The following is a 114,742-nucleotide window of genomic DNA, read 5'->3' on the forward strand; positions in this document are numbered from 1 at the left end:
TGGTGTTCGTCGATCGATCACTTGCCGAACTGGCTTCAACGATGACAGATCCCTGGGACGGAATTACGACACGGTCGGAGTCTTCAACGCCGTCTACCGGGCGATTATCGAAAACAGCCTGAGCCGGTACAGGCATAAACTTCGCGGCTGCGGCGGCGTCGGTCCAGGTGAAGTAGCCGCGGACGGAGATCATGACGTGGACGGTGCCGGTGCTGTTGTTCTCGATGGTGAGCTTGCCGGTGCCCGACATCTGGGCGATGGTGAAGACGCTGTTGGACTCGTCGGTGTTGAAGGCCAGGATGGCGGAGCTCTTGGGCGCGTCGGAGGGGTGCAGGCCGAGGGTGCCTTTGGCGGTCTGCTGGGTGGCGAGCACGTGGAGAGCGACCGCGCCTGCCTCGTCGGCGGTGGTGGGGATGCCGTTGCGTCCGTGGACGTCGATGCTCAGGGAGCCGTTCGCGGGGATGGGCGTGGTCTGGGAGGGGACGCCGGTTCCGTAGCGGGAGTCGAACAGCGACGTGGCGGGCAGGGTTCGGTAGCCGGTCTTGCCGCCGGTGGGCTGGGGGATGTCCCAGTACTGGCCGGCGCTGCCGTTGCAGTCCCAGATCTGCATGAGGGTGCCGTTGGAGGTGCCGTTGGCGGCGGCGTCGAAGCAGCGGCCGGAGCCCGGGTTGACGATGGTGCCGTCGTCGTAGTGGGGGACCCATTGCTGGGCGGGGCTGCCGTTGCAGGTGTAGAGCTGCAGCTTGGTGCCGTTGTTGAAGTCGCCGGCGGTGATGTCGATGCACTTGTCGAAGATGCGCAGGGTGCCGTCGGCGGCCAGGGTGATCCGCTGGGCGCCGTGGCCGGTGATGCAGTCGTACAGCTGGATGGCCGTGCCGTTCGCGGAGCTGTTGCCTGCGGCGTCGGCGCAGCGGCCGCCGTTGCGGCTGACGATCGTGCCGACGGCAGACCCGTCGAGGAAGTAGCCGTCGGTGGTCACCGAGACGGTGATCGCCTTGCCGCTGTGGTTGGCGACATACACCTGGCCGGTGGAGGTGATCCGCATCAGGTCCGCGTTGGTCGTGGCCTCGCCCGGGTAGTAGCTGACCGTTGGCAGGCTCGGCGCGGCCTGGTCGGTCGGGTAGACCTCCAGCCAGCCGGCCTCTCCGACGTTCTTCACCGTGTACTTCAGCGACGCCGCGCTGACACCCGAGGCCGGGATCCCGCCCTGGCCGAGCACCTGGACCACGATCCTCCCGTTGGCCGGGACCGTCGTGTCGGACAGGACCGGGGTCTCCCACAGGGGGGAGAACTCGCCCGCCGGGGCGTCTGCCGCGCTGGCCGGTGTGGCGGTAGGGACCGCTATGACGGCCGCTGTCGTCGCTGTCATGGACAGCGCGGCGACCATCAGCGCGAGCACGCGCCGGATCGATTGCACCTGATTACTCCTCGGCTAGGGAGCCTCGGCAAGTCAGGTCGGCCCGCGTACCAACGGATGCCTCACACACCAGAGGCTCCGATGATGAACAGGAGTAAACTATAGATAAGTAGACATAACGGACAAGTTGATCGCGTGGAAGTGATCACGAAGAGTAAAGTCCCAGGCCGGTGGCCCTCTCTAGTCATCGGCGGCTGCGAGGGCCGAGTCGCCAAGGAAAAAGAGACATAAATGTTACATATGACAGTCGGGGTCGCCAGAGGCCAGAGGGGCCCTGGAGCAACCAACGGCTCGAAGCCATTCTTACCGCGCGGCCCATGCTGCGGTCGTTCATCGCGTTCAGCCAGGTCATGCCGCGCTTGGAGCCGAAGTACTTGCGGTTGGGGCGGGCGAACGCGGCAGGGACGGGGACGACGAACCGCATCCCGTCGACCGCGGCAACCAGGCCGCCACCCCACGCTTGGGCGAGCGGCAGGCCTGCCTGCTTGTCGACCAGCGGCGCGTTCGCCGGCGCGAGCGTCTCGGGCCGGAAGTAGTTCTGGTAGACGTGCGACAGCCGCGAGCGCTCCAAAGCTTCGACGCCCTTCTTGGCGATCGGCCGGTACCCGACGTTCAGCGAGCGCGCGGTCAGGCACGCGGCGATCGAGACCGGCAGGTCCTTCAACCGGGACCGGCCGCCGGATACCGCGGTGAACGCCCCGGCCAGCTCCGGCACCCACCCCATCACCTCCAAGATCACCTCGGGCAGCTCCACCCGCGGAAGCATCGCTGTGGTGCGGGCCCGCAGGTCCACCAGCGACGGCGGCTCCTCCACCGCCTCACCCCCGTCAAGTGGATCCGTCCGGAGCCGTCGATGCGGACATCGGGGTTGGCCGCCAGGCGCCCGCCGACCTCGCGCAGGGCGGCGTCCAGGGTGCGGGCGTGCCCGGCCAGGAGCGCGTCCGGGTCGGCCGGGAGGCTGAGCGCGGTGAGCGCGTCAGGCCGGATCGCCTGCCACTGGGCGCCATCCAGCAGCTCGGCCTGGGGGTTGCGCCACTTGGTGGAGGCGTCGGCGTAGATCTCGCGGCGCTTCAAGGCTCGCCAGAAGCGCTCCAGCACGCAGAAGGCGTAGGCGTGTCGGCTCACCAAGGCGTCTTCGCGCACCGGGTGGCCGAACACCAGCCGCCGCCACGGCCGGCTCACCACCTTCTCCACGATGAGGCGGCCGGGATCAGCGGCGCGGGCAGGCGGCTACGGTAGTTGATAAGGTCCGGCAGCGCGTTCATCGCCTCCAGGACCGCCGTGCCTTCGACGTTCGCCCCGAAGCAGATCACCTGCGGCAGCAGCTTCAAGAACCCGGACACCGTGGTGTAGCGGCCCACCAGCTCCGCCCGCCAGTCGTCGGGATCTGCGGCGTCGGCCGGCGGGACGCTCTCGTTCACCAGGACCAGGGCGGCGCGCAGCTCCGCGCGGGACACGACGGCTTCTATCGCCTCCCACACCTGCTCGACCCGCACCTCCTCGTCCGGGCCTCCCCACCCCTCGGCCTCGAGCAAAGCCTCCACCGCCACCGCCAGGCGCGGGTGCTTGCGGACCTTCTCCTTGTTGGAGGCGTTCTGCGCCTTGTTCACCAGCTCCGTCGCCATCAGCAGGTCCAGCAGCCCCAGGGCGTTGTCGACCGACTTGCCCTCCAGATGACGGCGCAGAGCCGAGGCGTCCGCCCGCATCCCATACCTCGCCAGCTCGCCCAGGCGCCGCGGCGGCACCAGGCCCTCCGCACCCAGCCCCGCCAGGTCCAGCGCGCCTATCTCCGACACCTGGTCCAGGGCCTTGATGACCGACGGGCCCGACGCCCGCGGCACCACGCCCTTGCGCCACCGCTCCAGATCCGACACCCGCACCCCCGCCGGAACCTCCAGCAGCTGATCCAGCACATGCCGCTGCCCCACCGAGAGCAGCCCCTCCAGCACCCCCCACAACCGCTTCGTCGTCTCGTCCCGGGCCCTCGCCACCAGCCGCACCAGCGTGCTCACCCCCGGAAGCAGCACCCTGCGCTCCCGCAACCACCCCACCCCATCGTTGAAGATCGCCTTCGGGCCGTCCCCCGACGTCCACGACCGCGCCGCCACCCACGCAACGAACTCCGCCTCGACCGAGACGAAGTCCTTCCACCCATAGGCCTGCCGGATCTCCTGCTGATGATCGAACGGCGTCGGCCGCCGCTCGGTGTACCGCTTCACCTGCGACGGGTCCTCAACACCGAGCTGCCCGGCCACGAACTCCAGCACTTCCCCCGGCACATCCAGCGGATCCTCCAGGAACGCCCCCAGCCACCGCACCGTCACCAGCTGAAGCGCGAACCCCAACCTCATGTGCTCACCACGCCGCCACCCCACCAGCGCCCGGTCCTCGTCATCGAGGAAGAACACCCGCTCCAGATCCGCCTGCGACGGCGCCCCCGCGAACCGCCCGTAGACAGCCGCCTCATCATCAGTCAAGAACTCCACCGGCATACGCCGCAAAGTAGGACCGACCCACCGGTAACCAACACACAGTCACCGAACCGGTACCCGATCCACCCCCACCCGAATCGGAACGGCCAGTCACGTTAAGAGCCGCCCACCAAGCTCCTCAACGTGACTGGCCGTTCCATTGCTGCTCAAGCCCCGAGTACGCGCTGTGCGCGGTCCGCAGGGGATCCGCGTCGGCGGTGGGCCGGGGTTGGAGGTGGGCCGGGGTTGGAGGTGGTGGCGCGGGCGTCGTCGATCAGGGGGTGGGGGTCAGTAGGGCGTGGGTGTGGGCGAGGCGGGTGTGCAGGTCGGTGGTGGGGTCGGGGTCCCAGGAGCGGGTGGTGACGACCATGTCCTCGGGGCGGGGACGGCCGACGCAGTGCGGGGCGAGGGCGGTGAAGAAGGCGGCGGGGTCCAGGTGGGTCTCGGGGGTGGTGACGCCCGGGGCGCCGCCGGGCGTCAGACCGGCGGCCACGCCCAGCGGGACGCCGGTGACCTCGCCCATGGTGAGGCCGCCGGGGACCTGGGCGAGGGCGCATCCGACCGTCGCGGCGGCTCCGTCGCGGGCGCCGACGGCGAGGGCGAACAGCGGCGGGAGCCCACCTGGCCGCAGGACGCGGCCGGGGTCGGCGGGCGACCACCGTTCGGCGCGCTCGACGAGCAGCGCCGCGCGGTACGCCGGAGTCGCTCCCAGCGAGCAGTACTACGACGCGACCGAGCGCGTACCGATCGAGGGCGTGGTGCAGTGGGCGTGGCGTGACGCGGTGATGAACGCGGAGTCCGGACGGTTCGAGCGGATCCCGTACGAGCTGTGCGTGCTGATCTCCCTGAGGGAAGCGCTACGCCGTAGGGAGGTGTACGTCCAGGGCGCGGGACGGTGGCGGGACCCGGACGAGGACCTGCCCGGAGACTTCGAGACCAACCGCGACGTCCACTACGCCGCGCTGTCCAAGCCCATGGACTCCACCGAGTTCATCGCGGACCTGAAGTCGCGGTTGACCGCGGGCTTGGACCGGTTGAACACTGGCTTGGTCGAGGGCACGACTGGCGGTGTGAAGATCACCACACGGAAGGGCAAGACATGGGTCAACGTTCCGAAGCTGGAGAAGTTGCCCGAGCCCAAGAACCTCACCGCGCTGAAGGCCGAGGTACAGCGTCGGTGGGGAACGATCGACCTGCTCGACATTGTGAAGAACACCGCGTTCATCACCGACTTCCCGGACCTGTTCACCTCGGTGGCGACTCGCGAGATGCTCTCTAAGGAGACGTTGAGCAAGCGGTTGCTGCTCGTGCTGTTCGCACTCGGCAACATGGGGATCCGGCAGATGGCCGCCACGGGCGAGCACGGCCACACCGAAGCTGAGATGCGGCACGTCCGGCAGACCGAAGCCGAGCAGGTACTGCGCCGGTTCATTGCTTCACGGTGAACAGAGCGGCTGCGGGTGCCGCTGGAGTGGTACGCGCTGTCGTCCGGCGCGCGGATCTCCATGGAGTCGGGCACCGAGAACTCGGCATCGGCGGCTACGACCGGGTGATGGGCTCCAACGGGCAGGCGCAGTACTGGGCGCCGAACCTGACCGCCGCACGGGATGTGGTGATGGCGCACTACGACCACCCCTACATCGCGCCCGGCGAGGACGCGCCGCGTCCGGTCGCCACCTCCGACCCGTTCGACCGCGATGTCTCCGGCTTCCCGCACCTGATCGAGGGCAGCGACTTCACCACCGTCGGCGAGATCTTCTCGGCCACCGCCAACCCCGACCGCAAGAAGCCGTTCGACATCCGGACGGTCATGCGGGCCCTGTCCGACCAGGACCACCCGGTGCTGGAGCGGTGGGCGGGCATGGCCGACGCCGACACCGCGGCCGTCCAGGACGTCCATCTGGGCGGCAGGCCGGTCTGCCTGCTCGGCATCGAGTCGCGGGCGGTGCCCCGGCGCGGATTCCCGCCCGCCGACGGCCCCGACACCTACACCGCGGGCACCCTGTTCCCGCGGTCGTCGAAGAAGGCGGCCCGGGCGATCAACGCCGCCAGCGGGAACCGTCCGCTGGTGGTGCTGGCGAACCTGGCGGGCTTCGACGGCTCACCGGAGTCGATGCGCAAGCTCCAGCTGGAGTACGGCGCGGAGATCGGCCGGGCGATCGTGAACTTCCGCGGCCCGATCGTGTTCTGCGTGATCTCCCGCTACCACGGCGGGGCGTTCGTGGTGTTCTCCAAGGCCCTGAACCCGAGCATGACGGTGCTGGCCGTGGACGGCTCGTTCGCCTCGGTCCTCGGCGGGGCCCCGGCCGCCGCCGCGGTCTTCTCCGGCGAGGTCAACGCCCGCACCGCGGCCGACCCGCGCGAACGTGACGAGGCTCCCGGTCGTCCAGGTCGTAGTTCGCGACGGTCGGGAGGCGATCTTCTGGGGTGGCTGCTCGATGTCCATGAGGCCTGTGATCCGTGGGCTGACGTGTGGGGCGGGTGCCTGGACCGGCCGGATCGCTAATTTCTATCTTTCCTACTGTTTTAGTTGACTATAAGAAGGTCGTGTGATGGACTGTGAGGGTGCCCGCCCCTGGCGAGGCGTCGCCGAGCGCGGCATCTTCTCGTTTTTCTTGTCGGTTGAACTGGCTGTCCATTCGCCCTTTGCCGCATTTCAACTCCCTTTTTGATCATTTGTTGACGCATGAGTGTCGCATCCCACTCAACCTCTTGGCCTGCGGAAACCCATTCACTCAATTAATGATGGGAGCCAAATACGTAGTTTTACTGATGCCCTCATCTGACCTTTCTGCGAATCTGGTCTCTCCACTACCGGTTTGTGTGGAAATGATGGGAGTGGCAGTGAGGTACGAGATCTTGGGGACCCTGCGGGCGGTCGACGGCGACAAGAGCCTGTCCGTGCGCCCGCCGAAGATGAGAGTGGTGCTGGCCACGCTGCTCATCAGGGCGGACCAGGTCGTGTCGGTGGACCAGCTCGTCACGGAGGTATGGGGTGCGACTCCGCCCCGCAGGGCCACCGCGGCGCTTTACGTCTATGTTTCCCAGCTTCGCAAGCTGCTCGGCGGCGGCACCGGTGAGGGACCGATCCTCACCTCCTCGCCGGGGTACATCCTGCGCACCGGAGCCGACGAGCTGGACCTGCAGATCTTCCAGCGGCTCGTGCGGGAAGGGCGCGCCGGACTCCGGGCGGGCCGCTACGAGGAAGCGGGACAGGCCTTCGAGTCCGCCTTGGCGTTGTGGCGGGGCCCCGCCCTCAGTGAACTGTGCAACGGACCGATCATCAACGGATTCGCGATCTGGCTGGAGGAGATGCGACTGGAATGCACCGAACTGATGGTGGAGACCGGCCTGCGGGTCGGACGCCATCGTGAGCTGGTCAGCTTCCTTCAGGCCCTGGTCCGGGAGCACTCCCTGCACGAGGCCTTCTACCGGCAGCTCATGCTGGCGCTCTACCGCTCCGAGCGCAGGGCGGACGCGCTGATGGTCTACCAATCGGCCCGGACGATCCTGCGCCGCGAGCTCGGCCTCGAACCGGGCCGCCAGCTCCGCGAACTCCAGCAGTCGATCCTGCGGTCCGGCGAGGCCCTCGACTTCAAGGCGGCGGGATGACCGGGGCCGAGTGGTTCCGCTGCTTCACTCCGCTGCCCGAAGCCGAGGTGCAACTGGTCTGCTTCCCGCACGCCGGCGGCTCGGCGAGCGCCTACTTCCCCCTCGCGCGGACGCTGTCGCCCGAGGTCGAGGTGCGCGCGGTCCAGTATCCGGGCCGTCAGGAACGCAGATTCGAACCGCTGATCGGCGACATCACCGAACTCGCCGACCGTATCCACGCCGTCCTGGACCGGCGCCCGGTACGCCGGCTGGCGTTCTTCGGGCACAGCATGGGCGCGGTCGTGGCGTTCGAGGTGGCCCGGCGGATCGAACGCCATGGCGGCCCGCCGCTGGACGCCCTGTTCGTCTCGGGCCGCCGTGCCCCCTCGCACCGCCGGCCGGAGACGATCAGCCTGCGAGGCGACGACGAGGCGTCCGTGCTCGCGGAGCTGCTGTCCCTGTCGGGCACCGATGCCCGGATCCTCCAGGACGCCGAGCTGCGCGAGCTGATCCTGCCGGTCGTGCGGGGCGACTACGCCGCGATCGAGGGCTACGACTACATCCCCGGACCTCCGCTGAACTGTCCGGTGACCGTCCTGACCGGCGACGCCGACCCGCTCACCACCGTCGATGAGGCCCGCGACTGGGCCAACCACACCAGGGGCGGGTCGGAGCTGACCGTCTTCCCCGGCGGGCACTTCTTCCTCGACGCCCATCGCCCCGCCGTGGCGCGGCTGGTCGAGAAGCGTCTCGCCGTCGGGTGATCGAGCGGATCCTGCCGCCCGAGGTCAGGTCGGCCGACACTCGCACGGATCCACCCGAAGCCGTCCCGCTGCCCGCCGAGGAGCCCTGCGTCAGCAGGGCCGTGGAGAGCCGCCGCCGTGAGTTCGCGACCGTCCGCTGGTGCGCCCGCCGGGCCCTGGCCGGGCTCGGGGTGGCTGCGGTACCGATCCTGCCGGGCGAGCGCGGAGCACCGCGCTGGCCCGACGGGATCGTCGGCAGCATGACCCACTGCGCCGGATACCGCGCCGCCGCCGTCGCCCGGTCCGGCACCATCGCCTCCCTCGGCATCGACGCCGAACCGGAGGGTCCGCTGCCGCCGGGCGTTCTGGACACGATCGCGCGCGAGGAGGAACTCACCGGCCTGCCCGGTGGCCCGCTGCCCTGGGACCGGCTGCTGTTCAGCGCCAAGGAGGCGGTCTACAAGGCGTGGTTCCCGCTGACCGGCCGGTGGCTGGGCTTCGAGGAGGCCTCGCTGCGGTTCGACCCCGCGGGCACCTTCACCGCCAGGCTGCTCGTTCCCGGTCCCGTCGTGTCGGGCCGCGTGCTGGACTCCTTCACCGGCCGCTGGCTCGTGGACGGCGGCCTGGTGCTCAGCGCGGTCGTGGTCGGGCGCCGCTGAACGGTTCTTCAGCCGCCAAGCAGTTCTTTAGACCGCAAGGTGATGCTCGAAGCTGAAGATCGGCCCAAGAAGAGGAGCTCTCATGGCCAACACCGTCGTCGTGGCGGGAGGCGGACCCACCGGCCTGCTGGTAGCCACGGAACTGAGACTCGCCGGAATCGACGTCGTCGTCATCGAGCGGGCACTGGAACCGCCGAAGGAATCGCGCGGCCTGGCCTTCCAGGCCCGCTCGCTGGACGTCCTCAACAAACGCGGCCTCAAGGCCAGGCTCGGCGACGACATCCCGGTCTTCGGCCGCAATCACTTCGCCCTGTACTGGGTCGACATGGAGTCGCTGGGCGTCCCGCCGATGTACGTGCTGCCGCAGTGGCGGGTGGAGGAGGTGCTGGAGGAACGCGCCCGGGAGCTGGGCGCCGACGTCCGGCGCGGCCATGAGATCATCGCGCTCGCCCAGGACGAGGACGGCGCGTCGGTCACCGTCCGCGACGGCGAGGGCGCCGAGTACGAGCTGCGCGGCGAGTTCCTGGTCGGCGCAGACGGCGGCCGCAGCACCGTCCGCAAGCTCGCCGGGTTCGAGTTCCCCGGCACCGGCTCGGGGTTCTACGGCATCCTCGCCGACGTCGCGGAGTTCGAGGACGACCGCGAGCGCGTCGAGGTCGGGCTGTTCCCCGGCGGCGTGTCCGGTGAGGTGCAGCTCGGGCCCGACCGGCTCCGGCTGATGACCACGGAGTTCGACGTCCCCGCCCCCGATGACAGCGTGCCCGTCACCATCGAGGAGCTGAAGGAGAGCATCCACCGGATCTCCGGCAAGGACGTCAAGATCGCTGAGCCGCGCTGGCTGTCGCGGTTCAGCGACAGCACCCGGCAGGCCGCCGCCTACCGGCAGGGCCGGATCCTCCTGGCGGGCGACGCCGCCCATGTCTTCTACCCCATCGGCGGGCAGGGCCTGAACACCGGCCTGCAGGACGCCTTCAACCTCGGCTGGAAGCTCGCCGCCGAGATCAAGGGCTGGGCGCCCGAGGGCCTGCTCGACAGCTACCACGACGAGCGCCACCCGGTGGGCGCCCAGGTCATCCTCAACACCCGCGCCCAGCTCGCCCTGCTCCACCCGCTCGACAAGATCGGGCCGCTGCGCGAGCTGTTCGGCGACCTGCTGAAGATCCCCGAGGTGGGCAGGTACCTGCTGAACCTCGTCGCGGGCTGGGGGATCCGCTACCCGATCTCCTACGAGGGCCGTGATGACGCCGCCGACCTGCTCGGCCGTCCGGTGCCCGACGCGGAGCTGAAGACCGCCGGGGGGACCACCGACGTCGCCTCGACCCTGCACACCGGCCGAGGCGTCCTGCTCGACTTCTCCGCCGGGTCGGCCGACCTCGCCGCGCTGACCGGGTTCGGCGACCGGATCGACGTGGTCGCCGCCGAGCCCGTCACAGAGATCGCGGCCGCCGTCGTGCTGCTGCGCCCCGACGGCCACATCGTCTGGGCCGATCCCGACGGCTCCGACACCGAGGGCCTGGCCGCCGCGCTCCTGGCCTGGTTCGGCACCCCCGCCGAACAGTAGTGACGGCACAAAGGAACCCCGGACGGTCCGCGCACCGTCCGGGGTTCCTTGTCTTCAGAGGGCGGGAACGGGCTCCTGCCCGACGGGCTCGCCGAACCAGGTCCCCAGGATCGGCGGCAGGCCCTCGGCCGCCGCCTCGGCCGGGCCCGCCCACGCCACATGGCCGTCCGGGCGCAGCAGCACGACCGGGGCGTCGATCTTCGCCACGGGCTCGGCGGTGACCACGCCGACCCGGCCCGCCCAGCCGGCCAGCGCCGTCAGACCGGCCGCGCCGCCGGAGAAGTCGAGCAGGACGCCGCGCCCCTCGTGCAGGGTCTCGGCCAGTGTCACCGGCCCGGCGGACGTCGTCAGCGGGACCGGCGGCAGGCGGAAGCCCAGCAGCCGGTGATGAGGGACGCCGGGGACCGGGTAGTACACGGCGACATTGGTCACCTCGTACAGCAGCCGCCGGTTGACCGGCTCCAGCCCGATCAGCCGGCCGAACAGCTCCCGCAGCGGCCCGATCTCCTCCTCGGGGCCCGAGAGGGCCACCTGGGCGCGCACGCTGTCGACCACCTGCCGTCCGATCGGCCGGCGTTCGGCGTCGTAGGTGTCGAGCAGGTCGTCCGTGCCGTGCCCTGCGAGCACCGCGGCGAGCTTCCAGCCCAGGTTGAACGCGTCCTCGATGCCCGTGGTGATGGCCTGGCCGTTGAGCGGGAAGTGGGAGTGTGCGGCGTCCCCCGCCAGCAGCACCCGTCCCGCGCGGTAACTTTCGGCGACCCCGGTCGGGTTGGTGTACCGGCGCAGCCACAGCGTCTCCTTCGTGCGCAGGGCCTGGCTGGTGAGCGCGTCGGCCCGTTCGATCAGCTCGTCGAGGTCGGGCTCGGCGGCGGGGTCGGCGGGCGAACGGGTGAACTCGGCGGTCACCACCCGCAGCAGGTCGGGACCGAGCGGGATGCCCATGAAATGGCCGCCCGCGGGCGAGTAGTGCACGCCGAGGTGTTGGACGGCCACCTCGGCGTAGTCGACCGTGAACTCGCCGATGAGCCCCGCGAAGGGCTCGTCGACCAGGTCGAAGCCGATCCCGGCCAGAGTGCGGACCACCCCGTCGGCGCCGTCCGCGCCGACCGCGTACCGGGCGCGCAGCGTCCGCTCGCCGTCGGCGGTGCTGACGGTGAGGGTCACTCCGTCGTCGTCCTGGACCAGGCCCGTCACCTCATGCCCGTACCGCAGATCGGCGCCCAGCTCGACGGCCCGCGCCGCCAGCACCCGCTCGACGGCCGACTGGGGGACCTGGAAGGAGGTCTCGTGCTCGGCGGAAAGATGGCCGAGGTCGAGCGTCAGCAGGGAATAGTGCGCGATGGGGAAGGCGGTGGCGTCCGCGCGCAGCGGGTCGAGCAGGCCGCGCTGGTCCAGCAGCTCGGCCGCGCTGACGTTGATCGCGACGCCCGGCGCGTCGGTCCGGGGCTCCGCGCTGCGCTCCAGCACCACGGCGGGGACGCCGAGCAGGCCGAGTTCCGCGGCGAGCGTCAGGCCCGCGGGCCCCGCTCCAACGATGACGACCGAGGTGCTGACGACAGGATGACTCATGAAGGCCTCCTCAGGAGACTGCTACGGGGGAAACGGTGCTGAGCGCCTCGGCCAGCAGCTCGTGCGAGCGGAGGCTCGCCTCGGCCTCGGAGAGCATCGTCAGGGCCATCAGCTCGTCGGCGCCTGACTGGGCCAGCACCTCGGCCGTCCGGCTGCGGACGGTCCCCGGCGAGCCGATGAGCTGTGGGGCGAGCAGGGCCTTGATGGCGGCGCGCTGGGCGGGGGTGTAGGGGTGGGCGGCGGCCTCCTCAGTGGAGGGGAACTCCCGGGTGTCGCCGACCTGGTAGCGCAGGAAGTTGAGCCCGTTGGGCGCGGCCAGCCGGGCGGCCTCCTCGTCGCTGTCGGCGACGATCACGAGCGCGGCGATGAGCGCGTAGGGCCGGTCCCGGTGGGCGGAGGGCTGGAAGGACTGCCGGTAGGCGGCCAGCGCCACGTTGGTGCCCGCCGGGTTGTAGTGGTAGGCGTAGGCGAACGGCAGGCCGAGCCGGCCGGCCAGGGCGGCGCTTGCGGAACTCGATCCGAGCAGCCAGACATCCGGCCGGTTGCCGGTCGCGGGGGTCGCGGCGATCCGCGGGGCCCGGCCCCTCTCCTCGGGGGTGTCGAAGTAGCCGATCAGCTCGGTGAGCTGGCCCTCGTAGTCCTCGCTCCCGGGTGCCGGGCGGCGCAGCGCCCGAGCGGTCACCGGGTCGCCGCCCGGGGCCCGGCCGATGCCGAGGTCGATGCGGCCCGGGTGCAGCGCCTCCAGCGTGCCGAACTGCTCGGCCGCCACCAGCGGCGGATGGTTGGGCAGCATGACGCCGCCCGACCCGACGCGCAGATTCGTGGTGAGGCCCGCGAGGTGGGCGGCGAGCACGGCGGGGGAGGCGCTGGCGACGCCGGGCGCCCCGTGGTGCTCGGCCACCCAGAAGCGGACGTAGCCGAGGCTCTCGGCCTTGCGGGCCAGGTCGGCCGAGTCGCGCAGGGCCTGCGCGGAGGTCGACCCGTTGACGACGTGCGCCAGATCAAGGACGGACAGGGGGATACCGGTGGACTTGGACATGATCTCCACTACTCGCACGTCGGGGGCCGGACAACTAAACGGAGAACTTCTCCGTATATGGGATCATACGGTCGTCAGGTGGGTCTGGCAACGGGGCCGGGATCGTCCAGGACGTCCTCCGGCGAAGGCAGCGCCGTCAGCAGCGCCTTGGTGTAGGGATGCTCGGGGCTCTGGAACACCCGCTCCACCGGCCCCCGCTCGACGATCTCGGCGGACCGCATGACCACGACGTCGTCACTGATGTGGTGCACGACCCCCAGATCGTGGGAGATGAACAGCAGCGCCAGCCCGAGCTCGCGCTGGAGATCGACGAACAGGTCGAGGATCTGGGCCTGGACCGACACGTCCAGTGCCGACACCGCCTCGTCACAGACCAGGACCTCGGGCTCCGAGGCCAGCGCCCGCGCGATCGCCACCCGCTGGCGCTGGCCGCCCGAGAGCTGCCGCGGATGCCGTCCGGCCAGCGAGGGATCCAGCCCCACCCGTTCCAGCAGACCGGCGATCCGCCGGTCACGGCGGGCGGCCCAGGCACCGGGCACGCCCAGCGCCTCGGCGATGATCCGGCCGACCCGGTAGCGCGGGTCGAACGCCGCCAGCGGATCCTGCGGGACGAGCTGGATGCGGCCGCGCAGCGCCCGGCGCTCCCGTTCCGGCCGGGCCGACCAGGGACGGCCGAGCACCTCGATCGTCCCGGCGTCGGGTTCGAGCAGGCCGAGCACGAGCAGGGCCAGCGTCGACTTGCCCGAGCCCGACTCGCCCACCACCCCCAGCGTCCGCCCGGCCCGCAGGCGCAGAGACGCCTCCAGCACCGCGGGCGGCCCGCCATAGCTCTTGGTGACCCCGGTGACCTCGATGACCGTCGCGGGCTCGTCGTCCTCGCCGGTGGTCTCCGCTGGTGCGGCCCGGTTCGCGAGGGGCGGGGGCGGAGCCGGCCAGGGCTCGTCCGTGCGGGGGCACAGGACCGCATGGCCCGGCTCCCGCAGCACCGGGACGATCGGGCCGGTCCGGCAGGAGTCGGCGGCCAGCGGGCACGAGGCGGCGTAGGTGCAGCCGTCCGGGCCCGGCGGCGGCCCCGCGATCGGGGTGAGCGACAGCCGGGTGCCGCGCGGCCTCGTCGTGGGCACGGCGGTCAGGAGCGTCCGGGTGTAGGGGTGGGCGGGATCGACCAGGATGTCGCGGGCCTCGCCCTGCTCGACGAATCTGCCGCCGTGCATGACCGCGATCCGGTCGGCGAGCCGGGCCACGACCGCGAGGTCATGGCTGATCAGCAGCAGCGCCGTGCCCGCGTCCTTCTTCGCCGCGAGCAGATCGAGGATCTGCGCCTGGACGGTCACGTCCAGCGCCGTGGTCGGCTCGTCGGCGATCAGCACCGGCGGGTCCGCGGCCATCGACGCGGCGATCAGCGCCCGCTGCCGCTGGCCGCCGGACAGCTCGTGGGAGTGCCATCCGACCCGGATCTCGGGGTCGGGCAGATGGACCTGCCTGAGCAGGTCGACCGCGCGGGCACGGCGCTCGGCGCGGGTGCCGCCGCCGTGGTTCTGGAGGGTCTCGCCGATCTCGGCGCCGATGGTCCGCAGCGGGTCGAGGGAGGACAGGGCGTCCTGGAGGACCAGTCCGATCCGGCCGCCGCGCACCTCCCGCCACTGCCGGTCGCCGATCCCGCGCAGATCGAGGCCGTCCAGTTCGAGCCGGTCGGCTCCGACGCTCGCACCGGTGCCGGCGAGCCCCACCAGCGCGCGGGCAGTGACGGACTTGCCCGAGCCCGACTCGCCCACGATCGCCAGGCACTCGCCGGCCGCCAGGGTGAAGTCGACCCCGCGGACGGCCTCGATCCGGCCTCCCGGCACCCGGAAGCCGACCCGCAGCCCCTCAACGGTCAGCAGGGTCCTGTCAGAGTCCGGCACCGGGTGTCCTTCCCTCGAACCTCACCTGGAGCGAGCGTCCGACGATGTTGATGGCGAAGACCGTGACAGTCACCGCGAGGCCGGGAAAGACGGCCAGGTGCCAGGCGGTCGACAGGAAGTCCCGGCCGTCGGACAGCATCGCCCCCCATTCGGGGGTGGGGGCCTGCGGGCCCAGGCCGAGGAAGCTCAGCGAGGAGCCCGCGATGATGGCCGTGCCGACGTTGACCAGCGCCAGCACCAGCAGCGGCGGCAGCGCGTTGGGCAGAATGTGCCGCAGGACGATCGCGGCCCGCGGCCGTCCGAGGATGACCGCGGCCCGCACATAGTCCGACCGGCGGACGACCAGGGCCTGGGCGCGGGCGAGCCGGACGAATCCGGGCGTCGCCGACGCCGCCAGCGCGAGCGTCGCGTTGGTGGTCCCGGGCCCGAGGACCGCGACGACCAGCAGCGCCAGCAGCAGCCCGGGGAAGGCGAGGAAGACGTCGGTGACCCGCATGATCGCCTCGTCGAGCACCCGGCCCCCCGCCAGGGCCAGGACGCCCAGCAGGGATCCGGCCAGGGCGGCGAGGGCGGTGGCGCCGATGCCGATCGTCAGCGAGGGCCGGGTTCCGTAGATCACCCGGCTGAAGGTGTCCCGGCCGAGCTGGTCGGTCCCGAACAGATGGCCTCCGCCGGGAGGCAGCAGCGCGTTCACCGGATCGGCGACGTCCGGGCTGTGCGGGGCGATCAGGCCGGGCCACAGGAACGCCACGCCGATGAGGGCCAGGGCGAGACCGGCCACCAGCGTCGCGGCCGGCGGCGGCCGGAAGGCCGCGCGCGAGGGCGCGGCCGTCGCCTTCGCGGCCGTCTCGACGAGGGTCATGCCTTCTCCTGCCGCAGCCGGGGGTCGATCACGCGGTAGAGCCCGTCGACCAGGATGTTGATGAGGGTGAAGAACACGGCCGACACGATCACCACGCCGGTGACCGTCGGCACGTCGCGGCCGATGACCGCCGTGGCCATCACCCGTCCGATGCCGCGCCGCCCGAAGACGGTCTCGACCACCACCGCGCCGCTGAGCAGCGTCCCCAGCGCCCAGCCGGACAGCGTGAGCACCGGGATCAGCGCATGCCGCAGCGCGTGCCTGGTCCGTACCGCGGTCTCCCCGGTGCCGCGGGCCCGCGCGGTGAGCGCGTAGGGCTCCTCCAGGGCACGTTCCAATCCGGCGCGCAGGACCTGGCTGAACACCCCCGTCATGCCGAGCGCCAGCGTGATGGCGGGCAGGACCAGGCCGTTCACCCCGTCACCGCCGGCGGCGGGGAACAGATGGATCCGGAACGACAGGAAGGTGAGCAGCAGGATCCCGATCCAGAAGCCGGGGCTGGAGGTGGTGAGGAGCTCCAGCGCCGACACGACCCGGCGCACCGCCGGACGGCGTCCGGCGGTCGTGACGGCGAGGACCGCGGCCACCGCCAGGGCCAGGACGAACGCGGTGAGCGCCAGTTCGGCGGTCGGCAGGAGCTGGCCGGTGATGACCTCGGTGACCGGTTCGCGCAGCTGGTAGGACTGCCCGAGGTCACCGTGGACGAGCCGGCCGAGGAACTCGGCGTACCGGACCGCGAAGGGCTCGTCGTAACCGAGGTCCGAGCGGACCTGGGCGATGAGGGCGGGGGTCGGGTTGGTGCTGCCGAGAATCGTCAGGACCGGGTCGCCGGGCATGAGGTTCATGGCGGCGAACGCCGCGGTGGCGGCGCCGAAGACGACGAAGGCCGCCAGGATCAGGCGGCGGCCCAGCCACCGCAGCGTTGCCGGCACTGTCAGTGCTCCAGCCAGGCGTCGTAGAACACCGGGTAGGCGCTGGGGTCGAACTTCACGTCGTGCACCTTCTTGGACACGCCCGCCAGATAGCTCGGGACGTAGGTGGGCACGACCAGCGCGTGCTCCAGCACGTACTTCTGGACGTTGGCGTAGTTCGTCTTGCGGACCGCGTCGTCGCTGCTGCCGGTCGCCGCCTTCAGCCAGCCGTCGACATCGGGGGCGGAGAAGTGGAAGGCGTTGCCGCCGCCCTTGTCCGCGGTCTGGTCGGAGGCGAAGAAGAAGCGGAGGATGTCCGGTTCCGCGCGCACGTAGCTGGTCGAGTACAGGTCCGAGGCGCCGGTGAGGACGTCCTTCTGGAGCTGGCCGACGTCCACGCTGGTGTACTTGAGGTCGATGCCGACCTTCTTGGCGTCGGCCTGGATGCCCTGGCCGAGGATGGTCCGGCTGTCGGTGGCGAACAGCGGCGTGTAGGGCCAGTACAGCGACAGCCGCTTGCCGTCCTTGGTGCGGTAGCCCTCGGAGTCGCGGGTGGCCCAGCCCGCCTCGTCCAGCAGCTTGTTCGACAGCGTCGGGTCGTAGGCCCACGTGCCGACCGTCGAGGGGTCATACCCCAGGGTGGTGGGGCTGAGGGGGCTCCACGCCCGCGCGTACTGGCCGAAGTAGACGCTCTTGATGAGCACGTCGAGGTTCAGCGACCGCTGGAAGGCGATGCGGACCTTCTCGTCCGAGAACGGAGCCTTCTTGGCGTTGAGGTACAGGCTGTAGGCCGTTCCGGGCGAGTCGGCGCGCAGGAGCTGGAGCGAGCCGGAGCCCTTCACCTGGGCGACGTCGGCGGGCTGGACGCCGTCGACGCCGTTGACCTGGCCGCTGGTGAGCGCGCCGAGCCGGGCGGAGTTCTCGGGGATGAACTGGAAGGTGAGGCCGTCGAGCAGGGCCGGGCCCGTGTGCCCCGCGGTCGGCGGCGCCCACGCGTAGGCGGGGTTGCGGGTGAGCTTGATGCTCGACTTCTTCTCCCAGGCCGAGACCTGGAACGGTCCTGTGCCGACCGGGCTCTGGCACTGCTGCGCGGCGTCGCGGGTGAGGGCCTTCGGCGACTGGATGCCGAGATAGGCGGTCGACAGGGCCTGGAGGAACGGCGCGGTCGGCGCGGCGATCTTCACCTCGACGGTGCTCGCGTCGACGACCTTCGCGCCCCGGTACACCGAGATCAGGCTGGCGGCGTAGTAGGACTTGGTCTTGGGGTCGACGACGTGGTCGAGGGTGGCCTTGACCGCGGTGGCGTCGAAGGGCGTGCCGTCGTGGAACACCACGCCCTTCTTCAGCGTGAAGGTGTAGGTGGTGCCGTCGGGGGAGACGGCCCACTTCTCGGCCAGGGCCGGATGGAACTTGCCGTCCGAGTCGAGGGAGACCAGGCTGTCGAAGATGTTGCGGTTGACGATCGCCGTGGCCTGCATGGGGCTGACGGCGGGGTCCAGGCAGTCGGGTTCCTGGGTCAGCGCATAGGTGAGCGTTCCCCCGGACACCGGCTTTCCGGTAGCGGTCTTGCTGTCGCCATCGGAGGACGAGCAGGCGGCGGTTCCGGCGAGGAGTACCGCGCAGAGCGCGATCACCGAGCCGGCAGTGTGGTTGTGCAAGGTACTTTCTCCCAGGGATTCGGGCGCGCATGTCGGTCATCCCGGTCCGTTCGCCTTCGACGAGGGTCCCCCGAGCACGGATAGCGGAACGACCTCCGTAGTGTGGGCGAGCCACCTAAGTGCGACCTTAAGAACGCCTAACGCGGCGAGCTCCGCACGCATGAAGCGGGCCAGGGCGGCGGGCGTCGGATGGTCGAAGACCGCCACCGGCGGCAGCGGCAGCCCGGTGGCCGCGCACAGCCGGTTGCGCAGATCGAGGGCCGTCAGGGAGCTGAAGCCCGCCTCGGCGAATCCCGCGTCCAGATCGGCCTCGGCCGCGTCGGCGTGCCCGAGAACGGTCGCGGCGTGGAAGCGGACGAGTTCGGCGAGGATCTTCTCCTGGTCGGGTTCGCTCGCCCCGGCCAGCCGCAGCCGCAGCTCGGCCACCGCGTCGTCGTCCTCCTCCGGCACGGGAAGGTCCGTGGCGGGGGCCGCGGGGGCGTTGTCCTGACGCCACCGCGCCAGGGCGGGCAGCAGCTCGGCCAGCGGGCCGCGCAGCTCCTCGGGCAGCAGCAGATCGGCGGCCAGCCGGTCGGTGTCGCCGTCGGCGACCGCGGACCAGAAGCCCGTCTCGGCGGCCGATCCGCGGCTCCAGGCGGGGGCGTCCAGCCAGTACCGGCGGCGCTGGAAGGCATAGGTCGGCAGGTCGGCGACGCGGGCGTCCGGATACAGGGCGTCCCAGCCGACGGGCACGCCCCGCGCGTGCAGCCGCGCGACGGCCTGGAGCACCGAGCGCGGCTCGGTCCGGTCGCGGCGCAGCGCCGGAACACAGGTCCCGTCGCCGGTGAGGACCTGCTGGGCGGCCGGGGTGAGGACCCCGTCGGGGCCCAGCTCCAGCGCGGTGCGCACCCCGGCGCGCTCCAGCGCCGCGACGGCGGGGGCGAACCGGACGGCCTCGCGCACCTGCCGCACCCAGTAGGCGGGCGAGGTGAGCAGGCCGGGTCCGGCGAGCTCCCCGGTGACGGTCGACACGACCGGGATCACCGGCTCGCGGTAGGACAGCGCGGCGGCGACCTCGCCGAACTCCGCCAGGACCTCGTCCATGTGCGCGGAGTGGAAGGCGTGGCTGACCCGTAGCCGCCGCGTCCTGCGGCCCAGCCCGCGCCAGTGCTTCACGGCGGCGGCGACGGCCGGGCCGTCACCCGACACCACGACCGCGTCGGGGCCGTTGACGGCCGCCAGCGACAGGCCCTCGCCCGCCTCCGCGAGGAACGCGGTGATCTCCTCCTCGCCCGCCTGGATCGCGCCCATCGCCCCGTCCGACCTGGCCCGCTGCATCAGCGAGCCCCGCGCGGCGACCAGCCGGGCGGCGTCGGGGAGGGTGAGCACCCCCGCGACATGCGCGGCGGCCAGCTCGCCGATGGAGTGCCCCGCGACGAGGTCGGGCCGCACCCCCCAGCCCTCCAGCAGCCGGAACAGCGCGACCTCGAAGGCGAACAGCGCGGCCTGGGTGTACTCGGTCCGGTCGAGCGCGCCGTCGTCCTCGGCCATCACCTCGACGATCGGGCGGCCGAGCAGCGGATCGAGATGGCCCGCGATCTCGGCGAGCGCCTCGGCGAAGGCGGGGATCCGCTCGGCCAGGGTGACCCCCATGCCGGGCCGCTGGCTGCCCTGGCCGGAGAACAGGAACGCGGTACGGCCCGGCCGGGCCGCGTCGGCGACCACGCCGGGCGACTCCTCGCCGCGCGCCAGATCGGCCAGCCCGCGCAGCAGGTCGTCACGGTCGTCGCCGAGGACGACCGCGCGGTGCTCGAACAGGGTGCGGCGGGTGGCCAGGGCGTGCCCGACATCGGCGGGGCCGGCGTCGGGACGGGCGATCGCGAAGTCCAGCAGCCGTCCCGCGCTCGCGCGCAGCGCCGCCGGGGTCCGGCCGCTGAGCGGCCACAGCAGCGCAGGGGCCGCGGCGGGCGCCGCCGCCGGTTCCGGCTCCTCGCCGTCGGGCGCCTGTTCGAGGATCACGTGGGCGTTGGTGCCGCTGATGCCGAAGGAGGAGACGGCGGCCCTGCGCGGCCGGTCGTGCTCGGGCCAGGGCGTCGGCTCGGTGAGCAGGCGGACGGCCCCGGCGCTCCAGTCGACGTGCGGCGAGGGCTCCTCCGCGTGCAGTGTCCGCGGCAGGACCCCGTGCCGCAGCGCCTGGACGGTCTTGATGACCCCGGCGACCCCAGCGGCGGCCTGGGTGTGGCCGATGTTCGACTTGATCGACCCGAGCCACAGGGGGGTCTCGCGGTTCTGGCCGTAGGCGGCGAGCAGCGCCTGGGCCTCGATCGGGTCGCCGAGGATGGTCCCGGTGCCGTGCGCCTCGACCGCGTCGACCTCGTGCGGTTCGAGCCCCGCCTCGGTCAGGGCACGTTTGATGACCCGCTGCTGGGACGGACCGTTGGGTGCGGTGAGGCCGTTGCTGGCGCCGTCCTGGTTGACGGCCGATCCCTTGAGGACGGCCAGGACGGGGTGGCCGTCGCGCCGGGCGTCCGACAGCCGTTCCAGGAGCAGGAGGCCGGCGCCCTCGCCGAATCCGGTGCCGTCGGCCTCCGCTCCGAACGAACGGCACCGGCCGTCGGGGGACAGGCCGCGCTGACGGCTGAACTCCACGAACAGCGCCGGGGCGGCCATCACGGTGACGCCCCCGGCCAGCGCCAGATCGCAGTCCCCGGCGCGCAGCGCCTGCGCGGCCAGGTGCAGCGCTACCAGCGAGGACGAGCAGGCGGTGTCGACGGTGACGGCGGGGCCGAGGAACCCGAAGGTGTAGGCGATCCGGCCCGAGGCGACGCTGCCCGCGCTGCCGTTGCCGAGGAAGCCCTCCAGCTCGGCGGGGGCCTCGTGCAGGCGCAGCGCGTAGTCGCCGTACATCAGGCCGGTGAACACCCCGGTCCTGCTGCCGCGCAGCGCGGCCGGGCTGATCCCGGCCCGCTCCACGGTCTCCCACGCGGTCTCCAGCAGCAGCCGCTGCTGGGGATCGGTGGCCAGGGCCTCGCGCGGGCTCATCCCGAAGAAGGCCGCGTCGAAGTCGAGGGCGTCGGTGAGGAAGGCCCCCGACCGGGTGTAGGAGGTGCCGACGCGTTCGGGGTCGGGGTCGTAGAGGGCGTCGAGATCCCAGCCGCGGTCCTCGGGGAGGCCGCCGATGGCGTCGGTGCCCGAGGCGACCAGATCCCACAGGTCGTCGGGGGAGCCGACGCCGCCGGGGTACCGGCAGCCCATGGCGACGATCGCGATCGGCTCGCGCCGCCCGTCCTCCAGTTCCCGTACGCGCTTGCGGGTCTGCTGGAGATCGGCCGTCACCCGCTTCAGGTAGTCGAGGAGCTTGGCTTCGTTCGTCACGGGGTTCCTCCGGGGAACGGTCAGGCCGAGGTCTGGCCGAGGACCTGGTCGATGAGGTCGAACATCTCTTCCGGTGAGGCGTCGGCGAGGTCGTCCGCGGCGTCGGCCGCCGGGAGCAGGCGCAGCCGGGCCGCGAGGGACTCCAGCCGGACGGCCAGGGTGAGCCGGTCGGACTCGTCGTCCGGCGGGGTGCCGAGGGCCTGCTCCAGCCGGTCGAGCTCGTCCGCGGCGACCGGCCGGGCGGGCGGGGCGGCGAGCTCGTCCAGCCGGGCGGCGAGCTCGGCCGGGCTGGGATGGTCGAACACGAGCGTCGCGGGCAGCCTGAGCCCGGTCGCCGCGGTCAGCCGGTTCCGCAGCTCGACGGCGGTCAGCGAGTCGAAGCCGAGATCGCGGAAGGCGGTGCCGGGGTCGACGGCGCCGGGCGTCCGGTGGCCGAGGACGGTCGAGACCTGGAGGCCGACCAGGTCGAGGACGGCCTTGCGGCGCTCCTGCGGTTCCAGGCGCGCCAGCCGCTCCGCCAGCGGCTCCGCCCTGCTCGTCCCGGCCGAGGAGGGCACCCGGACCAGGTCGGCGAGGACCGCGGGCAGCAGGCCCGCCTCGGCCTGGGCGCGCAGTCCCGCCCGGTCGAGCCGGGCCGGGACGGCCGTCGCGGCGCCGTCCGCCAGCGCCGCCTCCAGCAGGGCGAGCCCCTCTTCGGGAGTGAGCGGCGCGATGCCGCCGCGCCCCACCCGGCCGAGGTCGTCCTGGTCGAGATGGCCGGTCATGCCGCCGTCCGTCGCCCAGAACCCCCAGGCCAGCGAGGTGGCGGGCAGCCCGAGGGCGTGCCGGTGCGCGGCGAGGGCGTCGAGGTAGGAGTTGGCGGCGGCGTAGTTGGCCTGGCCCGGGGTGCCGAGAGTGCCGGCCAGGGAGGAGAACAGGACGAAGTGGGTCAGGTCGAGGTGCTCGGTGAGCCGGTGCAGCCGCCAGGCGGTGTCGGCCTTCGGAGCGAGGACGGGGCGCAGCCGTTCGGGGGTGAGCGAGGCCAGCGTGGCGTCGTCGAGGACGCCCGCGGTGTGGAAGACCGCGCCGAGGGGATGCTCGCCGGGGATCGTGGCCAGCAGTCCTGCGAGGGTGCCGGGATCGGAGGTGTCGGCCGCGGTGATGGTGACGGTGGCGCCGAGCGCGGTGAGGTCGGCGTGGAGGCCGGCGGCGCCCGGGGCGTCGGGGCCGCGCCTGCTGGTGAGCAGGAGGTGCCGGACGCCGTGGGCGGTGACGAGGTGCCGGGCGAGCAGGCCGCCGAGCGCGCCGGTGCCGCCGGTGATCAGAACGGTCGCGCCGTCACGGAAGCCCGGTGCCGGATCGGCGGGCGGATCGGCCCTGGTGATCCGCGGGACCAGGAGCGCGCCGTCCCGGATCGCCAGCTGCGGTTCGCCGGACGCGACGGCCGCGGTGAGGGCGTCGCCTCCGGTCTCCGGGTCGTCGAGATCGACCAGGACGAGCCGGCCGGCCTCCTCGGCCTGCGCCGATCTGACCAGGCCCCACACCACCGAGGCCGCCAGGTCGGCGACGGGCTCGCCCGCGACGCTCACCGCGCCCCGTGTGACCAGCACCAGGGGGGTCCCCGTCTTCCGGTCGTCGGCGAGCCTGTCCTGGACGAGGGCGAGGGCCCGGACGGCCAGTTCGTGCGCCGCCTCCTCGCCGGAGCCCTCGGACCGCAGCGTCACCACGTCGTGGGCGGGTGCCCCGGCGGTGGCGGGGCCGGCGGCGAGGGGCCGCCAGCCGAGGCGCAGGAGCGGGGGCCCGCCCCCGAGCAGCGCCAGCCGGTCGGCCGGGATCGCCCGGGTGGCCAGCGCTCCGACCGAGCCGATCGGGGCGCCGTCCTCGTCGGCGAGGTCGAGGGTGAAGGCGTCGCCGTCGACCGGCGACAGCCGCACCCGCAGCCCCCGGGTTCCCGGACGGTGCCAGGCGACGTCGGTCCACGCGAACGGCAGCCGGGGGCCGCCGGGGTCGCCGCCGGCGAACGCTGCGACGTGCAGGGCGGCGTCCAGCAGCGCCGGATGCGCCGTATGGCCGGCCGGATCGGCGGTCTCGGGCAGAGCCACCTCGGCGTACAGATCCCCGCCGTGCCGCCAGGCCGCCCGCAGCCCCTGGAAGACCGGTCCGTAGCCGTACCCCAGATCGGCCAGCCGGGCGTACCCGGCGGCGACGTCGACGGGTTCGGCGCCGGGCGGCGGCCAGGCGCCCAGCGGCCGGGCGAAGGCCGTCCCTTCGGCCAGCTCACCCGTCGCGTGCCGGGTCCAGGGGCCGTCGTCGCTCCGGGAGTGCACCGTCACCGCGCGGGTTCCGTCCTCGCCGGGCCCGGCGAGGACGACCTGGAGCCGGACGGCGCCCGAGCGGGGCAGGACCAGCGGGTTCTCCAGGGTCAGCTCGGCGAGCCGGTCGAGCCCGGCGTGCGCGGCGGCGTGCAGGGCGAGGTCGACGAAGGCCGTGCCCGGCAGCAGGACGGTGTCGTGGACGGCGTGGTCGGCCAGCCACGGATGGGTGTCGAGGGAGATCCGGCCGGTGAACAGCACCTCCTCGGCGTCGGCCCGGTCGGTCGTCTGGGTCAGCAGCGGATGCCCCGAGACGGCCCGGTCGCCCGGGACCAGCGCCGGCGCCCAGTAGCGGTCCCGCTGGAAGGGGTAGGTCGGCAGGTCGACCGGCTCGGCCGGGGCCAGGACGGTCGCCCAGTCGGCATCGGCGCCGTGGACGGCGGCCTCGGCCAATGAGGCGAGCAGCCTGTCGGGCCCGCCGTCGTCGCGGCGGAGCGTGCCCAGGGCGGCGACGGGGCCGCCGGTCTCATCGGCGCTCTCCTGGACGGCGGCCGTCAGCACCGGATGCGGGCTGGCCTCGACGAACAGGGCGTGCCCGGATTCCAGCAGGCCGGTGACGGCCTCGTGGAACCGGACCGGCTCGCGCAGGTTGCGGTACCAGTAGTCCGCGGTCAGAGCGAGGCCGTCGACGGGCGCGCCGGTGACCGTGGAGTGCAGCGGGATGTCGGAGGGGCGCGGGTCGACGTCGGCGAGCAGCGTCAGCAGCTCCGCCCGGATGGCCTCGACGTGCGGGGAGTGCGAGGCGTAGTCGACGGGGATCCTGCGGAACCGCACCGACTCCCGCTCGCACAGCTCGCCGAGCTCGGCCAGCGCGTCGGGGTCGCCGGACACGACCGTCGAGCGGGGGCTGTTGAGCGCCGCGACGCCGATCCGGCCCGGCCACTGCCCGATCAGCTTCTCGACGCGGTCGGCGGCGAGCAGGATCGAGGCCATGCCGCCGGTCCCGGCGAGGGCGGTGATGGCCCGGCTGCGCAGCGCGCTGATCCGGGCGGCGTCCTCCAGGGTGAGGGCGCCGGCCACATGCGCGGCGGCGATCTCGCCCTGGGAGTGGCCGATGACGGCGGCGGGCCGCACCCCGTGGTGCTGCCAGAGCCGGGCCAGGGACACCTGGACGGCGAACAGCGCCGGCTGGACGACGTCGACCCGCTCCAGCGCGGCCGGGTCGGCGAGGACCGTGCGCAGGTCCCAGCCGGTGTGCGGGGCGAGCGCCCGCGCGCAGGCGTCGAGATGGCCCGCGAAGACCGGCGAGGCGTCGGCCAGGCCGAGGGCCATCCCCACCCACTGGGAGCCCTGGCCGGGGAAGACGAACACCGGGCGGCCCGAGCCGGAGCCTTGATGGAGCTGCGGGGCCTCGCGGCCGGAACGCAGGGCGTCGAGGCCGTCGAGCAGGGTCGTCCGGTCGGCGCCCAGCACGACCGCGCGGTGGGCGAAGGAGGCGCGGGAGACCGCGAGGGTCCGGCCGACGGCGGCGGGGCCCGTCCCGGGGTCGGCGGCCAGCCGCGTGTGGAGCCGGCCGGCCTGGTCGCGCAGGGCCTGCTCGGTCCGGGCCGACAGCACCCAGGGCAGGACGCCGTCCGGGTCCTGGGCGGGGGCCGGTGCGGGCCGCGCGGGGGCCTGTTCGAGGACGAGATGGGCGTTGGTGCCGCTCACGCCGAAGGAGGACACGGCGGCGCGGCGCGGACGGTCGTGGTCAGGCCAGGGGGTCTCCTCGGTGAGCAGGCGGATAGAACCGGCGTCCCAGTCGATGTGCGGGGAGGCGTTCTCGGCGTGCAGGGTGCGCGGCAGGATCCCGCGCTGCAGCGCCAGCACCGTCTTGATCACCCCGGAGGCTCCGGCCGCCGCCGCGGAATGTCCCAGGTTGGACTTGATGGATCCGAGCCACAGGGGGGTCTCGCGGTTCTGTCCGTAGGTGGCGAGGAGTGCTTGGGCCTCAATGGGGTCGCCCAGGGTGGTGCCGGTGCCGTGGGCCTCGACGGCGTCGACCTCGCTCGGCTTCAGGCCCGCGTTGGCGAGGGCTTGGCGGATGACGCGCTGTTGGGAGGGTCCGTTGGGTGCGGTGAGGCCGTTGCTGGCGCCGTCCTGGTTGACGGCCGATCCCTTGAGGACCGCCAGGATCGGGTGCCCGTTGCGCCGGGCGTCCGACAGCCGTTCCAGGAGGAGCAGGCCGACCCCTTCGCCCCAGCCGGTGCCGTCGGCGTCGGCGCTGAAGGAGCGGCAGCGTCCGTCGGGCGAGAGACCGCGCTGGCGGCTGAACTCCACGAACAGGGCCGGCGTCGCCATCACCATCGCCCCTCCGGCCAGCGCCAGATCGCATTCACCGGTCCGCAGGGCCTGCGCGGCCAGGTGCATCGCGACCAGGGAGGAGGAGCAGGCCGTGTCGACCGTGATCGCGGGGCCCTCGAACCCGAAGGTGTAGGCGAGCCGCCCCGAGGCGACGCTGGTGGCGTTGCCGGTCATCAGATAGCCCTCCAGCGAGGGGCTCACCTCGTGGATGCGGGGGGCGTAGTCCTGGGACACCACCCCCGCGAACACGCCGGTCGCGGTGCCGCGCAGCGAGGTGGGGTCGATCCCGGCCCGTTCCAGGGTCTCCCAGGTGGTCTCCAGCAGGAGCCGCTGCTGCGGGTCCATCGCGATGGCCTCACGCGGCGAGATGCCGAAGAAGGCCGGGTCGAAGCGGGCGGCGTCGTACAGGAACGAGCCGTGGCGGGTGTAGGTCGTGGCGGGATGGTCGGGGTCGGGGTGGAAGAGGGCGTCGAGGTTCCAGCCGCGGTCGGCCGGGAACGGCCCGGTGGTGTCGGTCCCGGCCGCCAGCAGCGCCCACAGGTCCTCCGGCGAGCCGACGCCGCCCGGCAGGCGGCAGCCCATCGAGACGACCGCGATCGGGTCGTCGTCCCGGCCGGTGGCGCGGACGGCGACCGGGGCCTCGGGCACCGCGCCCGTCAGCTCGGCGACCAGATGGGCGGCCAGCGCCGCGGGCGTCGGATGGTCGAACACGACCGTCGCCGACAGGCGCAGCCCGGTCGCGCCGTTCAGCCGGTTGCGCAGCTCCACCCCGGTCAGCGAGTCGAACGCCAGGTCCCGGAACGCCCGGTCGGCCCCGATCGCCTCGGCTGAGGCATGGCCGAGGACGGCCGCGCACTCCTCGCGCACCAGATCGAGGACGATCCGCAGCCGTTCGGCAGGCGCGGCGGAGGCGAGCCGGGAGCCGAGCCCGGATCCGGCGGCGGACGCCCGCCGCAGCGGTGCCCTGACCAGCCCGCGCAGAAGCGGCGGCACCGGTCCGGCGGCCGTGGCGGGCAGCGAGAACTTGGCCGCGACCACGGCCGGGATGCCCGAGGCGAGCGCCGTGTCGAACAGGGCGAGCGCCTCCTCGGAGGGCAGCGGCAGCAGCCCGCCGCGGGCGATCCGGGCGGTGCCGGCGTCGCCGAGGGCGCCGGTCAGCGTGCTGGAGGCCGCCCACAGGCCCCAGGCGATCGACGTCGCGGGCAGTCCGCGCGCTTTGCGGTCGATGGCCAGCGCGTCGAGGAAGGCGTTGGCGGCGGCGTAGTTGGCCTGGCCCGGATTGCCGAGGATCCCGGCGACCGAGGAGAAGGTCACGAACGCGGCGAGGTCCAGGCCCGCGGTCAGCTCGTCGAGGTGGCGGGCGCCGTCGAGCTTGGGGCGGAGCACCTCGTCGAGGGTCTCGGCGGTCAGCGAGGCGAGTGTGCCGTCGCGGGTGACGCCCGCGGCGTGGACCACGGCGGTCAGCGGGTGCTCGGCCGGGATCGCGGCGAGCAGCGCGGCGAGGGCGTCCCGGTCGGCGACGTCGCAGGCCGCGACGCTCACCTCCGCGCCGAGCCCGGCCAGCTCCTCGACCAGGGACCCGGCCCCGGTGCCCTGCCGCCCGGTGAGCAGCAGCCGCCGGGCCCCGTGGACGGTCACCAGATGCCGGGCGAGGAGCCCGCCGAGCGTGCCGGTGCCGCCGGTGACCAGGATCGTCCCCGCCGGGTCGAGCGCGGGCGGGAGGGTCAGGACGACCTTGCCGATCTGACGGGCCTGGCCGAGGTAGCGGAACGCCTCGCGGGCCTGGCGCAGATCCCAGACCGCCACCGGGAGCGGCCGGAGCACCCCGGCGGCGAACAGGTCCAGGATCTCGGCGAGCATCTCCGCGATCCGGTCGGGTCCGGCCTCACCGAGGTCGAACGGCAGATACTCCACGCCCGGATGGGCGGCCGCGAGCTCGTCGCGGTCACGCAGATCGGTCTTGCCCATCTCGGCGAACCGCCCGCCGCGCGGCAGCAGCCGCAGGGAGGCGTCGATGAACTCCCCGGCGAGGGAGTTCAGCACGATGTCGACGCCGCGGCCGCCGGTGGCCCGGGTGATCCGCTCCTCGAACTCCAGGGTCCGCGACGACGACAGCCGGCCGGCGTCCAGGCCGAACTCCGCGAGCGCCCCCCATTTGCCGGGGCTCGCCGTGCCGTGGACCGCCAGGCCCAGATGCCGGGCGAGCTGGACGGCCGCTAGGCCGACCCCGCCCGCCGCCGAATGGATCAGCACCTGCTCGCCCGGCCGGGCGCGGGCCAGATCGTGCAGCGCGTAGTAGGCGGTGAGGAAGACGATCGGCACGGCGGCCGCCTGCGCGAAGGTCCAGCCTTCGGGGACGGGCGCGAGCAGGCGCCGGTCGGTGGTGGCGTAGGGGCCCATGGCGCCGGTGAACAGGCCCGTCACCCGGTCGCCCGGCCGCAGCGTGGTGACGTCCGGGCCGACCTCCGCCACGATCCCGGCGGCCTCGCCGCCGAGCGGCGCGGCCCCCGGGTAGACGCCGAGGGCGATGAGGACGTCGCGGAAGTTCAGCCCGATCGCCCGCACCGCGACCCGCACCTCGCCCGGGCCCGGGGGTGCCGCCGTCACGGCGACGGGGACGATCCCGTCGAGGGTGCCGGTGCCGTCGGCCTCCAGCAGCCACGGCCCGTCGGGGGCCGTCAGGGCGTCGGCGGGGTGGAGGCGGGCCAGGCGGGGCGCGTAGCCGGTGCCGCCGCGCACGGCGATCTGCGGTTCGCCCGAGCCGAGGAGGGCGGCGGCCCACTCGTCCGGCGTGCCGTCGAGGTCGAGCAGGACGAGCCGGTCGGGGTTCTCCGACTGGGCGGAGCGCACCAGGCCCCACACGGGTGCGGCCGCGGGGTCGGCCGGGCGCTCGCCGGGAAGGACGGCGACCGCGCCCCGGGTGAGGATCGCGAGCCGGGAGCGGGCGAACCGCTCGTCGGCGAGGAAGGCGGTCACGGCGCTCAGCGTCCGGTTCAGGACCTCGCGGGTCCGATCGGGGGAGCCCGCCCGGACGGGCAGCAGCACCACGTCCGGAACGTCGCCCGCCAGCGCTTCGAGATCCCGGTCGAGCACCGCCGTGGTCACCGGTTCGGCCGCGGCGGGGATCTCGGTCCAGGTCTCGCGGAAGGAGGCGTCGCCGCGCGGCCTGGCCGGGGCGAAGTGGTCGGCGTCGATGCGGCGCAGGGCCAGCGACGCCACCGTGACGACCGGTGCGCCCGCGGGGTCGGCGGCGCTCAGGGTGACAGCGTCGGGCCCGGCGGGGGCCAGCCTGACCCGCAGCCCGGTGGCGCCCTCGGCGTGCAGGGCCACCCCCGACCACGAGAAGGGCAGCGCGACCCGGGAATCGGCGACGCCGGGGTCGAGCAGCGCCAGGGAGTGCAGGGCGGAGTCCAGGAGCGCGGGATGCAGGCCGAACCCGGTGACGTCCGCGTCGTCGGGCAGCGCGACCTCGGCGTAGACCGCGCCGTCGAGCCGCCATGCAGCGCGCAGCCCCCGGAACGCCCCGTCATAGCGGGCTCCGGCGGCGGCGAGCCGCTCGTAGAGATCGTCGACGGTGACGGGTTCGGCGCCCTCCGGCGGCCAGATCGCGGGGAAAGCGTCGGCGGGGGCGGTGTCGGCGTGGAGGTCGCCGGTGGCGTTGCGGGTCCACGGGGTGTCGTGCGGGGCGTCCTCGGGACGGGAGTGGACGGTGAGGGAGCGGCGGCCGGACGGGTCGGGGCCGCCCACCCGGACCTGGACCCGGATCGCGCCGTCGGCGGGGACGAGGAGCGGGCTCTCCAGGGTGAGCTCGTCGATGCGGCCGGCGCCCGCCTCCGCCCCGGCCCGCAGCGCGAGGTCGACCAGGCCGGTGCCGGGGAACAGGACCGTCCCGGCGATCGTGTGGCCGGTCAGCCACGGGTGGGTGCGGGCCGACAGCCGGCCGGTGAGGAGCAGGTCGTCCGAGCCGGCGGGGGCGAGGACGGCGGCGAGCACGGGATGCCCTGCCTCGGCCAGGCCCGCCGCGCCCAGGTCGCCCGTGCCGGGCCGCGCCTCGATGCGGTGCCGGTCCGGGCGGAAGGCGTAGGTCGGCAGGTCGACGGCGGAGGCCGTCGCCTCGGCGGGCCACAGCGGCACCGCCCCGGCCAGCCGGAGCCGGGCGAACGCGGCGCGGACGCCCGCGTCCTCGGCCCGGTCCTTGCGGACGGCGGGCACGAACAGCGCCTCGTCGTCGCCCTGACGGCCCAGCGAGGTGAGGGCGGAGTCCGGCCCGACCTCCAGGAACCGGGCGGTGCCCAGGGCGCGCAGGGTCCGCAGGCCGTCGTGGAACCGGACGGCCTCCCGGATGTGCCGCACCCAGTAGTCCGGCGAGGTGAGCTCCGTCGCAACCTCTCCGGTGACGTTGGAGATCACCGGCAGGGCGGGTTCGCGGTAGGTCAGGCCCGCCGCGACCGCGCCGAACTCCGCCAGGATCGGATCCATGTGCGGAGAGTGGAAGGCGTGGCTGACCTGGAGCCTGCGGGTCCGGTGCCCGAGGGCGGCCAGCCGGTCGGCGACCCGGGACACCGCGTCCTCGTCACCGGAGATCACGACGGCGTCCGGCCCGTTGATCGTGGCGATCACGACGCCGTCCGTCAGCTCGGCCCGCACCGCCTGCTCGTCCGCCCGGATCGCGACCATGGCGCCGCCGGGGCGGGCGCTCTGCATGAGGCGGGCGCGCGCGGCGACCAGCGTGCAGGCGTCGTCGAGGTCGAGGACGCCCGCGACGTGCGCGGCGGCCACCTCGCCCACCGAGTGGCCGATGAGACGGTCCGGTCGCAGCCCCCACGAGGAGACCAGCCGGTAGAGGGCCACCTCGAAGGCGAACAGCGCGGGCTGGGTGTAGCGGGTCTGGTCGAGCAGGGCCGCGTCCGGGGTGCCGGGCTCGGCGAACATGACCGCGCGCAGCGGCCGGTCGAGCAGCGGATCGAGCCGTTCGGCGATCGCGTCGAGGGCCTCGGCGAACACGGGGAACGCCGCGTGGAGCTCCCGGCCCATCCCGGGCCGCTGGCTGCCCTGGCCGGAGAACAGGACCGCGGTCCCGCCCCTGACAGGGGTGCCGGTGACGACCTGCGGCGCGGGTTCGCCGGCGGCCAGCGCGGCCAGCCCGGCGAGGGCCTCCCGCGGGTCCCCGGCCAGGACCGCCGCGCGGCGTCCGAGCACCGTGCGGGTGGTGGCCAGCGAGAACGCCACATCGGCGGCGGCCAGGTCCGGCCGGTCTGCCAGCCATGCCCGCAGCCGTCCGGCCTGGTCCCGCAGGGTCGCCTCGTCGCGGCCCGACAGCACCCAGGTCACCGGCCCGGCGAGCGGGACCGGCTCCGGGGTCTCGGCCTCCTCCGCCTCCTGCGCGGCCGGGGCCTGTTCGAGGATGACATGGGCGTTGGTGCCGCTGACGCCGAAGGAGGAGACGGCCGCCCGGCGCGGCCGGTCGTGGTCGGGCCAGGAGGTCTCGGCGGTGAGGAGGCGGACGGCCCCGGCGCTCCAGTCGACGTGCGGGGTCGGCTCGTCCACGTGCAGGGTGCGGGGCAGCCTGCCGTGCCGCAGCGCCAGAACGGTCTTGATGATGCCCGCGACGCCGGCCGCCGCCTGGGTGTGGCCGATGTTCGACTTGATCGACCCCAGCCACAGCGGGGTCGGGCGCTCGCCCCCGTAGGCCGCCAGCAGCGCCTGCGCCTCGATGGGGTCGCCCAGGGTGGTGCCGGTGCCGTGGGCCTCGACAGCGTCGACGTCACCGGGTGCCAGGCCCGCGTCGGCCAGGGCCGCCTCGATCACCCGCTGCTGGGACGGCCCGTTGGGCGCGGTCAGCCCGTTGCTGGCGCCGTCCTGGTTGACGGCGGTGCCGCGCAGCACCGCCAGGACCTGATGGCCGTTGCGGCGGGCGTCGGACAGCCGCTCCACCAGCAGCAGGCCGACGCCCTCACCGAATCCGGTGCCGTCGGCGCCCGCCGCGAACGACCGGCAGCGGCCGTCGGGCGAAAGGCCCCGCTGGCGGCTGAACTCCACGAACAGGGCCGGGCCGGCCATCACCGTGACCCCGCCCGCCAGAGCGAGCGAGCACTCCCCGCGCCGCAGCGCCTGGACGGCCAGATGTAGCGCGACCAGCGAGGAGGAGCAGGCCGTGTCGATCGTGATGGCCGGCCCTTCGAGGCCGAAGGTGTAGGACAGCCGGCCCGAGGCGACGCTCGTGGTGTTGCCGGTCAGCAGATAACCCTCGACGTCCTCGGGCACCGAGCCGAGCCGGGGCGCGTAGTCCTGGGCGATCGCCCCGACGAACACCCCGGTTCTGCTGCCCGTCAACGACTTGGGGTCGATCCGGGCGTTCTCCAGCGTCTCCCACGCGACCTCCAGCAGCAGCCGCTGCTGGGGATCGGTCGCGGCGGCCTCGCGCGGGCTCAGCCCGAACAGGTCGGCGTCGAACCGGTCCGCGCCGTCGAGGAAACCGCCGCGCCGGGTGTAGGTGCGGCCGGGGACGTCGGGATCGGGGTCGAACAGCGCCTCGGCGTCCCAGCCGCGGTCCTCGGGGAACGGGCCGATCGCGTCGCCGCCCTCCTCCAGCAGCCGCCACAGATCCTGCGGGGAGGCGACCCCGCCGGGGAACCGGCAGGCCATCCCGACGATCGCGATCGGCTCGGAGTCGCGCGCCTGAAGCTCCTGCAGGCGGCGCCGCGCCTGGCGCAGGTCGGTCGTGGCGCGCTTGAGGTAGTCGCGGACCTTGTCGTCAGAGAGCATGGCCATCCACTTCTGGGTCGTGCCGGGTCTGGGCGGCGCGGAGTCGGGCGTCGGGTCAGGTGAGGCCGAGTTCGTTCTCCAGGGCGAGCATCAGCTCGTCGTCGTCGGCGGTGTCCAGGTCGGAGTCCTCGCCGTCCGCCGGCTGGTCGCCCTCCCACTTGCGGAGGAAGGCGCGCAGGCGGGGGCCGATGCGGTCGCGGGTCCCGGCGGTGAGGGCGGTCAGGGCGGAGTCGAGCCGGTCGAGGTCGGCCAGGACCGGGGCGCCCGGATCGGCGTCGGCCGGGACGAGCTCGGCCTCAAGGAGCGCGGCGAGCGCAGCGGGCGTCGGATGGTCGAACACAGCCGTCGCGGGCAGCCGCAGCCCCGTCGCGGTGTTGAGGCGGTTGCGGAACTCGACCGCCGACAGGGAGTCGAACCCGAGCTCCTTGAACGGCCGGTCCTCCTCGACGGCGGCGGGCGCGGTGTGCCCGAGGACGGCGGCGCTCTCGGCGCGCACCAGATCGAGCAGCACCTTGCGCCGCTCCGGAACGGGCAGGGCGGCGAGCCGTTCGGCCAGCCCGGCCCGGCCCGGTGCGGCGGCGCCCCCGGCGACCCGCCGGACGGGCGCGCCGGCCAGGCCGCGCAGCAGCGGCGGAACCGGGGAGGCACGCAGCGCCGACGGTTCGATCCTGATCGGCACCAGCACCGGCTCGTCACGCCGGGACGCCAGGTCGAACAGGGCCAGCCCCTCCTTGGTCTCCAGGGGCGCGAACCCGCCGCGCGTCAGGCGTTCCAGGTCCGCTCCGGCCAGATGCCCGGTCATCCCGCTGGCCTCCGCCCACAGTCCCCAGGCCAGGGACTGGGCGGGCAGCCCGGCGTGCCTCCGCCGGACGGCCAGGGCGTCGAGCGCGGCGTTGGCGGCCGCGTAGTTGGCCTGGCCGGGGGCGCCGAGGCTGCCCGCGGCAGAGGAGAACAGCACGAACGCGGCGAGATCCAGGGGCTCGGTCAGCTCGTGCAGATGGAGCGCTGAGTCGATCTTGGGCCGGAGGACCCGGTCGAGCCGGTCGGGGGTCAGCGCGGTCACCACCCCGTCGTCCAGGACGCCCGCCGCGTGGACGACCGCCGTCAGCGGATGCCCGGCCGGCACCGAGGCCAGCAGCCCGGCCAGGGCGTCGCGGTCGGCGGTGTCGCAGGCGGCGACCCGCACGTGCGCCCCGTGCCCGGACAGCTCGGCGACGAGTTCCTCCGCGCCGTCGGCGGCCAGGCCCCGGCGGCCGGTCAGCAGGAGGTGCCGGACCCCGTGGTTGGTCACGAGATGCCGGGCCAGTGCCCGGCCGAGCGTGCCGGTGCCGCCGGTGATCAGGACCGTCCCCTCGGCGGCGAGCGGAACGGGCAGGGTCAGGACGACCTTGCCGATCTGGCGGGCGCGGCTGAGATGGCGGATCGCCTCGGGGGCGCGGCGGACGTCCCAGGCGGTGACGGGCAGCGGCGCCACCGCCCCGGACTCGAACAGCTCCCGGAGCTCGCCGAGGATCTCCTGGATGCGCGGGGTCCCGGCGTCCAGCAGGTCGAAGGCCTGGTAGTGGACGCCCGGATGGACCGCGGCGACCTCCTCGGGGACCCGGATGTCGGTCTTGCCCATCTCCAGGAACCGGCCGCCCGGCCGCAGCAGCCGCAGGGTCGCATCGGCGAACTCCCCGGCGAGGGAGTTGAGGACGACGTCGATGCCGGCGTCCCGGAAGTGGTCCTCGAAGGCGAGGGTGCGGGAGTTGGCGATGCCGGCGTCGGTGAGGCCTTCGGCGCGCAGGGCGTCCCACTTGCCGGGGCTGGCGGTGCCGACGACCTCGACGCCCCAGTGGCGGGCGAGCCGGGTGGCGGCCAGGCCGACCCCGCCCGCCGCCGCGTGGACGAGCAGCGTCTCGCCCGGACGGACCTGGGCGAGATCGACCAGTCCGTAGTAGGCGGTCATGAACACCACGGGCGCGGCGGCGGCCTGCGCGAACGACCAGCGCGTCGGCATCGGCACGATGAGGGCGCGGTCGGTGCGGGTGACCGGGCCGATCCCGCCGGACATCAGGCCCATGACCCGGTCGCCGGGGCGCAGGTCGGTGATGTCCGAGCCGATCTCGACCACGACTCCCGCGGCTTCGCCGCCGAGCGGGCGGGCGTCGTCGGGGACCATCCCGAGGGCCAGCAGGACGTCGCGGAAGTTGAGGCCGGAGGCGCGCAGGGCGACCCTGACCTCGTGCGGCTCCAGCGGGGTGCCGGCCGAGGGGCCGGCGTCGAGGGAGACGCCCTCCAGGACGCCCGAACCGGTCAGCTTCAACCGCCAGGCCCCCTCGTCGGCGGGCGGGCGCAGCAGGCCCTCGTCGCCGGTGCGCTGGAGCCGCGGCACGTGGACGCGGCCGTCCCTGATCGCGGCCTGCGGTTCACCGGTGGCCAGCGCCGCCTCGACATGGTCGAGGCCGGTGGCGTCCAGATCGAGCAGGACGAACCGGTCGGGCTGCTCGGACTGGGCGGCCCTGACCAGGCCCCAGACGGCGGCGCCGCCCAGGTCGGGCACGCTCTCGCCGGGCGCGGTCGCGACCGCGCCCCGGGTGAGCAGCACCAGGCGCGAGGCGGTGGACCGGTCGTCGGCGAGCCAGCGGTGGATCAGGTCGAGGGCCCGGGCGGCGGCCGCATGGACCCCGGCGGAGTCCGCGGCCGGGCCGCCGATCTCGACCAGGACGGCGGAGGGCAGATCGGGGCCGAGGCCGTCGAGGTCGGCGACGGCCGTCCAAGATGGTTCGCCCGCCGGTTCGCTGTTCAGCGCCGGGGGCAGCGGCGTCCAGGCGGGGGTGAACAGGGAGTCGGGCGGTGTCGGCGCGGTGCGCAGCGCGGCCGGGTCGATGGCGCGGACGGTCAGCGAGGCGACGGTGGCGACCGGCGCGCCCTCGGGGTCGGTGAGGGCGAGGGCGACCGTGTCGGCTCCGGTGGGCGTGATCCGGGCGCGGAGCGAGGTCGCCCCGGTGGCGTGCAGGGTGACGCCCGTCCAAGCGAACGGCAGCCGCAGCTCGGAGGCGGCCGTGCCGGTCAGGCCGGCGGCGTGCAGGACCGCGTCCAGGAGGGCGGGGTGCAGGCCGTACCCGGCGACGTCGGTGCCGTCGGGCAGGGCCGCGGCGGCCAGGATGTCGGAGCCGGACCGCCAGGCGGCCCGCAGGCCCTGGAACAGCGGGCCGTAGTCCAGGCCGAGCCCGGCCAGGGCGTCGTAGTGGCCGGCCAGATCGATCGGCTCGGCACCGGGCGGCGGCCACACGCCGTTCTCGGCGGCGGGCTCACCCGGCTCGGCGGCGGTGAGCAGCCCGGTGGCGTGCCGGAGCCAGCCGGAGCCGTCGGTACGGGAGTGGACGGTGATCCGCCGGGCGCCGTCGGCGTCCGGGGCGGCGACGGCGACCTGGAGCCGGGTCGGGACGGCCGCGCTGAGCGGGCTCTCCAGGGTGAGTTCGGCCAGGTGCGGTGCGCCCACCTGGTCGCCCGCGGCGACCGCGAGATCGACCAGCGCCGCGCCCGGCACCAGCGGGGTGCCGGCCACGAGATGGTCGGCCAGCCAGGGCTGGGCCTGCGCCGAGATCCGGCCGGTGAACAGCGCGCCGTCGTCCTCGGCGGGACGGACCCCGGCGGCCAGCAGCGCGTGCCCGGGCACGTCGAGACCGGCGGAGCCGACGTCGGCGTCGGAGACGGGCGCGTCGATCCAGAACCGGGAACGGCGGAACGGCGAGGTGGGCAGATCGACCAGGGGGCCCGCGGGCAGCGCCCAGTCGACCGGGGCGCCCAGGGTGTGGGCGGTCGCCGCGGAGGTCAGGAACCGGCGGATCCCGCCCTCGTCACGGCGCAGGGTGCCCACCACGGCGGCGGTGCGTTCGGCGGCCGCGATCGTGTCCTGGACCGCCCCCAGCAGCACCGGGTGCGGGCTGACCTCGACGAACAGGGTGTGTCCGTCGGACAGGAGCGCTCCGACCGTCCGGTCGAGTTCGACGGGTTCGCGCAGGTTCCGGTACCAGTAGGCGGCGTCGAGCTCCTCGAAGGGGGCGCCGGTGACGGTCGAGTACAGCGGGATCCGCGGCGGGCGCGGGGCGATCGGCCCGAGCGCGGCCAGCAGATCGTCCCGCACGGCCTCGACCTGCGGGGAGTGCGAGGCGTAGTCGACCGCGATCCGGCGGGCCTGTATCCCTTCGGACTCCAGCGCCGCCAGCAGCTCCGCGATCGCGGCGGGGTCGCCCGACACGACCGTCGAGGCGGGGCCGTTCACGGCGGCCACGGCGACGCCGTCACCGGTCAGCCGCTGCCGGACGGTGCCGGCGGGCAGCGACACCGAGGCCATCGCCCCGCCGCCGGCGAGGCCGACCAGTGCCCTGCTGCGCAGCGCGACGATCCGGGCGGCGTCGCCGAGGTCGAGCGCGCCCGCGATGTGCGCGGCGGCGATCTCGCCCTGGGAGTGGCCGACGACGGCGTCGGGGCGCACCCCCTGGTGCTCCCAGAGCCGGGCGAGCGCGACCATCACCGCGAACAGGACCGGCTGCACGATCTCGACGCGGCGCAGCGCGGCCTCGTCGGTGAGCGCCTCGGCGGCCGGCACGTCCAGGTAGGGGTCGAGGGTCTCGGCGCAGGCGGTGAAGGCCGCGCGGAACACCGGCGAGTCGGCCAGCAGCGCGGTCGCCATGCCCGTCCACTGGGAACCCTGGCCGGGGAAGACGAACACGGTCCGCCCGGCGGGGCCCGCGGAGCCCGTGATCACGGTGGGGGCCGGAACGCCCTCGGCCAAGGCCCGCAGCCCGGCGTGGAGCTCGTCGCGGTCCTCACCGAGGACGACGGCCCGGTGCCGCAGCGAGGCGCGGGTCGTGGCGAGCGAGGCCGCGACACGCGCCGGATCGGTGCCGGGCGCAGCGGCCAGCAGGTCGGCCAGCAACGACGCCCGGTCGACCAGGCCCGCCTCGTCCGGTGCGGACAGCACGAACGGCAGCGGTCCCGCGACGGGCTCGGCGGCCGGGATCTCGGCGGGCTCGGGGGCCTGCTCGACGATGACGTGGGCGTTGGTGCCGCTGATGCCGAAGGAGGAGACCGCGGCGCGCCGCGGACGGCCGTTCGCGGTCCACGGGACGGGCTCGGTCAGCAGCCGGACGGCGCCGGCGGTCCAGTCGACATGCGGGGACGGCCGGTCGGCGTGCAGGGTCGGCGGCAACAGGTCGTTGCGCAGCGCGCCGATCATCTTGATCACTCCGCCGACGCCGGCGGCGGCCTGGGTGTGGCCGATGTTCGACTTCAGCGAGCCGAGCCACAGGGGCTTGTCGCGGTCGCGCCCGTAGGTGGCCAGCAGGGCCTGGGCCTCGATCGGGTCGCCGAGGGAGGTGCCGGTGCCGTGCGCCTCGACGGCGTCGACGTCGCCCGGCTGGAGGCCCGCGTTGGCCAGGGCCTGCCGGATGACGCGTTCCTGGGCGGGGCCGTTGGGCGCGGTGAGCCCGTTGCTGGCGCCGTCCTGGTTGACGGCCGTGCCCTTGAGGACCGCCAGGATCGGATGCCCGTTGCGCTGGGCGTCGGAGAGGCGTTCGACCAGGAGGATCCCGGCGCCCTCGCCCCAGCCCGTGCCGTCGGCGGCCTCGCCGAACGCCCGGCAGCGGCCGTCGCGCGACAGTCCGCGCTGGCGGCTGAACTCCACGAAGATCGCCGGAGTGGCCATCACGGTGACGCCGCCGGCCAGGGCGAGGTCGCATTCGCCGCTGCGCAGCGCCTGCGCCGCCAGATGCAGGGCCACGAGGGAGGAGGAGCAGGCGGTGTCGACGGTGACGGCGGGCCCTTCGAGGCCCAGCGTGTAGGCGATCCGGCCCGAGGCGACGCTGCCCGCGCTGCCGTTGCCCAGATAGCCTTCCATGTCCTCGGGCGACCGGTTGAGGTACAGCCGCGCGCCGTAGTCGTTGTACATGACGCCGGTGAACACGCCGGTCCGGGTGCCGCGCAGCGCCGCGGGGTCGATCCTGGCGCGTTCGACGGCCTCCCAGGAGATCTCCAGCAGCAGCCGCTGCTGGGGGTCCATCGCGGCGGCCTCACGCGGGGAGATGCCGAAGAACGCCGGGTCGAAGTCGGCGGCGTCGTGCAGGAATCCGCCGTGCCGGACATAGGACGTGCCGGTGTGGGCGGGGTCGGCGTCGTAGAGGCGGTCGAGGTCCCAGCCGCGGTCGGCGGGGAACTCCGAGATGGCGTCGGTGCCGCCGACGACCAGGTCCCAGAGCTGCTCCGGGCCGGTGACGCCGCCGGGGTAGCGGCAGCCGATGCCGACGATCGCGATCGGCTCGTCGGGGTCGGCTCCCGATCGGGCGACTACGGCGGGCCCGGCGGGCGAGGCGGCGGCCTCCTCGCGCAGGCGGGCGGCGAGCGCGACGGGCGTCGGATGGTCGAACACCAGCGTGGCGGGCAGGGCGAGGCCGCTGGCCGCGCCGAGCCGGTTGCGGAGCTCCACCGAGGTCAGCGAGTCGAACCCGAGGTCCTTGAACGCCCGCGCGGTGTCGACGGCCTCGGTGCCGGAGTGGCCCAGGACGGCGGCGATCTGCGCGGTGACCAGATCGAGGGTGAGGCGCTCCTGGTCGGCGGCGCTGAGCCCGGCCAGCCGTTCGCGCAGCGATCCGGCCGCCGGACGGGCCGCGGCCCGCCGCGAGGGAGCCGGGGCCAGGTCCGCCAGCAGCGGCGGCAGCGTTCCGGCGCCGACCTGGTCGCGCAGGGCACGGGGGTTCCACCGGACCGGGACGGCCACTGGACGGCCGGGGTCCAGGGCGGCGTCGAACAGGGCGAGCGCGGCCGGGGCGGCGAGCGGGAGCAGTCCTGCCCGGGCGATCCGGTCGTGCTGTACGGAGTCCAGATGCCCGGTCAGCTCGCTGGTGTCGGCCCACAGCCCCCAGGCGAGCGAGGTGGCGGGCAGCCCCTCGGCGTGCCGGTGGGCGGCGAGGGCGTCGAGGTAGGCGTTGGCGGCCGCGTAGTTGGCCTGGCCGGCCGCGCCGAGGGTCCCGGCGAGGGAGGAGAACAGGACGAAGTGGGTGAGGCCGGCGTCCCGGGTCTGCTGGTGGAGGTGCCAGGCGGTACCGGCCTTGGGAAGCAGGACGGTGTGGAGCCGGTCGGCGGTGAGGCCGTCGAGGACGGTGTCGTCCAGGACGCCCGCGGTGTGGATCACGGCGCTGAGCGGGTGTTCGGCGGGGACCGTCGCCAGCAGGGCGGCGAGCGCGCCGGGATCGGAGGTGTCGGCGGCCGCGATGGTGACGGTGGCGCCGAGGGCGGTCAGTTCGGCGTGCAGGTCGGTCGCGCCGGGTGCGTCGGTGCCGCGCCTGCTGGTGAGCAGGAGGTGCCGGATACCGTGGGCGGTGACGAGGTGGCGGGCGAGCAGGCCGCCGAGGGTCCCGGTGCCGCCGGTGATCAGGACCGTGCCGTCCGTGCGGAACGCCACCGGTTCGGCGGCCGGGGCGGCTCGGGCCAGCCGGGGGACGAGGACGGCCCCGTCGCGGAGCGCGAGCTGGGGTTCGCCGGTGGCCAGGGCGGCATCTAGGGAACCGCTGCCTTCACCGGCGAGATCGAGGAGGACGAAGCGGCCGGGATGCTCCAGCTGGGCGGCCCTGACCAGGCCCCAGACGGCGGCATGCGCCGGATCCTCCCCGGTGGTGGCGCCGCGGGTGACGAGCGCCAGCCGGGAGCCGGCCCAGCGGTCCCCGGCCAGCCACTCGTGCAGGACGCCGAGGGCGTGCTCGGCCACGCGGTGCGCGGCGGGGGCGTCGGGGCCGCCCGCGGGCAGGTGCTCCAGGACGGCGGGCAGATGCTCACCGGCCAGCGCGGGGGCCGGAGCCCAGACGACCTCGTGGAGGCCGTCGGGGCCGGACCGGCCGACCGGGCGGACCGTCAGCGACTCCGCCGACAGGACGGGGCGGCCGTCCGGCGCCGACACCTCCAGGGCGAAGGCGTCGGGGCCGGCGCGGCGCAGGACCGCGCGGACCGCGGTCGTGCCCGCGGGACGCACCGTGACCCCGTGCCAGGAGAACGGGACCCGGAGCGGGCCGCCGTCGTCGGCGAGCGGATGCAGGACGGCGTCGAGCAGCGCGGGATGGACGCCGTATCCGCGGACGTCGCCGTCGGCGGGCAGCTCGGCCTCGACGTACAGGGTGTCGCCGGACCGCCACGCCGCGGTGGCGCCCTGGAAGAACGGGCCGTAGTCCAGGCCCAGGCCCGCCAGGCGCGGATACAGGTCGTCGATCGCGACGGGTTCGGCCCCGGCGGGCGGCCAGAGGGGGGCGGCCTCGGGCGCGGGCCCGGCGGTCTCGGTGAGGGTCCCGGTCGCGTGCCGCGTCCAGGGCGCGTCGTCGTCGGGGTCGTCCGGGCGGGAGTGTACGGCCACCTCGCGCCGTCCGTCGTCGCCTCGGGCCCCGACGACCACCTGGAGCAGGACGCCGCCCGAGGCCGGAAGGGCCAGGGGGGCGCCGAGCGTCAGCTCCTCGACCGCGGCGGCGCCCGTGCGGGACGCGGCGTGCGCGGCCAGGTCGAGGAAGGCGGTTCCGGGCAGCAGGACCGTGCCGTCGACGGTGTGGTGGGCGAGCCAGGGGGCGGTCGCGGTCGACAGGCGTCCGGTGAACACGGTGCCGTCGCCCTCGGCCAGCCGGACGGTCGCGCCGAGGAACGGGTGGCCGCCGACGGCGAGGCCGAGCGTCGCGGGCTCGCCGGCGTCGGGGGCGTCGATCCACAGCCGTCTGCGCTGGAAGGGGTAGGTCGGCAGGTCGGCGCGGCGGCCGTCCAGCAGCGAGGACCAGTCGGGCCGTGCGCCGCGCGCCTGGAGCCCGGCCAGCGCCGTGACCACCTGGCGGGGTTCGGGACGGTCGCGGCGGACGGCGGCTATGACGGCCGTGCCGTCGGCGGACGTCTCGCGGACGGCGGCGGTGAGGACGGCGTCGGGACCGATCTCGACGAAGGTCGTGGCACCCGCGGCCTCCAGCGCGCGGACTCCGTCGGCGAAGCGGACGGTCCCGCGCAGATGCCGGACCCAGTAGCCGGGCTCGCCGAAGTCGGCGCCGAGCCCTCCGGTCAGATCCGACACCAGCGGGATCTCGGGTCGGCCGTGGGGCACCTCGGCGGCGATCCGCTCGAACTCCGCGAGCGCGGAGTCCATGTGCGGGGAGTGGAAGGCGTGGCTGACCCGCAGCTCCCGGGTGCGGCGGCCGCGCCCGGCGAATCCGGCGGCGATCTCCAGCACCGCCTCGCGGTCGCCGGACAGCACAAGCGAGGCGGGCCCGTTGATCGCGGCCAGCGCCACCTCGCCTTCGCGTCCGGCGAGCGCGGCGAGCGCCTCGGTCTCGGTGGCCTCGACGGCGACCATCGCGCCGCCGGAGCGCGCCGCCTGCATCAGCCGGCCGCGCGCGGCGACCAGCCGGGCCGCGTCGGGAAGGGTGAGGACGCCCGCGACGTGCGCGGCGGCCAGCCCGCCGATCGAGTGGCCGAGCAGCAGATCGGGGCGGACCCCGAAGGAGGCGACGAGCCGGTACAGGGCGACCTCGAAGGCGAACAGGGCGCTCTGGGCGTGGACGGTCTGGTCGAGCGTCCCGTCCTCGGCCAGGAGCGTCCGCCGGACGGGGCGGTCCAGATGCGGGTCGAGGGCGTCGGCGATCTCGTTGAGTGCCTGGTCGAAGACGGGGAACGCCGCCGCGAGCCCGCGGCCCATGCCGGGCCGCTGGCTGCCCTGCCCGGAGAACAGATAGGCGGTCTTGCCCTGGTTCGCCTTTCCGACGGCGGTGTCCGCGGGGGCCTCGCCCCTGGCCAGACCGTCGAGGGAGGCGAGCAGGCCGTCGCGGCCGTCGGCGACGATCACGGCCCGGTGCTCCAGCGCCGCGCGTCCGGACGCCAGGGTGTAGGCGATGTCGGCGGGGTCGAGCGCGGGGTCGGCGGTGATCCGGGCGCGCAGCAGCGCCGCCTGGTCGGCGAGGGCCTCGCCGGTGCGGGCCGACAGGACGAACGGCAGGACTCCCGGCGCCGCCGGAACGGAGGATCCGTCCTCGGCCTCCTCCGCGGCCGGCTCCAGCGCCTGCTCGACGATCACATGGGCGTTGGTGCCGCTGATGCCGAAGGACGACACCGCGGCGCGGCGCAGATCGCCGCCGGGCTGCCACGGGACGGCCTCGGTGAGGAGCCGGACGCTGCCCCGCTCCCAGTCGACGTGGGGGCTCGGCCGGTCGGCGTGGAGGGTGCGGGGGAGGGTCTCGTGCCGCAGCGCCATGATCATCTTGATGACTCCGGCGACGCCCGCCGCGGCCTGGGTGTGGCCGAGGTTCGACTTCACCGAGCCGAGCCACAGGGGCCGGTCGCGGTCCTTGCCGTAGGTCTCCAGCAGGGCCTGGGCCTCGATCGGATCGCCGAGCGTCGTCCCGGTGCCGTGGGCCTCGACGGCGTCGACGTCCTTCGGCTGGAGACCGGCGGCCGTGAGCGCCTGGCGGATCACCCGCTGCTGGGCGGGGCCGTTGGGCGCGGTGAGACGGCTGCTCGCGCCGTCCTGGTTGACGGCGGTGGCCCGCAGCACGGCCAGGACGGGATGGCCGTTGCGGCGCGCGTCGGACAGGCGCTCCAGCAGCAGCAGTCCCGCGCCCTCGCCCCAGCCGGTGCCGTCGGCGTCGGCGGAGAAGGCGCGGCAGCGGCCGTCGGCGGACAGTCCCCGCTGGCGGCTGAACTCCACGAAGCTGCCGGGGCCGGCCATGACCGTGACGCCGCCCGCCAGCGCCAGCGAGCAGTCGCCGTCGCGCAGGGACTGCGCCGCCAGGTGCATCGCGACCAGCGAGGACGAGCAGGCCGTGTCCACGGTGACGGCCGGCCCTTCCAGGCCGAAGGTGTAGGCGACCCGGCCCGAGGCGATGCTGCCCGCGCTGCCGCTGCGCAGATACCCTTCGAGCTCCTCGGGCGCCTGCCGGATCCGGGAGGCGTAGTCGTCGTACATGACGCCGGTGAAAACGCCGGTCCTGCTGCCGCGCAGGACGGCCGGGTCGAGGCCCGACCGTTCGAACAGCTCCCAGGCCAGCTCCAGCAGCAGCCGCTGCTGCGGGTCGATCGCCAGGGCCTCGCGCGGGCTGATGTCGAAGAAGGCCGGGTCGAACCGGGCGGCGTCGTGCAGGAAGCCGCCGTGCCGGGTGTAGGTGGTGCCCGGACGGTCGGGGTCGGGGTCGTGGAGCCGGTCGGTGTCCCAGCCCCGGTCGGTGGGGAACGGCGTGATGGCGTCGGTTCCGGAGGCGACCAGCTCCCACAGGTCCTCGGGAGAGGCGACGCCGCCGGGGTAGCGGCAGCTCATCGCCACCACGGCGATCGGCTCGGAGCGGGCGGCCTCGGCGTCGCGCAGCCGCTGGCGGGCCTGGTGCAGCTCGGCGGTGACCCGCTTGAGGTAGGTGCGGAGCCGTTCCTCTGTGGCCATGATGTCGTGTCCCCTTCTCGATGTGCGCGATGGCCGGTGTCGGCGGCCGTTCAGACCGTGCCGAGCTCGTTGTCGATGAAGTCGAAGATCTCGTCGTCGCTGGCCTCGGTGAGGCGTTCGGTGATCTCCTCCTCGCTCCGTCCGCCGGGGCGGAGCCGGTCCAGGAGGGCTTGGAGCCGGTCGGCGAGCAGGGCCCGGTCGCCGTCGGCGGCGGGCAGGGCTCCTTCCAGCCGGTCCAGATCGGCGAACGCCGGCGGGGCTCCGCCGACGGCGGTGATTCCGGCCTCGATGAGCAGCCGGGCGGCCAGCGAGGCCGGGGTCGGGTGGTCGAACAGGAGGGTGGCGGGCAGGCGCAGCCCGAGGACCGCGCCGACCCGGTTGCGGAGTTCGACGGCGGTGAGCGAGTCGAACCCGAGGTCGAGGAAGCCGCGGTCGACTTCGACGTCGTCCGGGCCGGAGTGGCCGAGCGCCGCCGCGACCTCGGTGCGGACCAGGTCGAGCAGCAGCCGCTCGGCCTCTTCGGGCGGGGCGGCGGCCAGGCGTGCGCCCAGATCGGCGGCGCCGGGCCTGCCGCCGGATCCGGCGGCGCGCCGGGCGGCGGGCCGGACCAGGCCGTGGAAGAGGTGCGGGAGCTCGTCCTTGCGGGCCGCGGCCCGCAGCACCGGCAGGTCCAGCTTCGCGGTGACGGCCACCGGCGCGTTCAGGGCGATCGCGTCGTCGAGCAGCGCGAGCGCCGGGCCGGGCGGCAGCGCCAGGAGCCCGGCCTTGGCGATGCGCTGCTGCTGGACCCGGTCGAGGGTGCCGGTCATGCCGCCCTCGCTCGTCCACGGTCCCCACACCAGGGAGGTGGCGGGCAGTCCCAGCCCGCGCCGGTGCAGGGCCAGCGCGTCGAGGTAGGCGTTGCCGGCGGCGTAGTTGGCCTGGCCGGGTGTGCCGAGGGTGCCGGCGAGCGAGGAGAACAGCACGAAGTGCCGCAGATCGCCGCCGAGGGTGAGCCTGTGCAGGTTCCAGGCGGCGTCGGCCTTCGGCCGCAGGACCGCGCCCAGCCGTTCGGCGGTGAGCGCCCCGACGACGGCGTCGTCCAGGACCCCGGCCGCGTGGAACACCCCGGTCAGGGGGCCGGGCAGGCCGTCCAGGACCGCGGCGAGCGCGTCGGCGTCGGCGGCGTCGACCGCGGCGATGGTCACCCGGGCGCCCAGCCCGGTGAGCTCCTCGCGCAGTTCGGCGGCGCCTTCGGCGGCCTCTCCGCGCCGGGCGGCCAGCAGCAGGTCCCGCACCCCGTGTTCGGCGACCAGATGGCGGGCCACCTTGGCGCCCAGCCCGCCGGTCCCGCCGGTGATCAGCACGGTCCCTTCGTCCAGGCCGTCCAGGGCCGGGGCGTCCGGCGGCAGGACGGCGGGGGCGAGGCGGGGGGCGTGCAGCGAGCCGCCGTGGAGGGCGAGCTCGGGTTCGCCGGTGGACAGGGCGGCGGCCAGGTCGGCGGGGGTGGGGTCGGTGTCGGCGTCGAGGAGGACGAACAGGCCGGGGTTCTCGGTCTGGGCGGAGCGGATGAGCCCGCGCACGGCGGCGCCCGCCAGGTTGTCCGGCGCCGGGTGGTGGTGGGTGGCGACGGCGGAGCGGGTGAGGATCACCAGGGGATCCGGACGGTCGGCGGCGAGCCGGTCGTGGATCCGGGCGAGGGTCTCGGCGACCGCCGAGCGGGCGGCCTCGGCGTCGGCGCCCGACGGCGGGGTGAACACCTCCATCCCGGAGCCGATCCCGGGGTCGGCGGACGCCTCGATGGGGATCCAGGTCAGGGTGTGGAGCGGCTCGCGGGTCTCCTGGGCGGGCAGCTCCGCGGTGAGCGGCCGGACGGACAGCGACTCGACGGTGAGGACCGGGGCGCCGGTGGCGTCGGCGGCGGTGATCGAGCCGTCGGCGCCGAGCCGGACGCGCAGGGCGTCCGCGCCGGTGGCGTGGACGGTGACGCCCTGCCAGGAGAACGGCAGGCCCACCTCCTGGTCGGCCAGCGGGTGCAGGGCGGCGTCCAGGAGGGTGGGGTGCAGGGCGTGCGCGGCGGCGTCGAGCCCGCCGGGCAGCTCGACCTCGGCGTAGCGGGCCGTCTCGTCGCGCCAGGCCGCGGTCAGCCCGCGGAAGGACGGACCATGACCCAGGCCGTGGTCGCTGAGCCGGTCACGGAGCTCCTCGACGTCCAGCGTCCGGGCGCCGGACGGCGGCCACTGCGCGAGGCGGGTTCCGGGGGACGGCTCACCGGCCAGGGTTCCGGCGGCGTGCCGGACCCACGGGGCGTCGTCGGAGTCGCGGGAGTGGATCGCCAGCGTCCGGCGGCCGTCGGGATCGGCGGGCGCGACCGTCACCTGAAGCCGGGCGTTGCCCCGGTCGGTCAGGACGAGCGGCCGCTCCAGGGTGAGCTCCTCGATGCGGCGGTGGCCGGTGCGGTCGGCGGCGTGCACGGCCAGGTCCAGGAACGCGGTGCCGGGCAGCAGGACGTGGCCCTGCACGGTGTGCTCGGCCACCCAGGGCAGGGTCTGGGCCGATACCCGGCCGGTGAGGACGAGCGCGCCGTCCCCGGCGAGGTCGACGACCGCGCCGAGCAACGGGTGGCCGGAGCTTTCCAGGCCGAGCCCGCCCGCGCCGCCGCCGTCGGCCCCGGAGACCAGCCAGAACCGGCGGCGCTGGAAGGCGTAGGTCGGCAGGGCCGCAGCCCGGGCGCCCGGGTAGACCCGGGTCCAGTCGGGTTCGGCCCCCTGCGCGGCGGCCTGCGCCACCGCCAGGGCCAGCGTGCGGTTCTCAGGCCGGTCGCGGCGCAGGGCCGCGACCAGCGCGACCGGGCCCGACCCGGCGAGGCACTCGGCGGCCAGCGCGGTCAGCACCGCGTCGGGGCCGACCTCAAGGAAGGTCGTGACGCCCTGCTCCCGCAGCGTGCGGACCCCGTCGAGGAACCGGACGGGCCTGCGGACGTGCTCGGCCCAGTAGCCGGGCGCGCCCAGGTCGTGCCCGGTCACGAGGGTCCCGGTCACGTTCGACACCAGCGGGATCCGCGGTTCGCGGTGCGGGAGCGCGTCGGCGATCCGGCCGAACTCGGCGATCATCGGGTCCATGAGCGGGGAGTGGAAGGCGTGGCTGACCTTCAGCCGGCGGGTCCGTCCGCCGTCGGCCTCCCAACGTGCCGCCAGCGCCAGGACCGCCCCCTCGGCGCCGGACACGACCGTCGAGGACGGTCCGTTGACCGCGGCGATGCTGAGGTCCGGCCCGTCGATCAGCGGAAGGATCGCCTCTTCGGGGGCGTCGAAGGACACCATCGCCCCGCCGGGCGGCAGCGCCTGCATCAGCCGGCCGCGGGCGGCGACCAGGGCGCAGGCGTCGGCGAGGTCGAGGACCCCGGCGGCCTGCGCGGCGGCCAGCTCGCCGATGGAGTGGCCGATGAGGATGTCGGGCCGCAACCCCAGATGCTCCAGCAGCCGGAACAGGGCCAGTTCGGTCGCGAACAGGGCGCTCTGGGTGAAGACCGTCTGATCCAGGAGGGTGCGGTCCTCGGCGAGGACGACCTCCCGCAGCGGCCGGTCCAGATGCGGGTCGAGATGCGCGCAGATCTCCTCGAACGCCGCCCGGTAGACCGGGTGTGCCGCCAGGAGCTCCCGGCCCATGCCGGGCCGCTGGCTGCCCTGGCCGGAGAACAGGAACGCCAGCCTCCCTCCGGCGACGCCGCGGACGGTGTCGGCGGCGGGCGTGCCGTCGGCGAGGGCGGTCAGCGCCGCCGCCAGCTCCTCGCGGCCGTCGGCGACCAGGACGGCCCGCAGGTCGAGACGGGGCCGGGTGGTCGCCAGGGCGAGACCGTAGTCGGCGGCCGGGGTCTGCGGTTCGGCCGTCAGCCGGTCGCGCAGACGGCGGGCCTGGTCGCGCAGGCCGCCCTCGTCACGGGCCGACAGCAGATAGGGGACGGGCGCGTCCGGCGTCTCGGCGCGTTCGGGCGCCGGGGCGGCGGGCGCCTGTTCGAGGATGACATGGGCGTTGGTGCCGCTGATGCCGAAGGAGGAGATCCCGGCTCGGCGCGGATGCCCGTTCTCGGCCCACGGGACGGGCTCGGTGAGCAGCCGCACGGCCCCGCTGTCCCAGTCGATATGCGGCGAGGGCACCTCGGCGTGGATCGTGCGGGGCAGCAGCCCGTGCCGTAGCGCGCCGATCATCTTGATGATCCCGGCGACTCCGGCGGCGGCCTGGGTGTGGCCGATGTTCGACTTGATGGATCCGAGCCACAGCGGGGTTTCGCGGTTCTGTCCGTAGGTGGCGAGGAGTGCTTGGGCCTCGATGGGGTCGCCGAGGGTGGTGCCGGTGCCGTGTGCTTCGACGGCGTCGACCTCGCTCGGCTTCAGGCCCGCGTTGGCGAGGGCTTGGCGGATGACGCGCTGTTGGGAGGGTCCGTTGGGTGCGGTGAGGCCGTTGCTGGCGCCGTCCTGGTTGACGGCCGATCCCTTGAGGACGGCCAGGATCGGATGGCCGTTGCGCCGGGCGTCCGACAGCCGTTCGACCAGCAGGACGCCCGCCCCTTCCGACCAGCCCGCGCCGTCGGCGTCGGCGGAGAAGGAGCGGCACCGTCCGTCGGGGGACAGTGCCCGCTGACGGCTGAACTCGACGAAGAACTCGGGTGTCGCCATCACGGTCACCCCGCCGGCGAGGGCGAGGTCGCATTCGCCGTTGCGCAGCGCCTGCGCCGCCAGATGGAGGGCGACCAGCGAGGACGAGCAGGCGGTGTCGACGGTGATGGCGGGGCCTTCGAGGCCGAGGGCGTAGGCGATGCGTCCCGAGGCGACGCTGCCGGTCGTCCCGGTGGCCAGATAGCCCTCGACCCCCGCCTGGGCGGCGCTGCGGCCCGTGCCGTAGCCGGTGCCCATCAGCCCGGCGAACACTCCGGTCCTGCTGCCGCGCAGCGTGACCGGGTCGAGGCCGGCCCGCTCGATCGCCTCCCAGGCGGTCTCCAGCAGCAGCCGCTGCTGGGGGTCGGCGGCTAGGGCCTCGCGCGGGCTCATGCCGAAGAACGAGGCGTCGAACGCGCCCGCGTCGTACAGGAAGCCGCCGCGCCGGGTGTAGGTGCGGCCGGGCGCGTCGGGGTCGGGGTCGTGCAGGGCGTCGGTGTCCCAGCCGCGGTCGGTCGGGAAGTCGCCGGTCACGTCCGCGCCGTCGAGCAGGAGCCGCCACAGGTCCTCGGGGTCGCGGACCCCGCCGGGGAACCGGCAGCCGAGCCCGACGATCGCGATCGGGTCGTCGGCCGCGACAGTCACCGCCGCGGTCCGGCCCTGGCTCGGCGCGCCCTCGAAGGCGGCCGTCAGGAACGCGGCCAGCGCGTCGGGTGTGGGGTGGTCGAACACGAGGGTCGCGGGCAGGCGCAGCCCGGTCGCGTTCTGGAGCCGGTTGCGCAGTTCGACCGAGGTGAGGGAGTCGAATCCGAGGTCCTTGAAGGCCTGGCCGGAGGGCAGGGGACCTGATCCGCTGTGGCCGAGGATCGCGCCGGCCTGCTCGCGCACCAGGGTCAGCAGGGCCTCGGCCCGGGCGGCCGGGTCGAGACCGGCGAGCCGTCCGGTGCCGGTCGCGGCCGCGGCGCGCCGGACGGCGGCGGGGACGAGCCCGCGCAGCACGGCGGGGACCTCTCCCGCGGCCCGGGCGGCGGCCGGGTCGGGGCGGAACGGGACGAGCTGGGGCCGGGTCTGCCGCAGCGCGGCGTCGAACAGCGACAGGGCCCGTTCGGTGCTCATCGGCGCGATCCCGGCCCGGGCGAGACGGGCCAGCTCGGCCTCGGCGAGATGGCCGGTCATGCCGCTGGCCTGCTCCCACAGCCCCCAGGCCAGGGAGAGTCCGGGCAGCCCCCGGACGCTGCGGTGCCGGGCCAGGGCGTCCAGGTGGGCGTTGGCGGCCGCGTAGGCGGACTGCCCGGCGGTGCCGATGGTCCCGGCGATCGAGGAGAACAGCACGAACGCCGACAGGTCCAGATCGCGGGTGAGGGCGTCCAGATGGTGGGCGGCCTCGGTCTTGGGCCGCAGGACCGCGGCGGCGCGCTCGGGGGTGAGGGCCGTCAGGACCGCGTCGTCGAGGACGGCGGCGGCGTGGACGACCGCGGTGAGCGGCCGGTCGGCGGGGATCGCGGCCAGGAGCGCGGCGAGGGCGTCGCGGTCGGCGACATCGCAGGCCACGGCCGTGGCCTGCGCTCCGAGACCGGCCAGTTCGGTGAGGAGGTCGCCGACGCCGGGGGCGTCCGGGCCGCGCCGCCCGGCCAGGAGCAGATGGCGGATCCCGTGCCCGGTGACCAGATGCCGGGCCAGCAGGGCGCCGAGCGTACCGGTCGCGCCGGTGATCAGGACCGTGCCCGAGGGGTCGAGCGGCCGGACGGTCCCGTCGGCGGGGGAGGCCGCGGTGAGCCTCGGGACGCGGACGCCCTCGGCGCGCAGCGCCAGCTGGGGCTCCTCACCGCGCAGGGCGGGCAGGAGCAGGGCGCGGGCGGCGGGGGAGTCCTCGACGTCTGCCAGGACGAACCGGCCGGGATGCTCGGCCTGCGCGACCCGGACGAGACCCCAGGCCTCGGCCTGGCCGGGGTCGGCGTCCTCGCCGTCGCGGACGGCGACCGCGCCGCTGGTCAGCAGTGCCAGACGGGATCCGGCGAAGCGGTCGTCGGCGAGCCAGCGGTGCAGCAGGTCCAGCACCGGCAGGGTGGCCGGGGCTCCGGGGGCGACAGGGACCGCGACGACGTCGGGGACGTCCTCGATCGCGGTGAGGTCGGTGCCGTCCAGGACGACCACCTCGGTCCCGGTGCCGGGCTCGGGCCTGGCCGCGACCCAGTCGAGGGTGAACAGGGCGCCGTCGCCGTCCGAGCCGGTGAGGTCCGCCGCGCTGACGGGCCGGACGCTCAGCGAGCCGGCGGTCAGCACGGGTGATCCGGCGGGGTCGAACACCGCCAGCGCGAAGGCGTCCGTTCCGAGGGCGGTCAGCCGGACCCGCAGCCGGGTCGCCCCGGTGGCGTGCAGTCCGACGCCGGTCCACGAGAACGGCAGGACGGGGTCGGTGCCCTCGCCCAGCACGATCGGGTGCAGGGCGGCGTCGAGCAGCGCCGGATGGAGCGCGAAGGCGGACTCGCCGGCCGGAAGGTCGATCTCGGCGTAGGAGTCGGCGCCGTGCCGCCACAGGGCGGTGAGCCCCTGGAAGGCGGGCCCGTACCCGTAGCCGCGGTCGGTGAGCCGCTCGTAGGCGCCGTCGAGGGGCTCGGGGCGGGCGCCGGGCGGCGGCCACGGGCCCGTCCACGCGGGCGCGGCGGGCGCTCCGGGAGCCAGGACGCCGGTGGCGTGCGGCGTCCACGGGGCGGTGCCGTCCTCGTCCGGGCGGGAGTGGACGGCCACGGTGCGCCGTCCGGAACCGTCAGGACCGGCCAGGATCACCTGGACGCGGACCTCTCCGCGCGGCGGCAGGACCAGCGGCGCCTGGAGGATGAGCTCCTCGACCCGCTCCAGCCCCGCGGCCCGCCCGGCGTGCAGCGCCAGATCGAGATGGGCGGTCCCGGGCAGCAGGACGGTGCCGTGGACGGCGTGGTCGGCCAGCCAGGGCGAGGTCTCGGTGGACAGCGTCCCGGTGAAGAGGATCTCTCCGCTCCCGGCGGGTTCCACGACGGCCGTCAGCAGCGGATGGCCCGCGGAGTCCTGCCCGGCGGGAACGCCGCCCGCGGGGGCGGGCGCCGCGGGCAGCCAGAACTCCTCGCGCTGGAAGGCGTAGGTGGGCAGGTCGGCCGCGGGTCCGGTGCCGAGGACGGTCCGCCAGTCCACGTGCACGCCCGCGGCGTGGGCGTGGGCGAGCGCGGTGTGGAACCGGGTGACGTCGCCTTCGTTCCTGCGCAGGGTGGCGAGGGTGACGCCGGACGTTCCGGTGGCGTCGGCGGTCTCCTGGATCGCGGTCGTCAGCACCGGGTGCGGGCTGGCTTCGGCGAACGCGGTGTGCCCGTCGGCGAGGAGCCGGGCGACGGTGTCGGAGAAGCGGACGGTGTGCCGCAGGTTGCGGTACCAGTAGTCGGCGGTGAGCTCGGTCCCCTCGACGACCCGGCCGGTGACGGTCGAGTGCAGCGGGATCGTGGAGGGCACCGGCACGATCCCGTCGAGCGCGTTCAGGACGGCCGCACGGACCGTCTCGACCTGGGGCGAGTGCGAGGCGTAGTCGACGGGGATCCGGCGGGCCCTCACCTCGTCGGCGGCCAGCGCCGCCAGGAGCTCCTCGATCGCGCCGGCGTCGCCGGACACGACGGTCGAGACGGGGCTGTTGACCGTCGCGACCGCGAGCCTGCCCTCCCAGCGGGTCAGCAGCTCGCCGACCCGGGCGGCGGGCAGCGCGACCGAGACCATGCCGCCGGTCCCGGCGAGCGCGGTGATCGCCTTGCTGCGCAGGGCGACGACGCGGGCGGCGTCTTCCAGCGACAGCGCGCCCGCGATGTAGGCGGCGGCGATCTCGCCCTGGGAGTGGCCGATGACGGCGGCGGGCCGCACGCCGTGGTGCTGCCAGAGCCGGGCCAGGCCGGTCTGGACGGCGAACAGGGCGGGCTGGACGACGTCGACGCGCTCCAGCGCGACCGGGTCGGCGAGCGCCTCGTGCAGATCCCACCCGGTGTGGGGGGCCAGGGCACGGGCGCAGGCGTCGAGGTGCTCGGCGAACACGGGCGAGCCGACCGCCAGGGCGAGCCCCATCCCGACCCACTGCGAGCCCTGGCCGGGGAAGACGAGCACCGGGTCGGCCGAGGCGCCCGCCACTCCGGTGACGGGGCCCTCGTGGCCGCGGGCGAGCGCGGCCAGCCCGGAGAGCAGGGCGTCGCGGTCCTCGCCGAGGACGACGGCGCGGTGGTCGAGCGCGGCCCGCCCGAGGGCGAGGGTGCGGGCGACGGCCGTCAGGTCCGCCGCGGCATCGGTCCTGAGCCGCTCGTGGAGGCGGGCGGCCTGCTCGCGCAGCGCCGCGCCGTCGCGGGCCGACAGGATCAGCGGCGGCACCTGGGCGGCCGGTTCCGGCGGCTGCGCGGGGGCCGGTGCGGGGGCCTGTTCGAGGATGACATGGGCGTTGGTGCCGCTGACGCCGAAGGAGGAGATCCCGGCGCGGCGGGGCCGGTCGTGGTCGGGCCAGGGGGTCGGCTCGGTCAGCAGGCGGACGGCGCCGGCGGTCCAGTCGACGTGCGGCGAGGGCTCCTCGGCGTGCAGGGTCGGCGGCAGCAGCCCGTGCCGTAGCGCGCCGATCATCTTGATGATCCCGGCGACTCCGGCGGCGGCCTGGGTGTGGCCGATGTTGGACTTGATGGATCCGAGCCACAGGGGGGTTTCGCGGTTCTGTCCGTAGGTGGCGAGGAGTGCTTGGGCCTCGATGGGGTCGCCGAGGGTGGTGCCGGTGCCGTGTGCTTCGACGGCGTCCACTTCGTGTGGTTGGAGTCCGGCGTTGGCGAGGGCTTGGCGGATGACGCGCTGTTGGGAGGGTCCGTTGGGTGCGGTGAGGCCGTTGCTGGCGCCGTCCTGGTTGACGGCCGATCCCTTGAGGACGGCCAGGACGGGGTGCCCGTTGCGCCGGGCGTCCGACAGCCGTTCCAGGAGCAGGAGGCCGACCCCTTCGCCCCAGCCGGTGCCGTCGGCGTCGGCGCTGAAGGAGCGGCAGCGCCCGTCGGGCGAGAGACCGCGCTGGCGGCTGAACTCCACGAACGTCGCGGGGGAGGCCATGACCGCGGCGCCGCCGGCGAGGGCGAGCGTGCACTCGCCGTTGCGCAGGGCCTGGGCGGCCAGGTGCGTCGCGACCAGGGAGGAGGAGCAGGCGGTGTCGATGGTGATCGCCGGGCCTTCGAGGCCGAAGACGTAGGCGAGCCGTCCGGAGGCGACGCTTCCGCGGCTGCCGTTGCCGACATAGCCCTCAAGGCTGTCGGGTGCGGGTCCGGCCCAGGCCCCGTAGTCGCCGTACATGATGCCGGTGAACACCCCGGTCGGGGTGCCGCGCAGGGAGGTGGGGTCGATTCCGGCGCGTTCGAGGGTCTCCCAGGCCGTCTCCAGGAGGAGGCGCTGCTGGGGGTCCATGGCGGTGGCCTCGCGGGGCGAGATGCCGAAGAAGGCGGGGTCGAAGCGGGCGGCGTCGTAGAGGAACGAGCCGTGGCGGGTGTAGGCGGTGCCGGGTCGGTCGGGGTCGGGGTCGTAGAGGGCGTCGAGGTTCCAGCCGCGGTCGGCCGGGAGCGGCCCGATGGTGTCGGTTCCGGAGGCGACCAGGTTCCACAGCTCTTCGGGCGAGGTGACGCCGCCGGGGTAGCGGCAGCCGATGGCGACGACGGCGATCGGCTCGCCGGTGTCGGCGGTGACGGCCGGGGCGGTGGGCGCCGCCGGGGTGGTCCCGGCCAGTTCGGCGGACAGATGGGCGGCCAGCGCGGTCGGGGTCGGATGGTCGAACACCAGCGTCGCGCTGAGCCGCAGCCCGGTGGCGACGTTCAGGCGGTTGCGGAGCTCTACGCCGGTCAGGGAATCGAAGCCGACGTCTTTGAAGGATCGTCCGGGTTCGACCCGTCCGGGCGAGCCGTGGCCGAGGACGGTGGCCACTTCGGTGCGCACGAGTTCCTGGACGGCGCGGTCGCGTTCGGCGGCCGGCAGCCGGGCCAGCCTCTCCTTCCACGAGTCGGGAGCGCTTGCGGGCGTGGCGGCGGGCACCAGCTCGGCGAACACCGGGGCGATCTGCTGGGTCCTGGCCCGTGACCGGAGCGCGGGAAGGTTCAGCCGTGCGGGGACCGCGACAGGCGCCTGTCCCGCCAGCGCCAGATCGAGCTGGCGCAGTGCCTCGTCGGTGGGCAGGGGCAGCAGTCCGGTGCGGGCGGTGCGGCTGAGGTCCTGTTCGGCGAGATGGCCGGTCATGCCGCTGGCCTGTTCCCACAGGCCCCAGGCCAGGGACAGCGCGGGCAGGCCGTCGGCGGCCCGGTGGCGGGCGAGGGCGTCGAGGTAGGTGTTGGCGGCGGTGTAGTTGCCCTGGCCGGGGCTGCCGATGATCCCGGTGACGGAGGAGAACAGCACGAACGCGGCGAGGTCCAGGTCGCGGGTGAGGCGGTGCAGATGCCAGGCGGCGTCGGCCTTGGGCCGCAGGACGGCGTCGAGGCGTTCGGGCGTCAGTGAGGTGATGACGGTGTCGTCGAGGATCCCGGCGGCGTGGACGACGCCGGTGAGGGGGTGGTCGCCGGGCACTCCGGCCAGCAGGGCGGCGAGGGCGTCGGGGTCGGCGGTGTCGCAGGCGGCCAGGGTGACCTCGGCGCCGTGCGCGCTGAGCTCGGCCTCCAGGGCGAGTGCTCCTTCGGCGGCGGGGCCGCGCCGTCCGGCCAGCAGCAGATGGCGCACCCCGTGCTCGGCGACGAGGCGCCGGGCGACGAGCCCGCCGAGCGTGCCGGTGCCGCCGGTGATGAGGACGGTGCCTTCGGGGTCGAAGGCGGGGGCGTGGCCGGCCGCCGGGTCGGCGGGCCGGGTCAGGCGGGGTACCAGGGCGGTGCCCTCGCGCAGGGCGATCTGGGTCTGCCCGGTGGCCAGGGCCGCCGCGACGGCGGCGGGCGTCGCGGTCTCGTCGAGGTCGAGGAGGACGAACCGGCCGGGCTGCTCGGACTGGGCGGTGCGCACCAGCCCCCAGACCGGGGCGGCGGCGAGCCCGCGCACGGTGTCGTCGGGGGCGGCGGCGACCGCGTCCCGGGTGACGATCACCAGCGGGACGTCGGCGGAGCGGTCGTCGGCGAGCCAGCGCTGGATCAGGTCGAGGACCGGCCCGGTCGTGGCGGCGAGGGTGTCGCCCTCGGCGGTGCTGACCGGGGCGAGCACGTACTCCGGCCGCCCGGAATCGTCGAACAGCGCGTCGAGGCCGGTGACGGGCTCGTCGGCGAACAGCGGCGCGCCGTCGAGCACGGCCCAGCGCGGGAGGGGGGCGTCCGCCGCTGCGGGCAGGGGAGTCCAGGACAGTGCGTAGGGTCGTTCACCGCCGCGCGCGGTGGTGAACGAGGCGGGGTCGGCGGGCCGCAGGGACAGCCCGGACACCGATCCGGCGGAGCGGCCGTCGCCGTCGAACAGCTGGAGGGCGATCCCCTCGCCCGAGGGGGAGATCCGCGCCCGCAGGACGCGTCCGGCGGGCGCGCCCAGGGTGACGCCGCTCCAGGAGAAGGGCAGCAGCGGCCGGTCGGCCGGCGCGCCGCGCACCGTCAGGTGCAGGGCCGCGTCCAGGAGCGCGGGATGCAGAACGAACCCCGTGGTGTCGACGTCGTCGGGGAGCGCGAGGTCGGCGAAGATGGCCTCACCGGCGGTCCACGCGGCCCGGACCCCCTGGAAGAGGGGCCCGTAGTCGTAGCCGCGGGTGGCCAGGTCGTCGTACAGGCCGGTCAGGTCGAGGCGGCGGGCCCCGGCGGGCGGCCAGGCGGCGGCCGGGACGGCCGGCGCCGCGGGCTCCGGGGCGAGCAGGCCGGTGGCGTGCCGCGTCCAGGGCGGTTCGGGATCGCCGGCCGGCCGGGAGTGGACCGCGACGGCGCGCCGCCCGTGCTCGTCGGGCACGGCGAGGGTGACCTGGAGCTGGACGGCCTCCTGTTCGCCGAGGACGAGCGGCGCGTGCAGGGTGAGCTCTTCGATCCGGCCGGCGCCGGCCCGGGCTCCGGCGTGCGCGGCGAGGTCGACGAACGCGGTGCCGGGCAGCAGGACGGTCCCGGCGACGGCGTGGTCGGCCAGCCACGGGTGGGTGCGCAGCGACAGAGCGCCGGTCAGGACGGTCGCGTCGCCCTCGGCGAGGGAGAGCGCGGCGTTGAGGAACCGGTGCCCTGCGGGGTTCTGCCCGAGCGCGGACGCGTCGGCCGTCCCGGCGTTCACGGGGTCGATCCAGAACCGTTCGCGCTGGAAGGCGTAGGTCGGCAGGTCGTCGGCGGCCGGTCCATCGGGGAGCGCGGCGGACCAGTCGACGGGTGCTCCGGCCAGGCGGGCCTCGGCGAGGGACAGCAGGAACCGCTCGGCGCCGTCCCGGTCGCGCTGAAGGGTGCCGGCGGTGCGGGCGTCCGGCAGGGTGTCCTGGAGGGCGCCGGTCAGGATCGGATGGGGGCTGACCTCGACGAACAGGGTGTGGCCGTCGGCGGCAGCGGCCCGCACGGTCCGCTCGAACTCGACGGTCTGGCGCAGGTTGCGGTACCAGTAGGCGGCGTCGAGCGCGGTGCTGTCGAGGAGCTCGCCGGTGACGGTGGAGTAGAAGGGCACGGCCGGGGGACGGGGGGTGATCCCGTCGAGGGAGTCGAGGACGGGCCGCCGCACCGCCTCCACGTGCGGGGAGTGGGAAGCGTAGTCGACGGGGACCCGCCGAGCCCGCACCCCCTGCCGCTCGTACCGCGCGAGGAGCTCCTCGATCGCCTCGGGGTCGCCGGAGACCACGGTCGCGGCGGGTCCGTTGACGGTGGCGACGGCCAGCCGCGCGTCCAGGTCGGCGCGGACCTGCTCGGCGGGCAGCGCCACCGACGCCATCGCGCCGCTCCCGGCGAGCGCGGTGATCGCCCTGCTGCGCAGGGCCACGACGCGGGCGGCGTCCTCCAGCGACAGCGCCCCCGCGACATAGGCGGCGGCGATCTCGCCCTGGGAGTGCCCGATGACCGCGTCGGGACTCACGCCGTGCGCCCGCCACAGGGCGGCCAGCGACACCATGACCGCGAACAGCAACGGCTGCACGACGTCGACCTCGTCCAGGGCCGCCGGGTCGGCGAGGGCCTCGTGCGGCGACCAGTCGATGTGGGGGGCGAGCGCGCGGGCGCAGGCGTCGAACTCCGCGCGGAAGACCGGGCTCGCGGCCAGCAGGTCCGTGGCCATCCCGGTCCACTGCGAGCCCTGCCCGGGGAAGACGAACACGGTCCTGGCCGAACCGGCCGCCTCTCCGCTGACGACGTTCGCGGCGCTCTCGCCCCGGTTCACCGCCCGCAGCCCGGCGAGGAGGTCGCCGGTGTCCCGCCCGACCACGACGGCCCGCCGTCCGAACGTGCTCCTGGCCAGCAGCCCGCGGGCCACCGAGGCGGGCGCGGCCGAGGGCCGCTCCCGCAGGTGGTCCGCGAGCCGTCCGGCCTGGGCCCGCAGGCCGTCCTCGCCCGCCCCGGACAGGACCAGGGCGACGGGCGGCGTGCTCCCGGGCTCCTCCGCCTGCGGCGCCGGCCGTTCGGCGGGCGGCTGTTCGAGGATCAGGTGGGCGTTGGTGCCGCTGATGCCGAAGGAGGAGACGGCGGCCCGGCGCGGACGTTCGGCGTCGTGGGGCCAGGGCGCGGGCTCGGTGAGGAGCCGCAGCCGGCCGGATCCCCAGTCGATGCGGGGGGTCGGGCTCTGGGCGTGGAGGGTCGCGGGGAGCGTCTCGTGCCGCAGAGCCATGATCATTTTAATGACGCCGCCGACGCCCGCCGCGGCCTGGGCGTGACCGATGTTCGATTTGAGCGAGCCCAGCCACAGGGGGGTGTCGCCCGCGCCGTAGGCGGTCTGGAGGGCGGTGGCCTCGATGGGGTCGCCGAGGGTGGTGCCGGTGCCGTGGGCCTCGACGGCGTCGATGTCCTGCGGGCGCAGGCCGGCGTCGGCCAGGGCGCCGGCGATGACGCGCTGCTGGGCGCGGCCGCTCGGCGCGGTGAGGCCGTTGCTGGCGCCGTCCTGGTTGATCGCCGAACCGCGGATGACGCCGAGCACCCGGTGGCCGTTGCGCAGGGCGTCGGGCAGGCGTTCCAGCAGGAGCATGCCGACGCCCTCGGCCCAGCCGGTGCCGTCGGCGTCGGCGGAGAAGGCGCGGCAGCGTCCGTCGGCGGACAGTCCGCGCTGGCGGCTGAACTCCACGAACATGCCGGGCGTCGACAGGACCGTCGCGCCGCCCGCCAGCGCCAGGTCGCATTCACCGGACCGCAGCGACCGCGCCGCCAGGTGCAGGGCGACCAGCGAGGACGAGCAGGCGGTGTCGACGGTGATGGCCGGGCCCTCCAGGCCGAGCGCGTAGGCGATGCGGCCGGAGGCGACGCTGGTCGTGCCGCCGGTCAGCAGGTAGCCGTCCAGGCCGCCGCCGGGCTCGTGCAGCCGGGGCCCGTAGTCCTGCGCGGTCGCGCCGACGAACACCCCGGTGGGGCCGCCGGTCAGGCCGCGCGGATCGAGACCGGCCCGCTCGACGCTCTCCCACGCGGTCTCCAGCAGCAGCCGCTGCTGGGGGTCCATCGCGGCGGCCTCGCGCGGGGAGATGCCGAAGAACGCGGCATCGAACCCGGCGACGTCGCGCAGGAAGCCGCCGCCCCTGGCGTAGGTGGTCCCCGGGACGTCCGGGTCGGGGTCGTAGAGGTCCTCGAGGTTCCAGCCCCGGTCGTCGGGGAAACCGCCGATGGCGTCGGCTCCCGAGGCGACCAGGTTCCACAGGTCCTCCGGCGAGGCGACCCCGCCGGGGTAGCGGCAGCCGATCCCGATGACGGCGATCGGCTCGTCGTGGCTCGTCCGCACCGTCCGCGTGACGGCGGCGGGCGGCGTCTCCAGCAGGTGGCGGGTGAGCGCGGCCGGGGTCGGATGATCGTAGACGAGGGTGTCGGCCAGCGGCACGCCGAGGGACTCGGTGAGCCGTTCGCTGAGCTCCACCCCCATCAGCGAGTCGAATCCGAGGTCCTTGAACGTCAGCGCGTCGTCGACCGCTCCGGGGTCGGCGTGCCCCAGGATCGCGGCGACCTCGGCCCTCACGGTGGCCTCCACCTCGGCGGCCTCCCCGGCGGCCGGGGGCGCCGCGGGATCGACCGCGACCGGCTCGGCCGCCGGCGCGGTACGGGCGGGCGCGGGGTCGCCGAGCCAGTGGACGCTGCGGTCGAAGGCGTAGGTCGGCAGGTCGACGACCCGGCCGGGAAGGATCAGGTCCCAGGAGGGTGACACGCCCCGGGTGTGCAGCCGGGACAGCGCGGTCAGGAGGGTCGCGGGCTCCGGCCGGTCGCGGCGCAGCAGCGGGATGATCGTCCGGCCGCCGCCGGTCGCGGTGCGGGTGAGTCCGCTGAGGACGGCGTCGGGCCCGATCTCGACGAACACCGAGGCGTCCGCGGCCAGCAGCGCCCGCACCCCGTCGTGGAACCGGACGGGCGCGCGCACGTGCCGCACCCAGTAGTCGGCGGAGCCGAGCAGCCCCGGTGCGGCGAGGGCGCCGGTCACGTTGGAGACCACGGGCAGGCGCGGTTCACCGTAGGCGAGCCCTTCGGCGACGGCCCGGAACTCCTCCAGGACGCCGTTCATGTGAGGGGAGTGGAAGGCATGGCTGACCTTCAGCCGGCGGGTCCGGTGCCCGCGCCCGGCCCACAGCGCGCCCAGCTCCAGGACGGCGTCGATGTCACCCGACACGACGGTGGCGGCGGGCCCGTTGACGGCCGCGACCGAGACCCGGCCGGCGTAGGCGGCCAGGTCGGGCCGTACGGCGTCCTCGGCGGCCTCGACCGACAGCATCGCCCCGTCCGAGCGCGCCGACTGCATGAGCCGGCCGCGCGCGGTCACCAGCGCGGCGGCGTCGGCCGGCGACAGCACCCCGCTGACGTGCGCGGCGGCGATCTCGCCGACGGAGTGGCCGATGAGCAGATCGGGGACGACGCCCCACCGTTCGAGGAGCCGGAACAGGGCGACCTCGATCGCGAACAGCGCGGTCTGGGTGACCGCGGTCTCGTTCAGCCGCTCGGCCGCCTCGGAGCCGGGCTCGGCGAACAGCAGCGCCTTGAGGCCCGGGTCGAGGTGGGTGAGGACGGCGTCGAGCTCCTCGGCGAAGGCGGGCACCTCGGCGGCGAGCTCGCGGCCCATGCCCGCGCGCTGGGAGCCCTGCCCGGAGAACAGGAAGGCGACCTTGGCGGGCCCGGCCTGGCCGCGGTTGACCTCCGGTGACGGTCTCCCGGCGGCGAGGGCCGCCAGCCCGGCGAGCAGCCGGTCCCGGTCGGCGCCCACGACGGCGGCCCGCCGGGTGAAGCTCGTGCGGGTGGTGGCCAGCGACCGGGCGACGTCGGCGATCGCGGGCGCCGGAGCCGAGCCGAGCCGGTCCAGCAGCCGCCCCGCCTGGCCGCGCAGCGCGGCCTCGGAGACGGCCGACAGCAGCAGCGGTACCGTCCCCTCCGGCGCGTCCACCGGCTCGGGCTCAGGCTCCGCGACGCCCTCGGCCAGCACGACATGGCAGTTGGTCCCGCCCATCCCGAACGAGCTGACCCCGGCCAGCAGCGGCCTGCCGGGGAAGGGCCAGGGCCCGGCCTCCTGCTGGACGCGCAGGTTCAGCTCCTCCAGCGGGATCGTGGCGGGCGGTGAGGCGAAGTTGAGGCTGGCGGGCAGCAGCCGGTGCCGCAGCGCCAGCACCGTCTTGATCAGGCCGGTGATCCCGGCGGCGGCCTCCAGATGGCCCACGTTGGTCTTCACCGATCCGACTGGCAGCGGCTCCCGCGGCGGGCGGTGCGTCCCGAGGGCGGCGCCGAGCGCGGCGGCCTCGATCGGGTCGCCCAGCCGGGTCCCGGTGCCGTGCAGCTCGACGTACTGGACGTCGGCGGGGCCGACCCCGGCCCGCTCGTAGGCCGCGCGCAGCACCTCGGCCTGCGCGTCGGGGCTGGGCACGGTGAGCCCGCCGGTGCGGCCGTCGTTGTTGACGGCGCTGCCCCGGATGACGGCCTGGATCCGGTCGCCGTCGGCCAGCGCCCGGTCGAGGCGCTTCAGCACGACCAGCCCGCCGCCCTCGCCGCGCACATAGCCGTTGGCGCGGGAGTCGAAGGTGTGGCACCGCCCGTCGGGGGACAGGCCGCCGAACCTGGCGGTCGCCAGGGCGCTGTCGGGCGACAGGTTGAGGTTCACCCCGCCGGCCAGCGCGAGGGTCGTCTCGCCCGACCGCAGGGCCTCGCACGCCAGATGGACGGCGACCAGCGACGAGGACTGGGCGGTGTCGACGGTCAGGCTCGGCCCGTGCAGGCCGAGGAAGTACGACACCCGGTTGGCGATGATCGCCCGGTTCGACCCGGTGATGGTGTGCTGGGTGACGGCGTGGCCGGCGGCGAGCTTGGCGTAGTCGTCCCAGGTCGCGCCGATCCACACGCCGGCGCGGCCGCCGTCGAGGTCCGCGGGCAGCACCCGGGCGTCCTCCAGGGCCTCCCAGGCCAGTTCCAGGGCCAGCCGCTGCTGGGGGTCCATCGCGCCGGCCTCGCGCGGGGAGATGCCGAAGAAGGCCGGGTCGAACCGGTCGAGGCCGTCGAGGAAGCCGCCGCGCGGGGGAGCGCCGGGCACGTCCCAGCGTCCCGGCGGGGTGTCGGTCAGCGCGCTGGTGCCCTCGGCGAGCAGCCGCCAGAACGCTTCGGGGTCGGGCGCCTGGGGCAGCCGGCAGGCGATTCCGATGATCGCGATCGCGTCGCCGGGGTGATCGGGCCGGGCCTTGGTAGTCATCGCGTCCCCACGCCTCTCGGGAGTCTTGCTACGCCATTGACGAGCTTGACCACGGTCCCTAAAGCTGGTGCTTGGGCGAACCTAAAGGCCCATGGCGCCACGGGGGAACGCCGACGGCCCCGGGAGGGGGCGGATTCTCGGGTGTGTCCGCCGGGCAGATGTCCGAGCAGGACGTAGCGGGTGTGACGCTCGACCAGGGTGATGATCGCGCTCTCGCCGCGGGCGCCGATGATGAGTCGGGTAACGGGGATTGCGTTACTGCATCCCCGCCCCCTCAGAACCGTGCAAGCAGCTTTCACCGCACACGGCTCAAGCAAGCCCCGAAGGCTCGCCGGCAGGCGAAAACGCTGGACCCGTCATGGTGGCGGTTCCCTTCCGCCGTTGACAATGGGTGTGGAGGAGACGGAGTCGTTGATCGCCCGGCATGCTCTCGTCCGGGAAGGCGATGTATTGTTTGGAAATCGCTTTTCGGATGACAGACCGCCACGTTTCCCATTCTTGTGGGCTTTGCGGCGGTTGGTCAGCGTGCAGCAGGAGCCCTCTGCAGATCGGGCAACGACCGTTTTGCGCCTTGAGGAGTCGCATGGTCATGGCATCGACCGGCAGTGGTGTTCCCTTGCGACGCCGCTGAGCCCAATATGATTTCAGGGCAGGATCGGCAGTGGCACGGTTCACCCCGACCAGCCGGGCCGCACCCGCGACGCTGCCGTTCTCCCGATCCAGCACCTCGAAAAACCGGGTCTTCAACTCCTCAAAACCCACGATCCCCACAACTCCCTGAACGACAGGGTGTTGCGGGGACCATGAGAACCCAAGGGGCTCCCGGGGCCGTCGCGATGCCGATCAGGACGATCGGCGCAGACGGGCACGCGCCCGCTGAGCGGCTATCAGGGCGCCGAGCACGGCCCGCTGGGGCCGCCGGCCGCCCGACAGCTCCAGCAGGGAGCGGACGATCCACAACCGCGTCTCCAGGAAGTGCCGGGGCGAGCCGTGGACGTCGTCGTTCTCCACCAGCCGCAGATCCTTCAAGTGGCGGCGCAGATGCCCGGTGTCGCCGGGCGGGATGATCTCGTCGCGGCGGCTGGCCATCGAGTAGACCGGGATGTCCAGGGACGCCAGCAGTCCGGGCGTGAGGGCAAGGGGCCTCAGCCGGTCATGGATCTTGGCCCGGTCCGCTCCGGTCAGATGGGCGAGGGTGTCCACCGTGACCGACGGCAGGGCCCGCTGCCAGGCCTCGTCGGTGAAGAAGTCGATGATCGGGGCGCCCGCGAGGATCACTCCGCGGATGCGCGGGTCGGCGGCGGCCGCGTGCAGCGCCAGATTGCCGCTGAAACTGAGCGCGACGGCGTAGGTCCTGGCCGCGTCGGCCCGGTCGGCGACGGCGTCGAGGATCGCGGGCAGCAGCCGGGGGCTGTCCTCGCCGTACCGCAGCGTGTTCTCGCCCACGCCGGGCATCTCGGTGACCACCCCGGCCAGCCCCAGCCGGGCGGCCTGGAGCAGGACCGGCGCCCATTGCTCTTTGACGCTGACGATGCCGCCGATGACCAGCAGCAGGGGCTTGGGGTCCGCGGCCGACAGCCCGGTGGTCCAGCTCCGCACCCTGCCGCCGGGCAGGTCGAGGTCGAGGCGTTCGATCGCGGTGCCGCCGCGCCACCGGTCGAAGACCTCGACGCAGCGGTCCAGGGCGGCGCCGCGCGCGGGTCCGTCGACATAGGGGAAGCGGGCCATGTTGTGGCGGCGGAAGGCCTCCAGCAGCCGGCCGGCGTTCTCGTGCTCGCGTCCGGCGTCGGTCCAGGCCCGCACCCAGGAGCCGGGGCCGTCGCCGTCGTCGTGCTCGACGGCGTCCAGGACCCGCCGGTACTCGGCCTCGGGGATGCCCTGGGCCTTGGCGTGGACGACCACGAACTGCTTGAGCTCGGCGATGTCGTTCATCGAAGGCTCGCCCGCCCCTCGTCCGAGGGCACCGCGTCGTGACCGGTCTCCTTGGGCGCCTCCAGGGCGTCCTTGATCTCGGTCAGGACGTCGGCCGCCTCCGCGCCGTCGATCACCCGGTGGTCGAAGGCCAGGCTGAGCCGCAGGGTCGGGGCGATGGCCAGGCGGCCGTCCCGCACGACCGGCCGGTCGGCTATCCGGCCGAGGCCGAGGGTGATCGTCGTTCCGCCGACGGAGTGGAACCCGTCGACGGGCCGGTGGCCGAGCGAGGTGACGGCGAAGGTGCCGAACCGTTCGGGCCGCCGGTCCAGCGGGCGGACGACCCGCCGGAACCCGGCGCGGCCGATCACCACGGGCAGCCGGTGCAGGGCCCTCAGCCCGGCGAACTCCGGCAGGTCGGCGGCGTCGCCGTCGCGGAAGTACTCGATGCGCTCCTGGAGGGCGAGCGGGTCGGCGGTGTCGGCGTCGGGCAGGACCGCCGACAGCACGACGCGCTGCCCGTTCAGCGTCTTGTCCAGGGTGATCTTCGCGTTGACGTGCGGATGGCGGACCAGCCGGGGCCGCAGCCCGCCGCGCACGGCGGCGTTGGCGTCGGGATGGCGGGCCAGGACCCGGGCCGCGGCCGACACCACGTGCGTCAGCGTCGACAGCCGCCGTGGCGCGTCGGCCTGCCGGGCGCGCAGCGCGCTGACGTCGACCTCGGTGTCGAGGAACACCGGCGAGAACGACCGGATCTCCTCCAGGAAGTACAGGGTGTGCAGCCGCTCGCGCGGGAAGGCGGGCCCGCTCACGCGCCCACCGCCACCGCGTAGATGCGCTCCAGGCTGCGCGCCTCCAGCAGATCGGTCAGGACCAGGGACCGGCCCGTGGTCCGCTCCAGGAGGGTCGCCAGCGTCAGCAGGTGCAGGGAGTCCCAGCCCGCCAGCTCGTCCAAGCTGCGCCCGACGTCCTCGGGGGTGACGTCCAGGCCCAGCTCGTCCTGGACGAGGGACACGAACTCATCGATCGTGGTCACGGAAGGTCTCCTCCGGAGATGTCGGCGGACAGGGAAGGGGAGTCGCTCAGCTCGTCGCGCAGGTCCAGATGGCCGGGCGGGTCCGCGGGCGCCGTCAGGTCGTGGACGTACTCGGCGCCCTCGCCGCTCTCTCCGGCACGCGTGAACCCGTGGCGGGTGTAGAACTCGGCGACCTTCCCGTTCTTGGCGCTCGGCCGGTACAGGCCGCGGACGGTGGCCGCGCCGCTGTCACGGGCGTGGCGCAGGACCGCCGACAGGCCGGCGGCCTCGACGCCGCGGCCGAAGACCCGGCAGCTCAGCAGGAAGTTCTCGATCCGCAGGGCGGTGCCTTCGCGGTGCAGCAGGACGGCCCCGACCAGCCCGTTGTCGCCGAAGCGGTCGCCGGAGCGCAGCGTCACGACCGTCGCGGCGGGGTCGGCGAGCAGGGCGCGGACATCGGCGGGCTGGAGCCGCCGGGTCGTCAGGTTGAACTGGTTGGTGCGCAGGGTGAGCTGGGACAGGCGGGCCACATCGGCGTCCTGCGCCCGGGCGGCCCGCACCCAGACGCCGAGCTGCTCCAGGTAGGCCTCCAGCGAGGTGAAGGTGTCCAGGAAGTCCTTGCGGGCCAGGTCCTCGCGGTACTTCTCGGTCCTGGCGCGGTCCTCGGCGGTCAGCTCGCGGACGGTGAACCAGCCGTCGGCCAGGAGCCTCGGCGTGTGCAGCGCGGGCTCGGTGTCGACCTGGACGACCGCCACGCCGGGCAGCTCACGGCGGACCAGCCCGCACTCGAACGGGCTGTCGTCGACGAAGACGAGGCTGTCGACGCCCAGCCCGAGATCCTTGGCGAGCTCGGTCAGGTTGTCGTGCTTGGGCCGCCAGTTCGCGACGATCCTGGTGAAGTCCCCCTCGCGCAGCACCATCCCGGGATGGTCGGCCAGCGCCGCGGCGACGGGCTCGGGATCGTTCTTGCTGACGGCCGCCAGCAGCACGCCCTGCGCGCCGATCTGGGCGACCACCCGCTGGAAGGCGGCGAACGTCTCGCCCCGGTATCCCTCACCGACCTCGATGCCCTCGACCCCGTCGTCGCCGAGGACGCCGCCCCACAGCGTCTGGTCGAGATCGACGACCAGGCACTTGGCGGCGCGTCCGGTCACCAGCCGCGCCAGATGCCCGATCTCGCGCGCGTAGCGGGCCAGCAGCGCGGGGGACAGCTGGAGGCGGGCGTAGGCGGCCAGCCGCGCGTCCACGGCGGGAATCCCCTCGGCCAGCAGGGGGTCGAGATCGACCACGACGACGTTCAGACGGGTCTCGGCCAGGCGCAGCAGCCGCGCGGCCGCCTCCCGCCACACCACGCCGAGGCGCGCCCGCGACCGCAGGTCGAGGAGCTGGGCAGGGTAGCTGGACGGCAGCGGCAGGGTGTTGAGGACCAGGGTGCCGCGGGCGTGCTCACCGAACCGGGCGGCCAGCTCCTCCAGCGTGGTGAGCCTGGCGTCCAGGACCCGTTCGACGTCCTCGACCCGCCACGGCGACGGCACCTCGTCGAAGATCACTGTCGGGTCCAGCAGGCACACGGTCAGGTCCGGGTCGGCCTCGTACAGCCCGCTCGCGGTGTCGGCCAGTTCGAGGACGTAGCCGTCGTACTGGCCGGTCCACGGCCGCAGCAGCAGCCCGTGCCGGGCCAGCTCGGCCGTCAGGGGGGCAACCAGCGTGCCGAGCGTGCCGTGCCCGGTGATCGCGATGGTGACCGCGGGGAGGCCGGGATGGGCGCGCAGGACCTCGTCGGGGTCGACCCGCGCCAGCAGCCGTCCGGCCCGGTCCAGACCGGGCTCGTCGAGCCCGGCCAGCAGCCCGCGGACCGCGGGGTAGTCGGCGGCGAGCCGCCCCGCCCGGCTCAGCTCGGCGATCGGGTCGGTGACCGCCATCAGAGCCGCTCCAGCGCGAAGCCGGCTTTGATCCACTTGCTGGACTCCACTGCGATCCCGACCGCGCGGTCACCCCGGCCGAGCAGGCCCAGGACCTCTTCGAGCTGGAAGAACGCCAGCGCGTTCCCGCAGTTGCCGGTCTGGCCGACGCAGGTGATCTCCTCGGCGGTGTCCAGGCCGAGACGCTCGGAGATCCGGGCCGTCATCCGGCCGGACAGCTGCGGCGGCAGCACGAAGTCCAGATCGGTGTCCTTCCAGTCGAGGGAGTCGAGCAGCTCGGCGAGGATCTCGGCGGCCATCTCCGGCACCGACTCCTCGATGGCCTTGTAGTCCTCGCTGACGGCGGCCTCGCCGATCCCGGCGGCGCGTCCCGCGCGATCGGCCTGCCCGAACCAGCGGACGATCTGTCCCGGCGCGCGGCCCCGTCCGGTGAAGCGGGTCATCACCCGGCGCAGCGCGACCGTGCCGGGCGCCGGATCGGAGGTCAGGACGGCCGCGCCCGCGCCGTCGCCGAACAGCACCACATTGACGAGCTCGGCCGGGGGAAGGCTGCGCAGATCGGCCTCCAGGTCGAAGTGCCGGGCGCAGCTGTCGCCCGCGATGACCAGCGCGTTGCGGTGGCCGCCCCCGGCGAGCATCTGCCGGCCCACCTCCAGGGCCTGCACCGCGCCCGAGCATCCCGACTGGAGCTGGTAGGTCGGGATCTGGTCGATGCCCAGCCGGTCGGCGATCTCGTTGACCGTGGCGGGCATCAGCGCGTCGGGGGTGGCGGTCCCCATGACGATCACATCGATGTCGGCCGCGTCGGTTCCGGCGGCCGAAAGGGCCCGCCGGGCGGCCCGCTCGCCGAGGTCGGCCAGGGAGACGACGGTCTCGCCGGTGTCGAGGTCGACCGACAGGTGCCTGGTGCGGGTGCCGATGAAGACGTCGATCCACTGCTGCCACAGATCGTCCATGCCGAACCGCCGGGCCAGGGTCACGTTGTCGACAGGCGGTCCGGGCAGGGCGGTTCCGGCGGACAGGAGGCGGATGTCCGATGCGTCCATCCCGGTCCTTTCTCAAGGTGGCGAGGGAGGGGCCTGAGATCGCCTCCGATCCTCTCCCCGCCACCTAAAGCGGACCTTTGCCCAGTCTGACGCCGCCGGTCAGCCGAGATCGGCCATCAGCCGGGCCAGCGTGGCACGCGACCGGATGTTGAGCTTCCGGTAGATGCGGGTGAGATGGACGTCGACGGTCCGCGGGCTCAACGACAGCCGCTCGGCGATCTCCCGGGTCTTCAGTCCCGATCCGGCGATCTCGGCGATCTCCCGTTCCCGCTCGGTGAGCACCGTCAGGTCGACCGCCGCCCGGACCGCCGCCGGGGGCGGGGCGAGCCGCACCGCTCCGCCGCGCTGCGCCAGCTCCTTGGCCAGGATGCGGGTCGCCGCGGCCTCCCTGCGGTGCCCGAGCGTGCTGAGGTGCGGGACGATCGTCATGAGGGCGCGCGCCTGGCAGTGGATCATCCCCGCGGCGCCGAAGAGATCGGCGGCCTGGCGGTAGCGGGCGACGGCCCCGGCCAGATCGTCGCCGACCCGCAGGACCTCGGCCCGGGCCAGCAGCGCGTAGGCCCGCGGCGCGGGCGAGGCCAGCCCCTCGACGGCCTTCTCGACCCGGTCGGCCCAGGGGCCCGGCGGTTCGCCCGCGTCCAGCGAGGCCAGCAGTCCGAGCAGGAAGAACTGGGGCCGCAGGAACGCGGGGATCCCCGGCAGATGCGGGCCGCCGCCCGCGTCCAGCAGCACCGTGACGCTGCGCCTGGCCTCGCCCCTCAGCCAGGCCACGGTCGCCACCGTCAGCGACGCCGCCACCCCCCAGTAGTGGTTGCCCTGCCGCAGCAGGGTCACCGACCGGTCGGCCAGCGCCGAGGCCTCGTCCAGCCCGGTGCCGCCCCACACCTCGCACAGCGCCTCCAGCGCGAGGGCCAGGCCGCGCAGATGCTCGGCGCGGATGCACTGGGCCAGCCGGTCGGCCTCGCCGGCCAGCCGGCGCGCGTCGGACAGGTGGCCGGTCTGCCGGTAGACGTTGCCGAGGCCGAGCAGCAGCGCGGGGAACACATGGCTCTGGCCGGTGCTCTGGGCGATGCGCATGGCGCGGGTGAAGTGGCGTTCGGCGTGCTGGAAGGCGCCGACGATCGTCTCGGCCCAGCCGAGCAGGCCGAGGTATTCGGGGTGGGCGGCCAGTTCGCCGTCCGAGAGCCGGTCGATGGCCCCGCCGCAGTCGGCCACCGAGTCCGGCGCGTGCGGGCGGTTCCTGAACGCGTCGCACAGGCCGTCCAGGACCAGGGCGCCCGCCTCGGCGGTCCGGTCGGCGTGCCGGCGGGCCAGGCGCAGGGCCATCTGCACCTGGCCGCAGCTCGGCAGCCGTCCGTCGAACGCGCCGATGATGCCGTGCTCGATGATGAGGGCCGCGGCCTCGGGGGGAGGGGAGGGATGGGTGAACGCGTGCGCCAGCTCGTCCTCCAGCAGGGCGCGCGCCTCTGTGAAGTTGCCCAGCAGGCACTCCACGACCGAACCGAACGCCACCGCCTGGGCGCGCGCGCCGAGCTCCTCCATCGGGATGGTCCGCAGGACGCGGTGCAGGAGGTCGCGGCTCTCCGACAGCCGCCCGCTCTGGCCCAGCGAACGGGCCAGGAACAGCGTGAGGTCGATGCGGGCGGGGCCGGGAGGGCTGATCCGCAGCGCCGTCTCCAGCCACTGGACGGCGGCGCCGGGGTCGGTCGGGAAGACCTCCTCGGCGGCCTCCCGCAGGATCTGGGCGTCGCGCGGGCCGCCCAGGGTCCGGGAGCGTTCGACGTGCACGGCCCGGTCGACGGCCGTGCCACCCCGGCTGGACAGCAGGTCGACCGCCCGGCGGTGGGCGTGCAGCCGCCAGGTCGGATCGGCCGTGGCGTAGATCAGGCACCGCAGCACGGGGTGGCGGAACCCGTAGGCGCCGGCGTGGTCGACCGGCCGCAGGACGTCGTGCAGGAGCAGGCAGTCCAGCGCGGCCTGGACCTCGTCGTGGCCGGCTTCGGCGACCACGGTCAGCGCCGCGGCGTCGCCGTGGTCGCCCAGGATCGCGGCGGCCGTGGCGATCCGCAGCGTCGCGGCGTCGAGGGTCGCGATCTCGCCGAGGATCAGGCTGGTGGACTGGGTGGGCATATCGCCGGGCAGTTCGTTCGGATCGATGCCGGCCAGCGTGAGCAGGTAGAGCGGGATGCCCTGGCTGACGCGGTGCAGTTCGTGCAGCCGGGCGTCGCCGGGGTCGAGGTCGAGCAGGTTCGCCGCCTCCTGGAGGGCCAGCGGGCCCAGCTCGATCCGGGTGGCGGCGCCCAGCTCGCAGGCGTGGGCGAGGCTGCCGCGCAGGCGCTGCGAGGCCTGGCGGGGACGCTGGGCGATGACGAGCAGGACGGGCCCGGCGGTGGGCCGCCGCACGAGCCGGTCGATCAGGTCGGCCGAAGCGGGGTCGGCCCAGTGGAAGTCGTCCAGGACGACCAGGAGGCCGTCCCCGGCGGCCCGGCCGAGAAGACCGCGCAGCGCGGCGGCGATCCGCTGGCTCTCGCCGACGGCCGGGTTGGGGCCGCTTCCGGCGGCGGCGCGGGCGAGGATCTCGATGTCCTCGGCGGGAGCCCGGCCCGCGCGGTGGTCGCCGAGCGGGATCGATTCGAGGATCTGGGCGAGGATATGGAAGGGCAGGGCCCGCTCCTCGACGACGCACCTGGCGTGGACGACCGGGATGGCCCGGCAGCGCGCCTCGTCCATCAGATCGGCCAGGAGCCGGGTCTTGCCGACGCCGGGTTCGCCCACGATCTCGACCGTCCGGCCCGATCCGCCGCTCAGAGCGTCGAGGGCCGTGTGAAGTGCGTGGGCCTCGGCTCGCCGGAGGCCCGTGGTCTCGATGACGCCCATGGTCTGTCTCTCCCTCAACCGCTGGCCGGATGGTCGTTCAAGAGCAAGGGAGTTGTGCCGTCGCCTCCCCCGGGGACGGGAGGCGTTCCGCTTCTTCCGCTGTGCAGTCTAGGCCGCCGGATCTCGACATTTCCGGTGCCGTGCGTGCAGCTCAGGGGGTTTTGGGCGGTCCGCAGTGCCCGCGGGGGGTGACACGGTCTCCTCGCGGGCGGCCTCGTTTCCCACTGATCGTGCGCATGAGCCGCTTCTCGTGGGCGGAGTGCTCGTGCCGGAGCGGATGCGGCTGGAGTAGCAGAAAGGTCCCACCACGATTCATGCAATGGCCCATTTCGGTCATTCATGTAGGAAAAACACACTTTGTTTTCCGGCCGGACGCGTCTCGACCGGGGGAGCGGTGCGGTCGGTATCCTCAAGACGGACAACGGAGGATGCCTGCCATGACCAAGCCGCTCGCCGGGCCGCTCGCTTCGGATCCGCCGGGCCCGTCCCGCGCCATGCGCATGGACGCCCGCCGGAACCGCGACAGGCTGCTGGCCGTCGCGGCGGAGGTCTTCGCCGAGGAAGGCGTCAACGCCTCGCTGAACGAGATCGCCAAGCGGGCGGAGGTCGGCGCCGGCACCCTCTACCGGCATTTCCCGACCCGGGAGGCGCTGCTGGAGTCCGTGCTGCACGAGCAGTTCGAGGACCTGGAGCGCCACGGCCGCGATCTGCTGGCCGCCCCGCCCACCGGCGACGTCCTGGCGGCCTGGCTGCGTGGGGTCATCACCCAGGTCACGAGCCTTCCGGGGCTGGCCTCGGTGATGATGACGGTCCTGCACGGCGGAGGCTCCGAACTCGAGGCCTCGTGCTCCTCCGTCCGGGTCGCCGGCGCCGACCTGCTGGAGCGCGTCCAGGCGGCGGGCGAGGTCCGGGCCGGGATCGACATCTCCGACCTGCTGAAGCTCGTCATCGCGATCGCGCTGGCCACCGAGGGCGCGCCGGCCGGCTCGGGGGAGTCCGAACGGCTGCTGGACCTGCTGCTCGCCGGCGTGCGCCGCGAAAGGTGACGGCGGGCGGCCCCCCTCGGAGTCCGCCCGCCCGGTGTTGCCGCACGATGGTCCTGGGCCGTCACGGCCGCGAGTTCATACCCGTCACAGCGCGCTGACGGGCTTGCCGCCCGTGGCGAGCCTGACCTTGTGCACGGCCAGCACGGCGATCAACGCGGCCAGGAGGGTGAAGCCCAGGCCGCCGTAGAACGCGGTGGAGATGCCGTGGGACAGCACGTGCGCCGCCTGGTCGTCCGGGGTGGCCCCGACCGGTGGCTTGGCGGCCTCGTCGCGGATGGCATGGCCGAAGACCGCCACCAGGATCGCCAGGCCGAGCGAGCCGCCGACCTGGAGCATCGCCTGGAGCAGGCCGGAGGCGGCACCGGAGTCCTCCTCCGGCAGCCCCGAAAGGATGATCATGTTCATCGGCATGAAGGTCAGGCCGACCCCGATCCCGAACAGCAGCATCGGGCCGAGCACGCCGGAGGCGAACCCGCTGTCCTCGGTCAGCCTGGTCAGCCAGATGACTCCCGCGGTGATGAGCAGCGTGCCCGTCACCATGACGGCCTTGGCCCCGACCTTGGGGAACAGCGCCGGAGCGGCTCCCGCGGCGGCCATCTGCGTCAGGGCCAGCGGCAGGAAGGCCACCCCGGCCGCGACCGGGCCGAAGCCCAGGACCTCCTGGAGGAACTGGGTGAGGAAGAAGAAGACGCCGAACATCGTCGCGGGCAGGACGAGCGTCAGCGCGTAGGACGCGGCCCGGTTGCGCTGGGCGAACAGGCGCAGCGGCATGATCGGCTGGCTCACCCGGGTCTCGGTGAGGAGGAAGACCGCCAGCAGGACCACCGCCGCCACGAACGACACGATGGTCTGGACGTCCGACCAGCCCGCGGCCGAGGCGCGGATGAACCCGTAGACCAGGGCGGACATCCCGATCGTCGAGCTGAGGGCGCCGGTGAGGTCGAACTTGCCGGGGTGGCGGCGCGGTTCGAGCACGAAGCGGGGCGTCACGATCGCCACGATGACGCCGATGGGCACGTTGATGAACAGCACCCAGCGCCACGAGAGGCTGGTCAGGACGCCGCCGAGGATCAGGCCGAGGACCAATCCGGATCCCGCGACGGCCGAGAACACGCTGATCGCCCGGTTGCGCGCGGGCCCGTCCTCGTAGCTGGTGGCGATAAGCGCCAGCGAGCCGGGGGCGGCCAGCGCGGCGCCGACGCCCTGCAGGGCACGGGCGGCGAGCAGGAGCCCGCCGCTGGTGGCCAGCCCGCCGAGCAGGGAGGCGATCGTGAAGATGATCACGCCCCAGAAGAAGATCCTGCGGTGGCCGAGGATGTCGCCGCTGCGGCCGCCCAGCAGCAGCAGACCGCCGAAGGTCAGCGTGTAGGCGTTCATCACCCACGCCAGGTCGGTGGCGCTGAATCCGAGATCGCTCTGGATCTTGGGCAGGGCGATGGTGACCACGCTGGCGTCCAGCAGCACCATCAGCTGGACGGTCGCGATGATCGCCAGAGCGATCCCCGGCCGCCCGCCTCTGACGGCGGCCCCCTCCACGGCGGGGGCGGCTCCGGGGGTAAGCGCCGAGCTTGACATACCTGTCTCTCCGTCCCTGGGTTTTCCGGTCAGTAAACGGAAAGCCTCTCCGCTTACCGGGGAGATGATACGGAGAGACTCTCCGGTTCGCAACGGCGCCGGGACGAGGGGGCCGTCGTGACGCCGCTCGCGGGTCTCACCTGGAGGCGTCCGGGCTGATGGAGGCGTCCGGGCTGACCGCCTCGCGCTGCGCGGGCGCCGGGGCGCTGCGGGCGGAGGAGGTCAAGACCTTCGCGATGACGCGCGGGTGCAGGAGGGTCGCCGGGCTGGCGATCATCTGGGAGGTCGCGAAGAACCGCCGGTACAGGTCCAGGTCGCCGGGCACCAGGTTGATGAGCCGGTCGCTGTACCAGCGGCCGATGCGCTGGGACAGGCCGGGCTTCTGGTCCGACCAGCCCTGGTCGGTGCTGGTCGCCATCGTCCACGGCAGCCGCAGGGCCTTGGCGATCCGGCGCTGGAACTTGCGCTCCAGCCCGGCGGGGTCGCCGCTGGCCGAGACGAGCAGGGACTGGAGGATCTCCGCCTCGATCGCCGCGACGGTCATGCCCTGACCGTAGACCGGGTTGAACGCGCACACCGCATCGCCCAGGACGACGAACCGCTCCGGCCAGCGGGCCTGCGTGTGGTAAGGGATCCATCGGTTCTGGAGCTTGACGGCATGGTAGAGCGGGCCGTCGGGCTCGCCCGCGGTGATGGCCTCGGCGACCAGGGGATTGGTCAGGGACCGGGCGAAGTCGACGAACTCGTCGGGGTCGCCGGGACGCTTCTCACCGCCCGCCGCGAACAGGGAGACCAGCCATCGCCCGTCCTCCACGGTGACCACGGCGCTGCCGCGCTTGCGGTGGGGGGCGTAGGTGAACTCGCCCGCGGTCTTCCAGTCGCCGTCGAAGTCGTCGGGGATGCGGAAGACCCGGGTGGTGTAGGAGAGCCGGCCGTCGATCACCTGCGCCTCGGGAACGGGGTAGCCCGCTGCCGTGAGCCAGGATTCGAGCTTCGAGCCGCGTCCGGCGGCGAACACGACCAGATCGGCGTCGACCTGCTCGGAGGTGTCCGGCGGGCCGGAGGCCGGCCCGCCGGACACCCCGAGGACCCTGGTGCGGTCGTCGTTCCAGCGCAGGCCCTCCACCCGGAATCCGCTCCGCAGCGTGATCTCGGGCCTGCCGAGGACCCGGCGGCGCAGGGTGCGTTCCAGTGTCGTCCTGGTGACCGTCTGCACCTGCAGGCCGATGGTCCCGCGCGGCCCCGGCCCGTTGGGGAAGGCGACGCGGCTGGACTCGCCGCCGTCGAAGACGGGCGCCCCCGCGGCGGTGAGTTCGTCCCGCAGCCCCGGGAACAGGCCCTCAAGGATGTTCGCGCCCCGGGAGAGCAGCGCGTGCGGATGCCTGGCCTGGGGGATTCCGCTGCGGTGCCCGGTCTCCTCGGTGATCGTGTCCTGTTCGAGAATCGTCACTTCGGAGAAATGGTCGGCCAGCACCCGCGCGGCCACCAGACCGCCGAAACCGGCCCCTACCACCACGGCGTTACGCGGCATCTTCGTCGTCCTTTCATCAAGGTGAGAAGCGCTGATCCCGTCGGGGACGAAAGCCTCGTTGGAGCACCATGGTGCAGGACACCCCTGGAATAATCAACTATTCCGATAGGGAAACAATGGTCGATGGGCGGCGTTTTTCTTTAGATGAACTTTGGCTCGTAACGCTATAGGGGATGCCATTCTCCAATGGCTGATTGCATGGGTGATCACTCTTCCTGGGGGCGGTCAGGCGGGGCCGACGAGGTGGGGCGGCGCGCCCAGCGTCACCGACAGTTCGCGGGCGTAGCGGACGAGGGCGGCGCCGAAGCGGTCGACGTCGGCGTCGGTGGTGCGGTAGGCGGGGGCATTGATGCTGATAGCGCCGAGGATCTCGCCCGCCCGCCCGGGGCGCTGGGACTATCCGGCGGGAGCCGACTCGGGCGGATGGTTGGCCGGACTGGCTTCACCGTCGGCCGATCAGTGCGGCGGATCGCGACAGGATCCTGAAGGATCTGTCGACCGACGAGGACGCGCTCAGCGCTGCCGGGCGGCGGGACGACGTGCGGCTCGCACCGTTGTTCTCGTTCTTGACGATCGAGGGTTTCGGGGGTGGTGACGATCCCCGGAAGGTCGCTCGGCTGCGGGCCAGCATCAACGCGGCCTGCCGAGTCGCGGCGGGTGATCGGCGGACCAGCTATCGAGCGACTGACGAGTCGATCACGATCGGAATCGCCGGCCCTGACGCCCGCGAGCGGATCGGTTTTCTGCACCAGCAGCTCTTGGGGATGAGCCGCAGTAAGGGCTGGACGATCACTGAAGATCTCAGATGAGCCACTTCCCCACGAGCGGATGCTGATCGCTCTCCCGCATGGGGCGGGTGACGCAGGGTGTGGTCACGGGCTCGGCACGTCGCGTCCACGGCTCGGAGTGTTGAGGGCGTAGCCGTCAGCCGGTCGCGGTCTGGAGGTGTGTGCGGAGCGCGGCTCGGAGTTCGGGAAGGCCGGTGGTGGCTCCGAGGCGGTGGAGGAAGTCGGGGACGCTCCAGGTGATGAGGGCGCCTTGGCGGGAGAGGTAGAGACCCACCTTGTTGATCTTGTGGTGGTCGTGGTAGTCGAGGAGGAGGTAGCCGGCGAGCTGGTAGATCTCTTCGCGGCCGAGGCGGCGGGGGTGGGTGGTGGCTTTGCAGTCGAGGAGGAGGCCGTCGAGGATGAAGTCGGCGTCGGCGCCGCCGAGGTCGGTGCTGCCGGTGAACAGGGGCCCGCAGATCCTTTTTTCGGCGGGGAGCGCCCGCAGGGCGGCGAGGGGTTGGCGGGCGAGGCGGGTCTGCTGGTGGATGTCGTCGACGGCGTAGGCGGGGACGGCGGCCGTCAGGTCGTCCAGGGCGGTGGCGGGTGTGGCGTAGGCGGGGTTGGCGAGCATGCTGTAGCGGCGCAGACGACCTGTGCGGCACAGGTCCTCGTAGAACGAGGCGACGAAACACAGCCGGGCGAGGTCGTCTTCGGAAGACCGCCCGGGGTCGAGAAGGTGTTCCTTCACACGGGACAGCAGGTCACGGCCAGCGTCGTGGACGGCGGCCCGCACGGCCTGGGACGGCCCTGCGGTGAAGAGGTCGTCGTCCAGGAGCGCTTCGACGCCGAGGGTGACGGCGACACCGAGACCGCCGCCGAAGGACAGGCGGAGCCGGTAGTCGATGGCGTGGCCGAGCGCGGTCCAGTCGGGGTAGCGGACATCGAGGGGCTGGACGGGATGGGGCAGCCCGGTCAGGTGGGCCAGGTAGTCGTGCTCGACGTTCCCGCTGGCGGGCAGGTGGGTGTGCATGAACTGAGAGACCGGTGAGGCCGGGTGTTTGAGCTGCCCGGTGAGGCTGAGCGTTCCGAGGGGCTGCTGGGTTCCGGCGCGTCGCTGCTCGTAGGCGTCGATCCAGGCGACGCCGTCGGGGTCGAGACGGTGGCGGGCGCGGCTGACGGCGACGTAGATGAGGCGGGCCTCGGCCGGGTTCAGCTCACGGCCGGGCCCGTCGCCGTCGCCGGCGGGCGGGTCGAAGCCGCGGCCGATACGGACGGTGTCCCATTCGCGGCCCTTGGCCTTGTGGGCGGTGGACACGGTGACCTTGGCCCGGTACTCGGGGGCCAGGCGCTGGACGGCTTGGAGGATGGTGTCGGGGCCGTAGGTGTCGACGAGGTCGACGGTCGCTTTCAGGTCGGCTCCGGCGGTGTCGAGCTGCACGTACTCCTGGACCTCGGCCCAGGAGGAGAACAGGAACAGCTCCGGGTGACTGGTGCGTTTCCCGGCCTTGAGCTCTTGGGCGGCGTGGGCGATGCGTTCCAGGGCCGTACCGCCGCCGGTGAGCGCGACCGGCACGCCGAGGTTGAGGTAGCCGATGACGTGCGCCATCGCGTCGGCGTTCCCTCGCACCAGCACCGCGTCGGGGTGGGTGAGGGATTCGATGCGGGAGTCGGCCGGGCCGTGCCCGGCCAGCTGCATGGCCGATTCGGCGTGCTTGAGCCACCGGTTGGCGACCGCGGCGATGTCGGGGCCGAGCCGGAAGGACTGGGTGAGGTGCAGATGCTGGGCGGGGAACCCGGTCATCACGTCGCGGGCGCTGCGCCACCCGTAGATCTGCTGGGCGGGGTCGCCGACGCAGACGCGTTGGGCGTCCTGGGCGAGGAACACCTCCTCCAGGACCGGGTTGGTGTCCTGGGCCTCGTCCAGCAGCACGAAATCCGCGCCCAGGGACGGCTCGGTGAGCGCCCACAATTTCATGTAGTGGTCGTGCTCGAAACGCAGCCGCCCATCGCGCGAGCGCAGATCGTCCCACGCCTTGACCGCGAACCGCAGCAGATGGTGGGCCAGGTAGGCCTGCGCTTCGCCGTCCAGGCCGTTGACCGGTTCCATGTGGCGGGCGGTCACCTGCTGGTCGGTGCTGTAGCAGTACCGGCGGATCATCCCCATCACCAGCCGCGCCTGATGCGACACGGTGATCTTCTTCTCGCCGCCCAGATCCAGGTCCCGCACCAGGCCGAGGATGTGCGCGGTCTGCTTGGCGGGGATGCGGGGCGCGTCCAACCGATGCTGGAAGGCACGCCCGACGGTCCGGAACGCCAGGGAATGGGCGGTGCGGCAGACGACGTTCGGCCCGAACCGGCGGGCCGCGTCCACCGCGATCGCCTTGTTGAACGCCACGTACAAGCCACGCCGGCGCGTCGAGGCGCCCATCAGCACCAGCGTCGAGGTCTTCCCGGTGCCCGCCCCGGCGACCAACGCCAGATCCTGACCCGCGGCGAACGCCTCACGGGCGGCCTGCTGCTCGGCGGTCGGCTCCATGGCCAAGAGATCCCTCCAGGGGAGATACGGCTTTATGTACCGTCATCCGGACGCTAGCGGCCGGACACGGTCCGGGGCAGGCCGATCACAATCCGCTGGCCACACCCGGCCGCCACACCACACGAATTAGCAGGTTCATCCCCAGCTCGCCGGGCCGACCTGTACCGGGCCGGTAGCCGGGCGGTGCCGGAGGACGCGAGTACCGCGGGTGCGGGAACGGCGATACTGCCGTCATGCCACGATCAGAGAAGTCCGGCCTGGACGATTGCGTCGAACTCATGGCGACCATGTGGACCAGCGAGGTCGCCGGCCACACCCATGAACGGCAGGCCCGCCACGCGGCCGCGATGCTCCTGTCGGGAAGCGGCATCACCGGCACCGACGCCACCGCCGAGATGATCGAACTCCTCGACGAGGCCATCCAGGTCGGCTACATCGCCGCATTGAAAGAGGTGGAGAACGGCGACCTCGACGACGACATCCGCTCCTGGCGGCCCGACCTCGCCGACGAATGACCTCCGTCACGGCGCTGCCGGAAACGCCTCGGCATCGGCTGCCGCCGGAGAGTACCGTGCGTGATCGTGGACGAACAAGAGATGCTGCGCGGCCTGGTCGAGACCCTCGACCGCCAGCATCGCGCGCACAAGCTGATCAACGGCGGTGCGATGTCGGCGTGGACGATCCAGGCCGGTAGCCCGCTCGCCGGTGACGACGACAGGTCCCACCCGTACGAGGTCGGGCACGCCGCCGCGCACGCCCTGTTCGTCGCCCACGACCACCTGCTGTGCCTGCGGTCGTCGTTCGGCCGTGAACCCATCGTTGTGCACACCCACGGCCAGTTCACCCTCGCCCGGGCCGCACTCGAGAACGCCGCCCGCGCCCTCTGGCTGCTCACCCCCAAGGACCGGGCCACCCGGATCACCCGGTGCCTGGCGATGCGCCGCAAGGACGTCCACACCTCCTTCAAGCGGCGCGACCTCGTCGGCGCCCGCTCCCCGCGGACCAAAGAGCAGGCGTTGGAGGACGTGAACCGCGTCCTGGCAGCTGCCCTCGGCATCACCACCGGCGAGGCCGAACGCGTGGTGAAGGCGACGCCGACCAGCTACCGGGACATGGTGCGCGAAGCGGGCCCGGCCGCCGGGATCTCCGCCGACACCGCCGAAGCCCTGTGGGGTGTGTGCAGCGCGCTGGCCCACGGCGACCTCACCGGCACCCTCGACGCCTCCGAACTGGAGATCACCGCGGCCCGGTCGGTGAAGGGCCGCGACATCGCCACCGTGAAGATCACCGGGTCGGTCGGCAAGCTCTACTGGATCACCCGCGCCACCGCCTCGACGATCGACGCCGGATACGACCTGTACGCCCGCCGCGCCGCCTCCCCCTACACCCTGGCCGCAGGATCGTGACGCCGGACCCGACCGGCCGCATGCCGCCCCAGCCCCGTCTGATCGTCGCCGTTCTCCAGCGGCGCAACACCGGATCTGGGATCCTGACCCCATGACCGAGCCCCGTGTGCTCGCCCCCATCACCGTCGGGGCCCTGCGCAGCTACCTCGCCGAGCAGGGCCTGGCCGACCACCTCCCCGTGGTCGTCGGCGGGACCGATTTCGATGATGCCGAGCGGACACTGATCGGCATCGCCGACGACCTGCGGCATGACGCGCTCGGACCGTTCGGCGGGCGACTGGTGATCGCAGCGACGGGCTTGGGGTTGGTCGACGAAGGCTGACCGGACCGGCAAGCGCTTCCATGACGATGGCCGGTGGCACCCGCCTGTGCTCGGGCGGATCTGCCCAGCCGCGTTCGTCGCCGTCCGGGGTGGCTGGTCAGTCAGGGCATGGTGAGAACGAGTCTGCCGTGGACGTTGCCGGCGCGCAGCAGGTCGGCGGCGTCGTTGGCCTGGTTGAAGGGGCGCACGCTGTCGATCCGGTCTGTTCAGCCCCTGACTGGGTCGTCCTCAATGTGGGTCCAGGTGAAGGCGGGCTCGCCGAGTGGGTGGTGTTGGGCGTAGTCGAACAGCCTGAGTGGCGGCATCCACGCGGTGACGAACTGCTGCTGGAGATGGAGGGTCAGTGCGAGCAGGATGTCCTCGTCCTGGTGGGGTCTGAAGGCGATCAGGCTCGATCCCGGTTCGGGTGTCGGGTTGATGAGGCCCGTGGCCGGGTCGGTCCACATGAGGTAGCCCTTGCCGAGGATCCAGACGCTGTCGGGCCACTCGGCCGCATCGCGGCCGTCGCACCATTGGAGGAGGTGGCTGCCGAGGGTGTCGAGTTCGAGGCCGCTGAACGCGAAGATGATGCCGACGGTCGGGACGTAGGGATAGGTGCGGCCGTAGGCGGTGCGTTCCGCCGGCGGCTGCCGCGGGTGGAACGCGGTCTTCGGCAGCCTCTTGGCCGCGCGGATCTTCTCGCAAGCGTCGCGCAATTCAGCGCCGTCCAGGCTGCTCTTCATCTCGGTGACGCCGTACACGCATTCGTTCACCAACACGCTGAGGCCCGCGAGCGTCGTCAGGGGCGGCACGTTTCTGTCCGCGATCACCACATCGGCCTGCCGCGACACCTGCCCGTCCGCCGACACGATCTCGACGTTGTGGACCGCCCGGACGTGTCCGGGCAACTGGTCGGCGAGATACCGCTGGAAGAGGAGCTCGCGGGTGCCGCCCGCCTCGCCCCGGTGGTTCATCACGACGGACTGTGCGAAGTCCGCGCGTAGCCGCAGGGCGACCGAACGCAGCACCCCTGCGAGCTTGTTGTCGGCCATGTCCTCCACCCTAGGCCGACGCCTCTTGTGAAGCGCCGGTCGATCAGCGTCGCACCGACCTCCTCCAGCACGGCCGGGATCTGCCCGCCGCACCCGTCGCCGCAGGCAACGATCTCCGCCTGCGCCTGCTGAAACGCCGCCGTGGCGTCGATGGCACCGGTTACGGCGCATCTGCCCAGGCGGTCTCGGGGGCGACGTTCTCCAGGACGACCGCGAGGGCTTGTCCGACGCCGATGCAGATCGCGGCCACGCCCCACTGCTGGCCTTCGGCGATCAGGCGGTGTGCGAGGGTGCCGAGGATGCGGCCGCCGGATGCGCCGAGCGGGTGGCCGATGGCGAGGGCACCGCCCCAGGCGTTGACGAGGTGCGGGTCGAGTTCCCACGCCTGGATGCAGGCGATCGTTTGGACGGCGAATGCCTCGTTGAGCTCGACCGCGCCGACGTCGTCCCAGTCGATGCCGGATCGCTGGAGGGCGGTGTTGGCGGCGTGGACCGGGGCGAAGCCGAAGTCCTGCGGGGTCAGGGCGTGGACGCCGCGGCCGGCGATGCGGGCGATCGGTGCGGTGCCCAGCAGCGGCTGGGCGGCCTCCGACCCGATGATGAGGGCGGCGGCGCCGTCGCTGAGGGGTGAGGCGTTGCCGGCGGTGATGGTGCCGCCGGGACGGAAGGAGGGCTTCAGGGCGGCCAGTGTGTCGATGGTGGAGTCGGTGCGGATTCCTTCGTCGCGGGTCAGGTTCGTGCCGGGTACCGCTACGACGAGGTCGTCGTAGCGGCCTGTGTCCCAGGCGGTGTGGGCGAGCTGGTGTGACCGGGCGGCGAAGACGTCTTGGGTCTGCCGGGTGATGTCGAAGCGGTCGGCGAGCTGTTCGTTGCATTCGCCGAGGGAGACGGTCCATTCGGCGGGCATCCGTTCGTTGACCAGGTGCCAGCCGAGGGTGGTGGAGACCGCGGTGGCGTCGCTGGCCGGGTGGGCGCGGTCTGGTTTGGGCAGGACCCATGGGGCGCGGGTCATGGACTCCACGCCGCCGGCGAGGACCACCGCGGCGTCGCCGGTCTCGATGGCTCGGGAGGCCATCATCGCGGCGTCGAGGGAGGAGCCGCACAGCCGGTTGATCGTGGTGCCGGGGACCGAGACCGGGAGCCCGGCCAGCAGCGCCGACATGCGCGCCACGTTCCGGTTCTCTTCGCCAGCGCCGTTGGCGTTGCCGAACACGATGTCGTCGATCCGTGCCGGGTCGAGCGCCGGTACCTTGCCGAGGACGCCGCTGATGGCGATCGCGGCGAGGTCGTCGGGGCGGATGCCGGCGAGCGCGCCGCCGAAGCGTCCGAAGGGGGTGCGGGCGGCGGCGTAGAGGTAGGCCGAGGTCATGGCGCGGTCCTTGCGTGAGGCGGGTGTTTCGTGAGGCGGGGTGTGGCGGTCAGCTGGCGAGGTCGCGGCTGATGACGAGCCGCTGGATCTGGTTGGTGCCCTCGAAGATCTGCATCACCTTCGCTTCGCGCATGTACCGCTCGACGGGGAAGTCTTTGGTGTAGCCGGCGCCGCCGAGGACCTGTACGGCGTCGGTGGTCACGCGCATGGCGTTGTCGGTGGCGATGAGTTTGGCGATGGAGGCCTCGCGGGAGTAGCGGCGGCCCGCGTCGGCGAGCCGGGCGGCGTTGAGGTAGGTGGCGCGGGCCGACTGCACGGCGGCGGCCATGTCGGCCAGGACGAACCCGAGACCCTGGTGCTGGATGATCGGTTTGCCGAACGCTTTGCGTTCCTTGGCGTAGCCCACGGCGACGTCGAGGGCGGCTTGGGCGACGCCGACGGCGACCGCCGCGATCCCCAGCCGTCCGCCGTCGAGGGCGCTGAACGCGATGGGGAGGCCGTGGCCTTCGGGCCCGATCCGCCGGTCGGCGGCGACGCGGGCGTCGGTGAACAGCATCGTGGCGGTGGGCGAGCTCATCAGCCCCATCTTGTCCTCGGGGGTGTCGGCCGTCATGCCGGGGGTGTCGGCGTCGATGTGGAAGGCGGAGATGCCGCGGGCGCCGTCGTCGCCGGTGCGCGCCATCACCAGGTAGAAGTCGGCCACCCCGCCGTGCGTCGTCCAGGCTTTGGCTCCGTTGATCACGTACTCATTCCCGTCGCGTACGGCGCGGGTGCGCATCGCGGCGGCGTCCGACCCGGCGTGGGGTTCCGACAGGCAGTAGGCGCCGAGGAGGTCTCCGCCGAGCATGCCGGGCAGCCAGCGTTGCTTCTGCTGTTGCGTGCCGGCGTTGAGCAGGCTGAGGCAGCTGAGCGTGTGCAGGCTGACGCCGATCCCCACGGTCGCCCAGGCGGACGCGATCTCCTCGACGACCTGGAGGTAGACCTCGCAGGGCTGGGCTCCGCCGCCGAACTCCTCGGGGAAGGGCAGGCTGAGCAGACCGGCTTCGCCGAGGGTGGCGAACACCTCTCGCGGGAATGCGTGGGCGCGTTCCGCCTGGTCGGCGCGGGGACGCATCGTCTTGTCGGCGATGTCGCGGGTGAGCTGGATCAGGTCGTCGGACTCTGCGGTCGGCATCAGTCGATCGGCGGGCATGGCGGTGGCCGGCGGGGTGTCTCAGAAGGCGGAGATGCCTGTCTCGGCGCGGCCGATGAGCAGCTTCTGGATCTGTGAGGTGCCTTCGTAGAGGGTCATGACCCGGGCGTCGCGCAGGAACTTCTGCACCGGGTAGTCGTCGATGAAGCCGTAGCCTCCGAAGACCTGGACGGCGAGGTTGGAGGCGGTGACCGCGGTTTCGGAGGCGAACAGTTTGGCCTTGGACGCAGCGACGCTGAACGGCTCGCCCCGCTCCGCCAGGTCGGCCGCACGCCAGGTGAGGAGCCGGGCGGCGTCGGCGTCGACCGACATCTGCGCGATCATGTCCTGCACCAGCTGGTAGGAGGCGATCGGCTTGCCGAACTGGTAACGGGTCGTGGCGTAGCCGACGGACGCCTCCAGGCAGGCCTGGACGATGCCCACGCACGCGGCGGCGACGGAGATGCGGCCCTCGTCGAGCGCTTTCATGGCGTAGCCGAAGCCCTTGCCCTCCTGGCCGAGCAGGGCGCCGGCCGGGATCCGCACGTTGTCGAGGGACAATTCGGCGGTGGCCTGGCCGCGCAGGCCGAGCTTGCCGTGGATCAGGGTGCGGTCGAAGCCCGGGGTGTCGGTCGGGACGAGGAACGCCGAGATGCCGCGGGCGCCTGAGGAGTACGGCATGGAGTTCCCGCACCTGCTCGCGCCGCTGGCGGTGGGGCCGCTTCGCCTGCGCAACCGCATGGTCATGGGCGCGATGCACACCCGCCTGGCTACGCGAAGAGCCCCTCGACCTGCCCGTCACCCGAGATCGACCACGGCCGGGCTCTACCCCAGGACTCGGCTTCCGAAGGCCGTGGGATGGCGACCACGACATCGTGACCTGCTGGTGGGATCTCGGTTTCGTCGCTTTCGGACTTCGGGAGTGCTGGGTTGTGTCAGGGGTTGTTGTCGAGGAGGCGTTCCATGTCGTAGGTGGCGTGGGAGGAGAGGGTGGAGGTGCCGCGTTCGTAGCGTTGGGTGGTGGTGGAGGAGGCGTGGCCCATGGCTTCCTGGACTTTTTCGCGGGGGACGCCGGCTTCGCGGAGGAGGGTGGCGAAGGTGGCGCGGGCGGTGTGGGGGGTGAGGCCGTGGGAGCTGAGGCCGGCGGCGGTGGCGGCGCGGCGCAGGGCGGTGTAGGCGCGCCAGCGGTCCCAGGGGCGGGCGTCCTCGGTGCGGAAGATGGGCTCGTCGGCGGGGCGGCCCGCGACGAGGGGGAGCAGGACGACGGCGACGGCGGGCGGAATCGGGACGCGCGCGGTGCGGCCGCCCTTGCGGGCGAACACCAGGACGCGGTGGCCGGAGTCGTCCTGGACCTGGCCGCACGTCAACGCGGTGATCTCGCCGACGCGCATGCCGGTCATGAACAGGAGCGTCACGCAGACGGCGTCAGCCGGGTACCTGTCCAGGAAGTCATCAGAGGCCGCGGTGGACGTCAGCCCCTGAGCCTCCTCCCTTGTGCGCATCGGGGTGCGGCCTTCCCCTGACACGACGGGCCGCTCCACGAAGCCCGGGTCGGCGGGGTTGGCGCGCAGCCCGGCCCGTCGCATCGCGTACTTGTAGAACGACGACAGTGTCGACAGGCGCCGCGCGACGCTCGCGGCGCTGAGCGGCTTCCCGACCTCCCGCACGCCCGCGAGCGCCCGCCCCGTCGCGACACTCTCCCGGTAGCCGGTGACGGTGTCCTCACTCACCGCGAGCAGCGCCAGGCCGGGCGCGTGGACCTCCAGCCAGCGCAGGAACGCGGCGATGTCCTGGAGCCGGGCGCGGCGCGTCTGCACGGACTTGGCGGCGGTGAGCCAGGCGGCGACGGTCGGCCACACCAGGTCGCGCGGGAGGGCGTCGATCAGGTCGACGTCGGCGCCGGGGACCTCGCCGCCGTCGCCGCGTTCCCGGCGGGGGGACAGGCCGGCTATCGCGCCGACCGAGTCGAGCATCGGGGCGGGCGGGGTGATCTCGCGCCCGTCGTCCAGCCGGATCGTCCGCGGGGGTCGCGCGCCGGTCGAGGGGGTGAGGACGGCGGAGGGGACCAGGGCGTCTTTTTCGCTCACGGGGCGGGGCTCCTCGCGGGTTCGCGGTTCCTCGGACTACTCCCCCAGCATCTCACATAACTAGCATTATGTGAGATGGACACGCCCAAGATTCGGGATCGATTAACGCGTATCGCGACACGCGAAAACCAATACGCGTGTTCTCTACGCGAAAAGATAGGATGGGTGTGTGAACGAAGAGATCCCTGCGGCAGCAGAACAGCACCCGACCGGACCGACCCCGGGCGACGGCTCCCCCGTCCCCGCACCGCGCGGCGTGTGCGGGCTGGACGGGTGTGAGCTTCCGCTGCCGCCCGCCGGGCGCGGACGGCCGCCGAAGTACTGCTCCAAGGCGCACGCCGACCAGGCCAGCCGGGAGCGCCGCGCGGCCGACGCCGCCCTCGTCGAGGAGCCGCTCAAGCACGCCGAGGCACTCGCCCAGCACGTGCCCGCCGCGATCGCCGCGCTCCAGGCGCAGCTCGCCGAGCTCACCGGGTTCCTCGACAAGGCGCAGACCGGTGCGCTCGCCCGCGTCGAGCGGGCCGAGGCCGAGACGCGCACCGCACGCCAGGCCGCCGCCGACGCCGAGGCCCGCGCCGACGCCGCCGAGACGGCCGCCGCGCGCGCCGTCGAGGACGCGCGCGCCGACCGGGCCGCGCGCACCGCCAGTGAGCGGGACGCCGCCGCCGCCCGGACGGAGACCGAACGCACGCGCGTCGAGGCGGCCGAGCGCGTCGAGGCGCACCAGCAGGCGCGTACCGCCGCCGAGACCGCGCGCGGCGCGGCCGAACAGGCGCGGGACGCCGCCGTCGCCGAGTCCGCCGAAGCGCGACGGGCGCGTCAGCACGACGCCGAGCACGCCCGTGCCCGTCTCACCGAACTCACCGCGCTGCTAGAGACCCGCGCGCGTGAGAACGAGGAGTTGCGCGGCGCGCTCGGCCAGGCCCGTGAGGCACTCGCCGACGCGCGGGGCCAGGCCACCGCGCAGCAGGCCCGCGCCGAAGCCGCAGAAGCCGACCTGCGGACCACGCGGCACGAGGCCGCCGAAACCCAGACCCGCCTGTCCACCGCCCTTGAGCAAGCGACCGCCCAGGCGGCCGCCGCGCGCGCCGAAGCCACCCACACCGTCCACGACCTGGGCGAGGCGCGCGCCGCAGCGGCCGCCGCCCAAGCCGTCCAGGCCCGCCTCGAAGCCGACCTCACCACCGCCCGAGCCGACGCCGCCACCCAACGAGAACGAGCCGCCCGAGCCGAAGCCCACCCCGCCGCTTTGAGCACCCCGCCGGAGGACACACCCGAGCGCACCGCGCGGACCTGACCGCCCAACTCGGCCACCGCCGCAGCCACGAGCCCGGCGGTGGCCGAACCGAGCATGGGGCCCGCCACCAGGTGCCGTAACCCGCCAGGCGGAGCCGAGTGCTGGAAGGCTCCCGGTGCCGGACGATCCGGTCCGAGACGCTCACCGCACCCAGCCTCACCGCAGATACAGACCCGCTGCCGACCGGCCCGCGAGCGTGGGGCCGTGGCGGACGGACGTGTCGGGGGTTGCGCACGACCGGTGTTGCTTCACTCCAGGGCGGCGGCGCAGCAGGAGCAGCCGCCGTAGGTGTCGCCTTCGTACTCGATTCCGCCGTCGTCGCGGAGGGGCTTCTGGCCGCAGGACGGGCACAGCGGGGTGAAGCGCGGATTCACCTGGAAGAGTTTGGTGTTCTTCGCGGAGAGTACGGCGTTGACGGTGTCCACGCCGTGTTCGTTGATTCCCTGTTGGAAGAACTCGAAGGCGCCGTAGGTGTGGCCGCACGGGCAGACGGTCGGAGTGAAGCGGAAAGTCCCCAGGTCGGCTATCCCGAGTTCGGAGTAGATCTTTTCCAGCTCCTCGTCGGACACCTTGGCCAAGCCTCGGGCCTTGATCCGCGCGGACGTCCAGTACCAGGCCCGGACCGCCTTCGCCTGCTCCGGGGTCAGATAGAAGGAAACGGATTTCTCCGTTTCGATCGCCTCTTTCACCAGCGAGAGTACGGTGTCGTCGTCCGCGGCGATGACGATCTTCCCGCGGGCTGCCAACGCGTCGATTTCGGCGAGCACGGAAACGTCCATGTCCTCTCCGATCCTCCTTGGAGGCCTTCCGGGATCGCCAGCCGGGCGACGCCCGCCGCCGAGGTGCTGCCTGCGGCGTTGGCCCTGGCTCGCGAGGTCGCGGCAGAGGCCAACCCCGCCTCGGTCGCCGTCAGTAAACGGCTCGTGTGGGCCGACCTTGACCTCGACGCCGTCGAGCGCGAGGAGACTCGCGCGCACCTGGCGCTCCTGGGCACCGACGACGCGTTGGAGGGCGCCGCCGCGTGGCGGGAGCGCCGCGCCCCGGACTGGCGGGGGAAGGCCGGCGACCACACCGGCCCCGCTTAGGCCCCGCTGGGCGGGTCGAAGGCGTGTGTTGGGTGTCTGCGGTAGGCGGCGGGCGGGATGCCGAGGGTGCGTTTGAAGGCGACGCTGAGGGCGCTTTCGGAGCCGTAGCCGACGGAGCGGGCGATGGACGCGAGGGTTCCGGTGCCTTCGCGGAGCTGCCGGGCGGCCAGTTCGACGCGCCACCGGGTGAGGTACTCCAGCGGGCCCTGGCCGACGGTCGCCTTGAAGCGGGCGGCCAGGGTGGAGCGGGAGACGGCGGCGGCGCTCGCGAGGTCCGCGACCGTCCAGGGGCGGGCGGGGTCGCGGTGCAGGGACGTCAGCGCCGTCGCGACGACGGGGTCGGCGAGGCCCGCGAGCCACCCGGACACCGCGTGCGGCTCGCGCGCCAGGTGCAGGCGCAGCACGTGGACGAGCATGACGACGGCGAGGTGCTCCGCGACCAGGGTGGAGGCGATCGGCTGGTCCGTCAGTTCCCGGTCGATCGCGGTCAGCGCCCACCGGACCGTCTCGGCGTGCGGTGTTCCGGCCGGGAGGTGCACGACGGGCGGCAGCCGGTCCAGCAGCAGCTCCTGCGCGCGGGCGCCGAAGGAGAACGCGCCGCCGATGAGGAACACGTCGTCGCCTTCGCCCGTCCTGGCGACGCCGCCCTCGGCCGCGGCGAACACGGCTTCCGCGTCGAGGGGGACGGCCTCCGGGCCGCTCCGCAGCGTGAACGGGGCGCGGCGGGTGAGGAGGTAGCAGTCGCCCTCCGCCAACGGGATCGGCGTGTCGAGCCCGTCGACCTCCAGGAGGCAGGAGCCGCGCCGCACGGCGTTGAACTTGACCGTGTCCGGGGCCGCGAACCGCACGGCCCAGCGGCCGCCCGCCGCCAGGCCCGCCGACAGGTGGCCGCGCGGCTCCAGCAGGGCCAGCACATCCTCAAGCGGATCCATGACCACCCCCCGATTAGACGATCGCTAAAGAGTGAAGGACTCTCAATCATAGAGCGTCCAGCAGTCGTGTCGTAGCGTGAAGGCATGAACAACAACTCCGAACTCCTGACCACGCCCTTCTCCTCCCACGCCAGCGCGGCCGAGGTGATCGAGGGGGTGGATCTGGCCGGGCGGCGCGCCATCGTCACCGGCGGGGCCTCGGGGCTCGGCCTGGAGACCGTCCGGGCCCTGGCGGCCGCCGGGGCGGACGTCACGATCGCGACGCGCCGTCCCGCGTCCGCCGAGCCGTTCATCAAGGAGATGTCCGACATCGGCGGTTCCGTCCGTGCGGCGGCGCTCGACCTGGCCGACCCGGCCTCGGTCGACGCGTTCACCCGGGCGTGGCGCGGGCCCCTGGACATCCTCGTCGCGAACGCCGGGATCCTCGCCCTGCCCAACCTCACCCTCACCCCGTACGGGTGGGAGGCGCAGCTCGCCACCAACTACCTGGGCCACTTCGCCCTGGCCGTCGGGCTGCACCCGGCGCTGCGGGACGCCGGGTCGGCCCGCGTTGTGGTCGTCAGCTCAGGCGCGCACCGGGGCGAGCCGTTCGACTTCGACGACCCGCACTTCGCGCGGCGGCCGTACGACCCGTGGGCGGCCTACGGGCAGTCCAAGACCGCCGGGATCCTGTTCACGGTGGGCGCCCGCCGCTGGACGTCCGACGGGATCACCGCGAACGCCGTCAACCCCGGCTACATCCTCACCCGGCTGCAACGGCACGTCCCCGACGACACCATGCGCGCCCTCGGCGTCATGGACGACGACGGCAACCTGAAGCCGCTGCCGTACTACAAGACACCCGAGCAGGGCGCCGCCACCTCCGTCCTGGCCGCCGCCTCCCCACTCCTGAAGGGCGTCACCGGCCGCTACTTCGAGGACAACCAGGAGGCCCCCACCCTCCACGGCGACGAGGACCGCCCCGACGGCGTCGCCGCCCACGCCGTCGACCCGGACTCCGCCGACCGCCTCTGGACCTACGCCACCACCGCGCTCCGCCAGATCAGAGGCTAGGGGCGGGGCGGCCGCCGGGCGTCCAGGGGTGGACGTCGATCGAGGCGTAACGGTCGGGCGTGAGCAGGGCGCGGGCGGACCGGGGGTCGGACGCCTGGACGAGGGCGGCGGTGCCCAGCCAGGCGGCGGCGTCGTCGGACAGGAGCGGGCCGTGGGCGACGAGAGCGGACGCGTCGGAGGGCGGGGTGAGATCGGCGGGGTCGCCCGAGCCCAGGCCGATGACGAGGTAGGCGTCGTCCAACCCCAGATGGCCTTCGGCGTCCCGCTCCATCGGGTGGTCCCACATCGTCCGGCCCAGCGTGTTCCGCCAACGGCGCAGCATGACGTCACGGTAGGCGCCCGCCTGGTAGCCGGGCTCGTCGAACGCGAACGCCCGCGCCGCCGCCGCGTCCGGCAGCCCGAGGAGGTGGACGCTCCCCGTCGGACCGTCCGGGCCGAAGGTCGGACCGCGCGCGATCATCGTGTCCGCGAACCCGTCCATGTACGCCCAGTGCTCCTCCACCAAACGCTTACGCAGACCCCGCGAACCCGCCCGATCCCGGTGATAACAGAAGAACTCCATGCACCAGTCATACCGACATGTAGCCCCAGATCTGTCGACCGCACTGGCCAGGCACCGGAAGCGAGCGGTGAGGGCCCTGCCGCCGGTGTCGAGCGCGGCATCGGACGGACGGGAGAAACCGGGCTGAGTCTCCCTGATTCGCTCGTTCCGGGAGGATGACGGCGTCGGCGTTTAGCGGCTGGTCAAGCCGGTAATGGAGGCTTGGGGGTGCTGTGGGGGTCGGGGTGAGAGGTGGTTCGTACGGGCCGTCACAAATGCGGGGGCGTCGTGTCCTGGCTGGTGGAGACAGGCGGTGATCGACGCCGCCCGGGAGACAGGAGAGGACAGTCATGAAGATCGTGGTCATCGGCGGTACGGGACTGATCGGGTCGAAGGTCGTGGGTTACCTGCGCGGGCAGGGACACGAGGCGGTCGCGGCGTCGCCGAACACCGGTGTCGACACGCTCACCGGCGAGGGGCTCGCCGAGGCGCTGGCGGGCGCGGACGTCGTCGTGGACGTGTCGAACTCGCCGTCGTTCGAGGACGCCGCGGTGCTGGAGTTCTTCGAGACCTCCACCGGCAACCTGCTGGCCGCCGAGGCGGACGCGGGCGTCCGGCACCACGTGGCGCTGTCGGTCGTCGGCACCGAGCGGCTGCCCGACAGCGGCTACTTCCGCGCGAAGATCGCGCAGGAGCGGCTGATCGAGAAGTCGGCGATCCCGTTCTCGCTCGTGCACGCCACCCAGTTCTACGAGTTCGTGCCGAGCATCGCCGACGCCGCGACCGACGGCGGCACCGTCCGCGTCGCCCCCGTCTCCTTCCAGCCGATCGCCGCCGACGACGTCGCCCGCGCCGTCGCCGAAACCGCGGTCGGCACACCGCTGAACGGCAGAATCGACGTCGCCGGGCCCGACCGGTTCCGGATGGACACGTTCTTCCGTGACGCTCTCGCCGCCCGCGACGACCCACGCCAGGTCGTCACCGACCCGCACGCCCGCTACTTCGGCGCCGAACTGGCCGACGACACCCTCGTCCCGGCGGCCGCAGCGATCCTGGGCGAGACCCACTACCCCGACTGGCCCGGCCACACCTGACACCCCGCACCGAGGCGCGGCGTCGCGATGCTGACGGTGTCCGCGTCCGCGCGCGGGGTCGAGACGAACCCGGCGAGGCTCGCCGGGGGTCAGCGGGTGAGGGCGGTGTCGTCGCCGAGGACGGACAGGAATCGGAGTCTGCCGTCGGAGTCGCCGCCCTCGACGGCGGTGAGGACGGTGAGGATCTGGGAGCCGCCGGGGTCCAGGAGGCTCTGCCCGTGCAGGTCCAGGGCGCCGACGCGGGGGTGTTCCAGCCGCTTGTCGGCGCAGTAGGGCCCGGTGACGGGCCGTTCGCTCCACAGGTCGGCGAACTCGGCGCTGTGTTCGAGGAGGTCGTCGACGAGGCGGCGGCTCCGGGGGTCGCGCGGGTCCCGGGTGTGGGCGGCCAGGAGTTGCGCGGTGAGGGCCCTGCCGTGCCGGGTGTGGTCCTCGGGCGGGGTGAGGCGCCGTTCGGCGGGGTCGGTGAACCACCGGTAGGCCAGGGCGCGCGCCGGGCCCGTGTGGGCGGTCTGGTCGCCGAGCAGGAGCCGGGACAGCCGGTTCTGCGCGAGGGTCTCGCCGAGGTGGTTGACGATGTGGGCGGGCGTGTCCTCCAGCCGTCGCAGGATCTGGAGGATGCCCGGCTCAGGCAGGTCGGCGCGGGTGCTCGGCGCGGGCGGGGGGTGTCCGGCGAGCCGGAACAGGTGGTCGCGTTCGTCGTCGGTGAGCCGCAGGGCGCGGGCGATCGCGCCGAGCACCGGCGCTGAGGGGCGCGGGCCGCGCCGCTGTTCGATCCGGCTGTAGTAGTCGGTGGACATGTTGCTGAGCGCGGCGACCTCCTCGCGGCGCAGCCCGCTGGTCCGCCGCTGGCGGCCGCGCGGCAGCCCGACGTCCTCCGGTTGCAGCGCCGCCCGCCTGCCGCGCAGGAAACGTGCGAGTTCACCGCGGTCCATGCCGGTTTCCCCTCCCCCGATGCGCCTGGAACCACGACAACGCCTCCGGACGGGTGTCTGTTCCGCGCCGTGGGCCCCGGGGCGGGGGCCCCCGCGGGGCGGTTCAGCGGTCGATGGCCTTGGTCTCCAGGAACTCCGCGAGGCCCTCGCGTCCGAGTTCACGGCCGTTGCCCGACTGCTTGTAGCCGCCGAACGGGGCCCGGAAGTTGAGCTGCGCGGCGTTGACGGCGACCTGCCCGACCCTGAGCCGTCGGGCGACGGCGGTCGCGCGGTCGGGGCTTCCGGCGACGGCGGCGTTGAGCCCGTAGACGGTGCCGTTCGCGATCTCCACCGCGTGGTCCTCGTCGGTGTAGGGGATCACCATGAGGACGGGTCCGAAGATCTCCTCCTGGGCGATCACCGAGTCGGGGTCGACGCGCGCGAAGATCGTCGGCTGGACGTAGGCGCCGGTGTCGAGCCCGTCGGGCCGTCCTGGGCCGCCGACCACGAGGGTGGCGCCGTCGGCGATGCCGCGCTGGATGTAGGCGTCCACACGCCGGCGTTGTGCTTCGGTGGCGACGGGCCCGATGGCGGTGCCGGGGTCGGTCGGGTCGCCGACGGTGTAGCCTGCGGCTGCCTCCCGCAGGATCTCCACGACCCGGTCGTGCAGCTCCTCGGGGACGAGCATCCGTGACCAGGCGCCGCACGCCTGGCCCGCGTTGGTCCACGCGTAGGCGAGGCCGCGTAGGACGGCTTCCTCCAGGTCGGCGTCAGGCAGGATGATGTGGGCTGCTTTCCCGCCGAGTTCCAGGGCGACCCGTTTGACGGTCTCGGAGGCCGCGACGGTGACGCGTCTGCCCGCGGCGGTGGAGCCGGTGAACGACACCATGTCGATCCCGGGGTGGGTGGTGATGGCCTCGCCGACGACGGGCCCGGTGCCGTGCACGACGTTGAGGACTCCTGCGGGGAGTCCGGCGTCGGCGGTGGTCTCGGCGAAGATCCGGGCGGTCAGCGGCGCGATCTCCGACGGTTTCAGCACGACCGTGTTGCCCGCGAGCAGCGCCGGGACGACCTTCGTGACGAGCTGCTGGAGCGGGAAGTTCCACGGGGTGATCGCGCCGACCACGCCGATCGGCTCCCGCACGACGAGGGAGTTGGCGACCTCCTCCGTCCACGGGAAGTCCTCGGCGGCGGCGATGGCCGCTTCCGTCGCCAGGACGGGCAGTGTCGCCTGCGCGGTCCGGGCGAGGGTGATCGGCGCGCCCATCTCCGCGGTGATCGTCGCCGCGATCTCCGCGCCGCGCTCCCGCAGCCCCGCCGCGACCCGCCGCAGGACCGCGGCGCGCTTCTCGGGCGGGGTCGCCGCCCATCCGGGCAGCGCCGCGGAAGCCGCCGCGACCGCCGCGTCGACGTCGGCCGCCGTGCCCCACGGGACGGACGCGACAACCTCGCCGGTGGCGGGATTGACGACGTCCAGAACCGGCCCGGCCACGGGCACCGGACGTCCGTTGATCCAGTGAGCTGCAGTGATGCGTTCGTTCATGCACCCCAGCCAACCCGCCGACCGGAACAGCAACCAGGGACGACATGTCCCGTGATCCACGCCACACCGCCCGGCGAGACGGCCCCGGGACGGGCGCGTCGATCTGGCGGCTGTTCGTCGCCTACGCAAACCAGCGCAGCTGGGAGCGCACCGACGCGGGCAGGCGACCACCGCACCGACAAGCGCCTCCCGCTCCACCCCTCCCGCCGCTAACCCGCCCCGTGCGCCGACCTCCAAGGCTCCAGGTCGAGCCCGGGATACCGGAGCCCCACCCCGGCGAGTGTCTCCGGCGTCCAGTACGGGTGCCCTGGCGGTGGGAAGCCGAACACGCGCAGCTGCCTGGGGGTGGCCCGGTGCACGAAGTCCACCCAGCGCGGGTCGAATCCGTGTGCGGCCCATCCGGTCCGATGGCCCCACTCCAGGGCGGCGGGTCGGAAGCCGAGTTGCATGCTGAAACGGGCGCCGCCGGGCGCGGTCAGCCGGGTGCCGCGGTGAAACGTGCCGGTCTCGAACGCGATGACGGTCCCCGCCGGACCGGTCCCGGACACCTCCACCTCGTACAGGTCGGGGCTGCCGCTGTCGTCGTCGAACCGCCCGCCGCCTTTTCGTCCTTCCTTCAGGAGCCAGTTCGGCACGGCGGGGATGTCTTCGGTGTGCCTGCGTGGGACGAGGTGGGGCGGGCCGAGGTCCTCGGGGACGTCGTTGAGGAAGAGGAACATCTCCACCTGCCGGTGTTCGGGCGTGGTGCCGGGCACCAGGAGCGTGTGGTTGAGGTAGTCGCGGTGCAGGTCCTGGTCGTAGTCGCAGGCGCCCGTGTACTTCGCCCACGCTTCGGCCGAGGAGATCCGGATGTCGTCGTCCTCCAGGAGCGCCTGGGCGAGATCCAGCAGCCGGGGGTGCGCCGCGAGCAGGCTCACGGCGGTGCTCGCGAACGGGAACGTGTCGATTCCGGCGAACTCGTCGCCGACGAAGCGCGCCGCCCGCGGATCGGTGCCGTCGTGGAACCCCTGCGCCGACGGGAACAGGGAGCCCAGCCCGTCCACCGCCGCCCGCAGCTCCCGCGCGGGAAGAAAGGCCGGAAGGACGACGAACCCGTCGGTTCGCCAGGCGCGTGCCGCCTCCGTGAGGTTCACTCGCGCAGCATGACCGGGGTGTGGCGAGCCCCGCAAACCCTTTTGTGTGCCTGAGCGTGCCGCGCGTGGCGTGGGGTCAGGGTAGGTGGGATTCGATTACTTCGGCGGCGCGGGGGGCGCCGCCTTCGGCCTGGGTTTGGGTGCGGAGTTGTGCGGTGCGGCGGGCGACGGTCGGGTTCGAAGTTAGGTCTAGGAGGGTGGTGCGTAGGGCTTCGGGGGTGGCGTCGGGGGGGTCGAGGCGGCGGGCGACGCCGAGGGCGACCAGGCGGTCGGCGTTCATGAACTGGTCGGCGGCCTGCGGGACAGCGATCATCGGGGTTCCGGCTAGGAGCCCTTCGCCGCAGCCGCCCATGCCCGCGTGCGTGACGAACGCGTCGGCCTGCCGCAGGATCGCGGGTTGCGGCACCCAGGCGTGCGCCTCGACGTTCGGGGGGATCACGCCCAGCTCGGCCGGATCGACGTACCTGCCGATCTGGAGCACCACGTGCCAGCCCGGCAGGTTCCCGTAGGCGGCCAGGCAGGCGCGGTAGAACTCCGGCTGCCGTGTGTAGGCCGACCCCAGCGAGACCAGCAGGACCTTCTCGGCGCCGTCCGGACGCCTCCAGCCGTCCTGTTCGGCGCGGCCGCCCAGGCAGGGGCCCGTGAACGTCACCACGTCGGTGTCGACCCCCTCCAGGTTCGGCTGCATCGCGCTCGGGATCAGCGCCACCGCCCGCGCGGGACGGCCGGAGAACACGGCCGGGTCGGTGGTGGTGGCGCCGCATCCGGCGAGCCAGCGCGTGAACCGCTCCTGGTAGGCGTCCGCGCCCGGCAGCGCCAGCATCGGCGCGGCGACCTCCTCCTCGTAGCCCTTCCACGCCACGATCGCCGGGGACAGCTGCACGCACGGACGGCCCTGCGACTCGGCCAGCGCCCGCGCCGCGTACGCTCCGATGTCGTACAGGTACACCTCGGCAGGGTCGTCGTCGTAGAAGGCCCGCAGTTGCGGCAGCATCCCGATCGCGTCGTCGAGGAAGACGCCCATCGCGCCGATGGGGTCCTCCGGCCAGTCGTTGTCGGCGACGGGCAGCGTCGAGGTGTAGGGGACGAACTCCGCCCCGGTGGAGGCCACCAGGTCGGCGGCCGCCGCGCCGTTGGCGTACGTCACCCGGTGGCCGCGCGCCACCAGCTCACCGATGACCTCCAGGCTCGGCAGCACGTGGCTGACCGCGGGAATGCCGACCATCGCGATATGCGCACGGCGAGAAGACATGAGAAACCCACTTCACAGATCGACCGGAACAGGGAAACCGGGGCGTCACCTGGGCGCGGCGGTGACGACACACCGGAACACGGGGCGGCGCCGTCCCGTCGGCGTCAGCCGTAGATCAAGATCTGGAAGGACATACCCCGAAACTACCCACCCCGCAGGGTCGAGCACCAACCGATTTCCCGCGACGGGGCGGGGCCGGGTCGCTCCCCTCCGTCACTCACGACCGTGCGGGGGCTGCCGAGGTGCTCCTAGCGCCGACCCCCGACGCGCTGGACGACAGGCGGCGTCGCGATGCCGCGGGTGCTGTTGCCCGTCCGGGTCACATCGGCGAGGCGCGCGGTCAGGCCGCTGTTGGGGGGCGGGGTCCGGCGGGGGCTGGGGGCGGTGGGGGAAAAGCCGGGCGGCCAGGCATTTCTTCGTGTCGGGAGGGGGCTGGTGCCCTACGGTGCGGTGCATGGGGAAGACGAGGGCGCAGTTGCGCGCGAAGTGGGCTGAGCGGGAGGCCGAGTACCAGCGGATGCTCGGTCGCGGGACGGAGGACGGCCAGGACGCCTCGGAGACGGACGTCTCGCCCCTGCCTCCCGAACCGGTGAGGACGTCGGGCGGGCGGCGTCCGGTCGTGCGGGCGGCCGACGCGAAGCCGTACAAGGTCGACTGTCCGCGCTGTGCGGCCCCGGCGGGGCGGCCGTGCCTGACGGGGAGCGGCAAACCCGTCCGGCCGCACGCCGACCGCGTCCGGGAGGCCGCCGAATGGAGCGCGCGGCAGCCACCGGAGGCCGTCCCGGACGAGGAGGGGGGTGCGGCCCGGCCGAATCCGCTGGGCCTCCCCCATCTGGACTTTCCGGGACGTTACGCGGCCGCCGTGTCGGACGGCGGGTGACGGGTCGTCGTGGTGTCTCCGGGCTCCGTGGTGGAGCCCGGAGACGGCGGGTTCAGCGGTGGTCGCGGGCTCGTGCCCACATCTGGAGGTAGGCTTCCGGGCCGTTGGCGAGGTCGGTGAGCATGGCGGGCGGCGCGGTCTGACGGAGGTCCTCGAGCCAGTCGGGGACGAGGCCGTAGTTGGCGACGCCCTCGGTGTTGTAGTCCCAGGTGCGCTGCCCGGTGGTGAGCCGGTCGAACGTGACGGACGGGTCGAACGGCGAGGTGAACGGGTAGGTGACGGTGCTGCCCGCGCGGGGTCCGGGAAGGCTGGCGAAGCCGTTGGCGTCCAGGCCGATGCCGTACCCGAACAGGTGGCCGGGGTCGGACGCGGCCTTCAGGGTGCGCCAGTAGGGGACGGCCCGGTCGGGGCGCGGCTGGATCTGGGTGGCCATGCCGCCGAGCCGGTAGACGCGCGGGAGGAACGACGGGTCGGTCCAGTTGTGGGAGGAGATGACGCCGCCGTAGCGGAGCTTCTCCAGCAGGGTGAGGGTCTGGTCGGCGGCTTTCGCACTCATGTGATCGATCTCGATGATCATGCCGCGTTTGGCCATGCCGCGGATCATGTGTTCGCCGAGCGCGGTGAGCCCGTGTTTGTTGCAGTGTGGTTCGTCGGGGTAGTTGGGCAGGCCGGGCAGCGGGACGCCGAGCCACTGGCCGAGCGGCGGCGGCAGGGAGCGCAGCGACATGATGGTGTTGTCGGGGACGCCGGTGCAGCGCTCGACCTGCCAGAACTGTCCGGTGCTGAGGAAGTTCCCGGCGTTGACGAGCAGGCCCGCGGTGCCGCCGTCGAACCGGACCCCGCACAGCGCGTTGTCGAACTTGTGGCAGACGAACATGCTGGACACGCCCATCGCCTTGACCTCGTCCAGGCCGCGGTCGATCTGCGCCTTCGTGCACTTGGGGACGCCGAGGAACTTGCCGCAGCCGAACGGTTCGGACGCCTCGATGCCGGTGACGACGGCGAGTTTGCCCTGGCCGATGACCTGGCGTGCCTGCTCGGGTGAGGTGACGAGCCGGAACCAGCCCTTGCCGGGGCCGCCGTTCAGGCCGTCGATGTAGGACTGCATCTCGCGGGCGCGCCGCATCTCCAGCCGGACGGTGTCCATCTCGTCGCACTTGTTGCGTTTCAGGGGGTAGACGTCGCACAGGATCCGGTTGGCGACGAGCTGGTCGACGAGGATCCGCAGGCCGCCGCGCCAGGCCCGCTCCAGCCACGTGTGGTACACCATCTGGTGCGTCTGGGAGTTGTGCGCCGGCCAGTAGCTGAAGGTCGGGTAGCCGTCGGTGGCGTGCTCCCCGGTGGCGGTGCCGTGCACGAAGAAGTTCTCGATGACGGCGTACTGGCCGTTCGGCCCGTGGTCGGGACAGTCCCGCAGCGCCTCCTCGATCCCGTCGGGGTCGAACGGTTTGCCGCAGATGATCCTCCCGCCCATGTTCTCGTGCCCTTCGACGTGCGTGTGCGCGTCCAGCAACCCCTGCACCGGCCCACCGGCCGAGCCCGGATCCCCGCCTTCAGCAGCCCGCCCGGGAACCCCCAGCAGACTCCACACCGCCACCAGGGCCACAAAGCCCGCAAAAAACCGTGATCTCCTCCACATAACATGAGACTAATTCGCCTTCACCCCCCTGAGAGGACCCAATCCCCACCCTCACCGCGTTCTTCACCGGCTGGATGAGACGGTCTGGCGGCGACCGGCGCGGGGGTCAGTCGGCGGAGTCCGGTCGCTCGTAGCCGAAGGCGAACTCCGCCACCATCCACCTGCCATCGATCTTGCGCAGCTCCATGGAGGCGATGTCCAGCGCGTTCGCCTCCTGGAGCCGAGCGGTCGCGGCGCTTCCGGCCTGGTGTTTCTTGGGGATCGCCGTCATCTCCACCGACAACAGTGCAGACCGCTGCTGCTCGGAAAGGGACTCATAGATCGCGATCACGGCCTCTTCGCACGTTGCCGACTTCCGTCCGCCGACCAGGTCGTTCGCCCGGTCGAGCAGCGCTTCCTCGCCCTTGCGGGAGAGGGCGTGGCAGGCCGTGGCGGAATCACCCGAGGCGATACCCCGAAGAAGATCCTGGGCCACGTCGCGCAACACCTGCTCTGACCGGAAGAAGAGGTAGGCACAGCCTCCAGTCATCGCGAGCATCAGAATAACAACCACAAAACCGACACGCGCCGCGAACCTGAGTTCGGAATCCGATATGCGCACCGCCGTATCATAGCAGCACAGAACGCCCCTAAGCGGCGACCCATCGATCGATATAAGTAGATCCGATAATGAACTGGTAACAGGTCATATCGGATTCATCAAGGCGGACCGGGCTCCCACGGCCGTCAACAAGATCGGTGTCGAAGCAGCACAAGTCCACCTCAGCCGCGTGGAGACCCCGCTCGTTCACGGCGAAGGCGAAAGGCAGGCGGGGTGGGCGACGGAAAGGCGGAAAACGCTCGGCAACGCATTCGGCGCGCGGCCGAACACAGGCAGCTCAACGTGCTGAAAGGGCGCTCGGCCGCCTGGATAGCACGATGGACGCCGGTGAGTTCGCCAATGCGGGTGTGGTGGGTTAGATGGTGGTTGGGGTGGGGGTGAGGGGGGTTTCGAGGCCGTGGAGGAAGGCTTTTTTGTAGGAGGGGTCGCCGATGGCGGTGCGGATCTGGGTTTCGCAGGTGCGGCGGGCGGCGGCGAGTTCGGGGGAGCCGAACTGGGCGGTGCCGAAGGTCGCGCGCCAGGCCTGTTCGCCGGTGCCCAGGACCGTCGCGGCCTGCTCGAACTCCCCCAGGCCCGCCAAGGCCAGGGCCAGGGAGTCCAGGACCAAAGCCATGCCCCAGTAGTCGCCGAGCTGCCGGTTGGCCTCCAGCGCCTGGCGGGCATGGTCGACGGCGGTACGCAGGTCGCCGGTGCCGAGCGCGGCCAACGCCCAGATGTAGTCGCCCCACGACCGGTACTTGAACTCGCGGCGCCGCGCCCCCTCACCCCGGATCCACTCGGCCAAACCGATCGCCGCCGGATAGTCGCCGCGCACGATGTGGATGTAGGACACGCACGCCTGCACCATCAGCGCCGTCGCCTCCGCCATCCCCTCGGCCTCGTGCGGGCCGCCCGGCTCGGGCAGCGCGTCGAACGGCGCGACGAGCGTCATCGCCAGGTCGGCGTCACCACGGATCGACCAGCCGGTACCCGCCAGGTACGCCGCCGCACGCGCCGACACACCGTGCGGAGGACGGTCCTCACCCCGCGCGGCGGCCGTGCAGATCCCGATCGCGTGGTTGGTCGCGTCGATGTCGCCCTGGGCGAGGACGACGAGGCCATACGCCCACGCGGCCCGCATCCGGTGGTAGCCCGGAGCCGTGTCGTGCGCGAGAGCCCGCTCGAAGTAGTGGCGGCCCTCACGCTGGTGCCCGCAGCAGTACCAGAAGAACCACAGCCCGCCCAGCAGCTCCAGCGCGGCGTCACCCGGCTCGGTGAAACACGTCTCCAACGCGACCCGCAGGTCGGCGAAGTCACGGGCGAACCCGCGCGCCAGATCGGCCTGCTCGGGGCCGAACCACCGGCCGAACGCCCGGCGCGCCTCGTCCCGGTAGTGGTCGCGGTGCGCGAGCCGCGACGCCCGCTCCTCCCCGAGATCACGCAGCCAGTGCGCGCCGAACTCCGCGATCGTGTCGAGCAGCGTGTACCGGCCGTCGCGGGCCTTCACCAGCGACTTGTCGACGAGCGCGCCCAGCGTGGCCCGGACGTCGTCGGCCGGGAGCGGACCGCCCGCGCACACCCGCTGCGCGGCCTCCAGGGTGAAGGACCCGGCGAACACCGACAGGCGCGCCCACAGCAGCCGCTCCCGGGGCGTGCACAGCTCGTGGCTCCACCCGATCGTCGTCCACAGCGCCTCGTGGTGCGGCGGCGCCTGGCCCGCCCGCCGACGCCCGGCCTCAAGCCCGAACCGGTCCTGGATCCGCGCGGTCAGCTCGGCGACGGGCAGGTCCGCGACGAGCGCGGCGGCCAGCTCGACCGCCAGCGGGATGCCCTCCAGCCGCGCGCAGACCTCCACGACGGTCGGGAGGGTCTCGTCGGTGAGCGCGAAGGCCGGGGAGACGGCGGCGGCACGATCCGCGAACAGCCGGACGGCCTCCCGGCCCACGGGCAGCGGCTCCAACGCGATCCGGGACTCACCCCGCACCCCGACCGGCTGCCTACTGGTCGCGACGATCCGCACGCCGGGCGCGACACCCAACAGCACCGTGATCATCATCGCGCACGGCTCCAGGAGATGCTCACACCCGTCCAGGACCAGCAGGCAGCGGGCCCCGGCCAGCCGGTCGGCCAGCACCTCGACCATCGGCCGGGTCGTCTGGTCCTGCAACCGCATCTCCCGGCAGATGAGATGCGGCAGCAGGGTGCCGTCACGCAGTTGCGACAGCCGCACCACCCACACGCCGTCAGGGAAACCGTCCGAGACCCGCGCCGCCGCCTCCAGCGCCGTCCTCGTCTTCCCGACACCACCGACGCCCGTCAGCGTGACCAGCCGCTCCGTGCGCAGCGCCTCCTCGATCGCGGCGAGCTCACCCGCGCGCCCCACAAAACTGGACAGATCGGTGGAGATGTTGCCGCGACGCCCGTACGCCTCTGTGCCCATGCGATGCTCCGCTCACCGGTGACATTGCGGAATTGCGACGATACTCCGAGCATCGGGGATTTGTTCGCTCTTCGCGCGCATCGCCTCACCCACGGCTAGGATGAGAACCCGACAGGGTCACGAGAGGCGGTCAGTGGAACCCTTCGACGCGCAGTCGGCCCCGTCCTCGCACTGCGGATCCGTCCGGGTGGAACGCGCACGCACCACCACCCCGCCCGACGCGCGCCGGTCCCGCTGCGAGGTCATCCACTCGCCGTTCGGCGTGCGCGCGATCGCCGCCCACCCCGTCGGCCGGGACCGCGGCGCGCTCCTCGGTGAGGTGCTGCGCGGCTTCCTCGAACTGGCGATGCACGAGACGAGCCTGGCCGGCATCGCGTTCCGCATCGACGGATTCCTGTCCGACCGGGGCGAGGAGTACACGAGCGCGGCCCTCGTCCAGTTCGACCCGGCCCGCCTGGACGCCGAGGTCATCTCCTGCGGGCACGCCCCGCCCGTCGTCGTGCGGGCCGACGGACGAGCCGAGCCGTGCGCGGTGCCCGCCGCGCTGCCGCTCGGCCTCCAGGCGATGGAACCCGGCTGGTACACCCCCACGTGGATCCCGCTCGCGCCCGGCGACGGACTCCTGCTGTACTCCGGCGGCGTCACGGCCCTCCAACACCCCTACCCGTTCCCGACCCGCGTCCCCCGCCTGGCCTCCCACGACCCGTCGGCCTTCACCGAACACCTCGCCGCCGACGTCGCCGCCCACTCCGACCGGCCCACCGACCTCCTACTCCTCCTCCCCGAACCGTCACCCTTCCTCCCGCGCCGCCCACGCCCCCAGGTCCCCACCCTCGGCCCCGGCTGGTCCGACTCCCCCTGACCCCACACCAGGATCACCGCCGTGGGTGGTCAGTGAAGATCTTCGTGGGGGCGGGGCGGGCGTGAAGGGGCCTCGCCTACGGTGTGCAGCATGGGCACTGCGACGGAGCGCGACCCGCTGGGCGACGTGGCGTTGCGGCTGTTCGCCGAACTCGGCTACGACGCCGTCTCCCCCCGGCTCATCGCCGACGCCACCGGCGTCCAACCGGACGTCCTCACCGCCCGAGGCGGCAAAAGCGGCCTCTACCTGGAGATCCTCCAACGCTACTTCCGCGCCCAGAACGGCATGCTCGACGAGATCGAGTCCACCCACACCGCCGACGCCGAAGGCGTCTACACCTCACTCACGATCTTCATCGAGTTCGAACTCGCCCACCCCCGCGAACTCGCGATCTGGCAGCACCGCGGCCTCGGCGACGCCGCCGACCTCACCGACGTCGAAGAACGCTTCTGGAACCCGATCTACCAGCGGATCAGCGGCATCCTCGGACCCGAGGTCATGTGGCACCCCGCCTACCAGCTGTTCGTCAACCTCAAAACCTGGGCCGTGTACGGATTCCTGTTCGGCGGCGTCATCACCCCCACGGGCGACCGGCTCGGCCCCACCGACCCCGAGGGCCGCCGCCTCTTCCGCGACCACATGTACCGGCTGTGCGACATCGTCCTGGACGCCGGCCTCCGCGACGCCTTCTGACCCCGCCACGCGGGCCGCCGCCCGCCCGAGACCGCGGGCACCGGGCCCCGTCAGGCCGCGCCTCCGCGCACGGACCTCACCCGCCGTCGGGTCCCGCCAACAGCAGCGCCGCCAGCGCACGATAGGCCGCCGCGTCGTCCAACCCCGTCAGCTCCCGCAGGTCACCGCGGTGCACCGCCTCCATCACCAGGCCCGCGACCGCACCGGCGAACACCGCGTCCCGGCCCGGCGACGCGGCGGCGATCAGCTCACGCACCCGGTCGGCCGCGATCGCCGTGTTGCGCCGGTACACCTCACGGGCCGGCGCGAACGCCGCCAGATCCGCGAAGAACACCGGCGACGCCGCCGCCAGCTCCACCGAGATCGCCCGCAGGTACACACCCACCCGGACCCGTGGATCGCCCTCCCGCGCGACCGCCGCCTCCACCCGGCCCGTCGCCCGCCGGAAGAACGCCCGCACCACCGTGACGATGATCTGCTCCTTGCTGCCCGCCACCACGTACAGCGTCGACTTCGAACAGCGCAGCGCCGCCGCCAGGTCCGCGACGCCCAGCCGCAGGAACCCGCGCGCCAGGAACACCTCGATGAGCCCCGCGACGAGCTCCTCACGCCGGGCCGCACCATCCATGAGCCGGACGCTACCAGCCACCACCCGCCCAGTACCAGAACGAGTTCCCCAGTACCGCCAGTGGTACCGTCCGAACCATCCAGGAAAGGAGCACCCCATGCCCGCCGAACGCCTGCTGCCCACCCCCGAAGCCGAAGACCTCCTCCGCCTCACCCGCGACCTCGCCACCCGCGAACTACTCCCCCGCGCCGCGACCGCCGAACGCGACGAGACCTTCCCCCGCGACGTCTTCACCCTCCTCGGCGGAGCCGGACTCCTCTCCCTGCCCTACCCCCACACCCACGGAGGCGGCGACCAGCCCTACGAGACCTACCTCCAGGTCCTCGAAGAGATCGGCACCGCGTGGGCCAGCGTCGCCGTCGGCGTCAGCGTCCACGCCCTGTCCTGCTTCCCCCTGTTCGCCTACGGCACCGACACCCAACGCGACCGATGGCTCCCCACCCTGCTCTCCGGCGACACCCTCGGCGCCTACTGCCTGTCCGAAGCCCACGCCGGCTCCGACCCCGCCGCCATGCGCACCCGCGCCCGCCGCGACGGCGACCACTACACCCTGCGCGGCGCCAAAGCCTGGACCACCCACGGCGGCCGCGCCGACTTCTACACCGTCATGGCCCGCACCAGCGACGACGGCGGCCGCGGCATCTCCTGCTTCCACATCCCCGCCGACACCCCCGGCCTCGCCTTCGACAAACCCGAAGAGAAAATGGGCCTCACCGGATCCGTCACCGCCACCGTCCGCCTCGACGACGTCCGCGTCCCCGCCGACCACCTCATCGGCACCGAAGGCCAAGGACTCACCATCGCCCTCGCCGCCCTCGACGCGGGACGGCTCGGCATCTCCGCCGTCGCCACCGGCGTCGCCCAAGCGGCCCTCGACCACGCCGTCGCCTACGCCAAACAACGCGAAGCCTTCGGCAAACCCATCATCGACCACCAGGGCCTCGGCTTCCTCCTCGCCGACATGGCGGCCGCCGTCGAAACCGCACGCGCCGCCTACCTCCACGCCGCCCGCGTCAAAGACGCGGGACGCCCCTACGGACGCCAGGCGTCCATCGCCAAACTCGTCGCCACCGACAACGCCATGCAAGTCACCACCGACGCCGTGCAGGTCCTCGGCGGCGCCGGCTACACCCGCGACTTCCCCGTCGAACGGTTCATGCGCGAAACCAAGGTCATGCAGATCTTCGAAGGCACCAACCAGATCCAACGCCTCGTCATCGCCCGCCACCTCGCCCGCTGACCCGCACCGTGTTCCGATGGGCCCGCAGGACGGCCGCGCCCTCAACGGCGCGGCACGTCCCGCACGACCGGCAGATCCACCACCGTGTCCCGCACCGCGTGCGGCACCGCACCCCGCGCACCCGGCACCGCCGCGTGCCGCCCACCCGCGCGCGGCGCGAAGAACGACAACGGCGTCAGAACGAACGTGTACACGTGCCCCAACGGCGCGGCGAACACCAGCATCAGCGCGGCCACCGCCATCCCGCCCCACACCGCGCCCGCCACCACGTCATGCGGATAGTGCACCCCCACCAGCACCCGCAACACCACACCCGCCACCCCCAACGGCAGCGTCACCCACGCCAGCCGAGGCCGCGCCACCGCGAGCCCCGCGGCGATCCCCATCGCGATCACCGAATGGTTGCTCGGAAACGACCAGTCACCCACCGCCGGACAGTGCGCCGCCACCTCCGCCGCCACCACCCGGCACGGACGCTCCTGCGCCACCACCACCTTCACCACCTCACTCAACCCGTACGCCGCCGTCGACCCCACCACCACCAGCGACAACGCCGCCAACCCCACCACATCACGCCGGAACAGCGTCACGAACGCCACCACCGTGTACAGCACGACAAGGCCGATCAACGTCGCGTCCGTCGCGACCTCCAACACCGGCCCCACCCACGACGGCGACCCCGCCACCCACCCCACCGCCGACGCGTACACCGACGCCGACACACCCTCCGCGACCCGCACCGGCGACCCGCCGCCCCGCGGCGCCAACACCGCCACCGCACCCGCGCCCACGACCAGCGCCGCCGTCGCACCCGCCAGCCGACGACCGACCTCACTCCCATACCAGATCCCCATGAACAGCGATTGTACGAACCAAACCACCCCACCAAACACAAACCCAACAACCCGCCGACGCTACCCTCGAACCATGATCAAAGCTGTGCTCTGGGACGTCGACGACACACTCTTCGACCACACCACCGCCGACCGGCACGGCATCATCGGCCACCTCACCGAACAGGGACTCCCCGCCGACACGGCGGCCCTCACCCGCTGGCGCGCCCTCACCGAAGCCGCCTACGCACGCTTCGAAACCGGCGAACTCACCTTCCAGGAACAACGCCGCGAACGCGCCCGCGCCTACCTCGGCCCGCGCACCACCGACGCCGAAGCCGACGCCTGGTTCGCCCGCTACCTCACCCACTTCGAAGCCGCCTGGACCGCCTTCCCCGACGCCGCACCCACCCTCACCACACTCACCGCCCACCGCCACGCCGTCCTCTCCAACTCCACCACCCCGCTCCAACACCGCAAACTCACCACCCTCGGCCTCCGCCACCACTTCGAGTTCCTCGCCTGCTCCGACGAGACAGGCCACGCCAAACCCGACCCCGCCGCCTTCCACCACGCCGCCCGCACCCTCGGCCTGCCACCCCACCACATCGCCTACGTCGGCGACCGCCTCGACCTCGACGCCCAGGCCGCCACCGCCGCCGGACTCCACGGCATCTGGCTCAACCGCACACCCACCACAACCCCACCGCCCGACACCCACCACATCACCACGCTCTTTACCCTGCCCGACCTCCTCAAAACCCTCTGACACCCACTCCGCGACCCGCGCTCGACCCCGTGCCGGGCCCGCGCCATCGACGCACGGCCGCGCTCCGCGTCGATCAGCCCTTCGGCCCGGCCGACGAACGCGCCGCTGAACCTGGGCCCCGTCTCCCGGCCACCCTTCTGACGCGGGCGCCGGCCTGCCGGGGCACCGGCAGCGCACGCCGCCCCGGAGGCCCGGCGACCGAAACGCCTGCCAGACCCGCCTCTCCCTGCCGCGTTCGCGGCCGCTAGAGGCCGGGTTCCGGGCTCTCGGTCGGCTGGGCGGCGCTGACGGCGATGCGGATGAGTGGGCGGAAGAGCCTGCCCAGGGCGGCGGCCGTGTCTTCCGGGGTGCCCGAGGGCAGCGCGGTGTGGCTGAGCGCGAGCCGGATTCCGTTCTCGACGACCAGGTTCACGTCGGCGAGGTCGAGGAAAGGCCAGATCTCCCTGATCGCGGTCGTCAGTGTCTCGCCGGCGAGGATCATCACGGGCGCCCCGTGCGTGGACAGCAGCGACAGGAACTCGTCGCTGCCATGGTCAAGGACGGCCTTGCGGATGGGGTTGGTCGCCGCGGACACGAGGAAGACGCCGAACGCGGCCTCGATCGCGGCCGCCGGATCACCGGACTCGCGCCAGAGCGCCTCCACGACGGTCGTGACCAGGCGTTGTGTCTCGCGCAGCACGTACGCTTGGGCGAGTTCGTCGCGTGATCCCAGAAGCTGGTAGATCGTCTGCCGGTTGACCTCGGCGCGTTCCGCGACGTCCGCCATCCGGATCACGCTCCAGGGGCGTTCGCTCAGCAGCTCGCCGACACTGTCGAGGATCGCTTCCCTCATGCGTGATTGCACTTGTTGCGCGTACTTGTTCCGCGGCCGACGACGCTCGCGGATCGCGGGATCGCTTGACTGGTGCGTGGTCACGACGGCATCGTCGCACAAACCAGCGAAAGCGCTGTCATAGCGGGGGATTCTCCACCAGTTCCAGGACCGGCCGTCCCCCCACCTCCCGAGGTTCCGACAGCGGCCAGACCCGGAATCCCACTCGCCCTCGGACCGTCGCCGTCTCACCCCATCCGTAGGTGCGCGAGTCGTCGGACGCGTCCGGGTTGTCGCCCAGATAGAAGAAGCGCCCCGCGGGCACGACTTGTGCGCGGGGGTCCCCGGAACGGCCGCCTTCCCTGGTGCAACAGTTACTGATCTTGTTCGCCCTGCTCGGCCGGTACGGCGTGACGACCCGGTACCACGCACCGGCGCCGCCCGGCTGGACCAGCACCTGGTGGGCGTCCTCCGGAACCGAAGCGATCATGACCCGGTCTCCCGGGAGACCGATCACGCGTTTGACGATGGGGGAGCCACGGCCGGGCGCCTCCAGGAGGACGACGTCGAACCGGCCTGTCCGGCCGGCGGTGTTCGGCGTGACGAACAGGCGCTGGCCGTCGGCCAACGTCGGGTCCATGCTGTGGCCCTCGACCCGCACGCTCAGCACCGTCACGGCCAGGGCGGCGAAGGCGGCGAGCACGGTGAGGATCGCGACGAGCGCGCCGCCCGCCTTGAGCAGCCGAGGGGCGATCCGCCCCCTCGTCCCGCGGTGCTTCATACGATCCTCTTTCGCGGTCTTCGCGGGTGACCCGACGGTTCCGAACGTCCGGGGCCATGACCGTACTCCATGGGCGATCGGTGGCGAAACACCGGTTTGACCGGCATCGGCAAGCGATCTTGATGTCGGGTGGCGATCCTCGAACGTCAACCCGGAACCGAACACGTTCATGTTCTGAGTTCGGACACGGAAGCCCTTTGTGTCGCGGAATCGACAAGATCTTGCCCCAAGTCGTTACAACTGGCACAGACATTACTCTTGTCGCACCGGTGTGACGCGTGGCACATTACGGACACGTTGTGGAGGCCCAGCCGACGACCGGCTGGTTCGGGGGGCCCTCAAGGCGGCACCCGGTCCGAGCGACCGGCGGTCCCGCGCAAAGCGCACGGGACATCGCGGATGGAGGAACGCATGGAGTCAGCGGAGGCTCAGGGCGTGACCAGATGGCGCAGAAGCGCCATCGTCGGTATCCCGTCCATGCTGATCATCGGATGCATGGCCACAGCCATGGTGCAGGGCGCGCTCGCCGCGAACCTGTCCCTCACCAACGTCCCGTTCTCGCTCTCCTCGGACACGATGGCCGCACCGGGCGGCATGGCCGTCGTCATGACCGGCATCGGCAGCGACGGCGACACCGCGACCGGCGCGGCCGCCGAGGTCGGCGTCCCCAAGGCGGGACTCGACGGCATCTGCGTCCACGCCACCCAGTCCGTCAAGATCGGCGGACTGGATCTCGGAACCTACTCGCTCAACATCTCCTCGCCCGCCACCGGCGCCACCGCCAGCCAACTCGCGTCAGGCGCGGCCGGTCTCCAAGCCAACAACCTGATCCTCAACGCCCAGTCCGTCACCGCGGCCAAGGCGACACTCGACAACGCCGGGGGCACCGCGCCACCCACCACGATCGGCGCCTCCGCCGACTCGATCAACAGCGGAACGTCCGGAATCAAGGACGGCGCCGCCGGAGCGTTCGGCCTGTCCGCGACCGGCGGCCAGGCGACCGTCGAGAACCTGCTGGCCAGCGCCAACGGAGCCACCCTCGGCGGCTCCATCACCCTGCCCGACCTCAGGATCGCGCTGGCCGTCGGCGACACCCAGGGAACCGGGGCCGGCCAGACCGCCAGCGGCTGCTGACCCCCCGGCACGACGCCCGGGGGGAGGAGCCGACTCGCATTCGGCTCCTCCCCCCGGCTCACCCTACGCCGCACACCAAGCCGACCGAAGGCCCTCCGGCCACCCGACGCCCGCCAAGCTCCTGAGAGAGAATCCATGAACACACCTGCCAAGGGCGCGCAAAGCCCCCTCAGCACAGGCCGCCTGGCGTTTCGCGCCTGGCGGCGGCGACGCCCCCTCTGGGCCGCGATCTGGACGGCGCTGGGCGGCTTCGTCATCTTCTACCTCCCGCTCGCCCCGGTCGGAAAGCTGCTCCACGTGGGCGTCGGCGGCATGGGCGGCCTGGCCGTCGGCGCCATCCTCATGGCGATGGCGCTGTTCATGGCGTTCCTGCCCGACCAGCGGCACGTCGCCGGAGTCATCACCTGCATCCTCGGCGTCGTCTCCTTCCCGCTGACGAACCTCGGCGGGTTCTTCGTCGGCATGGGACTGGCGGTCCTCGGCGGCTCGATGGCCTTCGGCTGGCTGCCCAACAAGCCGCAACGCAAGTGGCGCATGTTCCGCCGCGTCACCCCCGCCGTGCTCACCCCCGCGACACCGAGGGACCTGACGAGCAAATGATCATGTCGGCCCACACCAAGCAGGCATACCACCGCGCCCGCGCCGCGCTCCGGAACTGGAACACCGCCCTCCTCCAGGCGGACGCCGATCGCGACGTCAGGAACGGAACCCGATGGGGACGCGCAGGGATCTTCCTCCTGCCGACGGTCCTCTCCATCGGCGGACTCGGCTCCCTCATGGCACAGGGCGTCCTCGCCGCCGGCTTCAACGTCACCAACACGGCCTTCACGCTGACCTCCAACGGCGTGACCGGATCCGGCTTCGGCGCCGTCCTCAACACACCGACCGTCGAGGCCGCCGACGGATCCACCTCCACCAACATCGGCATGGCGCGCGTCAGCTTCTCCTCCGCCCAACTCGCGGGACTGTGCGGAATCGTCCACCAGAAGATCGCCGGCCTCCAGTACTCGCTGATCATCACCGCGGGACAGGACGTGGCCGCCACCGCCCCCACCGACTTCACCACCGACATCGACGCCTCGAACCTCTCCCTCGAAACCACCGGGCTGAAGGCCTCGGCCACCTCGCTGACCAACGCCGTCCTCGGCGCCTCGGCCGACGAGGTGAAGGTCGGCGGCGCCGGTCTCGCCGGTGCCGTCCCGGGCGGTTTTGGACTCGACGCGTCCCAGGGCAGCGTGAGCATCGCCGGCCTCAACGCCACCGCCTACACCGCCGAGATCGCCGGAACCCTCGGCCTGCCCGGACTTGAACTCAGCGTCGTCGCGGGGAGCGCGACCCATTGCTGAGCGGCACCACAACGCTTGGAGCGACAACGTGACGACCTCTCACACGGAACCGCAGGACCTCCTGCCCCGCCCGGCCACACCGGGCCCGAGCCGTCGGCGCGCCGCCACGCGCCGCGCACGGCCGACGGGACCCCTCGGCCGGGCCTGGCGGTGGTTCCGCGCGTTCAGGCGCAGCCGTCCCTTCTGGGGCGGGGTCTGGTTGACGCTCGGCGGATGGATGATCCTGCGGCTCACCCTGGCTCCCGTCCAGACCGCGGTGACGACAGGGTTCAACGGGATCGCGGGATGGCTCGTCGGCGGCGGCATGATCCTCTGCGGGCTGATTCCGTGGGCGGCGCCGTCCCAGCGCTACACCTTCGGCGTCATCGGCACGATCCTGGCGGTGGTGTCGCTGGTCACCTCGAACATGGGCGGCTTCCTGCTCGGGATGCTGTTCGGCGTCGTCGGCGGCACCCTGATGGTCGCCTGGGGAAAGAAGAAGCCGAACCGCGGGCGGCCGGTGGCGAGGACAGGCCGATGAGGTCGATTTCTCTCGTCATCACGCTTTTTGTGGCTCTGGTGGTCACCGCCCTCGGGCCGACCCGGCTGGTGTCCGAGGCGCGGGCGCTGGCCGCCGCGCCGGCGCCCCTGAACACACCGTTCCTGCCGGCCTCGGCACCGATGCGCGTCACCATCGCCAGCCTCACCGCCGTCAACCTCTCGGTCACCACCAATGTCACCATCCGGCTCGCCGACAACACGACGGTCACGACGAACAGGTACACGTTCCAGAAACTGTCGCTCAACAGCAACACCGTCATCACGAGCAACAACGGCACGTCGACCGTGACGGTCAGAGTGCCCGGATACGGCTCGCTCGGCGGAACCGACAGCGCCGGAAAGCCCCAGACGACCGTCATGTGGGGGAACATCAGCAGGCTCTGCGTGACCGTCATCCTCCAGATCTGCGGCATCCAGGGCCTGCTCAACTTCTTCGGCTCCCTCATCCCGCTGACGGCGGGCGCGTCGGGCTTCATCGGCGACATCTACGCCATCCGCACGATGGACGACCACGCCGAGCTCAGCGAGACCCAGAACCCCGTCCATCTGCCCGGCAGCCTGACCGTGACCACGCCATGACCGAAGACGAGGAATGTTCCTACGGCACCCGCTGGGGTGTGGCCCTGTGCGCCTTCCTTCCGGCGGCGCTGGTGGTCGGCTGCCTGGGCGCGCTGATCTCCACCGGCGCCCTCGCGGCGGGCCTGGTCGTGCAGGGCGGTTCCATCAACGTCGCCACCAGCAGCGTCTACGGAACGAACTTCGGCGCCGCCCTGGTGGACCAGACCGCCAAGCAGGCGGACGGCACCACCAAGACCGTGCACGTGCTCCGGTTGGGCTTCGCGAACGGACAGATCAACGGCCTGTGCCTGACCCAGCGGCAGTCCTTCCTCGGCGCGACCTACACGGTCATGATCAAGCTGGGTGACTCCGACCCCGCCACCTGGGAGATCACCACGAAGAACGTCGTCATGGACATCCAGCGCGTGAACGGAACCCTGGACATGGACGGCGTCGTCGACCTGAACGTCAACGGCCCCGACGTGACGACGATCAGGGACGCCTCGGGGAACGTCGTTCCCAACCCGCTCGACAGCCCGCAGAACCGCTTCGGCATCCAGGGCCGCTACGCCAAGTTCGACCAGATCACCGGCGACATCCAGGACCTGCAGATTCCGGGGGTGTTCAACTCCCCCAGTCTCGACATCACCATCACCCCCGGCGTCAGGACCTGCCCCGCGCCCGCGGCGCCTTCCGGCACCCCGTAGAGCCGCGGAGGCGCCCTGTTCGGGGGGTGCGTTATTGCGCTATGTAGTCATATGGGTACTATGGGTGTGCTGCCGGGGGTGGACGCGGTGGCCTGGAAACGTGACGAAAGCGAGCAGAACGATGACCATGACTTCGGCGGACCCGATCTCGTTCAAGGTGGACGCGCTGTTCCGGGCGACGGACGCGAACAGCGACGGCGTCATCGAGTGGAACGACCTCGGGCGGATCGTGGACCGCTACCTGACCGCCTACAAGATCGACCGGAACGACCGCAAGGCGTACGCGCTCCTGGCCGCGTACCAGATGTACTGGTTGGAGCTGCTGCGGCACGCCCACGGGCAGGACCGTCTCAGCAGCGAGCAGTACCACGCCGCCACCCGCGCGCTCGTGGTCGACACCAGCCGCATGAACATGGTCGAGGGCCTGCCGCACGCCGTCTTCGACATCATCGACACCGACGGCGACAACACCATCAGCAGGGCCGAGTTCGCCAAACACCTCGACGTGTGGGGGCTCGGCTCCCCCACCTCCGGCGAGGTGTTCGCGCGCCTCGACACCGACGGCGACGGCGAGATCAGCCGCCACGAGTTCATCCGCGCGGTCCGCGAGTTCTACTACGCGCCGGACCTCGACTCGCCCGGCAGCGTCTTCTTCGGGGCACTCCCCCGCGTCTGACCCGGACGGCGAACCGGAAACCCGGAGCCGCCCGTCACGCCCCCGGGCGCGGCGGGCGGCTTCAGCCGTCCCCCGGGGCGGCGGCCGCGACGCCGACTGTCCGGGCCACAGCGGATCATCCCCGCCCACACCCTCGCGTTCGCGGCGCCGCTACCGACCGCGGGCTCCCTCACCGACCGGACGGGCCTGCGCCTGGGATCGC

70 protein-coding genes and 1 pseudogene (1 of these 71 only partly in view) are annotated in these 114,742 nt (G+C 73.2%); 27 read left to right on the forward strand and 44 right to left on the reverse strand.

Going from position 1 to position 114,742, the window contains the following annotated elements; all coding sequences use genetic code 11:
* The 5 genes from LO762_RS21370 to LO762_RS21390 all read right to left on the reverse strand — a co-directional run.
* A protein-coding gene (locus LO762_RS21370) for a ricin-type beta-trefoil lectin domain protein (protein WP_230617632.1) crosses the window boundary here: on the reverse strand, nucleotides 1-1,417 show its 5' portion. Its footprint begins 839 nt before the window's first position; 1,417 of the gene's 2,256 nt are visible here — the first part of the coding sequence; the start codon lies at nucleotides 1,415-1,417; its stop codon lies beyond the left edge, outside the window.
* A gap of 184 nt (nucleotides 1,418-1,601) precedes the next feature.
* Nucleotides 1,602-2,171, reverse strand: a complete 570-nt coding sequence (locus LO762_RS21375; RefSeq protein WP_230617633.1) for a transposase — start codon at nucleotides 2,169-2,171, stop codon at nucleotides 1,602-1,604.
* A complete protein-coding gene (locus tag LO762_RS21380; protein ID WP_230617634.1) occupies nucleotides 2,153-2,599 on the reverse strand; it encodes a hypothetical protein in 447 nt (148 codons plus the stop codon). The genes LO762_RS21375 and LO762_RS21380 overlap by 19 nt, the downstream gene beginning before the upstream one ends.
* Nucleotides 2,596-3,909, reverse strand: coding sequence for a DUF4158 domain-containing protein (locus tag LO762_RS33140; protein ID WP_304523680.1), 1,314 nt, complete (start codon nucleotides 3,907-3,909; stop codon nucleotides 2,596-2,598). The genes LO762_RS21380 and LO762_RS33140 overlap by 4 nt, the downstream gene beginning before the upstream one ends.
* A 253-nt stretch (nucleotides 3,910-4,162) precedes the next feature.
* On the reverse strand, nucleotides 4,163-4,411 hold the full coding sequence (locus LO762_RS21390; RefSeq protein ID WP_230617635.1) for a hypothetical protein: 249 nt from the start codon (nucleotides 4,409-4,411) through the stop codon (nucleotides 4,163-4,165).
* On the opposite strand from LO762_RS21390, the gene LO762_RS21395 reads away from it, so the two are divergent.
* The 6 genes and pseudogenes from LO762_RS21395 to LO762_RS21420 all read left to right on the forward strand — a co-directional run bounded on the left by LO762_RS21395 (nucleotide 4,410) and on the right by LO762_RS21420 (nucleotide 10,442).
* Nucleotides 4,410-5,333 (forward strand): Tn3 family transposase, encoded by a 924-nt coding sequence (locus LO762_RS21395; RefSeq protein ID WP_230617636.1) that lies wholly within the window; start codon nucleotides 4,410-4,412, stop codon nucleotides 5,331-5,333. The two genes, LO762_RS21390 and LO762_RS21395, sit on opposite strands and share 2 nt — an antisense overlap.
* Nucleotides 5,334-5,336: 3 nt before the next feature.
* Nucleotides 5,337-6,250 (forward strand): annotated as a pseudogene (locus LO762_RS21400) (carboxyl transferase domain-containing protein); the annotation flags it as partial.
* A gap of 482 nt (nucleotides 6,251-6,732) precedes the next feature.
* Nucleotides 6,733-7,500 carry an AfsR/SARP family transcriptional regulator gene (locus tag LO762_RS21405; protein WP_230617637.1) on the forward strand — a complete coding sequence of 256 codons (768 nt, stop codon included), beginning with the start codon at nucleotides 6,733-6,735 and terminating at the stop codon, nucleotides 7,498-7,500.
* On the forward strand, nucleotides 7,497-8,243 hold the full coding sequence (locus LO762_RS21410; RefSeq protein WP_230617638.1) for a thioesterase II family protein: 747 nt from the start codon (nucleotides 7,497-7,499) through the stop codon (nucleotides 8,241-8,243). Before LO762_RS21405 ends, LO762_RS21410 begins: the two co-directional genes overlap by 4 nt.
* Nucleotides 8,240-8,881, forward strand: a complete 642-nt coding sequence (locus tag LO762_RS21415) for a 4'-phosphopantetheinyl transferase superfamily protein (RefSeq protein WP_230617639.1) — start codon at nucleotides 8,240-8,242, stop codon at nucleotides 8,879-8,881. Before LO762_RS21410 ends, LO762_RS21415 begins: the two co-directional genes overlap by 4 nt.
* A gap of 82 nt (nucleotides 8,882-8,963) precedes the next feature.
* Nucleotides 8,964-10,442: an FAD-dependent monooxygenase gene (locus tag LO762_RS21420; protein ID WP_230617640.1), complete on the forward strand. Its 1,479-nt coding sequence runs from the start codon at nucleotides 8,964-8,966 to the stop codon at nucleotides 10,440-10,442.
* Nucleotides 10,443-10,496: 54 nt separating this feature from the next.
* On the opposite strand, the gene LO762_RS21425 is transcribed toward LO762_RS21420, so the two are convergent.
* The 17 genes from LO762_RS21425 to LO762_RS21510 form a co-directional block, all read right to left on the reverse strand.
* Entirely contained in the window at nucleotides 10,497-12,011 is a 1,515-nt protein-coding gene (locus LO762_RS21425; protein WP_230617641.1) for an FAD-dependent monooxygenase, read from the reverse strand.
* 10 nt (nucleotides 12,012-12,021) lie between these two features.
* The gene (locus LO762_RS21430) at nucleotides 12,022-13,050 is read right to left on the reverse strand and encodes an LLM class flavin-dependent oxidoreductase (protein ID WP_230617642.1); all 1,029 of its coding nucleotides are present in this window, start codon (nucleotides 13,048-13,050) and stop codon (nucleotides 12,022-12,024) included.
* Between the two features lie 74 nt (nucleotides 13,051-13,124).
* The gene (locus LO762_RS21435; protein ID WP_230617643.1) at nucleotides 13,125-14,954 is read right to left on the reverse strand and encodes an ABC transporter ATP-binding protein; all 1,830 of its coding nucleotides are present in this window, start codon (nucleotides 14,952-14,954) and stop codon (nucleotides 13,125-13,127) included.
* Nucleotides 14,941-15,816: an ABC transporter permease gene (locus LO762_RS21440; protein ID WP_230617644.1), complete on the reverse strand. Its 876-nt coding sequence runs from the start codon at nucleotides 15,814-15,816 to the stop codon at nucleotides 14,941-14,943. Before LO762_RS21440 ends, LO762_RS21435 begins: the two co-directional genes overlap by 14 nt.
* Nucleotides 15,813-16,748, reverse strand: coding sequence for an ABC transporter permease (locus LO762_RS21445; RefSeq protein WP_230617645.1), 936 nt, complete (start codon nucleotides 16,746-16,748; stop codon nucleotides 15,813-15,815). Before LO762_RS21445 ends, LO762_RS21440 begins: the two co-directional genes overlap by 4 nt.
* Before the next feature lie 2 nt (nucleotides 16,749-16,750).
* Complete coding sequence (locus LO762_RS21450) at nucleotides 16,751-18,385, reverse strand: ABC transporter substrate-binding protein (RefSeq protein WP_230617646.1); 1,635 nt, start codon at nucleotides 18,383-18,385, stop codon at nucleotides 16,751-16,753.
* A gap of 36 nt (nucleotides 18,386-18,421) precedes the next feature.
* A complete protein-coding gene (locus LO762_RS21460) occupies nucleotides 18,422-21,739 on the reverse strand; it encodes a beta-ketoacyl synthase N-terminal-like domain-containing protein (RefSeq protein ID WP_308104300.1) in 3,318 nt (1,105 codons plus the stop codon).
* A 20-nt stretch (nucleotides 21,740-21,759) separates the two neighbouring features.
* Nucleotides 21,760-33,138 (reverse strand): type I polyketide synthase, encoded by an 11,379-nt coding sequence (locus LO762_RS21465; RefSeq protein ID WP_230617647.1) that lies wholly within the window; start codon nucleotides 33,136-33,138, stop codon nucleotides 21,760-21,762.
* Nucleotides 33,139-33,193: 55 nt separating this feature from the next.
* A complete protein-coding gene (locus LO762_RS21470) occupies nucleotides 33,194-44,566 on the reverse strand; it encodes a type I polyketide synthase (RefSeq protein WP_230617648.1) in 11,373 nt (3,790 codons plus the stop codon).
* Between the two features lie 50 nt (nucleotides 44,567-44,616).
* Complete coding sequence (locus LO762_RS21475) at nucleotides 44,617-62,970, reverse strand: type I polyketide synthase (protein WP_230617649.1); 18,354 nt, start codon at nucleotides 62,968-62,970, stop codon at nucleotides 44,617-44,619.
* Between the two features lie 309 nt (nucleotides 62,971-63,279).
* On the reverse strand, nucleotides 63,280-63,732 hold the full coding sequence (locus tag LO762_RS21480; RefSeq protein WP_230617650.1) for a hypothetical protein: 453 nt from the start codon (nucleotides 63,730-63,732) through the stop codon (nucleotides 63,280-63,282).
* Between the two features lie 81 nt (nucleotides 63,733-63,813).
* Nucleotides 63,814-64,902, reverse strand: a complete 1,089-nt coding sequence (locus tag LO762_RS21485) for an alpha/beta hydrolase (RefSeq protein WP_230617651.1) — start codon at nucleotides 64,900-64,902, stop codon at nucleotides 63,814-63,816.
* On the reverse strand, nucleotides 64,899-65,693 hold the full coding sequence (locus tag LO762_RS33610; RefSeq protein WP_230617652.1) for a 2-oxo acid dehydrogenase subunit E2: 795 nt from the start codon (nucleotides 65,691-65,693) through the stop codon (nucleotides 64,899-64,901). Before LO762_RS33610 ends, LO762_RS21485 begins: the two co-directional genes overlap by 4 nt.
* On the reverse strand, nucleotides 65,690-65,917 hold the full coding sequence (locus LO762_RS21495; protein WP_230617653.1) for a phosphopantetheine-binding protein: 228 nt from the start codon (nucleotides 65,915-65,917) through the stop codon (nucleotides 65,690-65,692). The genes LO762_RS33610 and LO762_RS21495 overlap by 4 nt, the downstream gene beginning before the upstream one ends.
* The gene (locus LO762_RS21500; RefSeq protein WP_230617654.1) at nucleotides 65,914-67,818 is read right to left on the reverse strand and encodes an HAD family hydrolase; all 1,905 of its coding nucleotides are present in this window, start codon (nucleotides 67,816-67,818) and stop codon (nucleotides 65,914-65,916) included. The genes LO762_RS21495 and LO762_RS21500 overlap by 4 nt, the downstream gene beginning before the upstream one ends.
* A complete protein-coding gene (locus LO762_RS21505; protein ID WP_230617655.1) occupies nucleotides 67,818-68,864 on the reverse strand; it encodes a 3-oxoacyl-ACP synthase III family protein in 1,047 nt (348 codons plus the stop codon). Before LO762_RS21505 ends, LO762_RS21500 begins: the two co-directional genes overlap by 1 nt.
* A gap of 99 nt (nucleotides 68,865-68,963) precedes the next feature.
* Nucleotides 68,964-71,741, reverse strand: coding sequence for an AAA family ATPase (locus LO762_RS21510; RefSeq protein WP_230617656.1), 2,778 nt, complete (start codon nucleotides 71,739-71,741; stop codon nucleotides 68,964-68,966).
* 437 nt (nucleotides 71,742-72,178) lie between these two features.
* On the opposite strand from LO762_RS21510, the gene LO762_RS21515 reads away from it, so the two are divergent.
* On the forward strand, nucleotides 72,179-72,787 hold the full coding sequence (locus tag LO762_RS21515; protein ID WP_230617657.1) for a TetR/AcrR family transcriptional regulator: 609 nt from the start codon (nucleotides 72,179-72,181) through the stop codon (nucleotides 72,785-72,787).
* 84 nt (nucleotides 72,788-72,871) lie between these two features.
* Here LO762_RS21515 and LO762_RS21520 read toward each other — a convergent pair whose 3' ends face one another.
* Nucleotides 72,872-74,362, reverse strand: coding sequence for an MFS transporter (locus LO762_RS21520; RefSeq protein WP_230617658.1), 1,491 nt, complete (start codon nucleotides 74,360-74,362; stop codon nucleotides 72,872-72,874).
* A 136-nt stretch (nucleotides 74,363-74,498) separates the two neighbouring features.
* A complete protein-coding gene (locus LO762_RS21525) occupies nucleotides 74,499-75,893 on the reverse strand; it encodes an NAD(P)/FAD-dependent oxidoreductase (RefSeq protein WP_230617659.1) in 1,395 nt (464 codons plus the stop codon).
* Between the two features lie 539 nt (nucleotides 75,894-76,432).
* Between LO762_RS21525 and LO762_RS21530 the strand changes: the two genes are divergently transcribed.
* Nucleotides 76,433-76,702 carry a hypothetical protein gene (locus tag LO762_RS21530; protein ID WP_230617660.1) on the forward strand — a complete coding sequence of 90 codons (270 nt, stop codon included), beginning with the start codon at nucleotides 76,433-76,435 and terminating at the stop codon, nucleotides 76,700-76,702.
* A gap of 115 nt (nucleotides 76,703-76,817) precedes the next feature.
* Here LO762_RS21530 and LO762_RS21535 read toward each other — a convergent pair whose 3' ends face one another.
* Nucleotides 76,818-79,196: a UvrD-helicase domain-containing protein gene (locus LO762_RS21535; RefSeq protein ID WP_230617661.1), complete on the reverse strand. Its 2,379-nt coding sequence runs from the start codon at nucleotides 79,194-79,196 to the stop codon at nucleotides 76,818-76,820.
* A 233-nt stretch (nucleotides 79,197-79,429) separates the two neighbouring features.
* Here LO762_RS21535 and LO762_RS21540 point away from each other — a divergent pair, with 233 nt between their 5' ends.
* The 3 genes from LO762_RS21540 to LO762_RS21550 all read left to right on the forward strand — a co-directional run bounded on the left by LO762_RS21540 (nucleotide 79,430) and on the right by LO762_RS21550 (nucleotide 80,924).
* Nucleotides 79,430-79,711, forward strand: a complete 282-nt coding sequence (locus tag LO762_RS21540; RefSeq protein ID WP_230617662.1) for a hypothetical protein — start codon at nucleotides 79,430-79,432, stop codon at nucleotides 79,709-79,711.
* A 66-nt stretch (nucleotides 79,712-79,777) separates the two neighbouring features.
* Nucleotides 79,778-80,602: a hypothetical protein gene (locus LO762_RS21545; protein ID WP_230617663.1), complete on the forward strand. Its 825-nt coding sequence runs from the start codon at nucleotides 79,778-79,780 to the stop codon at nucleotides 80,600-80,602.
* A gap of 91 nt (nucleotides 80,603-80,693) precedes the next feature.
* Nucleotides 80,694-80,924 (forward strand): hypothetical protein, encoded by a 231-nt coding sequence (locus LO762_RS21550; protein WP_230617664.1) that lies wholly within the window; start codon nucleotides 80,694-80,696, stop codon nucleotides 80,922-80,924.
* Between the two features lie 206 nt (nucleotides 80,925-81,130).
* Here LO762_RS21550 and LO762_RS21555 read toward each other — a convergent pair whose 3' ends face one another.
* The 5 genes from LO762_RS21555 to LO762_RS21575 form a co-directional block, all read right to left on the reverse strand.
* Nucleotides 81,131-81,955, reverse strand: a complete 825-nt coding sequence (locus tag LO762_RS21555; RefSeq protein ID WP_230617665.1) for a DUF6602 domain-containing protein — start codon at nucleotides 81,953-81,955, stop codon at nucleotides 81,131-81,133.
* 160 nt (nucleotides 81,956-82,115) lie between these two features.
* Complete coding sequence (locus LO762_RS21560; RefSeq protein WP_230617666.1) at nucleotides 82,116-83,324, reverse strand: thiolase family protein; 1,209 nt, start codon at nucleotides 83,322-83,324, stop codon at nucleotides 82,116-82,118.
* A 49-nt stretch (nucleotides 83,325-83,373) separates the two neighbouring features.
* Complete coding sequence (locus tag LO762_RS21565) at nucleotides 83,374-84,516, reverse strand: acyl-CoA dehydrogenase family protein (protein ID WP_230617667.1); 1,143 nt, start codon at nucleotides 84,514-84,516, stop codon at nucleotides 83,374-83,376.
* A 21-nt stretch (nucleotides 84,517-84,537) separates the two neighbouring features.
* The gene (locus tag LO762_RS21570; RefSeq protein ID WP_230617668.1) at nucleotides 84,538-85,176 is read right to left on the reverse strand and encodes an acyl-CoA dehydrogenase family protein; all 639 of its coding nucleotides are present in this window, start codon (nucleotides 85,174-85,176) and stop codon (nucleotides 84,538-84,540) included.
* A 254-nt stretch (nucleotides 85,177-85,430) separates the two neighbouring features.
* The gene (locus LO762_RS21575) at nucleotides 85,431-86,582 is read right to left on the reverse strand and encodes a tyrosine-type recombinase/integrase (protein ID WP_230617669.1); all 1,152 of its coding nucleotides are present in this window, start codon (nucleotides 86,580-86,582) and stop codon (nucleotides 85,431-85,433) included.
* 169 nt (nucleotides 86,583-86,751) lie between these two features.
* Between LO762_RS21575 and LO762_RS21580 the strand changes: the two genes are divergently transcribed.
* Nucleotides 86,752-87,879, forward strand: a complete 1,128-nt coding sequence (locus LO762_RS21580) for a hypothetical protein (protein WP_230617670.1) — start codon at nucleotides 86,752-86,754, stop codon at nucleotides 87,877-87,879.
* A 248-nt stretch (nucleotides 87,880-88,127) separates the two neighbouring features.
* Here the strand turns inward: LO762_RS21580 and LO762_RS21585 are convergent, their stop codons facing one another.
* The gene (locus tag LO762_RS21585; protein ID WP_230617671.1) at nucleotides 88,128-88,658 is read right to left on the reverse strand and encodes a hypothetical protein; all 531 of its coding nucleotides are present in this window, start codon (nucleotides 88,656-88,658) and stop codon (nucleotides 88,128-88,130) included.
* 78 nt (nucleotides 88,659-88,736) lie between these two features.
* On the opposite strand from LO762_RS21585, the gene LO762_RS21590 reads away from it, so the two are divergent.
* Nucleotides 88,737-88,964, forward strand: coding sequence for a hypothetical protein (locus LO762_RS21590; protein ID WP_230617672.1), 228 nt, complete (start codon nucleotides 88,737-88,739; stop codon nucleotides 88,962-88,964).
* Here LO762_RS21590 and LO762_RS21595 read toward each other — a convergent pair.
* Nucleotides 88,961-89,896, reverse strand: a complete 936-nt coding sequence (locus LO762_RS21595) for an AraC family transcriptional regulator (protein WP_230617673.1) — start codon at nucleotides 89,894-89,896, stop codon at nucleotides 88,961-88,963. The genes LO762_RS21590 and LO762_RS21595 overlap by 4 nt on opposite strands.
* A gap of 84 nt (nucleotides 89,897-89,980) precedes the next feature.
* On the opposite strand from LO762_RS21595, the gene LO762_RS21600 reads away from it, so the two are divergent.
* Entirely contained in the window at nucleotides 89,981-90,949 is a 969-nt protein-coding gene (locus LO762_RS21600; protein ID WP_230617674.1) for an SDR family NAD(P)-dependent oxidoreductase, read from the forward strand.
* Here LO762_RS21600 and LO762_RS21605 read toward each other — a convergent pair.
* Nucleotides 90,939-91,511 carry a YciI family protein gene (locus tag LO762_RS21605; protein WP_230617675.1) on the reverse strand — a complete coding sequence of 191 codons (573 nt, stop codon included), beginning with the start codon at nucleotides 91,509-91,511 and terminating at the stop codon, nucleotides 90,939-90,941. The genes LO762_RS21600 and LO762_RS21605 overlap by 11 nt on opposite strands.
* Before the next feature lie 329 nt (nucleotides 91,512-91,840).
* Here LO762_RS21605 and LO762_RS21610 point away from each other — a divergent pair, with 329 nt between their 5' ends.
* Complete coding sequence (locus LO762_RS21610) at nucleotides 91,841-92,584, forward strand: SDR family oxidoreductase (RefSeq protein ID WP_230617676.1); 744 nt, start codon at nucleotides 91,841-91,843, stop codon at nucleotides 92,582-92,584.
* An 89-nt stretch (nucleotides 92,585-92,673) separates the two neighbouring features.
* On the opposite strand, the gene LO762_RS21615 is transcribed toward LO762_RS21610, so the two are convergent.
* The 4 genes from LO762_RS21615 to LO762_RS21630 form a co-directional block, all read right to left on the reverse strand.
* On the reverse strand, nucleotides 92,674-93,516 hold the full coding sequence (locus LO762_RS21615; RefSeq protein ID WP_230617677.1) for a helix-turn-helix transcriptional regulator: 843 nt from the start codon (nucleotides 93,514-93,516) through the stop codon (nucleotides 92,674-92,676).
* Between the two features lie 103 nt (nucleotides 93,517-93,619).
* The gene (locus LO762_RS21620; RefSeq protein WP_230617678.1) at nucleotides 93,620-95,038 is read right to left on the reverse strand and encodes an aldehyde dehydrogenase family protein; all 1,419 of its coding nucleotides are present in this window, start codon (nucleotides 95,036-95,038) and stop codon (nucleotides 93,620-93,622) included.
* A gap of 209 nt (nucleotides 95,039-95,247) precedes the next feature.
* The gene (locus LO762_RS21625) at nucleotides 95,248-96,171 is read right to left on the reverse strand and encodes a phytanoyl-CoA dioxygenase family protein (protein WP_230617679.1); all 924 of its coding nucleotides are present in this window, start codon (nucleotides 96,169-96,171) and stop codon (nucleotides 95,248-95,250) included.
* A gap of 76 nt (nucleotides 96,172-96,247) precedes the next feature.
* Nucleotides 96,248-97,423 (reverse strand): macrolide family glycosyltransferase, encoded by a 1,176-nt coding sequence (locus LO762_RS21630; protein WP_230617680.1) that lies wholly within the window; start codon nucleotides 97,421-97,423, stop codon nucleotides 96,248-96,250.
* Nucleotides 97,424-97,877: 454 nt separating this feature from the next.
* On the opposite strand from LO762_RS21630, the gene LO762_RS21635 reads away from it, so the two are divergent.
* Nucleotides 97,878-98,303: a hypothetical protein gene (locus LO762_RS21635; protein ID WP_230617681.1), complete on the forward strand. Its 426-nt coding sequence runs from the start codon at nucleotides 97,878-97,880 to the stop codon at nucleotides 98,301-98,303.
* Nucleotides 98,304-98,355: 52 nt separating this feature from the next.
* On the opposite strand, the gene LO762_RS21640 is transcribed toward LO762_RS21635, so the two are convergent.
* From LO762_RS21640 to LO762_RS21650, 3 genes are all read right to left on the reverse strand, one after another.
* On the reverse strand, nucleotides 98,356-99,825 hold the full coding sequence (locus LO762_RS21640) for a membrane dipeptidase (RefSeq protein WP_230617682.1): 1,470 nt from the start codon (nucleotides 99,823-99,825) through the stop codon (nucleotides 98,356-98,358).
* A 223-nt stretch (nucleotides 99,826-100,048) separates the two neighbouring features.
* Nucleotides 100,049-100,543, reverse strand: coding sequence for a hypothetical protein (locus LO762_RS21645; protein ID WP_230617683.1), 495 nt, complete (start codon nucleotides 100,541-100,543; stop codon nucleotides 100,049-100,051).
* A gap of 355 nt (nucleotides 100,544-100,898) precedes the next feature.
* On the reverse strand, nucleotides 100,899-102,962 hold the full coding sequence (locus tag LO762_RS21650; protein ID WP_230617684.1) for a hypothetical protein: 2,064 nt from the start codon (nucleotides 102,960-102,962) through the stop codon (nucleotides 100,899-100,901).
* Between the two features lie 187 nt (nucleotides 102,963-103,149).
* On the opposite strand from LO762_RS21650, the gene LO762_RS21655 reads away from it, so the two are divergent.
* Both LO762_RS21655 and LO762_RS21660 read left to right on the forward strand, forming a co-directional pair.
* Complete coding sequence (locus LO762_RS21655; protein ID WP_230617685.1) at nucleotides 103,150-103,824, forward strand: PP2C family protein-serine/threonine phosphatase; 675 nt, start codon at nucleotides 103,150-103,152, stop codon at nucleotides 103,822-103,824.
* 90 nt (nucleotides 103,825-103,914) lie between these two features.
* Nucleotides 103,915-104,517: a TetR/AcrR family transcriptional regulator gene (locus LO762_RS21660; RefSeq protein ID WP_230617686.1), complete on the forward strand. Its 603-nt coding sequence runs from the start codon at nucleotides 103,915-103,917 to the stop codon at nucleotides 104,515-104,517.
* Between the two features lie 76 nt (nucleotides 104,518-104,593).
* Here the strand turns inward: LO762_RS21660 and LO762_RS21665 are convergent, their stop codons facing one another.
* Nucleotides 104,594-105,145 carry a TetR/AcrR family transcriptional regulator gene (locus LO762_RS21665; RefSeq protein WP_230617687.1) on the reverse strand — a complete coding sequence of 184 codons (552 nt, stop codon included), beginning with the start codon at nucleotides 105,143-105,145 and terminating at the stop codon, nucleotides 104,594-104,596.
* Nucleotides 105,146-105,242: 97 nt separating this feature from the next.
* Here LO762_RS21665 and LO762_RS21670 point away from each other — a divergent pair, with 97 nt between their 5' ends.
* On the forward strand, nucleotides 105,243-106,385 hold the full coding sequence (locus tag LO762_RS21670) for an acyl-CoA dehydrogenase family protein (RefSeq protein WP_230617688.1): 1,143 nt from the start codon (nucleotides 105,243-105,245) through the stop codon (nucleotides 106,383-106,385).
* Nucleotides 106,386-106,426: 41 nt separating this feature from the next.
* Here LO762_RS21670 and LO762_RS21675 read toward each other — a convergent pair whose 3' ends face one another.
* Complete coding sequence (locus LO762_RS21675) at nucleotides 106,427-107,239, reverse strand: phosphatase PAP2 family protein (protein WP_255687594.1); 813 nt, start codon at nucleotides 107,237-107,239, stop codon at nucleotides 106,427-106,429.
* A 73-nt stretch (nucleotides 107,240-107,312) separates the two neighbouring features.
* Between LO762_RS21675 and LO762_RS21680 the strand changes: the two genes are divergently transcribed.
* Nucleotides 107,313-107,987 carry an HAD family hydrolase gene (locus LO762_RS21680; RefSeq protein WP_230617689.1) on the forward strand — a complete coding sequence of 225 codons (675 nt, stop codon included), beginning with the start codon at nucleotides 107,313-107,315 and terminating at the stop codon, nucleotides 107,985-107,987.
* Nucleotides 107,988-108,231: 244 nt separating this feature from the next.
* On the opposite strand, the gene LO762_RS21685 is transcribed toward LO762_RS21680, so the two are convergent.
* Both LO762_RS21685 and lepB read right to left on the reverse strand, forming a co-directional pair.
* A complete protein-coding gene (locus LO762_RS21685; protein ID WP_230617690.1) occupies nucleotides 108,232-108,819 on the reverse strand; it encodes a TetR/AcrR family transcriptional regulator in 588 nt (195 codons plus the stop codon).
* Nucleotides 108,820-108,937: 118 nt separating this feature from the next.
* Complete coding sequence (gene lepB, locus LO762_RS21690; protein WP_230617691.1) at nucleotides 108,938-109,579, reverse strand: signal peptidase I; 642 nt, start codon at nucleotides 109,577-109,579, stop codon at nucleotides 108,938-108,940.
* Between the two features lie 495 nt (nucleotides 109,580-110,074).
* Between lepB and LO762_RS21695 the strand changes: the two genes are divergently transcribed.
* The 7 genes from LO762_RS21695 to LO762_RS21725 all read left to right on the forward strand — a co-directional run bounded on the left by LO762_RS21695 (nucleotide 110,075) and on the right by LO762_RS21725 (nucleotide 114,540).
* A complete protein-coding gene (locus tag LO762_RS21695; protein WP_230617692.1) occupies nucleotides 110,075-110,713 on the forward strand; it encodes a hypothetical protein in 639 nt (212 codons plus the stop codon).
* Nucleotides 110,714-110,848: 135 nt separating this feature from the next.
* Complete coding sequence (locus LO762_RS21700) at nucleotides 110,849-111,313, forward strand: DUF6114 domain-containing protein (RefSeq protein ID WP_230617693.1); 465 nt, start codon at nucleotides 110,849-110,851, stop codon at nucleotides 111,311-111,313.
* Nucleotides 111,310-112,059, forward strand: a complete 750-nt coding sequence (locus tag LO762_RS21705) for a DUF6230 family protein (protein ID WP_230617694.1) — start codon at nucleotides 111,310-111,312, stop codon at nucleotides 112,057-112,059. The genes LO762_RS21700 and LO762_RS21705 overlap by 4 nt, the downstream gene beginning before the upstream one ends.
* A 28-nt stretch (nucleotides 112,060-112,087) precedes the next feature.
* The gene (locus LO762_RS21710) at nucleotides 112,088-112,579 is read left to right on the forward strand and encodes a DUF6114 domain-containing protein (protein ID WP_230617695.1); all 492 of its coding nucleotides are present in this window, start codon (nucleotides 112,088-112,090) and stop codon (nucleotides 112,577-112,579) included.
* Nucleotides 112,576-113,178: a hypothetical protein gene (locus LO762_RS21715; RefSeq protein ID WP_230617696.1), complete on the forward strand. Its 603-nt coding sequence runs from the start codon at nucleotides 112,576-112,578 to the stop codon at nucleotides 113,176-113,178. Before LO762_RS21710 ends, LO762_RS21715 begins: the two co-directional genes overlap by 4 nt.
* Entirely contained in the window at nucleotides 113,175-113,864 is a 690-nt protein-coding gene (locus LO762_RS21720; RefSeq protein ID WP_230617697.1) for a DUF6230 family protein, read from the forward strand. Before LO762_RS21715 ends, LO762_RS21720 begins: the two co-directional genes overlap by 4 nt.
* Before the next feature lie 121 nt (nucleotides 113,865-113,985).
* Nucleotides 113,986-114,540, forward strand: coding sequence for an EF-hand domain-containing protein (locus LO762_RS21725; RefSeq protein WP_230617698.1), 555 nt, complete (start codon nucleotides 113,986-113,988; stop codon nucleotides 114,538-114,540).
* Nucleotides 114,541-114,742: the final 202 nt, after the last annotated feature.

The organism is Actinocorallia sp. API 0066 (assembly GCF_020991275.1).
In the GTDB taxonomy this organism is placed as follows: Bacteria; Actinomycetota; Actinomycetes; order Streptosporangiales; family Streptosporangiaceae; genus Actinocorallia.

Coding starts and splice junctions, on each gene's coding strand:
- LO762_RS33140 (WP_304523680.1), bottom strand. CDS start 3,909: ATGCCGGTGGAGTTCTTGACTGATGATGAGGCGGCTGTCTACGGGCGG.
- lepB (WP_230617691.1), bottom strand. CDS start 109,579: ATGAAGCACCGCGGGACGAGGGGGCGGATCGCCCCTCGGCTGCTCAAG.
- LO762_RS21465 (WP_230617647.1), bottom strand. CDS start 33,138: ATGCTCTCTGACGACAAGGTCCGCGACTACCTCAAGCGCGCCACGACC.
- LO762_RS21395 (WP_230617636.1), top strand. CDS start 4,410: ATGGTGAGGCCGCCGGGGACCTGGGCGAGGGCGCATCCGACCGTCGCG.
- LO762_RS21685 (WP_230617690.1), bottom strand. CDS start 108,819: ATGAGGGAAGCGATCCTCGACAGTGTCGGCGAGCTGCTGAGCGAACGC.
- LO762_RS21500 (WP_230617654.1), bottom strand. CDS start 67,818: ATGGCGGTCACCGACCCGATCGCCGAGCTGAGCCGGGCGGGGCGGCTC.
- LO762_RS21390 (WP_230617635.1), bottom strand. CDS start 4,411: ATGGGCGAGGTCACCGGCGTCCCGCTGGGCGTGGCCGCCGGTCTGACG.
- LO762_RS21650 (WP_230617684.1), bottom strand. CDS start 102,962: ATGGGCACAGAGGCGTACGGGCGTCGCGGCAACATCTCCACCGATCTG.
- LO762_RS21420 (WP_230617640.1), top strand. CDS start 8,964: ATGGCCAACACCGTCGTCGTGGCGGGAGGCGGACCCACCGGCCTGCTG.
- LO762_RS21670 (WP_230617688.1), top strand. CDS start 105,243: ATGCCCGCCGAACGCCTGCTGCCCACCCCCGAAGCCGAAGACCTCCTC.
- LO762_RS21515 (WP_230617657.1), top strand. CDS start 72,179: ATGACCAAGCCGCTCGCCGGGCCGCTCGCTTCGGATCCGCCGGGCCCG.
- LO762_RS21525 (WP_230617659.1), bottom strand. CDS start 75,893: ATGCCGCGTAACGCCGTGGTGGTAGGGGCCGGTTTCGGCGGTCTGGTG.
- LO762_RS21720 (WP_230617697.1), top strand. CDS start 113,175: ATGACCGAAGACGAGGAATGTTCCTACGGCACCCGCTGGGGTGTGGCC.
- LO762_RS21635 (WP_230617681.1), top strand. CDS start 97,878: ATGGGGAAGACGAGGGCGCAGTTGCGCGCGAAGTGGGCTGAGCGGGAG.
- LO762_RS21560 (WP_230617666.1), bottom strand. CDS start 83,324: ATGACCTCGGCCTACCTCTACGCCGCCGCCCGCACCCCCTTCGGACGC.
- LO762_RS21695 (WP_230617692.1), top strand. CDS start 110,075: ATGGCCACAGCCATGGTGCAGGGCGCGCTCGCCGCGAACCTGTCCCTC.
- LO762_RS21470 (WP_230617648.1), bottom strand. CDS start 44,566: ATGGCCACAGAGGAACGGCTCCGCACCTACCTCAAGCGGGTCACCGCC.
- LO762_RS21630 (WP_230617680.1), bottom strand. CDS start 97,423: ATGTCTTCTCGCCGTGCGCATATCGCGATGGTCGGCATTCCCGCGGTC.
- LO762_RS21430 (WP_230617642.1), bottom strand. CDS start 13,050: ATGTCCAAGTCCACCGGTATCCCCCTGTCCGTCCTTGATCTGGCGCAC.
- LO762_RS21550 (WP_230617664.1), top strand. CDS start 80,694: ATGACCGAGCCCCGTGTGCTCGCCCCCATCACCGTCGGGGCCCTGCGC.
- LO762_RS21680 (WP_230617689.1), top strand. CDS start 107,313: ATGATCAAAGCTGTGCTCTGGGACGTCGACGACACACTCTTCGACCAC.
- LO762_RS21485 (WP_230617651.1), bottom strand. CDS start 64,902: ATGAACGACATCGCCGAGCTCAAGCAGTTCGTGGTCGTCCACGCCAAG.
- LO762_RS21540 (WP_230617662.1), top strand. CDS start 79,430: ATGCCACGATCAGAGAAGTCCGGCCTGGACGATTGCGTCGAACTCATG.
- LO762_RS21675 (WP_255687594.1), bottom strand. CDS start 107,239: ATGGGGATCTGGTATGGGAGTGAGGTCGGTCGTCGGCTGGCGGGTGCG.
- LO762_RS21620 (WP_230617678.1), bottom strand. CDS start 95,038: ATGAACGAACGCATCACTGCAGCTCACTGGATCAACGGACGTCCGGTG.
- LO762_RS21570 (WP_230617668.1), bottom strand. CDS start 85,176: ATGCCGTACTCCTCAGGCGCCCGCGGCATCTCGGCGTTCCTCGTCCCG.
- LO762_RS21615 (WP_230617677.1), bottom strand. CDS start 93,516: ATGGACCGCGGTGAACTCGCACGTTTCCTGCGCGGCAGGCGGGCGGCG.
- LO762_RS21440 (WP_230617644.1), bottom strand. CDS start 15,816: ATGACCCTCGTCGAGACGGCCGCGAAGGCGACGGCCGCGCCCTCGCGC.
- LO762_RS21535 (WP_230617661.1), bottom strand. CDS start 79,196: ATGGAGCCGACCGCCGAGCAGCAGGCCGCCCGTGAGGCGTTCGCCGCG.
- LO762_RS21505 (WP_230617655.1), bottom strand. CDS start 68,864: ATGGACGCATCGGACATCCGCCTCCTGTCCGCCGGAACCGCCCTGCCC.
- LO762_RS21565 (WP_230617667.1), bottom strand. CDS start 84,516: ATGCCCGCCGATCGACTGATGCCGACCGCAGAGTCCGACGACCTGATC.
- LO762_RS21715 (WP_230617696.1), top strand. CDS start 112,576: ATGAGGTCGATTTCTCTCGTCATCACGCTTTTTGTGGCTCTGGTGGTC.
- LO762_RS21665 (WP_230617687.1), bottom strand. CDS start 105,145: ATGGATGGTGCGGCCCGGCGTGAGGAGCTCGTCGCGGGGCTCATCGAG.
- LO762_RS21555 (WP_230617665.1), bottom strand. CDS start 81,955: ATGGCCGACAACAAGCTCGCAGGGGTGCTGCGTTCGGTCGCCCTGCGG.
- LO762_RS21510 (WP_230617656.1), bottom strand. CDS start 71,741: ATGGGCGTCATCGAGACCACGGGCCTCCGGCGAGCCGAGGCCCACGCA.
- LO762_RS21425 (WP_230617641.1), bottom strand. CDS start 12,011: ATGAGTCATCCTGTCGTCAGCACCTCGGTCGTCATCGTTGGAGCGGGG.
- LO762_RS21595 (WP_230617673.1), bottom strand. CDS start 89,896: ATGGATCCGCTTGAGGATGTGCTGGCCCTGCTGGAGCCGCGCGGCCAC.
- LO762_RS21585 (WP_230617671.1), bottom strand. CDS start 88,658: ATGGACGTTTCCGTGCTCGCCGAAATCGACGCGTTGGCAGCCCGCGGG.
- LO762_RS21410 (WP_230617638.1), top strand. CDS start 7,497: ATGACCGGGGCCGAGTGGTTCCGCTGCTTCACTCCGCTGCCCGAAGCC.
- LO762_RS21725 (WP_230617698.1), top strand. CDS start 113,986: ATGACCATGACTTCGGCGGACCCGATCTCGTTCAAGGTGGACGCGCTG.
- LO762_RS21610 (WP_230617676.1), top strand. CDS start 91,841: ATGAAGATCGTGGTCATCGGCGGTACGGGACTGATCGGGTCGAAGGTC.
- LO762_RS21600 (WP_230617674.1), top strand. CDS start 89,981: ATGAACAACAACTCCGAACTCCTGACCACGCCCTTCTCCTCCCACGCC.
- LO762_RS21660 (WP_230617686.1), top strand. CDS start 103,915: ATGGGCACTGCGACGGAGCGCGACCCGCTGGGCGACGTGGCGTTGCGG.
- LO762_RS21700 (WP_230617693.1), top strand. CDS start 110,849: ATGAACACACCTGCCAAGGGCGCGCAAAGCCCCCTCAGCACAGGCCGC.
- LO762_RS21605 (WP_230617675.1), bottom strand. CDS start 91,511: ATGGAGTTCTTCTGTTATCACCGGGATCGGGCGGGTTCGCGGGGTCTG.
- LO762_RS21475 (WP_230617649.1), bottom strand. CDS start 62,970: ATGACTACCAAGGCCCGGCCCGATCACCCCGGCGACGCGATCGCGATC.
- LO762_RS21520 (WP_230617658.1), bottom strand. CDS start 74,362: ATGTCAAGCTCGGCGCTTACCCCCGGAGCCGCCCCCGCCGTGGAGGGG.
- LO762_RS21705 (WP_230617694.1), top strand. CDS start 111,310: ATGATCATGTCGGCCCACACCAAGCAGGCATACCACCGCGCCCGCGCC.